The following is a 115,343-nucleotide window of genomic DNA, read 5'->3' as shown; positions in this document are numbered from 1 at the left end:
GGCACGCTCTGCCGCACCGCTTCAGCCGCCTGCACCGGCGAGGCCATGCCACCCGCACCACCCGCCCGTCCCGCGCCGCGAGGGCCTTTGCCCCGCGCCGGTTGCGTCCCCTCTGCGGGCTGTGCCTGCGGGCTGCCACTGTGGCTGTACCACCAGTAACCGCCCCCGGCTATCAGCGCAACGGCTATCACCAGTGGGATCAGGGGGAAACGACGCGGTGTATTCATGTTGTTGGCTCTCAGTGGATCAGGCTCATGCCCAGGCAGGACAAAAAGGTGTCCCGAATTTTATAAGGATAGCGAATTTCAACCGCTGAAAAATGAAGGAATTAAGGATAACTGTATAGTTATCCGCTGTCGCGGCGGCATCTTTTCTTTTTTATCTTTTCTGGTAAATACATTGCCACAAATGGACGAAGCACGATCCCGCTTCTTTGTTAGACTTATGGGCTGCGTTACTGGCTTCCAATCAGGAGAATCATTATGAGTACTTTAGAACATCGCCAGCTGGGCCGCTCCGGTATCCAGGTTCCGGTGCTGACCTTTGGTGGTAATGTGTTCGGCTGGACTATTGATGAACAGACCTCGTTTTCTCTGCTGGATGCGCTGGTGGAGAAGGGGCTTAACTTTATTGATACGGCGGATGTCTATTCTCGTTGGGCACCGGGAAATAAAGGTGGCGAATCAGAAGTCATTATTGGTAACTGGCTGAAAAAAAGCGGTAAACGTGACCAGATAGTGCTGGCGACCAAAGTGGGAATGGATCTCGGGGATGGCAAAACCGGACTGGCACCTGCCTATATTCGCCAGGCGGTGGACGCCTCGCTGAAACGCCTGCAAACCGACCATATTGACCTGTATCAGGCTCACCGTGATGATGCTGATACCCCGCTGCAGGAGACGCTGGCCGCGTTCGATGCGTTGATCAAAGAAGGTAAGGTGCGCGCTATCGGTGCTTCTAACTATGCTGACGACCGCCTGCGTGAGGCGTTGAAAATCAGCGCGGACAATGGGCTGGCGCGGTATGAAACGCTGCAGCCGGAATATAATCTCTACGATCGCGCAGGCTATGAGAGCGGGCTGGAGCAGGTGGCGGTGGAGCACGGCCTCGGCGTGATTAACTACTACTCCCTAGCCAGCGGTTTCCTCAGTGGAAAGTACCGCAGTAAAGAGGATGCGGCGAAAAGCGCCCGTGGCCAGGGTGTCGTCGAAAAGTATCTGAACGATCGCGGCCTGAAAATCGTCAATGCGCTGGTCCAGATAGCCGATGCCCGTCATGCCTCGCCTGCGCAGGTGGCACTGGCCTGGCAGATCGCCCGTCCGTCGGTCACCGCGCCGATTGTCAGCGCCACGTCGCTGGCACAGGTCGACGAACTGGCGAAAGCCGCCGTTCTCAGACTGAAAGATGAGGATCTTCGTCTGCTGTCTGAAGTCAGCAGCTACTAAACGTCGCTGAGTATTGCGCACACCAGGCCCGCCTTTGCGGGCTTTTTTGCGCCGGACAGTCTCCCCAGGCCTGGCCGATGTTCTTTCTGCAGGTTTCAATTCGTTACTCTCCTTCCCGGTGACTTATTGCCGTTTTCAGGCATGATAGGCGCATCTTATCGTTAACCTTTCGTGCCTTTTTGGGTCTCACTGACCTTTTCGCCAGGGGAAATACCATGTCCAAACGATCGCTTCAGGCTTTGTGTCTGATGAGCTTTTTTCTTGCCGATGTGCGTGATGGTCTTGGCCCTTTTTTAGGCATTTTTCTCACCGACAGGCAGTGGACACCGGATGATATCGGCCTGGTGATGACCGCCGGCGGTCTGGCCGGTCTGCTGGTCACTATCCCGGCCGGGATCATGATCGATGCCACCACCCGCAAGCGTCTGTGGCTGCTGGTCTGCTGTGCCCTGATAACCGTGGCCACGCTGTGGCTGTGGTATCGTCCTGAGCCGGTTGCCGTCACACTATCGCAGATAGCGACCGGCATCGCCGCCGCCTTTATTGGTCCGGCGCTGGCCGGTATCACTCTGGGGATTACCGGAGAGGCCGGTTTTAACCGCCAGATGGGGCGAAACGAAGCGTTTAATCATGGCGGGAATATGACGGCGGCGGTGCTGGCAGGCGTCGCCAGCTGGTACAGTGGCATTGGGGCCGTTTTTGTGCTGATGACCGGCATGGCGGTGCTGACCTCCGTTGCTGTTCTTGCCATTCATGAACAGGATATCGATCATGCCGTTGCCCGTGGACTGACCTCTGCGCAGGAGGCCACTTCGGTACCGCGCCTGTCGGTACTGATAAAAAATCCGCTGTTGCTGATTACCGGGCTGACCCTGCTGCTTTTCCATCTTTCCAATGCTGCACTGCTGCCTATGTTAAGCATGCGCGTCGCCTCGGCGTCCGGTTCCGGGGCCATTAACCCCGGTCTGTATGCGGCTGCCACGGTGGTGATTTCGCAGTGCGTGATGATCCCGGTGGCGCTGTTTACCGCCGCGCGCATCGAGCAATATGGCTACCGGCGGCTGATTATGGTGGCGCTGATGGTGCTGCCTTTCCGTGCCGCGATTGCCGCCGGATTTGCCGAGCCACTGGCGATGATCCCGGTGCAGATTATGGATGGGCTGGCGGCGGGCATTCTCGGCGTGGCGCTGCCGGGTTACGTGGTCAGCGTGCTGAAAGGTACGGGGCATGTTAATGCGGGGCAGAGCATTATTATGTTTATGCAGGGGGCCGGGGCGGCGTTCAGTCCGGCGCTGGCCGGATTTATTGCCACGCGCTACTCGTTCAGCGCGGCGTTCAGCGTACTGGGTGGGGTAGCCCTGCTGTCGCTGATCCTCTGGTGGCGGGCGGGAAGGGCGCGTTCAGTAGTCTGACCGGGCTGGCCGGTCAGACTGCGAACGATTAACGGAACATCACCTGTGCCCAGCGTGCCAGGCCTGCGGTCACAGAGCCGAAGTCATCGCCGCTGGCCAGCGGAATATCCGGCAGCTGCTGCTGTAATGCCGCACGCAGCACCGGCGATTTCGCACTGCCTCCGGTCAGATAAATCACGTCAGGACGCGTGCCGCTGGTATTTAAGGCCAGGGTGACCTGCTCCTGAATGCGTTCCAGCGGCTGGCTGATGGCCGCTTCCAGCGCGGTAACGCTGATGCCTGTTTCCAGTCCGGCGTCGATAAAGTCCAGCGCGGTCTGCACCTCGTCACGCTGCGACAGAATGATTTTGCTCTCTTCGGCGGCACGCACCAGACGATAGCCCAGCCGCTGCTGCCACACTTTAAGCAGGCGCTGTACTTTAGCCGGTTCGGCAGCATCGCGGATCAGGTCCTGCAGCTGCTTGCGTGAGGCGGCGGCATAGAAGTCACTCTGCGCAGGCACATCGTTAATCGCGACGGCGTTCCACCAAGGCAGGGCCGGCAGCCCGGTACCTTTCACGGTTTCACCGCCCAGCCCCAGCAGCGGCATCAGTTCCTTAAACGCCAGCATGATATCCAGGTCGTTTCCCCCCACGCGGCAACCGCTGTGACCCAGCAGACTGTCGCCACGATCCGCTTTATCGTGCCACTGCGGGCCCATCAGCAGCATGGAGCAGTCGGTGGTTCCCCCGCCGATATCCACCACCAGCACCCGGGTTTCTTTCGTCAGCGTCGCTTCAAAATCCAGCCCGGCAGCTACGGGTTCAAACTGGAACACCACCTCCTGGAAACCGGCGCGGCTGGCCGCACGTGCCAGAATGCCTTCCGCCTGCTGGTTGGCATCATCGCCGCCCAGTCCCTGGAAGTTGACCGGACGACCGATCACCGCCTGAGTGACGCGCTCGTTCAGATGACCTTCAGCGGTCTGGCGGATGTGCAGCATCATGGCGCAGACCAGATCTTCGAAGAAAGCGACCTGCTGTGGTTTCAGCCCGCTGGCTCCGAGGAACGATTTGGGGGATTTCACAAACCACACGTCCTCCGGGTCATCCATGTACTGTGCCAGTGACGCGAGGCCGAATTTGACGCTGCCCGGCAGGACGTCGATATCCTCTTCGCGGTTAAACGCCAGCGCACGGCGCAGCAGCGCCTGGTTTTCTGCCTGTGGGGTAGGGACCTGATGATGACGGAACAGCCATTCGCTGACGGCATCACGGGTGGGCGCACACAGCATTGAGGGTAAATAAGGCGAGTCCTGCTCTAACGGCAGCAGCTTAGGGGCACCGTTTTCCATGATGGCAATAGAGCAGTTTGCCGTACCGTAGTCGAAACCGATAAACATCGTTTCCTCCGCTGAGTGGGAAAAAAGGGGGCGACTTTAGCCTGAGTGCGCTGGCGGCGCAAGCGGCAAGAGAAGGTTTACCACGTCGTCTTTTATTTATCGGCCGGCTTTGTATAGAATCGCGTCCACAAAATGGAATAACCGCCCTGCCATCCGGCAGAGGGCAGGGAGTGGATGTGAGCTTGTCTGTATTTTTAATCCTGGTGTCGCTGACGATTGCCCCTCTGGCCCTTGGCATCACCGCGCTGGTGCTGGCCCTGCGCTGGCGTCATACCCGTTCCCGCTGGGTACTGCTGGCATCACTGCTGCCGCAGTCGCTGATTATCGCTCTGTTACTCTGGCCGGCTGGGCTGAGGGTCGTGGAGTTTGCCCATGAGGTACTGCTGTTAATGGTGTCCCTGCTGACCTGGCTTACGCTGCTGCTGGCTCGCTGGCAGCGGCGCGATGTCCCGCCGGTAAAGGCGCTGGTCACCGGATGGCTGCTGTTTACCGTACTGACTGCCGCCTTCTGGTTTAACCCGGGTCACCAGAGCACCATGGCGTGGACGCGGCACGAGCGGCAGATGCAACATAACCTGGTGTTGCTGGAGCAGGGTGCGATCACGCAGCTGAACCGACTCCCTGACGACAGCGCCCGCGAGCTGTTTTACCGCGCAGCGGCAAAAGCCTATCCCGAACAGACGCTGCGCTATTTTATCCGGCGCGGACTTTCGCCGCTGGATAAAGGGGAAAATGGCTACTCTGTCCTCAGCAATGCGATTGAAAGCCATAATACGGTCGCCCTGAAGCTGTTTCTTTCGGTGATGACCCCGGCACAGATCCAGTCACTCTCCTTTGATTACGATCCGCTGCGCGATCTGCGTCTCGAGCCGCCTGCGGGCGAGGCGCGGCAGCAGCGTTTTTATGCGACGATGGCCCTGCTGCTGGCGGCACGTCCTGACTGGATAAAGCCCCGTCTCCCGGACGCACCCTCTTACATGACCACCGCCCTGTTTACAGGCATCGGCAGCACGGCGAATTTTCTGCTGGCGTATGAGCCAGCCCCGCAGGGCCTCTGGCGGCTGATGCTGCTGGCGCTGAATGACGACACCGCAACGCTAATGGCGGCAGTACGTCAGCAGCCGTTGCTACTCGAGCAAACGCTGTCCGACGGTAGCGGGCGCGATCTGACCCTGATGGCCTGGATGATTAAGTATGCTCCACCACCGACCCGGGCGGCGTTACTCAACAGCGGGCTGATTGTCTGGGATCATTACCTTGAGCCGGAAAGGCAATTTGGTGAGAAAGGGATGACCAATGCGCTGATTGATGAAGCCCGGGGTAACTGGCGCTACCGCGACGAGACCACCAGCGTGCTCCAGCAGGTACTGTCCAGCGCCATTGCACAGGGAGTGACTCTGACGCCGAAGCAGATGCTGGCGGTCTTTCGCTATGAAGATGATCCGCAAACCCTGCACATCATGCTGAAAGCGGGTTTGCGCTGTGCGCCGCTGATGTCGGCCAGCGCACAGCTGCTGACCGGCGCGGAGCAGGATGCGAAGGTGCAGGGCTGGATCACTCAAGCTTGTCTGCACCAGCCGAAATAAGGGTGAATTATTTGATGGCGAAGTAGCTGTTCATCAGCATCGACGCCAGCGGCTGGCGGGGCGCGATGGTATCGCCCCACACCACGTCGATGCCAATGGAGGAGAGCGTGTTAAGGGCCACCGGCAGCTCTACGGGCCCGGCGAGAGTGGCAATACCCAGCCGCCGGGCGTGGCCGTGAATGATCGACACCATCATCTCATCCATCAGGTTACAGTGGACGTTGGCCACCAGCTCGCTGGCGAGGTACAGATAGTCAATTTCGTCGGCCGGCAGCTGGTTAAACGCATCCAGATTGCGGCCAAAGTCGCGCAGGACAATCCGGCTACCGGCGGCGCGAAGGCGGGCAATATTGCGGTGCAGTGCTTCATCTGGCTGGCTGAGAACGTCGGCATTGAGGGCAAACCAGAGGGTATTGGCCGGTACGCTGTAGCGGGCAAACTGGGCCAGCGTATCGTTAATGAAAGCGTCATCGCGCAGCCCGAAGCCGGAGATCGGCAACGCCAGGGTCAGGCCTTTACTGATGGTTCCCTGCGCGTAGTGCTGGAAGAATTCTCTGATCAGCTTGCGGTCCAGTTCGACAAAAAGATCGCTGTCCTGCAGCCCGGCGCGGAAGCTGGTTTCATCAATTTCATCCCCTTCTGGCGTAAACAGCTGCATCTCTGCCAGCCAGAAGCTGGTGGCATGGATTTTTCCCGGCGGGGAGGCCGCCCACACCTGCAGGCGCATCGGTTGATGAGCAATGATATGCGCATTTTCAGCGCGGGTCATGACTGGCTTCAGTCGTTTCAGCAGGTGGCTTTCGTAGAAGGACAGTCGGCCGCGTCCGTTATGCTTGGCGTGGTAGCAGGCAAGGTCTGCCTGCGCCATCAGTTCGCTGGCGCTGTCCGCACTGACCGGCGTGAGACCGGCGCTGGCACCGACGTGATGCAACCGGCCCTCCCACAGGAAGCCATAATCGCTAACGGCGCTAATAATACGGCCCACTGTCTCGCCGGCTTGCTCCAGCGTGCAGTCCGGCAGCAGGACGCCAAACTCATCGCCGCCCAGGCGGGCGAGGAAATCGCCGGTCCCCAGATGGCGCTGCATCACGCCAGCGATGTCACGCAGCAGGGCATCCCCGGCCGCATGGCCTGCGGTGTCATTGACGGATTTAAAGCGATCGAGATCGATAAACACCAGCACGTGCTGCTGCTCTGTCCCGGAGAGGGTCAGGCGTTTAAGCTGATGCTCGAAGCTGGCGCGGTTAGGCAGGCGCGTCAGCATATCGTGCGAGGCGCTGTAGCTCAGACGCTTCAGCATTTCACGGGATTCACTGACGTCCTGGATCACCATTACGCTGCCGATGTTTTCACCGGCCAGCGTTTTCAGCGGTGACAGGCTGTAATGCACGGCGAACTGCTCACCGGAGCGGTTGTGTAGCACCAGCTCGGCATCGGGCTCTCCCGGGGTTTTCTGCTGCGGCAGGTCGCACAGCAGCAGATTTTTACGCTCCGGGTCCTGGCTGCCCTGGGTCAGATGCAGGATCTCGCTCAGGGGTTTACCCGAGGCCTGATGCTGGAGCCAGCCGCTCATTTTTTCTGCCACCGGGTTCATAAAGATCACCCGCATCTCTTCGTCGGTGCTGATCACGGCTTCACCAATGGCATCCAGGGTGATGTGCATGCGCTCTTTCTCTTCATAAAGGGCGTTGGTGAGCAGGCGTAAGTCGGTAACGTCCTGATTTATGCCAAGCATACGTTCGACGTTGCCATTCCGGTCCAGCAAAATATTGCACTGGGCGCGGATATGACGCACGCCGGTGTCCGTATTAATACGATACTCAACGTCGACCGGCATGGCATTTTTAGCGGCGTTATCAAACATGCGGATAGCGCCTTCCCGGTCGGCCGGGTGCAGCCGGTTAACCCAGTCCTGGTACGAGGCCTGGGCATTGGCTGGCATCTGATAGAGCTGGAACATACGCTTATCCCAGCTCATCACGCCGTTTTGTAAATCCCACTCCCAGACGCCGATCCCGCCGGCTTCATTCGCCAGGGTGATCCGTTCCATCAGGCGCTGGTTCACCTCCTCCGTCTTTTTCAGATCGGAGATATCTTCAATCTGCGCAATAAAGTAGAGCGGCTGCTGTTCGCTGTCGCGTACCAGTGATACGGCCAGCAGGACCCAGAGGATCTGGCCGTTTTTATGAATATAACGCTTCTCCAGGCTGTAGCTTCTGATCTCGCCTGCCAGCAGAGCGTGCATCTGTTCCAGATCGGCGTCGAGATCGTCGGGGTGGGTCAGCGTCTGAAAGTTCAGGACGCTGAGTTCCGTCCTGCTGTAGCCCAGTATTTTGCACAGGGAAGGGTTGACCTGCATCCAGTCGCCGCGGGTTGATACCAGCGCCATACCAATAGCTGAATACTCCATGGCGTGGCGAAAGCGCGTTTCGCTTTCAGAGATGTGCTTACGCTCTTCGCGAAATGAGTGCATCACCAGCGTCATGATATGGCTGGGGATCAGCGCCAGCAGGAACGGGACCCAGGGCATGGACACCAGCATCCGGGCATTAATGATGTCGTCAGGGATCAGCTGCAGGGCCAGCATCAGCGACATCATTGAGATGGTCGCAAGGTAGATCACAAAGGCTTCAAAGCGGGGCAGACGGACCGCGCTGTAAAACAGGATCACAATAACAAAGGTAAAAGGCCAGGGGACATAGCGCAGTGAGAGCCAGCACAGTGCCAGCGTGACAATCAGCGTGAGCAGGGTTTCAAACAGCACGTTCTGGCGCAGATGACGGCGCAGATAATCCGGCTGCCACAGCAGACAGACCGGGCCCAGCGCCAGCATGCCAATCACCTCAGAGATGCTCCAGGTGGTGAAGAAACGCAGCGACGAGTGGCCGTCAAAATGCAGCAGCCAGCTGGCCAGTAGCCCACCGATCAGCGGCGTCATAACGCCGACGGCGACCATCATTTTGCACCAGCTAAACAGCGAGTTCAGCGGTTTGTCACGATCCAGCAGCAGGCGCAGCAGTGCGCCCCCCAGCAAAGCCTGGAGCAGATTGACCAGCGGGAACTTCAGGTTGGCCAGCGAGGGACCGATGACCAGGGCGTTGGCCACGGAGACGCCGACAACGCAGCACGCCAGCAGCAGGGGCAGGCGGTGCAGGGGGTGACGGAATACTACGATGGTCATCAGCGCGGTGGAAAACCACAGCGGCGATATCTGGCCGCTGACCTTGATCAGCTCAAGACAGTAAAAAGTGACGACAAAACTTAACACTCCCAGCAGCAGGGCGTTAACCCACTGTGCGCGCCGGGAGGTTACCGGTGATAAATTTTTTGTCGTCATTACATATCCAGCATGGCACCGATATAGGCATAATCTTAATATCTTATGCCCATGCTGGCATAACAAATAAGCACTATTTTCGCCAAAACCAAAAGATCGCGTTATTCGGACGATTGAACCCAGGTCTGCCGGTGAAAAGAGAGTAAAAACGCCCTCACTGACGCAGTTTGAGCAACTCCTCGCGGGTCCAGGCGTGGTCGATACCGGCAATCTGCACGGACAGCCGCTGCAGGAATTGCTGGGTGGTGGCGATGCGGCCGTGGCCGATCAGTAATAACGGCAGCAGCAGGGCGATCCCCAGCTGTAATGGTGAGAACCCGCGCGGGCGGATGTGACGCTGGCTGAACAGAAAGACGCTGCTGAGGGTAAACCCCAGCGTCAGCCCGGCAACCACCTCACTGACGGAGTGGTAGTTCAGCACCAGGCGGGAAAGGCCGACCATCAGTGGGATCAGATAACCACAGGCCACCGCTACGCCCCGCCAGATGTTCGCCAGGCGGCCACTCAGCAGCCAGAGCATCACCGGCCACAGCGTGGCGGACATGGCACTGTGGCCACTGAAACCGGTGAAGTTGAAGCGCGCACTGCCAATACCAAACCCGAGAAAGGCGATTTTAGACAGGCTGACCACGGCCCCGGCCGTGCAGAAAGCGAGCACCCAATACCAGGCCGTGCGTTTATCGTCGCTTTTATAGTGGAGCAATAACGCCATAATAGCAGCGGTCGGGATCAGCAACATGCTGTCGCCGAAATAGGTTAAAATATGGACGAGATGCCAGGACACACGGTTTCCTTTTTGCTGTTTTTCTGTCGGCCAGTTTATCGGTGAAAGTGATTGTCGCCTAACGGGAAAGTCTGAAAAGGTCCCAGGCGCTTTTTTCTGGCATCAGCAGGGCTAACTCCCTATAATTGCGCCCGCTATACCCTTCAAATTCATGCTGCAGGTGTGTCGGCAGCCACTGTCTGCCTGTAGCGCTAAATCTGCCGGGTGTGCTCACCCTTATATTGTCTCAGAATCAGGTCTTTAATATATGACTGACAAGTCACATCAGTGCGTCATCGTAGGTATCGCAGGTGCTTCTGCCTCGGGAAAAAGTCTTATTGCCAGTACGCTGTATCGTGAAGTACGCGACCGCGTCGGTGATGAAAATATTGGTGTCATCCCCGAGGATGCCTACTATAAAGACCAGAGTCATCTCACCATGGAGGAGCGGGTCAAGACCAACTATGACCATCCCAGCGCCATGGATCATAACCTCCTGTTACAGCATTTACAGATGCTGAAAGCCGGGCAGCCGATCGATCTGCCAGTCTACAGCTACGTTGAGCATACCCGTACCGCGCAGACGCTCTGCCTGAAACCGAAGAAAGTCATTATCCTTGAGGGGATCCTGCTGCTGACCGATGCGCGCCTGCGCCAGGAAATGAACTTTTCAATTTTCGTTGATACCCCGCTGGACATCTGCCTGATGCGACGCATGAAGCGCGATGTTAACGAGCGCGGGCGTTCAATGGATTCGGTAATGGCACAGTATCAGAAGACGGTACGTCCGATGTTCCTGCAATTTATCGAACCGTCAAAGCAATATGCCGATATCATCGTGCCGCGCGGCGGGAAAAACCGTATTGCCATTGATATCCTGAAAGCGAAAATTAATCAGTTCTTCGAGTAACCGAAGTGTCTGCTGGAGTCCCTCATGAGATTATGTGACCGCGATATAGAAGCCTGGCTCGATAACGGCAAACTGGGTATTGAACCGCGCCCCCCGGTCGAACGCATCAATGGCGCTACCGTCGATGTGCGCCTCGGTAATCAGTTCCGCACGTTTCGCGGTCATACGGCACCGTTTATTGATTTAAGTGGCCCGAAAGATGAAGTCAGCGCAGCGCTGGATCGCGTGATGAGCGACGAAATTGTGCTGCCGGAAGGGGATGCGTTTTATCTGCACCCCGGTGAGCTGGCGCTGGCGGTGACGCTGGAGTCGGTGACGCTGCCGGACGACCTGGTGGGCTGGCTGGACGGACGCTCTTCCCTGGCGCGACTCGGGCTGATGGTACACGTTACCGCACACCGTATCGATCCCGGCTGGCAGGGCCGCATTGTGCTGGAGTTCTATAATTCAGGTAAACTCCCCCTGGCACTGCGTCCCGGCATGCTGATTGGCGCGCTCAGTTTTGAACCGCTGTCCGGGCCGGCCGCCCGGCCTTATAACAGCCGTCAGGATGCCAAATACAAAGGTCAGCAGGGCGCAGACGCCAGCCGCATTGATAAAGACTAAGCTTAACAGCAAGGCGGGCAGCGTCTCTGCGGGTTGAAAGCATGGGGTTTAAGGAGAAGGCATGAAAAGATTTATTACCACCCTGGCTATCTTACTGGTGGTGATGGTGGCCGGTATGACCGCGCTGGTCGTGCTGGTGAATCCTAATGATTTTCGCGCCTATATGGTTCGCCAGGTGGAGCAGCATAACGGTTATCGCCTGGCGCTGAACGGCGATCTGCGCTGGCACGTCTGGCCTCAGCTCAGTATTCTTTCTGGCCCGATGACGCTGACCGCCCCCGGGGCCTCCCAGCCCGTGGTCAGCGCTCAGAATATGCGGCTGGACGTCAACCTGCTGCCGCTCCTCTCCCATCAGCTTTCCGTTAAGCAGATCATGCTGAAAGGCGCGGTGGTGCGCCTGATGCCTGACAGTGACAGCCAGCGTCCGGCCGATGCCCCCATCGGCCCCGTCGATGACAGTGACGTGACCCGGGTCAGTGACGTCGCCCGTGGCTGGAAGTTTGACATTGCCCACCTGCGCATTGCCGACAGCCTGCTGGTCTGGCAGCAAAATAATGGTGAGCAGCTCAATGTGCGTGATTTTAATCTGTCGCTGGATCAGACGCAGCCGCGCCTGGCGCATCTGACCTTTAGCAGCCGGATTAATCGCGACCAGCGTGAACTGCAGGTCAGTATCGACAGCGATCTGAATATTGCCGATTATCCACGGCGCATTGATGCGGTGGTGAACCAGTTCGATTACCAGCTGAAAGGGGCCGATCTTCCCCAGGAGGGGGTCAAAGGCAGTGCCACCATGAAAGCACAGTGGAATGCCGCCAGCCAGCAGTTCAGCCTGGCGGACATGATGCTGACCGCCAATGACAGCAAGCTGACCGGTAGCCTGGCCGGCACCCTGGGTGCGCGGCCGCAGGTGAGTGCGGATCTGCATGCGGCCAGTCTCAATCTTGATGCCTTGCTGGGGCTGACTCAGGTATCACCCGGCGACGCCACCGGAGGGGACCAGCGTTCCGGTCCTGCGCCGGTGATCGCCGCTCTGCCAGAGTATGACAACGCCAACTCTCCGCTCAATGCGGTGGACGGCAGCATCAGGCTGGCGGCCGACAGGCTGAACTGGCGTGGCATGCAGATAAGTGATGTCCGACTGGATGCCATCAATAAGCAGGGACTGCTGACGGTCAACACCTTCAGCGGCCGTGCCGCAGAGGGGCGTTTCTCTCTGCCGGGAACCGTTGACGTGCGCAACGCAGTCACCAAAGTTACTCTGCAGCCGGAGCTGAATCAGCTATCGCTCTCCCCACTGTTGAACAGTCTTGAACTGCCGGCCAAAGTCAGCGGGGCACTGTCGATGACGGGCCGTTTCTCAGGCGAGGGGCTGACGGTGGATGCCTTTAAGCGTCACTGGCAGGGCAGGGCAGATCTGAGCATTAAAGATGCGCAGTTTGCCGGGCTCAACTTCCAGCAGCTGATCCAGCGGGCGGTGGAAAACAGCAGTAATAAAGTGCAGGGCCAGAGCAGTGACAATCAGGCGAATCTCCAGCAGGTGCAGGCATCACTGGCCCTGAAAAATGGCGTTTTCGACTTCGGCAAGCTGGATGCACACTCCGGTACGCTTAACTATACCGGGGCCGGATCCATCGATGTGGTTAAACGGGCGCTGGATATTCGTTTTGGTGTGACGGTGACCGAAGGCTGGATTGGCGACAGCACGCTGATACAGCGCTTGCAGCAAACGCCGGTACCGCTGCATATCTACGGCCCCTGGTCGGCCATCAACTACAATCTTAAAGTGGACCAGGTTCTGCGCCAGCAGCTGCGCGATGAAGCGCGCGATCGGTTGAAAAAGTGGATGGAGGGCAACCCGGAAAGCGATAAGAAGGATGATGTCAAAAAGGTGCTGAAAGATCTGTAATGGCGGCTGAGTGACGGGGCAGGGGCCGACCATGCCTTCCGGTCGTCCCCTGCGGATAATCTGCATCCGTCAAAATTAACCTTCGTTGTGATTCGGGATAATCTGCACTTTCTGCACCCGGTGGCTGTCAACCTGCAGGGTGCGGAACAGATACTCCCCGACCTGCACCTCTTCCCCTTCCTGCGGCACGTCCTGTAGATGTTCCATTAACAGCCCAGCCAGGGTGTTGTATTCACGTTTTTCATCCAGCTCCAGCGGTAAATGCATCGCCAGGTCATCCAGCGGCATATGGCCGTTGGCCGTCCAGCTGCCGTCAGTATTTTGCTGAATGTCATGGCGGGGGTCGAGCTTTTCCCCCTCATTCGGCAGATTACCGGCAATGGTTTCCATCACGTCACTCAGCGTGACAATCCCCTCGACCGAACCGAACTCATCCACCACAAAGGCAAAGTGGGTGCGGGCGGCGCGAAACTGCTCCAGCGCGGGCAGCAGAGTCAGCTGTTCCGGGAAGACCAGCGGCTGGCGGATCAGCCCCCTTATATCGAGGTCGTTGCCGTGCAGCGCCTGCTTCAGCAGGTCGGTCACGTGGACGACGCCGAGAGGGTCATCGCTGTTCTCGGTAATAATCAGGCGCGTATGCTGATTCTGATCGAGCAGGGCCATGATTTTTTCCGGCGATTCCGCCAGGTCAATATGCTCAATTTCATGTCGGGAGGTCATAATGCTGCTGACGCTGCGCTGGCCCATCGCCAGCACGCGCGCGATCATCATGCGCTCCTGTTTGTTAAAGATGGCTTTGCGTCCGGCGCTGTCGGCCACCAGTGAGGACGTTTCCGCATCCAGTTCCGCCTGCTCATGATGGCCGCGCAGCAGCCTGAGCACGGCTTCTGCGGTGCGCTTGCGCAGCGGTGAGCGCGCAGACAGGAAGCGGCGGCGGTTAAACTGTGCCAGCTGGTTCAGCGCTTCAATAATCACCGAGAAACCAATCGCCGCGTAGAGATAGCCTTTGGGAATGGAATAGCCAAAGCCGTCGGCCACCAGGCTGAAGCCAATCATCAGCAGAAAGCTGAGACAAAGAATAATGATGGTCGGGTGGCCGTTGACAAAGCGGGTGAGGGGTTTACTGGCCAGCAGCATCAGCAGGATGGCAATAATCACGGCTGCCATCATCACCGCCAGGTGGTCAACCATCCCGACGGCGGTGATCACCGAGTCCAGAGAAAACACGGCATCCAGCACCACGATCTGCGCCACCACCGGCCAGAATCGCGCACCGCGCTTTTGCGGCCCCTCTTCTTCATCTTTACCTTCCAGCCGTTCGTTCAGCTCCATTGTCGCTTTAAACAGCAGAAAGACCCCGCCCACCAGCATAATCAGGTCGCGGGCGCTGAACGCGTGTCCGCTCAGGCTGAACAGCGGGCTGGTCAGCGATGACAGCCAGGAGATAGACGCCAGCAGCGCCAGACGCATCAGCAGGGCCAGCAGCAGGCCGGTGACGCGGGCACGGTCGCGCAGGGCAGGGGGGAGCTTCTCCGCCAGAATGGCAATAAACACCAGGTTATCAATACCCAGTACCAGTTCCAGCAGGACCAGCGTGACGAGGCCGGCCCAGATTGACGGGTCGGCGATCCATTCGAACATTATTTTCACCTGAACAGCATATGTAAGGATCAATGATGGGTCGTAACCGGCCCCATTTCAACCGCTAATCCGGGTTGAGGACTCTGTTCCGCCCGCGCTGCACAGGAAAGCAACATGACTGGCCGGGAAATAACCGGAGATGCCGAAAGTCTTAAACTGTTTCTTTTCAGGAATAATCGTATAGGGCCAGATTGATTAAAGAGTAATACTTATCACCGGAATACAGGGAGGTAAGATTAATCTTATTTTTAGGCAGGGAATTAATCTTGAATTTACTTTAAGAGGAGAAAGGGAATGAGCGGTACTGACGCAGCATTAACGTAGTCTTAATCCTAAAAGAAGGTACGGGCGCGGGGAGCCTCTTGTAAACAGGCCAGTTATAACTAGTATAGCAACGTGTTACTGAATGTCTGCGTGGATGTTGAATTTAGCGCAGTGCAGGCGGACCCAATGTTGATTTATGTGAATGAAGACACATTTCCGCTGAATGAACGCTAAAGCCTGCCGTGAGAGATGACAGGTAAACAACATGAAACGGCAACATTTTACAGCGCATTGGCAGCTACAAGCCAGGGGCGGTAGCGTGTCCTGACGAGTCTTGAGACTGTTCAGGAAGCGCCGCGGAACAGTAAACGTTCATGTTGATTTTCTTGCCAAAATCTCTAGCCGCTATGCCAGCTACGATGACCTTTTTGTCAGACTCCCTAAATAAGTTTCCTGTGTAATAACTGATGTGTTGATTAAATACTCATCTCACCAGGTCAGAGACCAATAAAACACAGGCTTTCTAAGATAAAATTAAGAGTTAACTATGCGCGATATTGAATTTACCTTTAAAGGGTTGTTAATAAAACTGTCATTAGCTCTCTCAGATCTCATCTGTTTTAATGCAGCACTGGCCGTGGCCATTTTGCTGATTAATAGTTTCCCTGGTGATATTCTGTCAGATATTCCTTCTGTCGATCTTAAATTGACGATAGCGACACATATTATGCTTTCTGTTGTGTGTGTCGGTTGGTTCTGGGTGAGATTGCGTCATTATACATACCGCAAACCTTTCTGGTTCGAGTTAAAAGAAGCACTGAGAACAGTGCTGGTATTTTCCGTTATTGCCTTGTCCATCAGCGCATTGTCCAAATGGGAACTGTCCCGCTGGATTTGGGCATTAACCTGGCTGCTGGCGATGGTGTTGATCCCCGTCGGCCGTGCGGTGGTTAAACGGGTGCTTAACCGTAAAAACCTTTGGAAGAAACAATCCATTATTCTCGGCAGCGGCAAGAATGCCGAAGAAGCCTGGCAGGCGCTGCAGAGCGAAGAGGTCATGGGCTTTGACGTGGTGGCCTTCTTCGATGTCGACGGCAGTCAGCCAGCCCTTGAGCTGTTTGGTGTGCCGGTGATTAAAGACGAGCAGACGCTGTGGTCGCTGGTGAACAGCGAAACGCAGTTTATTGTCGCCGTGGAATATGAGCAGAGTCAGTCCCGCGATCTGTGGCTGAAAAATCTGGCCAAGCATAACTGCCGTTCGGTGTCGGTTATTCCTTCATTACGTGGTGTACCGCTTTACGGTACGGACATGGCTTATATCTTCAGCCATGAAGTGATGATCCTGCGCGTAAATAATAATCTCGCCAAGCGCACGTCACGTTTCCTGAAGCGCGCCTTCGACCTCGTAGGGGCTCTGAGCATTATTACCATGCTGCTGCCGGCGTTAGCCGCGCTGATCTTTATGGTCTCCCGCGATGGCGGTGCGCCGATATATGGCCACGAACGCGTGGGCTTAAATGGCCGCAAATTTAAATGTCTGAAGTTCCGCTCGATGGTGGTGAATTCGAAAGAGGTGCTGGAAGAAGTCCTGCGCACCGATCCGGCCGCCCGGGAAGAGTGGGACAAAGACTTTAAGCTGAAAAATGATCCCCGCATTACGCGCGTGGGGCATTTTATCCGCAAGACCAGCCTGGATGAATTACCGCAGCTCTGGAACGTGGTTCGCGGTGAGATGAGTCTGGTGGGGCCACGTCCGGTGATCGAAGCCGAACTGGAACGCTATGCGGGTGATGTTGATTACTACTTTATGGCCAAACCAGGCATGACCGGTCTGTGGCAGGTAAGTGGACGTAATGACGTGGATTATGAAACCCGTGTTTACTTCGACTCGTGGTACGTCAAGAACTGGTCACTGTGGAACGATATCGCCATTCTGTTCAAAACTGTTGGTGTGGTTCTGAAACGTGATGGGGCTTATTAAACGGGGCCAGAGGGCTGACAGATTATGACCTACAGATACAGTGCCTGATTTGAGCAATTAGCAACGCTTAGACGCTACACAGCGGCGGTCTCGCCACTATCATTCACATTACTGATAGCGATGAACTAGATGATTACAATCAAAACTAAATTGATTCCCCTGCTGGTTTCAGCAGCGTTCCTTTCCGGTTGTACTATCGAACCGGGTAGCCACCTTTCCACTTCGGGTAAAGATGTTGTCAAACAGCAGGACAGTGATTTCGACATTGATAAATACGTTAATGTCTTCCCGCTGACACCGAGTCTGGTTGAGCGTATGCGGCCAAAACCGGTCGTCGCTCAGGCGAACGATGCCCTGCAGCGTGAACTGCAGTCGTATGAATACCGCGTTGGTGTGGGCGACGTACTGACCGTCACTGTCTGGGATCACCCGGAGCTGACGACGCCATCCGGCCAGTACCGTAGCGCCAGCGACACCGGTAACTGGGTCCATTCTGACGGCACTATCTTCTATCCCTATATCGGACGGGTGAAAGTGGCAGGGCGTACGGTGCAGGAGATCCGCGATGAGATCGCGCGTCGCCTGGCTCAGTACATCGAAAGCCCGCAGGTTGATGTCAGCATCGCCTCGTTTAAATCACAAAAAACCTACGTGACGGGTGAGGTGACCACCTCAGGTCAGCAGCCGATTACTAACGTGCCGCTGACCATTCTTGATGCCATCAATGCCGCCGGTGGCTTAACCGCGACCGCCGACTGGCGCAACGTGGTGCTGACGCACAACGGACGTGAGCAGCCGATCTCCCTGCAGGCACTGATGCAGAACGGCGACCTGTCGCAAAACCACCTGCTTTACCCGGGTGACATTCTGTATGTACCGCGTAACGACGACCTTAAAGTCTTCGTGATGGGTGAAGTGAAACAGCAGGCCACCCTGAAAATGGACCGCAGCGGTATGACGCTGTCTGAAGCGCTGGGCAATGCACAGGGCATGGATCAGACCGTTGCCGATGCAACGGGCGTGTTCGTTATCCGTCCGACCAAAGGGCCTAACCGCAGCAAGATCGCCAACATCTATCAGCTGAATACGAAAGATGCCGCCGCGATGGTAATGGGGACCGAATTCCAGTTAGAACCGTATGACATTGTTTACGTCACCTCGACGCCTCTGGCACGTTGGAACCGCGTAATTTCGCAGCTCGTTCCGACCATCAGCGGTGTTTACGATGCGACCCGTACCGTGCAGACGCTTCATAACTGGTAACCGCCGGGAAACATTATGATTAATTCAATCTTAGTTGTTTGTATCGGAAACATCTGCCGCTCCCCCACCGGGGAGCGGCTGCTGAAATCCGCACTTCCTGAGAAGAATATCGCATCCGCGGGACTGGGGGCCATGGTGGGCCAGGCTGCTGACGAGACTGCCAGCAGCGTGGCCGCAGAACGTGGGGTGTCACTGCAGGGGCATGTGGCACAGCAACTGACTTCTGGCATGTGCCGGGATTACGATTTAATCCTGGTGATGGAAAAAAAACATGTCGACCAGGTCTGCCGCATCAACCCTTCCGTACGAGGCAAAACCATGTTGTTTGGTCACTGGATCAACCAGCAGGAAATTGCCGACCCGTATAAAAAAAGCCGCGATGCCTTTGAGGCCGTGTACGGAATCCTTGAAAACGCTGCCCAGAAATGGGTCAACGCATTAAGCCGATAGTTGGGATGATCCATGAAAATAAAAAGTAAGGCACCGTCAGCGCCGCAAGACGATTCGAACGGGTTCGATCTGGCGCATCTTGTGGGGCAACTTATTGACCATCGCTGGATAATTGTTGCGGTTACCGCACTGTTTATGCTGATGGGCACGCTGTACAGCCTGTTTGCCACACCTATATACAGTGCGGACGCGATGGTGCAGGTTGAGCAGAAGAATGCCAACACCGTGCTGAATGACCTGACGCAGATGATGCCGAACGCGCAGCCCGCATCAGCGACAGAAGTCCAGATTGTGACGTCACGTATGGTGCTGGGTAAAACCGTGACCGACCTCGGTCTGGATGTGCTGGTGCAGCAGGACTATTTCCCGCTTATCGGTAAAGGCCTGTCGCGCATGATGGGCGGTAAGCCGGAGCAGATCGCCGTTTCGCGCCTGAAAGTGCCGGCCGTATGGGATAAGCGCCAGTTGACGATCGAAGTCAACGGGCCAGACAGCTACACCGTAAGCAAAGACGGCGATGAGCTGTTTAAAGGCAAAGTCGGTCAGTTCGAGCAGCACGGTGATGTCACAATGCTGGTCAGCGATATCAAAGCGGATGAGGGCACCAGCTTCACCGTGACAAAACTGAGCGACCTGCAGGCCATCAAACTGATTTATAACAATCTGACCGTTGCCGATATGGGCAAAGACACCGGCGTGCTGGGCCTGACCTATACCGGGGAAGATCCGGTATTAATTAGCCAGGTGCTGAATCAGATTATCAATAACTATCTGTACCAGAACGTTGAGCGCAAATCTGAAGAAGCGGAGAAGAGTCTGGCCTTCCTGAAAAATCAGCTTCCTGAAGTGCGCGGTAAGCTGGATCAGGCAGAAGATAAACTTAACGTCTTCCGCCGCCAGAATGACTCGGTGGATATGTCGCTGGAAGCGAAGTCAGCACTCGACTCTTCCGTCAGCATCCAGAGCCAGCTGAACGAACTGACCTTCCGTGAAGCCGAAGTGTCGCAGCTGTTTACCAAAGACCACCCGACCTACCGCGCGCTGCTGGAAAAACGCCAGACGCTGGAAAACGAGCAGAAAAAGCTGAACGGCAAAATCAGTCAGATGCCGCAGACTCAGCAGGAAATTGTGCGTTTAACGCGTGACGTGCAGGCAGGGCAGGAAATCTACATGCAGCTGCTGAACCGTCAGCAGGAACTGAGTATCAGCAAGGCCAGCACCGTGGGTGATGTCCGCATCATCGATCATGCTGAAACGGCGGGAACACCTGTCGCACCGAAGAAACTGATGCTGATTGTCGCCAGCCTGCTGGCCGGTCTGGTGGTTTCCGTCGGTCTGGTGCTGCTGAAAGCACTGTTCCACCACGGTATCGACAACCCGGAGCAGCTGGAAGAGCTGGGCCTGAGTGTGTATGCCAGCGTTCCGCTCTCCGAGTGGCAGCGTAAGAAAGATGCGGAGGCCCTGGCCAAACGTAATCTTAAAGGGAAAACCGATCCGCATAACAGCCTGCTGGCGTTGGGTAACCCGACAGACCTTTCAATTGAAGCGATCCGCAGCCTGCGTACCAGCCTGCACTTCGCCATGATGGAAGCGAAAAACAACATTCTGATGATCACCGGTGCCAGCCCGGGGATAGGTAAAACCTTTATCTGTTCTAACCTGGCGACGCTGGTGGCGAAAGCCGGTCAGAAAGTCCTGTTTATTGATGGTGATATGCGTCGCGGTTATACGCACGAACTGCTGGGTGCGGAGAGCAAAACCGGTCTGTCCAATATCCTGTCAGGAAAGACGCCGTTCACGCCGGATCTGATCCAGCATGGCGACTTCGGCTTTGACTTCATTGCCCGCGGTCAGGTGCCGCCGAACCCGTCCGAGCTGCTGATGCACAGCCGCATGAATGAGCTGCTCGACTGGGCCAGCAAGAACTATGACCTGGTGCTGATTGATACGCCGCCAATTCTGGCCGTCACCGACGCCTCCATTATCGGCAAGCTGGCCGGAACCTCGCTGATGGTGGCACGTTTCGAAACCAACACCCTTAAAGAAGTGGAAATCAGCTACAAGCGCTTTGCCCAGAACGGTATCGATATTAAAGGGGTTATCCTCAACGCCGTCGTCCGTAAGTCAGCCAATGCCTATGGTTACGGCTATGACTATTACGACTACAGCTACAAGCAGGATGCGAAAAGCTAATAACCCTGAGGAACCTTTATACCCCGTGGGTAAAGGTTCCTTTTTTTCTGGTGAGTGTCTGTTTGTGACCGTTTATAAAGGTGCCTGGCAATGAAGGATATTTTCTTTTCGATCGTCATTCCTGCATATAATGCATCCGAATCTATCGTGACGACGCTGGACTGCGTGGCAGCCCAGAGTTATCCGCATTTTGAAGTGATTATCATTGATGATAAATCGGCTGACGCAGAGCAGCTGGCCGCTGTGGTGCAGTCAGAGCGATACCGCCATCTCAACATCAACCTGGTGCTGTCGCAGGAGAAGCTGAACGGCTCCGGCGCGCGTAATAAAGGCATTGAGCTGGCGACCGGGGACTATATCAGCTTCCTCGACGCGGACGATGAGTGGCATAAAGATAAGCTGGCGGAAAGCCTGAAGCTGATCCATCAGCTGGAAGAGCAGGGCCAGCAGCGTTTTATCATCTACAGCCAGGTTAACATTATTCAGGACGGTGAATTCCTGAAAGTGCTGCCGTTACAGCAGGTGGGGCGTAACGAAACCGTTGCCGAGTACCTGTTTGGCTGCTACGGCTTTATCCAGACCAGCACCATCGTGCTGAAGCGCGAGTACGCGCAGGAAATTCGCTTTGATCAGAAGTATATCCGCCATCAGGATTACGACTTCTGCATCCGCGCCGACAAACTCGGCTATACCTTCTTTATGATTGACCAGCCGCTGGCTAACTATCATCTGGTGACAAAGTTTGGCTCAAAGCATAAAGGCGAGTCAGTAAAATACTCGTTCTTCTGGCTTGAAAATATGAAGCCGTATCTGACCCGGCGGGATATTCACACCTATAAAGCGTATAAGCTGCCGCTGCGTTACAAGATGGACGGAAAATCCCTCCAGGCCAGCCTGAGCTTTGCCCGCTACTTTTTCTTAACCAATAAAGATAACCGCACCTACTTCCTCAACCGCGTAAAAGACAAATTACGGGCGCGGCTGGGCGGAAAGTAACGTGACCAGAAGAATAATAATTGGGTGGGAAACTCTATGGCAATATATTGGATAGTCAGTTACAGCATACTGATTTTATGCTTTTTTGAACTGGCGACAATCAACCAGGCGAATGAGCCAAAAATGAAGCGCGTGACCACCTACTTCTTCTTTATTGCGGTGGTGGCGTTGATCATGTTTGCGGGTTTCAGGGGCCCGAACTCCGGTATTGATGACTGGCAGTATCTCGGCTTCTTTAATGATTTCTCCCGTCAGACCAGCATCAGTGGTTACGAAACCGTAGCGGATATTTACCGCTATGAGAACCTGTTTATGCTGCTGGCCTGGGTGCTGTCGTGGTTCACCCATGAAAGCTACTTTTTCCTGCTGTTCATCGCCTTTATTGCGGTGTCCACTAACGCCTGGATTTTTAAAAAGTACTCTCCGCTGATCCTGTGTTCGCTGTGTCTTTACTCCGCGCACCTGTTTATCAACAAAGATATGAATCAGATCCGCTTCGGCCTGTCCAGCGCCTTTGCGGTTGCCTGCCTCTGCTCGGCGGCGGGGCGCAAGTATTTCGTGGCGTTTGTCTTCCTGGTGTTAAGTACCCAGTCCCACTCCACGGGCTACGCCGTGCTGATGGTTGCACCGTTCCTGTTCCTGCGCGAGCGTAAATACTTCGGTATTGCGATGGTGCTGGCGGCGATCCCGCTGGGTTTGATCGGCGGGAAAAAACTGTTCCTCGACTCTCTGGGGATTGTACCGGTTATCGGTGACCGTGCGATGGGCTACAGCGGGACGGTGTTTGATGCCGCCTCGCCAGTGTTTGGCCTGGCGAACTTAAAAAATATTGCGTTTATCGCCTTCTTCACCGTGGTCTATTTTAACCGGCCGATTAAGCCGGAAGACAGGGTCGCCTATATCCTGTTTATCGCCTATTCAGCCGGTGCGGCCGTGCGCATTATCTTCTCCGACTTCTCTATTATCGGGGGGCGCGTCGGTAACCTGTTCCTGCACTGTGAACCTTTATTGCTGGCGTTCCTGATGACGCGCATACGAAATCCGCTGCTGAACTTTGGACTGCTGTTTGCCATGACCTCTTATTATCTGGCGTATAACACCATCCTCTCCGTGCAGTCGATTAATGGTTACAGCATTGCACCGCTGTTCCGTCTTTTTTAACGTCCGGGCCGGATAGCCGGCCCGAATGATGACTATCACTTAATGAATGACTCAGATTCAGGGTATCAGATGAATAATCAAATCGGCACGGTAGGGATTATTATCCCAATGTACAATGCGCGCGCGACCATTTTGCGGGCGGTACAGTCGGTGATTGATCAAACCTATACCGACTGGCGGATCTATCTTATTAACGATAAATCTACCGATGACTCACTGGAATTTGTGCAGCAGCACTGTACCGATCCGCGCATTACGATCCTCAGCAACGAGGTAAATCGTGGCGCAGCAGAAACGCGTAATGTCGGCTTAACCACAGCGACCGAGCCGTTTATTGCTTTTCTTGACAGTGATGACGAATGGGCCCGCGACAAACTGATGCTGCAGATCGCCCAGCTCAACGCGGGGCATGACCTGGTGATCAGCGATTACCGTTACCAGTCACGTAGCAAAGCTTATGACGTGCGCTACGGTAAGTCACTGTTGATGAAAGATAATTTTGTTAAAAAACAGTTCCGTATCTGTTTCTCTTCCGTTTGCTATCGTCGCCCGGCAAAGCCCGTACTGTTTAAGAAAAAAGGACATGAGGACTTCCTCTTCCTGTATGAACTGTTTGAGCAGTATAAGCAGGCGCGGGTGATTGATAAGAATCTGGTGACCTATTATGAAATGGGTAATTCCCTGTCGCGCAATAAAAACAAAGCGGCAAAGTGGCACCTGGACTTACTGAAATACATTTATAAAAATAATCCGCTTAAAGTTTATTACTACTACGTCTGGTACATGGTTAACGGCGTGTTATTTACCCTGAAGCATCGTTAATCTGAGGTGATGAAGACAATGAAAAAAATCGTACTGGTCATTAAGGATGCCTATTCCTATGCCGGAACTGAGAATATCTGTAATTTCATGTCTGAATGCTTTGGTGAGCAGCATGAGGTGACCATCTATTCGCTGGAAGGGTCGGGGGAACCGTTTTATCCTTTCAACCAGGTACAGCAAATTGTCAGCTTCAACGGCGAAAAAAATCCGCTGAAGGCCGTCGTGAACAAGATCCATCAGCAGCAGTTTGATGCGGTGTTTCTGATCAGCATGGGCCGCCTGAGCGTGATGTTTGCGTTATACAGCATGATGTCGATGAAAAAGAAGCCTGCCCGCGTCTACGCCTGCGAGCATGTGGCCATCAACTCCTTCAGCAAACCGATCAAACTCCTTAAATACCTGGCGCTGCGTTACTACGATCGCGTGATCGTACTGACCGATAAAGACCATCAGGTGTTTAACGGCTGGAATATTCCCAGCAAAACCATCCCCAATCCTGTGGTGTACAAAAATCTTCAGCGCACGCAGCGTCACTATCAGGCGCTGGCGGTGGGTCGTCTTGATCACCAGAAAGGGTTCGATCTGCTGCTGGACGTCTGGCAGGGGTTTGTGGCAACCCACCCTGACTGGAAGCTGGTCATTGCCGGCGACGGTGAGCTGAAGGAGGCGCTGGTGGCTCAGGCTGCCCGGCTGAACATCAGCGACAGCGTCAACTTCGTTGGCCGCGTCAGCAATATCAATGACTACTACCGCGACAGCGATATGGCACTGATGACCTCGCGTTACGAAGGACTGCCGCTGGTGCTGCTGGAGGCCAAGTCGTGGTCGTTGCCGGTGGTTGCCTATGACTGCCCGACCGGACCGCAGGAAATTATTAACCACGAGAAAGATGGCTTCCTGGTGGCGATGAACGACAGGGCGCGCTTTATCGACTGTATGAACCGGCTCGCGAGTGACGATGCCCTGTTCTATGCCATGAGCGCGGCAACCCAGACCACCTCGCGCAAATTCGACGGCAAAGTGATTAAAGAGACCTGGCTGTCCCTGCTTTAAGGGCGGCACAGCTCCGCAGTGAGTATCTCTGGACATCTGTTCCATGCCTGCCTTGCAGGCCCAAAAAATTGACCACGGGATAACACCAATGAAAAGAAGAGAATTACTGACGGCGTTCTCGTCGATTCTTGCCGGGCTGTCTGTCAGCTCGTTTTCCAGCGCCGCAGCGAAAAGCGAGCCTTCCCTGGCGCTGAAAGGGATCGGACCTGGCGAACTGCCTAAGGGCGATGTACCGATCCTGACGCCGGAAAACGTCTACACCATGCCGGATCAGTTCTGGAAGAATTTTAACGGTAAGCTCTGGATCGGTAAGGCAGGTGCAGATCCGACTCAGCCAGGCAACCTGATTAACCTCTATCTGCGCGATGCCTCCGGCAAACTGTCGCAGGTACAGCAGCCGGTGGCGCTGAATAAAGGCAGCTTTGAGCAGTTTATTGCCGACAATGCCGCCCTGATCGCCGACCCTTCTCATTCGATGGCGGTGGTCGACGATGCGGGCAATACGCTGTTTAACATCCCGGATGTGACCCGGGGGGCGAATAATTTCAGCCAGCGCCTGGCGCAGCCTGCGGGCTATCAGCTGATTGGTGAAATTGCCTCGGTCGACGATCTGCGGAAAACGCGCCCGCTGTTCAGCGGCGCTAAAATCAAGCTTAAAAGCTGGCATGAAGGGCTGGAAGTGGGCGGCGGCGAATTTGTTGGCACGCTGGAAGCCGCAAAGGACGACGGCGGCGTGACGATCTCCTCCGGAGCGGATTACCACTGGCGTCGCGTGGTCGAAGACTTTAACCGGCTGACCCTGTTTGACTTCGGTGCCATCGCCGATGGTAAAACTGACGCTGCCCCGGCAATAAAAGCGATGTACCAGTGGGCGCAGGACGCCAGCCAGCAGATCTGCCTGCAGTTTCCGGCGGGGACGTTCTTTGTCAGCGGCTGTGATTTTTCCCGCGAGCAGACCCGCTTCTTCCGCGTCTCCGGGGCGATGGTCAACTTTGGCTACTTCCCGGCGACCACCATTGTCTCCGACGGCGAATCTGACTTTGTCTTTAAGGTTAACACCCGCTGGGTAGAGGTGAGTAACCTGCAGTTTAACGGCCGGACGGATACACAGGCGAATAAACAGGGCTTCTTCGACAACAAATGTGAAGGCGGCCAGTATTTCCGTGGAGCCTGTCTGCGCTTTGTACGCGTCGGCGGCACGGCGATCAGCCTGATGGATACCCTCGACTGCAAAATTGACCAGTGGTATGCCCTGCGCTGCAGCGGCGATGTCATTAAGTCGGTCTGGTCTAATGCGCCGAAGGGCAAATGGGACCACAGCACCGCCATCGAGCTGTCCAACTTTAACGCGCAGTACTGTACCGACGGCAAGGTGCTGAACCTGCAACGCTGCGGTCAGTCGCTGATCCACAACGGCTGGATTGAACATACTGAATTCCCGGGGGATATCTCCAACGGGCAGTGGATTATCGATGCCCTGAGCCTGGAAACCTGTAAAAACCCGCTGATTGCGCATAACTCGCGCCTCAACATGCGTCAGACCAATCTGCAGGCCGGAAGCTGGATCGATAACTCGCTGGCGGAAGGCGAGTGGCTGGGCGCCTGGGAGCGGGGGTCAACGCGCGTTGAGTCCTACGGTATCGCCGTTGACGGCAGTATGAAATACAACTACCTGACCTCGCGTTTTCGTATTGAAAACAACACGGCGCAACAGAAGTGGGTTGAACTCGGTAACATTTATACGCCGGACGTGGGCGATGCGTGGGAGATCGAAATCTTTGGTCAGTCCTCCTTCAGCAACGGCAGCGGCAGCGCACCCCTGAATAAGGTGGTGGGCGACAAAACGACCGGCGGCAGGGCGGTGATCAGCCTGCAGCGTAAAACGCACAAATTTGAAGCTGCCTGGCATGCCGAAGGGGCCAGCCCGGTGCTGGACGTAATGATTGAAACCCCGCATGACACGGATGTGCGGGTGTTTGTCAAAATCGACGGCTGGGTGGCCTCTGCCGGCGTGCTGATCAAGACCACGGCGAAAGACCGCTTTAAAACCGGTCGCTGCGCCCGTTTCGACAGCAGTATGGCCTTTGGTCAGCCGCCCTCCGGAAAAGACGTCAGCCGTGCCAGCCAGCGTTTCAGCCTGCACAACGGTAAGGCCGGCATCGGGGCGAATGAGGCGGGGGATCTGCTGATGGCTTCACGACCGCTGAGCGCTGACCAGGTCAATACCGATCGCCCGGAAGGGTATGTGTCTGTCGTGCTGAACGGCCGACAGGTCGCCATCCCTTACTTTTCGCTGAAATAAGCGTCAGCTTCCGTTAATACCAGGAATTTTCAGAGTTATCAGGCTGTTTTTCCAGGGCAAGGACAGGCAGCCTGTTTTACATGGTTAGAGTGGATCGATCGCATTTTGGCATTTTATAAACAATAAGACTTATTAATTAATCACTTATTGGCTAATTAGGCCTGTAAAAATTACAAAAATTTTTCTGGAGTAGTTATGAAGATTTTATTAGTTGGCAATCATACATGCGGAAATCGCGGGGATGGCGCAATTTTACGCGGGATTATTGATTCGTTAAACCTGGCAAGGAACGATCTCGATATTGATGTGATTAGCCGTTATCCAACCAGTTCTGGTTATCTGCTCCAGCAAGATATTCTGCCTGATGCGCTCTTTTTAGAAACTAAAAAGGGTAAAAATAAGCTGGTCGATAAGATTAAGCGTCGTCTGATGCCAAAGATTATGATGGCCCATATTGCGAATCGGGGGATTTTCAAGCTTTTCCCGGTGCCGGACTATCTCCAGACTTTCAGCGATAACCTGAAGCAATACGATGCGATTATCCAGGTGGGCGGTTCGTTCTTTGTCGACCTGTACGGTCCACTGCAGTTCGAACATTCACTCTGCGCGCTGCTGGCAAAAAAACCGATCCACCTGATTGGCCACAGTGTCGGCCCATTCCAGAAGCCGCGTTTTAATGAGATTGCGAATTTCGTGTTCGACCGCGTCGACAGTCTGGTGCTGCGTGAGAGCGTCAGCCTGGAGATGATGAAGCAGGGCGGTATCACCACCGGGAAAGTGGTAAAAGGTGCTGATACCGCCTTCCTGGTGCGGGCACGTGAGGTGGCAGAGCCGGGCCATAACCTGGTTCACTGGCAGCAGGTGATTGGCCAGCAGAAGACCATTGCGATCACGGTGCGCGAACTGGCCCCGTTTGATAAGCGCCTGGGTGTTACCCAGCAGCAGTATGAAGCGGCATTTGGCCGCGTGATTAACGCGATGATCGCCCGTGGCTACCAGGTGGTGGCGTTCTCTACCTGTACCGGCATCGACAGCTACAACAAAGATGACCGCATGGTGGCGATGACCCTCAGCGATCACATTGATGAGAAAGATAAATACCACGTGATCATGGATGAGTTTAATGACCTTGAGCTGGGTATTTTGCTGGGCCAGTGCCATCTGACCATCGGCACCCGTCTGCACTCCGCGATTATCTCCATGAACTTTGGCACCCCTGCGGTGGCGATTAACTATGAGCACAAGTCTCTCGGCGTGATGAACCAGCTGGGCCTGCCGGACATGGCCAGCGATGTGAAAAGTCTGATGGACGGCAGCATTATCACCCGGGTGAATAATGTGCTGGATAACTACGATGCGGTGAAACAGCAGGTCGACCTTGCTGTGGAACAGGAACGGATTCTGGGTAACCGTATTACCGACGACGTGGTTAAACGCTTAGGGTGAACCCATGAAACTGACATTCTTCACAATGCGATTTCCGGTTTCCTCTGAAACCTTTGTACTGAATCAGGTCACGCATTTTATTGATATTGGCTACGACGTCGAGATTATCTCGGTGTTTCCTGGCGATCTGGTTAACCGTCACGGCGCGTTCGATCGCTACAATCTGGCAGAGAAGACTCACTATCTGCTGCCCGAGGAGAAGGTCACTAATGCCGATAAGCTGAAACAGCGTCTGCAGATTGTCCTGCCAAAAATCCTCAATACGGCCACCTTAAAATCCTTCAACATCGGGCGCTACGGCGCCCAGTCCAGCAAGCTGCTGCTGCCGGCTATCGTCGCCGCTAACAAAAAGCCGTTCGTGGCCGATGTGTTCCTCGTGCACTTCGGCTACGCCGGTGCGCTGGCCAACAAACTGCGCGAGCTGAATGTGCTGCAGGGCAAGCAGGCCACGGTATTCCACGGGGCGGATATCTCCCGCCGTCATATTCTGGACGAGCACAAAGACGACTATGCGCGCCTGTTCACCCAGACGGAACTGCTGCTGCCAATCAGTCATCTGTGGGAAAAAAAGCTGATTGCTATGGGCTGCCCCCCGGAGAAAATTCACGTTACGCGGATGGGCATCGAGCCGGAGAAGTTTAATCTCAAAATCCGTGACGCGCTGCACCAGCCGTTACGCATACTTTCCGTGGCGCGCCTGACCGAAAAGAAAGGTCTGGGCGTGGCGATTGACGCCTGCAAGCTGCTTAAAGCCCGGGGCGGCAAGTTTGAATACACCATCGTTGGCAACGGCGATCTGGAAGCGTCGCTGCAGTCAACGATCGAAGCCGCCGACCTGACCGACTGTGTAAAAATGGTCGGGTTCAAGCCGCAGGAAGAGATTAAACGCTATCTGGATGAAGCCGATATCTTCCTCCTGCCTTCCCTGACCGCTGCTGACGGCGATATGGAGGGTATCCCGGTGGCGCTGATGGAAGCGATGGCGGTGGGCTTACCGGTCGTCTCCAGCGAGCACAGCGGCATTCCCGAGCTGATAGAGCACAATGTTTCCGGCTGGCTGGCGCCGGAAGGCGATGCGGAGGCGCTGGCAGCGATCCTGCTGAAGCTGTCACGCGGTGAGGCCGATGTGGCTCCCGTGGTTATCGCCGCCCGTCAGCGGGTGGAAACCGAATTTAACCAGCATATTGCCTACCGTGAGCTGGCAGAAATTCTGGAGCAATTAGCGTGAGTAGTTTAAAAAATCAGGCCGTATGGCTGTTTGGCGGTACCTGTTTCGCTGCGGTGTTACAGGTCGTACAGCTGGGGGTGCTGGCACGCAAGCTGGAAACGCATGAACTGGGTATCCTGGCGATTATCAATGCTATCCTCGCGGTGGCGATGGTACTGCAGGATATGGGGATGAGCAGCTACATCGTGCATCGCCAGAATATTACCCGCAAAGAGCAGAGCACCATCTACTGGGTGAACGTTCTGCTCAGTCTGCTGACCGGGCTGCTGCTGATAGCGATTGCCTGGCCGATTGCCCATTTCTATCATATTCCGGAGCTGACCGGGCTGATCATGCTGACCAGCATCAACTTCCTGGTGCTGGGCTCACTTTCGCAGTATCAGGCCCACTTTGTTAAAGCCAAACGTATGGTGCTGCTGGCTAAGATAGAGATGGTCACCAAGTTCCTGGCGTTTGCGCTGACGGTTGGGCTGCTTTATTACTCGCCACTGAACGTGTCGGCGGTGATCCTCGGGCTGTTTGCTAATGCCGCCATGCGTATTCTGTGCATGATCTGGTTTGGTGAGAAGTCCTGGCGGCCTACCTTTGAATTTGATAAATCCACCTTTTTCAGCTCGATGAAATATGGCGTTTATCAACTGGGTTCGCAGACCATTAACCAGCTGCGTACTCAGGCTGACTCGCTGATTGTCGGTAAAGTGATGGGGGCCGAGATGCTGGGCGTCTACTCGCTGGCCAAGGAACTGGTGCTGCAGCCGCTGAAGCTGGTGACGCCGGTGATTAACCGCCTGGCGCTGCCGCGCTTTGCCGAGAAACAGCATGAGCCTGCCCAGCTGCAGAAGCTGTTCCTGAAGGGCACGTTCATGATTATGCTGTTCAGCAGCCTGATGTATCTGGCTATCGGCATTCTCTCACCCGTCGTGGTACGCCTGCTTTACGGTCCGGCGCATGAGGCGGTGGGGCATCTCATCCCGCTGATGCTGCTGTTCGGTATGCTGCGTCCGATGGGGGGGCTGACAGGGGCGATTTCTCAGGCAAACGGCCGGACCAATGTCGAGTTCTGGTGGAATGTCGTGGCGAGTATCATTGTCGTTATGGTGCTGGCAACCACCTGGATCTGGCCAAATGTCTGGTACGTGGCGCTGACGCTGTCGATTTCACAGGTGCTGATCTCGGCCTTTGCTCATCCTTTCTTCATTAAGCCGGTGATTGGCATTCCGTTTATCCCCTATGCCCGTCAGTGGATGTCGGTGGCGCTGGTATTTACCGGCATCATGGCACTGGTCAGTTATTTTAATCTGTTCATCAGGCCGGAATGGTTCACACAATGGCTGTAACCCGGTAATAAATATAAGGTCACCCAGCGGGTGGCCTTTTTTATTGCTGGCCCTGGCAGATAATTTTTCAGATAAAGATTATACTTGTGAATCATCTCTTTATTGCATAATCAGTCAACGTTTTTACTTCATTTATATGGAAACACTATGACCAAGCTTAAAGCAGTTATCCCGGTTGCGGGTCTCGGTATGCATATGCTCCCTGCTACAAAAGCCATTCCTAAAGAGATGTTGCCTGTTGTCGACAAGCCGATGATTCAGTACATCATCGATGAGTGTGTGGCGGCGGGTATCAAGGAAATTGTTCTGGTCACCCATGCCTCCAAGAATGCGGTTGAAAACCACTTTGATACGTCTTACGAGCTGGAAGCCCTGCTTGAAGCGCGTGTAAAACGTCAGCTGCTGAGCGAAGTGCAGTCTATCTGCCCGCCGGGTGTGACGATTATGAACGTTCGTCAGCCGCAGCCGCTGGGCCTGGCCAACTCCCTGCTTTGCGCCCGCCCGATGCTGCACGATCAGGCCTTCGTGGTGGTGCTGCCGGACGTGCTGCTGGACAACGCCAGCGCCGATCCGCTCCGTTACAACCTGGCCGCGATGGTGGCCCGTTTTGAAGAGACCGGACGCAGCCAGGTACTGGCGCACCACATGCCGGATGACGATCTGTCTGAATATTCCGTGATTACTACCCAGGAGCCGCTGGACTTCCCGGGCAAAGTCAGCTCTATTGTTGACTTCGTGGAGAAACCAGAGAACCCACAGACGCTGAACTCCGATCTGGCTGCGGTAGGGCGCTACGTGCTGTCTGCTGATATCTGGGCCGAACTGGAAAACCTGGAGCCGGGCGCCTGGGGCCGCTATCAGCTCACCGATGCCATCGCTAATCTGAACAAGAAACAGCCGGTTGATGCGCATCTGCTGAGTGGTGACAGCTTCGACTGCGGGCGTAAACTGGGCTACATGAAAGCGTTCGTCACCTGGGGCCTGCGTAACCACGCCCAGGGTCGCGAATTCCGCGAAGAAATTCAGAAAATCCTGGCAAAATAAATGTAATCGATGAGGGCCGCGCCGGGCGTGGTCTGAAGGAGTCAAAATGGCTATTTTAGTAACGGGCGGGGCAGGTTACATCGGTTCTCATACGGTATTGTCGTTATTGCAGCGCGGTGACGACGTGGTGGTACTGGACAACCTGAGTAACGCCTCTCGTGAGTCGATTCGCCGCGTTGGACAGCTGACCGGTAAGACCGCGACCTTCTGTGAAGGGGATATCCTTGACCGGGCCTGTCTGCGCGATATTTTTGCCAGCAACCCCATCACTGCAGTGATCCACTTTGCCGGCCTGAAGGCGGTAGGGGAGTCCACCCGTAAGCCGCTGGAATACTACCAGAACAATGTCACCGGTACGCTGGTGCTGCTGGAAGAGATGCGCAGCGCCGGGGTCAATCAGTTTATCTTCAGCTCTTCGGCTACCGTATACGGTGCTGATGCCCCGGTTCCCTATGTGGAAACCACACCGATTGGCGGTACCACCAGCCCTTATGGCACGTCTAAGCTGATGGTTGAGCAGATCCTGCGGGATTACGCCAGGGCGAACCCGGAATTTAAAACTATCGCGCTGCGCTACTTTAACCCGGTGGGCGCACACGAGTCGGGTCAGATTGGTGAAGATCCGAATGGCATTCCCAACAATCTGCTGCCTTATATTGCCCAGGTTGCCATTGGCCGTCTTGAGAAGCTCGGCATCTTCGGTGGGGACTATCCGACCAAAGACGGTACGGGTGAGCGTGATTACATTCATGTGATGGACCTGGCCGAAGGCCATCTGAAGGCCCTGGACCATATCGCGGCTATTGAAGGTTATAAAGCCTATAACCTGGGCGCCGGGGTAGGCTACTCCGTGCTGGAGATGGTGAAAGCCTTTGAGAAAGCGGCAGGCAAAGCCATCCCTTATCAGATCCTGCCGCGTCGTGATGGCGATTTGCCGGCATTCTGGGCGGACGCGTCGCTGGCGGACAAAGAGCTGAACTGGCGCGTATCTCGCGGCATCGATCAGATGATGCGCGATACCTGGAACTGGCAGTCTCATAACCCCAATGGTTATCGTTAATCGACTCGCTTTTTCAACGTAATCAAAAACTCCCGCGTCTGGGAGTTTTTTGTTTTATCCGACTTAAGTGTTTTATTTGTTTTGATAATGGTTACACGTTCATAATGTGGAGGGGACGCTTGATTTCTCTCAGTTTGCTCAAAATGCGTGCGTTTTTAAAATTTATCTGTTCAAGAGCTGTTCAAATGAAAAGTTAAGTCAAAATCCTGACAGATTATGCTTGAACCGCCGCGGGTGAAGTATGAGAATTGCGACTCTTTGTGTCAGGACATGTGTGAAAGTGTTTCTGGGAATTTTCCTGGTAAAAATGGACAAGTCTCTTAAGATAGTCAGACTATGCTTATTGAGGACGACTGCGAATGGAGCGATCTGGCAGCTATAGTCAGGGGCGGTAGCGTGGGGGTCCGTAAAAAACACACACTTATACTTCGTGAGCGCGGGTACAGATATGGAAGATATCGTTCTCCTTTTTGTCGGGGCAATGACGCTGTTGTTTATCGCGCGTAAGGTGGCCCGACGTGTTGGTTTAGTGGATAAACCTAATGCCCGTAAGCATCATCATGGGAATATTCCCCTGGTGGGCGGCGTGTCGGTCTATTTTTCGCTGTGGCTGATCTACGCCCTGCAGCCCGGATGGCTGCCTGAATTCCCTGCTTATATGTGCTGCATCACGCTGCTGCTGATCGTGGGGGTGCTTGACGACCGCTTTGACCTTCCCGTGGTTCCGCGCATGCTCCTGCAGGTGGGCGTGGCCGTCATTATGATGTGCCAGGGACTGTATCTGTCTTCACTGGGGAATGTGCTGTTCGGCTATCCGCTGGTGATGGGGGCAGCAGGGTATCTGGTCACTATTTTCGCGGTTATCGGTGCCATCAACGCTTATAACATGGTGGACGGCATAGACGGCCTGCTGGGCATGCTGGCCAGTATCACCTTCTGCTTTCTCAGTATTATCTTCTTTATGGGCGATCGCGAAGACCTGGCCATGTGGTGCCTGGCGCTGGTGGTGGCCTGCCTGCCCTATATTCTGCTCAACCTGGGGATCCCGTGGGGGCGGAAGTTTAAGGTCTTTATGGGTGATGCCGGCAGCATGCTGATCGGCTTTACCGTGATTTGGCTTCTGATTATCGCCTCTCAGGGGCAGGACGCCGTCATGCGTCCGGTAACGGCGCTGTGGATCATCGCGCTGCCGCTGATGGACATGATGCGGGTGATGATCTCCCGTCTGCGTCGCGGCTACAGTCCATTCCGCCCCGACCGCGAACATTTACACCATATTCTGTGCCGTACCGGGTTTAGCGGGCGCAGTACCCTGGCTATTATGACGGCCGGACAGGTACTGACGGGCATGGCCGGTATCATTCTGGAAGGCTGCCATGTTTCAGATAACTGGCAGTTTATGCTGTTTATTTCCACCTTCCTTTTCTTCCTTTACGCGGTGAGGTCTGTTGAAAAAGTAAAGCACCCCGCCGAATGCAGGGAAGGTAGTGAAATCAGCGTGCAGATCGGCAATCCCCGCCAGTAATATTTTAAAGAGAGAACTCCAGCGTGAAAATTTTAGTCACCGGCGGTGCCGGCTTTATCGGCTCTGCCGTGATTCGCCATATTATTACTCACACGTCAGACAGCGTCATCAACGTAGATAAGTTAACCTACGCGGGCAATCTTGAATCCCTTATCAGCGTCAGCGATGATCAACGCTATACCTTCGTTCAGGCAGATATCTGTGACCGGGTAGCCCTGGAGGCTATTTTCACCACCCATCAGCCTGATCGGGTGATGCACCTGGCGGCAGAAAGCCACGTTGACCGTTCCATTACTGGCCCTGCGGAATTTATCCAGACGAATATCGTTGGTACCAGCGTGCTGCTAGAGTCTGCCCGCAGCTATTGGAATGGGCTTGAGGGCGAACGCAAAACGGCATTCCGTTTCCACCATATTTCAACCGATGAAGTCTATGGTGACCTGCCGCACCCCGATGAAGTGGTAGTAGGGGCGGGTCCCCTGCCGCTGTTCACCGAGACCACGCCGTATGCGCCCAGCAGTCCATACTCTGCTTCTAAGGCTTCCAGCGATCATTTAGTCCGTGCCTGGCAACGTACCTATGGTTTCCCGACCATAGTGACTAACTGCTCCAACAACTACGGCCCTTACCACTTCCCGGAGAAACTGATCCCGCTGGTGATCCTTAATGCCCTGGAAGGCAAAGCGCTGCCTGTATACGGCAAGGGCGATCAGATCCGCGACTGGCTGTATGTGGAAGACCATGCCCGTGCGTTATACACCGTGGTGACTGCTGGTAAGGTAGGGGAGACCTATAATATTGGCGGTCATAACGAGAAGCAGAACCTGCAGGTGGTAGAAACTATCTGTGACCTGCTGGATGAAATGGTGCCGAAGTCAGAAAGCTATCGTCAGCAGATCGCTTACGTTACTGACCGTCCGGGACACGATCGCCGTTATGCCATTGATGCCTCTAAAATCAGTGAAGAGCTTAACTGGCAACCTCTGGAAACCTTTGAGAGCGGCATTCGTAAAACGGTGCAGTGGTACCTGGACAATACCCAGTGGTGCAGAAATATTCAAACGGGAAATTACCGTAGAGACAGGTTAGGCTTGGAGAGTGAGGCATAATGAAAGGAATTATTTTAGCGGGTGGGTCAGGAACACGTCTTTACCCAATTACTATGGGTGTATCAAAACAGCTGCTTCCAGTTTATGACAAACCCATGATTTATTATCCTTTATCAGTATTAATGCTTTCTGGTATTAGAGATATCCTGGTTATAACGACCCCAGAAGACCAAGCTGGTTTCCAGAGATTATTGGGTAATGGCGATCAGTTCGGTATTAGTTTAAGTTACGAAGTACAGCCATCGCCTGATGGATTAGCTCAGGCATTCATCATTGGTGAAGAGTTTATTGGGGATGAATCTGTATGTCTGGTTTTGGGAGATAATATTTTTTATGGGCATGGTTTTTCCCCGCAACTAAAAAATGCCGCAAAAAACAGTCGTTTTGGTGCTACTGTTTTTGGTTATCAAGTGAAAGACCCTGAGCGATTTGGTGTCGTGGAATTTGATGAAAATAAGCGGGTTATTTCATTAGAAGAAAAACCGTTAAATCCGAAGAGCAATTTCGCGGTTACAGGACTTTATTTCTACGATAATCAAGTGGTTGAGTTTGCAAAACAAGTAAAGCCATCCCATCGTGGTGAGCTTGAGATTACGGCGCTTAACCAAATATATCTAGATAAAGGTTTGTTGAGTGTTGAGATGCTGGGCAGGGGCTTTGCATGGCTGGATACGGGAACGCATGAAAGTCTTCTCCAGGCGGCTCAGTTTGTAGAGACTATTGAGACAAGACAAGGTTATAAGATAGCGTGTCTAGAGGAGATTGCATTTAATCAGGGATGGCTTAGCAAAGAGAAATTGCAGTCTCAAGCGAATAGTATGGCCAAAAACAGTTATGGCCAGTATTTAATGGCTCTGATGAAATAATATTGTGAAAGACCTAAAGAATAAAACAATATCAGGTTTGAAATGGAGTGCTCTGGAGCGGTTGCTATCACAGGGCATACAATTAATCATCATGATGGTTTTAGCACGCCTTTTAGGTCCTGCAAGTTTTGGCCTGATAGGCATGTTGACGATTTTTTTAGCTCTATCTCAAGTGCTTATAGATAGTGGATTCAGTTCCGCTCTGATAAGAAAAGAACACTGTACAGAAAAAGATTTTTCTACAGCATTCTGTTTTAATATATTCTTGGCATTTTTATGCTACTTAACATTATATTTCTTCGCGCCCAGAATTTCTGATTTTTACGACCAACCCGCATTGACCGATTTGGCAAGAGTTCTTGGTTTAGTTATCCTTATTAATGGCTTTGGGATTGTTCCCAGAACTATTTTAACCATAAATATGGATTTCAAAAAACAAGCTAAAATATCAATCATTAGTATCCTTACCAGTGGATCGATTTCAGTAATACTTGCATTTCATGGGTATGGTGTTTGGGTTCTTGTTACTCAAAATCTTCTCAATGCTCTGATTAATACTGTACTCTTGAATTTCTTTACTCGTTGGAAGCCTGGTTTTAAACCGTCCAGGCATTCATTCAACTACCTTTTTGGTTTTGGTGGCAAGTTACTCATTGCAGGGTTGTTAGAGGCTTTTTATAATAATTTGTATCAAATAGTAATAGGCAAGAAATTTGATGCCTCTCATTTGGGGCATTATACACAGGCGAATCAGTTATCGAGTGTGCCTGCTATGACCTTAACAAATGTAATTCAGCGAGTTACATATCCCATGTTCAGCCACATTCAAAAAGAAGCAGACAGAATGGACAGGGCATATGTTTTAACAATGAAAATAGCTGCTCTATTCATTTTTCCACTCATGGTAGGTTTGGCTATAATAGCTACGCCACTATTGACATTGGTTTTGGGAGACGTCTGGAGTCCCGCTGGAATACTAGTTTCAATTCTATCAATAGGCTATATGCTCTATCCTATCCATGCTATAAATTTGAATCTTCTTCAAGTAAAAGGGCGCTCTGACTTATTTCTTAAGTTAGAAATTATAAAAAAATTATTAGCGACCTTATTACTAGTTATTACTATCCCATATGGTATTGAAGTTATGTGTATAGGCTTGGTTGTGCATTCATATTTATCACTGTTTATCAATTCATACTATACGGGAAAGCTGTCATCTTTTAGCGGTATCGCACAGTTAAAAGCGATTCTCCCAGTATGGATTATAACGATATGCAGTGCCATGATGGCTTTTGCTACAATGTCGACGCTTACACAGAATAATTTATTTCAGGTGGCTGGTATGATAATTATCAGTCCAATTCTCTACATTTTGTTTATTTATCTGTTTCAAAAAGAACTCTTTATGATAGTTCTTAAGATAAAGAAAAAATGAAACTAAAATTAAATGGCATGAACACTATGAAAAAAGATATACCTGTCACTCAGCCCTATCTGCCTGATTTAAAAGAGTTTATCCCTTATCTTGAAAAAATTTGGGATAATCGCTGGTTAACAAATAATGGACCATTTCATCAGCAACTTGAAGCAGAGTTATGTGCCTATCTGGGTGTTAAGTATATCTCACTGTTTAATAATGCAACGATTGCACTGATAACAGCATTACAAGCGCTTAAAATTTCTGGTGAGGTTATCACAACACCTTATTCTTTTGTTGCAACTAGTCACTCGATTATCTGGAATGGTTTAAAACCAGTATTTGTAGATATTGAACCCGACTCATTCAACATCGATCCGAAAAATATTGAGGCGGCGATAACATCCCATACAACAGCCATAATGCCTGTTCATTGTTATTCTAACCCTTGCAACGTGGAAGAAATACAACGCATTGCTGATAATCATGGACTTCGAGTGATTTATGATGCCGCACATGCTTTTAACATAAACTACAAAGGTGAAAGCCTACTTAATTTTGGGGATATGTCTGTTCTGAGCTTCCATGCTACAAAAGTATTTAATACTTTTGAAGGAGGCGCTATTGTTTGTCATGATGAGAAAACTAAACTCCGAATAGATCGTTTGAAAAACTTCGGTATTGCAGATGAAACTACGGTAACTGCACCTGGTATCAACGGTAAAATGAGTGAGGTCAACGCTGCATTCGGACTAGTACAGTTGAAACATATTGATGCGGCAATCGAGCAGCGCAAGAAGATAAATGCCCGCTACAATGCAGTATTGATAGATATTCCTGGTGTTACTATTCCAAAGAACAACGAATATGCTAATGGTAATTACTCATATTATCCTGTTTTGATAGAAAGGGAATTCCCATTAACTCGTGATGAACTGTATACACTTCTGAAACAAGAAGGTATAATTTCGCGCCGTTATTTTTATCCTCTTATAAGCAATATCCCAATGTATAGTGGTTCTGAATCAGCCGCTGTAGAAAACTTACCTGTAGCTAATGCAACAGCTGATAAAGTTTTGTGCCTTCCTATATTTAATGAAATGACTGATGAAGAATTTGAAAGAATAATCTCTGTATTTAAGGGGGTTTAAAATGGGGATATTATCCCAGCAACAGTTGAATGAAGTGGGTTTCAATACTATTGGGAATAATGTCCGTATTTCTGACAAAGCTAGCATCTATGGTGCCGATAAAATTAATATCGGTAACAATGTCAGAATTGATGATTTTTGTGTACTGTCTGCAGGTGATGGTGGTATTAAAATAGGTGATTTCGTACATATTGCTGTTTATAGTTCCATAATAGGTGCCGGTGAAATTTTTATTGATGATTTTTCTAATATTTCATCTCGCGTTTCAATATATTCCAGTAATGATGATTACTCCGGTACTTTTATGACAAATCCAATGGTTCCAGAAAACTATACCAATGTCACATCCCTTCCTGTTCATGTCGGGAAGCATGTTATTATTGGCTCAGGATCTGTAGTGCTACCGGGCGTAAATATAGAAATAGGTGCTGCGATCGGTGCATTATCCCTGGTAAAAAATAGTTGTTCTTCATTTGATATTTATGCTGGTAATCCTGCAATAAAGATAAAGGAAAGGAAAAGAGATTTGTTGATAATAGAGGGAGAATTAAAGTCAGCAATGGGATTGGTCAAGAGATGAAACTAGATTTTTCGTATGGAAATGAATCAAATGCTGTCGTTCCGGGTCCTCTTAAGGTTTCTATATGCTGCATCACTTACAATCAAGAAAAATACCTAGAAGCAGCAATAGAAAGTTTTCTTTTACAGAAGGCAAATTTTGATATTGAAATTATCATTGGTAATGATGCCAGTACTGACAACACTGCTGATATAATAAGAATGTATCAGGAAAAATATCCTAATACTATAAAAAATATAGAGCATAAAGAAAATGTAGGTGCTAACTCTAATATACTGTCTGTTCTATCTGTTGCAAGTGGGGAGTGGATTGCTTTCTGTGAAGGTGATGATTATTGGATAGATGACTATAAACTTCAAAAGCAGGTAGACGCCATAAAAATTTACAAAGATGTTGATTTTTGTGTTCATAAATCATACATAGAGATCAATGGGAATAGGAGAGAACACTTTGATTATGGCTCAGAGAGTAAGTTAATATTTCTGGATGATGTTTTATCTATAACAGGGCAGTTCGCTCCTACAAGTTCGTATTTTTTCAGATCCACATTGAAAGATAAATTCCCTTCATGGTTTAATGAAGCACCGGTTGGCGATCTTTTTATGGAAATTTATGGTATGCAGCATTGTGGCCTATACATGCCCGATATTATGTCTGTGTACCGGGCTGATAGTTTTGGTTCTTGGTCAGAGACAATTAAAAATGATCTTGAGAAATTCACTGACAGGCATTTAAAAATAGCGGAACTTTTAATAAAAACTAAAGCTGAAATCCGTGGTTACGATAGATATTTTGATAGGAAAATTACTGCTGTTTATCTAAATATGGCCACGAGATATATATTTGAAGGTGATAATAGTATGTTTAGATTGGCTTTAAAAAAAGCCACAGATTCAAATTCGGCACCTAGTTTAAAACAAAAATTCTATAATGCTTTCAGGTTCTTTCCTAGAATTATATTCTATGTCCATTATTTTAAATCTATTATTTCGAGACAGCAATTTTAAGGGTGGGTTATGTATTGGTTTTACTCCGCTACCATTATGCTAATGTTATCATTAATAGAGAAAGGGTCTTATAAAAAAGTAGTTTATAAGTTGTCTCTTTTTGTGTTTTTTATAATAATATCCGGTTCGTATTATAATGGTATTGATTGGATTAACTATGTGAAACATTATGAAGAAATATATAACAATGGCTTCCCAGCTGATTATTTTCCTTATGAGCCTGGCTTTGTTTTTTTAATGTTTTTTTTTGCTAGCATATTAAAAGTTAGCAATTTTCAAATAATAGTATTTTCAGTATCATTGGTTTTTACATACACCTTGCATCTCTTCATAAAAAAAATCGACTGGGAATTCAATCGAAGTGCACTACTTCTTTTGATACTGCTTTTCCTTCTTCCTCTTTTTAATGATGCAGTAAGACAATTAGCTGCAATGGCGGTTATCTTACCATTTCTGCCCAGAATAAATTCTATTTCCTTGAAAAAGCTAATAGTGATTGTTTTATTAAGTTCGTTATTCCATGCTTCAAGTATTTTACTAATTCCAATATTTTTACTAATCCGATGCCCGCTAAGTAAGAGAAGAATTATCTACTATGTATCGGCTTCAGTTTGTTTTATTATCTTGTTTTTTTCATTGCCGTTTGTTATCTCCATTATAGGTGCTTTTATCCCTGCTATTTTCTATGCGAAATTAATTGGATATATTTCCAAGCTCGATGGTGGATTCAAGTTTGGATTTTTTATGATTATCGACCTGGTTGGTATAATAATCACATTGTTCCTTTCAGAAAAATTCAAAAACAATAAGCAGATGGTTCTATCAACCACAGCATCATTTATGTTCTTTTTGTTACATCTTCTCTTCTATATGACACCATTCCTACAAAGGTTACTTTACTACATATTTCCTTTAGTTGGTGTATACTCTTTGGTTTCGTTTAGAGTGGGGAGGTTTAGTCATTTAAATAGAATGACATTTCCTATAGTGGCTATAATGTGTCTGGGTGTATTTTATAGAAACGTGACTAATCCCTATTATTCTTATGATTTTGATAAGCCGAAGTTTTTCTATTTTGAATTACTTAATAATGACTATCCAAATTTAAATGATTTGAAATCTGGTAAATGTTCGGTTATTGATCAGTTTGATCCCACTTTTTGTCCGATATAAATCATGAAAATACTTATTATTACTGATGAATTTTATCCTTACCACTTAGGTGGTGCTGGCGTTGTCGCCCAACAAATTTATGAGGAAAGTCTTTCTCAAGGCTATGAGTGTGATGTTGTATGCTCAAATCCTAAACTCAGGATACTTAGAAAAATATATAATGCAGTGTGGCCTTTTTTTTATCTTAAATTTATATTAAAGACTGCACTTAATCGCTATGATAAAATTATTGTTAATGATTTGAGGTCAGCATATATTCTTTCTTTACTTGGTTTAAAACATATCATCCAAAAAAGCGTATATGTAATCCATGGCACTGAAGTAGATATTGTTTTTAATAATTGTTCTAATAAAAACAAGTTTATAAAATTACCAAGATATTATTCTTGTTTTTTAAAGCAAGTTCCGAAAGTCGTATTTGTTAGTGATTATGTAAAAAATAGAAATTTAACTGCCCTTAAGAAGGAGGGGATCTATTTAAATAAATATGTTGTAAAATATGCTGGTCTGAGCAGTGCATTACTTTTAAGTGCAAGAAAAAAAGTTAACTCTTTAGTCAATTATAAGTTCAGCGATGAATGTGATTTGATAAGAATAGTATCCTTTTCTCGTATTGAAAAAAGAAAAGGCTATCTTGAAATGCTGAACATATTTAAAGAAATTGATGAAAAAATGAGTTTTGTCAGATGGGACATCTTTGGCGAGGGAAGTTTCAAAGCAGAGCTTGACGAGTTGATTTCTTCATCAGGTTTAAAAAAAATCATTACTCTCCATGAGAAAATTGACAGGAAGATGATTTTTGAAACGATTAATCCTTCATATTATGATGTTTTTTGGCTACTTCCAAATGAACCTGAAGCCTTCGGTTTAACTTACCTTGAAAGTTCAGCTGTAGGTGTACCTGTTATAGGCCCAAATAAATATGGTATCAAAGAAGCAATTAGCCAGAATGTTAACGGTTTCTTTTACAACGATGTCAATACAATGCTTGATTCATTACTATATATAAAGAATAATAAATTCAAACTGATAAATAGTAGTGCCGAATGGGCTATTTCATTTAGCTCAAAAGATTTCTTTTCAGAACTAATTAATTAAGGTTTAATCGTGAACATTGTATACGTAATAACTGGCTTAACAATGGGAGGGGCGGAAAAACAAGTGTGCCTCTTGGCTTCGAAAATGTCTGAGCGCGGTCACAATGTTACATTGGTTTCTCTGCAAGGTTGTTCTGTTGTTTTACCTGAGTCAGGTGATGTAACAGTTATAGAATTGAAAATGAAAAAAAAAGCATTTTCATTCATCAAGTCATATCTTGAATTATGTCGTATATTAAAATCAATCGGCCCTGATGTAGTTCACAGTCATCTCTTTCATGCGAATATTATGTGCAGATTATCCCGGGTAGCTGTCAGCTATAAAAAATTGATTAGCTCTGCTCATAGTCGAAATGAAGGGGGGGCAATAAGAATGTTTTTATACCGGCTGACAGATCGTTTAGCTGATTTAACTACTAATGTTAGTCAAGATGCTGTTAATGAAAGTTTAAGAAGAGGTGCTGTTCCTGAAAGTAAAATAAAACTGGTTTTCAATGGTCTTGATCTTCATTCTATTAATGAAATGAAAACTAGTAAAAAAGATTTAAAAGAAGAGTTGAATATCAATCGTGGATGCAAATTATTACTCTCTGTGGGACGGTTCACTAAAGCCAAAGACTATCCAAACTTACTCAACGCATTCAAAATACTGTATTCTGAAAACAGATTTATCCATTTGGCAGTTGCCGGGCACGGGGAACTTTATGATGACATAAAGCAACTTGCATTGGATCTTGATATTAGTTCAAATGTTCATTTTCTTGGTGTTCGGAATGACATCCCAGCATTGATGAATGCTTCTGATATCTATGTTATGTCATCTGAATGGGAGGGGTTGCCACTAGTTGTTGGAGAAGCGATGGCTTGTGAAAAAATAGTTGTAACCACTAACTGCGGTGGTGTTAAGGAGATACTTGGTGATGAGGAGTTCATTGTCCCTGTCAAATCACCTCAACTCCTTGCAGACGCGATATCACAAGCTATACAGTTGTCTGATGACGATATTCGCATTAGAACAAATAAAGCAAAGGCAAGGCTCGAAAACTATTTTTCTATCGAAAGTATCGTTAATACTTGGTTAAACTTATACCATTGAGAGTGTTATGAATAATAAAATTGTTGCAATAACTGCCAACACCAGCTGGTATATTTTTAATTTTAGAAAAAATACGATACTCGAACTCATAAATAATCATTATACAGTGGTTGTTTTAGCACCAAGAGATGATTATACAGAGCGCCTGATAGGCTTAGGATGCCATTTCAATGAGGTGAAAATAGACAGAGGAGGCGTAAACCCCCTGAAGGATCTTTCTACACTTTACCAATTTTATAAGTTTTACAAAAAAAGTACTGTTTCAGTGGTTTTAAATTTTACTCCAAAAAATAATATTTATAGCACAATCGCTGCCTATTTTAACAACGTTAGGGTCGTAAATAATATTGCTGGGTTAGGTACTGTTTTTACAAAAAACAACCTTCTAACTAAATTAGTCAAACAACTTTATAAGTATAGTCAGTCTAAAGCCGACTTTATATTCTTCCAAAATAAAGAAGATTGCCATTTATTCACGAAGTTAGGTATTGATGCGATTGGTTCGGATGTATTACCTGGTTCAGGTGTTGATCTTTTAAAATTTAAGTATGAAGATATTCCAGATGATGGATTGGTTACTTTCTCTCTTGTTGCTAGATTATTAATTGATAAAGGCATTATCGAATATGCTGAAGCAGCAAAAAAATTGAAATCGATCTATGGTGATAAGGTTTGTTTCCAACTGATTGGTTTTTTAGAAAAAAACAACCCAAGATCAGTCACAAACGATCAAATTAATGAGTGGGCTAACGCTGGATATATTGATTATCTGGGAAAAACGGATGATATTGTTACTACATTGAAAAGTGTTGATTGTGTTGTTCTTCCTTCCTTTTATCGTGAAGGTGTTCCCAAATCTCTTTTAGAAGCAGCAGCTTTAGGTAAGCCGATCGTTACTACAGATAATGTAGGTTGCAGGGATACAGTTGATGATGGGGTAAATGGATATATTTGCATGCCAGGTTCTTCGGATGATTTAGCTCTTAAAATGGAGCTGATAATTAATAAAACTCATCTCGAAAGAGTGGGTATGGGCCGTAAAGGGCGGGACAAAATAGTTAAATCCTATGATGAGAGAATTGTAATTAATAAATATTTGGCTGTTATTGACAGTATTGTAACGTAAGACGTTAAAGTTCTATCTAAAAAACTTTTTTGTAATATTGCTATGGTGTGTATTTTTCTGTTAGCGTATTTAGAAGTTAAGTGAATTCATATTTTATGTGCTTAAATTATCCTGCCGAATAATGTTATCGTTATTTATTATGTTATAAATCCTATGTAGTTCAAACAGATTGCACATTATCCTTGTGTTCTGTGCTGTTATTCTTGGTGCAATTGAGCATCATTTCGTAAGTAATTTTTTCTCTATCGCATCAATCGCTATCATCTTACTAATTATCTGAGTTAATATTATCTGACGATTATATGGCAGATTTGCACTGCCCATGCTTTCCAAATGACAGGAGTAGGTATGTCCAAGCAACAGATCGGCGTTGTAGGTATGGCTGTGATGGGCCGTAATCTGGCACTCAACATTGAGAGCCGTGGCTACACAGTTTCTATCTTCAACCGTTCGCGTGAAAAAACCGATGAAGTCGTGGCAGAGAACCCGGGCAAGAAACTGGTTCCGCACTACAGCATCGAAGAGTTTGTTGACTCTCTGGAAAAACCTCGTCGTATCCTTCTGATGGTGCAGGCCGGTGAAGCCACCGACAAGACCATCGCCTCGCTGACACCACACCTCGACAAGGGTGATATCCTTATCGACGGGGGCAACACCTTCTATAAAGACACCATCCGCCGTAACCGCGAACTGTCTGAGCAGGGCTTTAACTTTATCGGTACCGGCGTTTCTGGCGGCGAAGAGGGCGCGCTGAAAGGTCCGTCCATCATGCCTGGCGGTCAGAAAGAAGCTTACGAACTGGTGGCACCGATCTTAACCGAGATCGCCGCTGTTGCTGAAGGTGAAGCCTGTGTGGCCTATATGGGGCCGGACGGTGCGGGTCACTACGTCAAGATGGTGCACAACGGCATCGAATATGGCGATATGCAGCTGATTGCAGAAGCTTATGCCCTGCTGAAAGGCGCACTGAACCTGAGCAACGATGACCTGGCGAAGACCTTCAGCGAGTGGAACGAAGGCGAGCTGAGCAGCTATCTGATCGACATCACCAAAGATATCTTCACTAAGAAAGATGAAGAGGGTAACTATCTGGTTGATGTGATCCTGGACGAAGCGGCCAACAAAGGAACCGGTAAGTGGACCAGCCAGAGTTCGCTGGATCTCGGCGAACCACTGTCTCTGATCACTGAATCTGTCTTCGCTCGCTACCTGTCTTCGCTGAAAACTCAGCGCGTGGCGGCATCTAAAGTGCTGAGCGGCCCGACCGTGCAGACCGTGAGCGGTGATAAAGCCGAATTTGTTGAGAAAGTGCGTCGCGCACTGTACCTGGGCAAGATTGTTTCTTACGCACAGGGCTTCTCCCAGCTGAAAGCGGCCTCTACCGAAAACAACTGGAACCTGCACTACGGTGAGATTGCTAAGATCTTCCGTGCGGGCTGCATCATCCGCGCCCAGTTCCTGCAGAAAATTACCGATGCCTATGCGGACAACGCTGACATCGCCAACCTGCTGCTGGCACCGTACTTCAAAAACATCGCTGACGAATACCAGCAGGCGCTGCGTGACGTGGTGGCTTATGCCGTGCAGAACGGTATCCCGACGCCGACCTTCTCTGCGGCCATCGCCTACTACGACAGTTACCGTTCCGCGGTACTGCCGGCGAACCTGATCCAGGCGCAGCGTGACTACTTCGGTGCGCATACCTACAAGCGCACTGATAAAGACGGCGTGTTCCACACCGAGTGGCTGGACTAAACCGTTCTTCAACCTCCCGCATGGCGGGAGGTTACTTTCCCGCATTTTAAGACAATCCCTCTGGCGCTTCGCTCGCCACTCAACTATCTTTACTCGAACTAATATAAAAACTGTGTTTTTTTAACCTGTTTCTTTTTGAGCCGAGTAATAATGACTCCAAAAAATTCTGCCACATCCCCTTCCAGAGAATCCATGCCAGCCCTTAAAAACGATGACGAACTGGACCTGGTTGATCTCATTGCTCAGCTCTGGCGGGGTAAAATCACCATCATTGCGGCAGTTGTCATCTTTGTTATTTTAGCCGGGGTCTATCTGGTCTTTGCTAAAGAAAGCTGGACGTCAAGAACCATTGTCTCCCAGCCAGCTTCCGGGATGATCGCTAACTACAATGCTTCTCTCAGCGTGCTCTATACGCAAAGCCCGGCAGATAAGCCCTCGCTGCCCGACCTGCAGCAGCAGTTTTTTACCCGCTTTACCGCCACGATGAGCGCGCTGGCTCTGGCTCTGCAGAACCAGGAAATTCCACAGGTTTTAAAAGTTGAGCAGGTGAATAAAGGAAGCAACGATCAGTTCAGCATCGCCTTCAGCGCCCCCACAGCAAAGGATGCGCAGGCGCAGCTGGCTAAATACGTTGAGCAGGTGAACGATAAAATCGTCGACAGCTATGCGGCCGACTTAAGGCGTACCGTGGGCGTGAAAACCCGTGAACTGACCAGCTCACTGGAAGCCCAGAAGCAGGTGGCCATTGATAAGCAGCAGCAGCGGCTGAAAGCTATCAGACAGGCGCTGCTGGTTGCTCAGGCGTCCAATGTGAAAAGCTCCGGGCTCAATCAGGCTGAATACCTGTCGGATGATACGCTCTATCTGCTGGGCACCAGCGCACTGCAGTCGATGATTCAGAATGAGTCCACCAGGCCGCTGGCCTATGAGCAGTCGTATTACGATACCCAGAGTGCATTGCTTGAGGTGACCCACCTTAAAATCGATCTGGCGCATCTGCAGTCGTATCGTTTTATCGCTGAACCGGATCTGCCCGTCCGCCGTGACAGTCCGAAAAGGACCCTGGTCATGCTGCTGGCGATTATTCTCGGTGGTATCGCCGGCTCTGCCCTGGTCATCGGGCGGAATGCAATGGCCAGCTACCGGCAGCGACACGGAAGCTGACAAAAAAGGCCGGGATCACCGGCCTTTTTTATGTATAACGATAAAGGCCGGTTAACCGGCCTTTGCTGTTTCTGCTGTCGTTATTTGTGACGCTGACGCAGATTCTCAATGACCGCCGAGAGGTTCAGATCCTGGTCCTGAAGCAGTACCAGCAGATGATAAACCAGATCGGAGGCTTCATTGGTCAGTTCATGGCGGTCGTTGACTGTCGCGGCCAGCGCCACTTCCACGCCTTCTTCACCCACTTTCTGTGCGATGCGCTTGGTGCCGCTGGCATACAGGCTGGCAGTATAGGAACTTTTCGGATCGGCATGCTTGCGCTCTGCCAGCAGCTGTTCCAGCTGGTACAGGAACGTCCAGTCACTGGCGGCCGGGGAGAAGCAGCTGGAGGTGCCCAGGTGGCAGGTAGGCCCGACCGGGTTGACCAGCAGCAGCAGCGTGTCGTTATCGCAGTCCTGGGTGATGCTGACCACGTTCAGGAAGTGCTCAGAGGTTTCACCTTTGGTCCACAGGCGCTGTTTAGTGCGCGACCAGAAGGTGACTTTGCCGGTTTCCAGCGTTTTGGCCAGCGCTTCCTGATTCATATAGCCGTGCATCAGCACTTCGCCAGAGACCGCGTGCTGGACGATAGCAGGCATCATGCCGTCAGTTTTCACCCAGTCGAGCCGGGACAGTTGTTCTTCAGTTAACACGCGCGAATCTCCACACCTTTTTCAATCAGGAACGCCTTCAGCTCCCCGATATTAATAATCTGTTTATGGAACACGGAAGCGGCCAGTGCGCCATCAACATTGGCATCACGGAAGGCTTCATGGAAATGTTCCGGGGTACCGGCACCACCGGAGGCAATCAGCGGGACGTTGCAGATGGCACGCACCTTCTGCAGCTGGACCAGGTCATAACCATTGCGCACCCCGTCCTGGTTCATCATGTTCAGCACGATTTCACCTGCACCGCGCTTCTGCACTTCCTGCACCCAGTCGAGGGTTTCCCAGGTGGTGACTTTGGTACGGCTTTCGTCCCCGGTGTACTGATTGACGTGATACTTGCCGCTTTCGCTGTCGTACCAGGTATCAATGCCGACCACGATGCACTGTACGCCGAAGCGATCGGCAAGCCGGGTGATCAGTTCAGGATCGGCCAGCGCCGGGGAGTTAATTGAAATTTTATCTGCGCCGAAAGAGAGCAGCAGGGCGGCATCTTCCACCGACTTAATCCCGCCCGCCACGCAGAAGGGAATATCAATCACCTCTGCCACGCGCGAGATCCAGCTCTTATCGACGACGCGTCCGTCGCTGGAGGCCGTAATATCATAAAATACCAGTTCATCCGCGCCTTCCTGCGCATAGCGCTGTGCCAGCGGCACGATATCACCGATGATCTCGTGGTTGCGGAACTGCACGCCTTTCACCACCTGGCCATCACGTACGTCCAGGCAGGGGATTATCCGTTTTGCCAGCATGAAATTGCCTCCGATACGGTAAATTTATCTTCCAGCAGGGCGCGACCGACGATCACGCCCTGTGCGCCACAGCCGCGCAGGGCGGCGATGTCCTCCAGTGAGCCGATGCCACCTGAAGACTGGAAGGCAATGGTCGGGTAGCGCGTGGAGACTTCGCGATACAGCTCAACGTTAGACCCACTCAGTGTGCCGTCGCGGGAAATATCGGTACAGAGCACGTGTTTCAGCCCGAAGGGTAAGAACTGGTCAATGACATCTTCCAGTGTAATCCCACTGGCTTCCTGCCAGCCGCTGATGGCCACGTCTTTACGCCCGCCGTCAATGCGTACGTCGAGGGCCAGCACAATGGCTTCTGCGCCATACTGACGGAACCAGGCCTGCACCTCCTCCGGCTGTTTCACCGCCGTGGAGCCGACCACGACGCGCGTAGCGCCCGCATTGAGCAGGGCTTCTACATCCTCTTTCGTGCGGATGCCGCCGCCCACCTGCACCGGTACGCTGACGCCCGCCAGCAGTTTGGTCAGCAGCGGGATCTGGCGCGCTGCCGGGTTTTTCGCTCCGGTCAGGTCCACCAGGTGCAGCAGCTGCGCACCCTGTGCCTCATAATCCTGTAAGCGCGGCAGTGGGTCGCTGCCGTAGTCACGCTGCTGGCCGTAATCGCCCTGATGCAGACGTACCACGTTGCCATCAATCAAATCTAATGCCGGGATAATCATGCCAGTTACATCTCCAGGAAGTTTTTCAGCAGCTGCGCGCCGGCGGCACCGGAACGTTCCGGGTGGAACTGCACGCCAAAGAAGTTATCTTTCTGCACCGCGGCGGTAAAGGCTTCACCGTAATGGCATTGGGCAATGGTGTACGCATTCACTGGCATGGCGTAGCCGTGGACAAAGTAGAAATACGCACCGTCATCAATCCCGCGAAACAGGTGGTTACCCGCCTGGGCGGTGATCTGGTTCCAGCCCATATGCGGCAGCGGCAGGCCATGGTCGGTCATCCGCTGCACCGGATGCTCAATAATATTCAGCGTGGTAATACCGCCGCTCTCATCGCTGCCGCTTCCCAGTAGCTGCATGCCCAGGCAGATGCCCAGCACCGGTTGGGTACAGGCTTTGATCAGGTCAATCAGGTCGCGTTCGCGCAGCTGGTCCATCGCGGCCTGGGCGGTGCCCACGCCGGGCAGGAACAACTTATCCGCGTTGAGTACCACATCGGCTTCTTTACTGACGACGGGCTCATAGCCCAGGCGCTGCACCGCCCATTTAACGGAGGAGAGGTTGGCACAGCCGGTATCCAGGATCACCACATCCATCACAGCACTCCTTTTGAGCTGGGCAGCGTATTACCCTCTACGCGGATTGCCTGACGCAGCGTGCGGCCAAAGGCTTTAAACAGGCTTTCGACACGGTGATGATCGTTTTTGCCTTTGGTGCGCAGGTGCAGGGTACTGGCCATGGTGTAAGAGAGCGAGCTAAAGAAGTGCTCAACCATCTCGGTACTCAGGTCACCGACGCGCTGGTAGCTGAACTCGGCTTTATATTCGAGGTGCGGACGGCCGGAGATATCCAGCGCACAGCGTGCCAGACACTCGTCCATCGGCAGCACAAAGCCGAAGCGACCGATACCGCGTTTGTCGCCCAGCGCCTTCAGCAGCGCCTCACCCAGCGCCAGCCCGGTGTCTTCCACCGTGTGGTGATCGTCAATGTACAGGTCGCCTTTCACATCAATGTTCATGCGGAAACCGCCGTGCGTGGAGATCTGGTCAAGCATGTGGTCAAAGAAGCCGACGCCAGTGTTAATTTTGCTGTCACCTTCACGATCCAGCCACACCTCCACTTTAATCTGTGTCTCTTTGGTGTTGCGCTGTACCAGTGCATAGCGGTCGCGCTTTGTCAGCTGCTGTTCAATAGCGTTCCAGTTGAGATCTTTGCCGTACAGCAGGCCGGTAATGCCCATGTTCTGCGCCAGCTGCACGTCGGTGGCGCGGTCGCCAATCACATAGCTGTTGGCGGTATCGATCGCGCCTTCTGCCAGCCAGGCGTCGACCATTTTGGTTTTTGGTTTGCGGCAGTCACAGTTGTCTTCCGGCAGGTGAGGGCAGATCAGCACATCGCTGAACGTCACGCCCTGCGAGCGGAAGATCTGCATCATCAGATTGTGCGGACCGTCGAAGTCACTTTGCGGGAAACTGCGGGTACCCAGACCGTCCTGATTGGTGATCATCACCAGCTGGTAGCCCGCTTTCTGCAGGGACAGCAGGGCCGGGATGACGTCGGGCTCAAAGGCCAGTTTGTCCATGCGGTCGACCTGGTAATCTTCCGGTGGCTCAGAAATAAGGGTGCCATCGCGATCGATAAAGAGGACTTTCTGACTCATGCTTGCTCCTGAGAAACGGGGTAACCGGGTAATGATTTTAGTGCAGCAACGGCGCGTTCGCACTCAGCGCGGGTACCGATTGAGATACGCAGGCATCCGGCCAGACCTGGCTGCTTATTCTGGTCACGCAGGATAATACCCTGGTTCCAGAGCGCCTTAAATACGCTCGCTGAGTCGGCGAAACGCGCCAGGATATAGTTGGTGTCGCTCTCAAACACCTGTTCAACACAAGGTAAGGTACGCAGGTCGGCGATCAGCCGCTCGCGGGTGGCGATCAGCTCGCTGACATGCTGGCGCATCAGTGCGATGCCCTCGTCACTCAGTGCCTGGCCCGCAATGTCAGCGACCGGCGTAGAGAGCGGATAAGGAGCAATCACCTTCATCAGCAGCGCAATCACGTCCGCATTCGCCAGGGTGAAGCCACAGCGCAGGCCCGCCAGGGCAAAGGCCTTGGACAGCGTGCGCAGGATCACCAGGTGGGGATAATCCTTCAGCCAGCCGGCAAGAGACGCCTGCGGGCAGAACTCGATGTAGGCTTCGTCGGCCACGACCAGGGCTTTACCACGCGTCATCTCCAGTAGCTGACGGAGATCGTCCGGGTTAATCAGGTTGCCGGTCGGGTTGTTCGGGCTGCAGACATACACCAGCTTTACGCCGTCCAGCTGCCCGGCAATGGCCGGCAGATTAAGCTGCCAGCCTTCACCGGCTTCCACCGTGCGGTATTCAATGCCAATGGTTTCGGCACTGACGCTGTACATACCGTAGGTGGGTGGGCAGAACAGCACGGCATCTCGGCCCGGCTCACAGAAGGCGCGCATCAACAGTTCGATGCCTTCATCAGCCCCACGGCTGACCAGCACCTGCTGTGGCGTCAGGCCGGCGTAGGCGGCATAACGCTCAATCACCTGCTTTGGCTGACATTCCGGATACCGGTTCAGCGTCTGCTGACTGAGCTCAAACGGCACGGCCAGCGGGTATTCGTTGGCGTTCAGCCACACGTCACCGTTACCGCCCAGGCGGCGCGCCGACTGATACGGCGTCAGAGCGCGGACGTTCGCACGGGCCAGATCTTCAATGCTGCTGCTCATGATGGCTCCCTGTTCAGTGCGGCCACCCGCAGGGTGACGGCGTTTTTGTGGGCGGTCAGCTGTTCGGCCGCCGCGAGGATCTCAATGGTCGCAGCCAGACCCATAAAGCCCTCGCGGGTCAGCTCCTGTACGGTCATCCGCTTCTGGAAATCCGCCAGCCCCAGGCTGGAGCAGGTCGCGGTATAACCGTAGGTCGGCAGCACGTGGTTGGTGCCTGATGCGTAATCCCCGGCAGATTCCGGTGACCAGTCACCAAGAAACACGGAACCGGCGCTGGTAATGCTGTCCACCAGGTCGCGCGCCTGGCGCGTCTGGATAATCAGGTGCTCCGGCCCGTAACGGTTGCTGATCTCAACGCACTGTTGCAGATCGCGCGTGACGATCAGGCGGCTGCTCTGCAGCGCTTTCGCCGCCGTTGCGGCACGCGGCAGTTCAGCCAGCTGACGCTCAACGGCGTCTGCCACCCTTTCGGCCATCTTTTGCGACGGCGTCAGCAGGATCACCTGTGAGTCCGGGCCATGCTCTGCCTGCGACAGCAGGTCGGAGGCGACAAAGTCCGGCGTGGCACCGTCATCGGCAATCACCAGAACTTCAGAGGGCCCGGCCGGCATATCAATGGCGGCCCCGTCCATACGCTGGCTCACCTGGCGTTTTGCTTCGGTGACCCAGGCATTGCCCGGGCCAAAGATTTTATCCACTTTCGGCACGGATTCGGTACCGAAGGCGAGGGCGGCAATAGCCTGGGCGCCGCCCACCTGGAAGACTTCCGTCACGCCACACAGCTGCGCCGCGTACAGGATTTCATCGGCTACCGGCGGCGGGGAGCAGAGCACGACGCGGCCACAGCCGGCGATACGCGCCGGGGTAGCCAGCATTAATACCGTGGAGAACAGCGGCGCCGACCCCCCCGGAATATACAGGCCAACGGAGGCAACCGGGCGGGTCACCTGCTGACAGCGCACCCCGGGCTGCGTTTCGACATCCACTGCGGGCAGCTGCTGCGCAAGATGGAAGGTCGTGATGTTGGCGACCGCAACGGCCATCGCCTGTTTGATCTCGTCACCCAGTCGTGCACAGGCATCGGCGATCTGCTGTTCGCTGACGCGCAGCACATCGACCCGGGTTTTGTCGAAGGTCGCACTGTATTCACGCAGTGCGTCATCACCTTCCGTTGACACTCTGTCCAGGATGCCGCGGACGGTGGCACTGATGCTGTCAGAGGCTTCCAGCGCCGGGCGGCGCAGCAGCGCCTGCTGCTGTTCCGCACTGCAATCCTGCCAGGAAATGGGGGTCATCAGGGTCGCCATCGGGTTACTCCATCATCTTCTCAATAGGCAGTACCAGAATGGAACTGGCACCGAGCGCTTTCAGTTTTTCCATGGTTTCCCAGAACAGCGTTTCGCTGCTCACCATGTGCATGGCCACGCGACTCTTGTCACCGGCCAGCGGCAATACAGTCGGGCGCTCGGCCCCCGGCAGCAGGGCAATGATATCGTCCAGACGCTCGCTGGGAGCGTGCAGCATGATGTATTTGGACTCACGCGCCTGAATCACGCCCTGAATACGGGTCATCAGCTTATCAATCAGCTCCTGCTTGGCTACCGGCATTTCACCGTCACGCTGAATAAGGCAGGCTTTTGACCGGTAGATCACTTCCACTTCACGCAGGCCGTTAGCTTCCAGCGTGGCACCGGTGGATACCAGGTCACAGATCGCATCGGCCAGACCGGCGCGCGGGGCGACTTCGACCGAACCGTTCAGCAGGCAGGATTTGAAGCTGACGCCCTGCTTATCGAGGTACTTTTTCAGCAGGTGAGGATAGGAGGTGGCAATCCGGGTGTTTTGTAAGCACTGCGGACCGGTATACTCATCGTCCACGTTCATCGCCAGCGACAGGCGGCAGCCGCCAAAATCAAGGCGGCGCAGCGTAAAGTAACGCGGATCGTCACCCTGTGCACGGCGGGTCAGCAGCTCTTCTTCCAGCACGTTTTCCCCAATAATGCCCAGGTCAACCACGCCGTCCATCACCAGCCCCGGAATATCGTCATCGCGCACCCGCAGAATATCGATGGGCATGTTTTCAGCGAAGGCGATCAGACGCTGCTGCTGCAGGTTAATTTTGATTCCGCAGCGGGCGAGCAATTCGCGTGATTCATCGCTTAAACGGCCAGATTTCTGCATAGCTATGCGTAAACGGGTGTTATCTAACATGGGTTATTATCCTTTTCCTGTCTGATGTTGTATCCGCGTTCTGCTTATCTCAGGGCATAAAAAAAGCCCCCGGAAGGCGATCTTCCGGGGGCTGAGTTTGCGTTCTGCACCACTGGAAGATCCTGATCGTCTTCCAGCACACATCGCCTGAAAGACTAGTCAGGGTGATGGTGATGATGGTGATTAAACTGAACGCGTTTCATAAAATTCTCTTGGATGAATGGATATTCATTTCGTGATAAATAACCTAACGAGAATAGGCGCGTGGCGCAACCCTTTTTTATGAATGTTGAAAAATTCTCTTATCATCTGTGGGTTGTCACCCGGGAAGGGCTGGCGTAGCCTGAGGGAACAACCGTCTGTATAAACAGGAGCTGAGGGATGAAACGAGTCGCAATTGTGGGGCTGGGATGGCTGGGAATGCCGCTGGCCATGTCGCTGACGGCGGCAGGCTGGCAGGTGACGGGGACGAAAACCACCCTCGACGGGGTGAATGCTGCCCGTAACAGCGGTATTGACAGCTATCACCTGGAGCTGACGCCGGAGCTGAACTGCGACGCCGATGACCTTGACGCGTTGCTGAGTGTGGATGCGCTGGTGATCACCCTGCCAGCCAGCCGGACCGCCGCCGGGGGCGAAAATTATCTGCTGGCGGTGCAGCAGCTGGTGGACAGCGCGCTGGCTTTTAGCGTGCCACGCATTATTTTCACCAGTTCGACCTCGGTCTATGGCGATGGCCAGGGCCTGACGAAAGAGAGCAACGCGCTGGAGCCAGTCAGCGTGGCCGGGCAGACACTGAAGACGCTGGAAAGCTGGCTGCATCAGCTGCCGAATACCTCTGTTGATATTCTCAGGCTGTCAGGGCTGGTCGGCCCGGGACGTCATCCCGGTCGTTTCCTCGCCGGTAAGACCGATCTGACCAATGGTTCTCAGGGGGTTAACCTCGTGCATCTGGACGACGTGATAGAGGCGATTTCCCTGCTGCTGCAAACGCCCAAAGGCGGCCATATTTATAACCTCAGCGCACCTGCCCACCCGGCGCGTAAGCAGTTTTACCCGCAGGTCGCCCGCCAGCTGGGCCTTGAGCCGCCTACCTTCGTCGCCGACAGCGACAGCAACACCGGCAAGCTCATTGATGGCAGTAAAATCTGTCGCGAGCTGGGGTTTGAATACCAGTATCCTGACCCGGACAGAATGCCGCTGTCGTAATGAACGACCGGCTGACCAAAACAGCCGGTCAGCCGCTGTAACGGGGGAGGCCAGTCGCGCCATTATCCGGCCTTTTTACGGCCGGCTTCTACACACCCAACCGGTCTCTTAACGCATACCAGGCCGCGCCGATGGCCGTTAACGGCACGCGCAGGCTTCGGCCGCCGGGGAAGGGCAGGTGGGGCAGCGTGGCAAAGGCATCAAAACGCTCTGCGTCACCGCGCAGGGCCTCGGCGATTAATTTGCCCGACAGGTGGGTGCTGGTGACCCCGTGGCCGCTGTCCCCCTGCATGTAGTAGACGCCGTTTTCCAGCCGCCCGAACTGCGGCATGCGCGACAGGGTCAGCAGAAAGTTGCCGCTCCAGGCATGGTCGAACTTTACCCCGGACAGCTGCGGGAAGGTTTTTAGCAGCTTCGGGCGGATCAGGGCATCAATATCCCCCGGGTCGCGTGCGCCGTAGATCACCCCCCCGCCGTACAGCAACCGGTTATCCGCGGTCAGGCGAAAATAATCCAGCAGATAGTTGCAGTCTTCCACGCAGCGGTGACCGGGCAACAGCGACAGGGCCTGGTCTGCTGACAGCGGCTCGGTGGCGACAATCTGCGAGCCACAGGGCAGGCTCTTTTTCGCCAGGCGCGGCTCAAGATGCGGGGCAAGATAGGCATTGCCGGCAAAGATCACAAAGCGCGCGCTGACGCTTCCGCGTTCAGTGCGAAGGTGATGGGGAGAACCATAGTTTACCGCCGTGACCGCGGAGTGTTCATAAATACGCCCGCCGTGGCGGCGCACCGCTTCCGCCTCACCCAGCGCCAGATTCAGCGGATGAATATGCCCGCCGCGCTTGTCCAGTAGCCCACCGACGTAGCGTTCTGAACCGACTTCCCGGCGAATACCGCTCTGGTCAAGCAGCTCAACGTCATGATTACCATAGCGCTGCCACAGCTGGTGCTGGGTCGTGAGATGCTGCATCTGACGGTTATTCAGCGCGGCAAAAATCCCGCCAGGGCGATAGTCACAGTCAATGGCATAGCGATCGATACGATCGCGGATGATCGCCGCCCCTTCAAACATCATGCTACCCAGCAGGCGCGCTGTTTCTTTACCGTAGCGCTGCTCAATGACATCAACATCACGGCTGTAGGAGTTCACCACCTGACCCCCGTTGCGCCCGCTGGCACCGAAGCCCACGCGGGCGGCTTCCAGCAGGACCACATCGTAGCCCGCTTCGGTCAGAAACAGGGCGGAGGACAGCCCGGTAAATCCGCCGCCAATGATGCAGACGTCACACTGGATATCCTCTTCCAGCTGTGGCCAGGGAGCATGTGCGTTAGCGGTGGCGGCATAGTAGCTGTGGACATGTTCCATGCGCACTCCTTTGATCCGTAAGAAAGTCAGAAGGTGGCCGGCGTATGTGCGCTGATAATGCGGCACGGCCGGGTAGAAGCATTGGTAAAACTGTGGGGTTGACCGGTGTCGATGACGTAGCTTTGACCGGTATGCAGCCGGTAATCCTGGCCACTGAGGGTCAGCACGATCTCGCCTTCCAGCACCGTACCGGTTTCTTCACCCTGATGGCGGATCCGCTCACCGGTGGTCGCCCCCGGGTCATACGTTTCCAGCAGCATTGCCAGCGTACGCTGTGGATCCCCGTTATGGATCAGGCGCAGTGAGACGCCCTGACTGCCAATCTCAACCAGCTCGTGGGCATCAATGACCACTTTTGGCGCTGCATCAATGGCCCTTTCGGCAAAAAACGCCGACAGCGACAGGCCGTAGACCTTCAGGAGTTTTTGCAGGGTACTGACGGCCGGACTGACTTTGTCCTGTTCGATGGTGCTGATGGCGCTGTGCGTCAGCCCGGACAGCTCGGCCACGCGACGCTGCGACAGCCCCATCTGCTGGCGAATTTCTGCCAGCCGCCGTCCGGGGGCGAGAGAGATTTCGTTCATTGTCGTGCATCCGCTCTGGCCTGCAGGCAGGCCGCAATAAAGCCCTCAAATAGCGGGCGGGACAGGGGTGAAGAGTCGCTGTGCCATTCCGGATGCCACTGGACGGCGAGGGCAAACGGGTGCTGACGGTGGCTGACCGCTTCGATCAGCCCGTCTGCGGCGCGGGCCTCGACGCGCAGGCAGTCACCCGCCCTGCGGATACCCTGCTGGTGTAATGAGTTAACCCGGAATGTCTCACCGTCACCGGCCAGCGAAGCCAGCAGGCCACCGGGCTCAACCCAGACTTCATGGGCCGGGGCATACTGCTGGTCAAGGGGGAGCGCTTCATCTTCACGGTGTTCCTGCAGGTCCGGTACCTCGTGCAGCTGACGGTGCAGCGTGCCGCCGGTGGCTACCACCAGTTCCTGCAACCCCCGGCAGATCGCCAGCAGCGGCATGCGGTGTTCAAGCGCATAGCGGATCAGGGCAAAGGCGAGCCGGTCGCGCCCGGGATCAGCCAGTGACTCCGTGCCGCTTTCGCCGTAGTGCCTGGGTTCAATGTTGCTGGGGCTGCCGGTCAGCAGGATGCCATCCAGAACGGTCATCGCGTTTTCTAATAGATCAGGAGACGACATCAGCCCGTGGGGAAGGGCCAGCGGTACGCCGCCGTGCATCAGGATCGCATCGAGATATTTGTTATGCACCATCTGAGTGGGATGGCCGCCTTTGTCAATCTGGCACATCACCACGCCAATCAATGGCTTGTCAAAAATAATGCCCATTACTCCCCCTGTATGCCTGGTCAATATATCAACCACGCGGACCCCGAAAGGCCGGAAACTGTGCAATATATTTTCAATCTAGCAATCACCTGCTTAATATTCAAACGCAATAAGGCCAGAAATAAAGCGCCCTGTAACATTTGCACACTTTTTCTGTTAGCGCTATGTTAAGAGAGTGGCTGTTATTTTGAGCAGTTTTCAACAACCTGAAAGGGTGACGTGATGACCAATATTGTCGAAGTAGAAGACTTCACGCGGCACAGTGAAGAGAAACGAACCAGCGCGTTCCGGAATGAGGTGAAGGCCTATCTGGAACGCTATCCTGACACGCAGTATGCCGATATTCTCCTCAACGATTTAAACGGCGTTTTTCGTGGAAAACGCATCCCCATCGCCAGCCTGATCAAGCTTGATAAAGGCTGCTACTTCCCCGCCTCGGTTTACGCCATGGACATTCTGGGCAATACCGTAGAAGAAGCCGGACTCGGTCAGGCAATGGGGGAACCCGACAATATTTGTATGCCGGTTGAAGGCTCGCTTACCCCCTCTGCCGCCGACCCGCAGCATCTTGCACAGGTCCTGCTGACCATGTGTAATCAAGATGGCACTCCCTTTGACGTTGAACCCCGAAATGTCCTCAATCACCTCTGGCAGCGCCTGCGCAACCGGGGACTGTTTCCGGTGGTAGCGGTAGAGCTGGAGTTCTATCTGGTCGATAAGCAGCGAGATGCGGAAGGGGATATTCAGCCGCCGTGTGCGCCGGGTAGCGACGAACGTAATATGCAGAACCAGGTTTACTCGGTCGATAATCTTGACCACTTCTCTGCGGTGCTGAGTGATATTGACGCGCTGGCGCATCTGCAAGGGATCCCGGCCGAGGGGGCCCTGGCGGAGGCCTCGCCCGGGCAGTTTGAAATCAACCTGAACCACACGCGCCACGTGCTTAATGCCTGCGACCATGCCGTACAGCTAAAAAGGCTGGTGCGTCAGGTGGCCGAGCAGCACGGCATGAACGCCACCTTTATGGCGAAACCTTATGAAGCCTATGCGGGTAGCGGAATGCACGTGCATATCAGCATGCTGGACGCGGCAGATCATAATGCCTTTGCCGGGGATGACGGCAGTGATTCACCGCTTCTCAAGCGCGCGCTGGCCGGGATGATTGATTTGATGCCCGCCTCCATGGCGCTGCTGGCCCCCAATGTAAATGCCTACCGTCGTTTTCTGCCGGATGCGTTTGTACCGCTGCAGGCCTCATGGGGCCACAATAACCGCACCGTGGCGCTGCGCATCCCCTGCGGGGATCCTGACAACCACCGGATCGAATACCGGGTGGCCGGGGCGGATGCGAACCCCTATCTGGTGATGGCGGCCATACTGGCCGGCATTCTGCACGGTCTGGATAATCAGCTGCCGTTGCCCCCTGCGGTAAAAGGTAACGGGCATGAAGCGGAGGGGAACCCGCTGCCCATTCGTCAGAGTGATGCGCTGGCAGCCTTTGAGCAAAGCCATGCGATGCAGGCGCTGCTGGGTAGCCGTTTTGGCTTTGTCTGGCATCAATGCAAACACCATGAACTGATGCAGTTTGAACGGCTGATTACGGCGACAGAAATTGACTGGATGCTGAAAAATGCCTGAGGATTTCCCCCGGCGGGCGTGCCTGTCACGCCGGGCTTACTGTTGAGATAACAATTAATTGTAAGTGAAGCTCTCGGGGGCTTGTCATCGTGCCTTAATCTGGTGCAAAATACGCGCCCTGCAAAACGATACCTGTAAACCGACGCTGATTTACCCGGCGGCGGTATTTTTTTATTCGTCGCTTAAGCAGGAACTTTTTTCGCCTTTAAAGAGGCCGGTCCAGAACCGGATAGATATTCGCTTTTAAATACACTTTGACGTGTCTTATTGAGGAAACAACCATGGGGCTTCACCTTCTTACTCCAGCGTTTGCTGGGATCCGCCAGCGCGATGACTACGGCGCCACAGCAGGTTATACCTTCACGCCTGCCTGTTATTCCCAGAATCCTCTTTTGAAAAGCTATCGCACCCTGCGTAGCTCCCCTGTGGTTCAACCCAGAACGGTTGATGCTATGGGGAGATTAAATCATGTCGCTTGATCACCTGAATCCCGCCGCCCAGCCGCGTGCAAAACTGAAAAAAACGCTGACGTTACTGCCTGTTGTCATGATGGGTCTGGCTTATATGCAGCCAATGACCTTATTTGATACGTTTGGCATCGTTTCTGGCCTGACGGATGGCCACGTCGCGACCGCATACGCATTCGCGCTGATTGCTATTCTTTTTACCGCACTGAGCTACGGCCAGTTGGTACGTCGTTTCCCGTCAGCGGGTTCGGCCTATACCTATGCGCAGAAAGCGATCAGCCCGCACGTCGGCTTTATGGTCGGCTGGTCTTCGCTGCTTGATTATCTGTTTATGCCGATGATCAATATTTTACTGGCGAAAATTTACTGGGAAGCGCTGGTTCCCGGGGTTCCCTCGTGGATCTTTGTGGTGCTGCTGGTGGGCTTTATGACCCTCTCGAACCTCAAAGGCATTAAAACCGTTGCCAACTTCAACAGCGTGATTGTGGTGCTGCAGGTGGTGGTGATGGTCGCGATCATGGCGATGGTGGTCTGGGGTGTGGCGCACGGTGAAGGCGCAGGCACGCTGGTCAGCAGCAGGCCGTTCTGGTCGGAAAACGCCAACGTGGTGCCGATGATCACCGGGGCGACCATACTCTGCTTCTCGTTCCTCGGTTTTGATGGCATCAGTTCGCTGTCCGAAGAGACGAAAGATGCAGAGCGCGTGATCCCGAAAGCGATCTTCCTGACCGCGCTGATCGGGGGCGTCATCTTTATTGTGGTGTCCTACTTCCTGCAGCTGTACTTCCCGGATATCTCTCGCTTTAAGGATCCGGACGCGTCACAGCCGGAAATCATGCTCTACGTGGCAGGCAAGGCCTTCCAGTTCGGCATTCTGATCTTCTCCTGTGTCACGGTGCTGGCTTCCGGTATGGCTGCACATGCGGGCGTTTCGCGTCTGATGTATGTGATGGGGCGTGACGGGGTATTCCCGGTCAGCTTCTTCGGCTACGTTCATCCGAAATGGCGTACGCCAGCGCTGAACGTGCTGCTGGTAGGGGTAATTGCGCTGTCCTCCATCACCTTCGATCTGGTGACCGCAACGGCGCTGATTAACTTTGGTGCGCTGGTGGCATTCACCTTCGTTAACCTGTCGGTGATTTCACAGTTCTGGATCCGTGAGAAGCGCAACAAGACCTTCAAAGACAACATCAAGTTCCTGGTGCTGCCGCTGATGGGGGCGCTGACCGTCGGGGCGCTGTGGGTTAACCTGGAAGAGAGCTCAATGATTCTGGGGCTGGTATGGGGGGCGATTGGCCTGCTGTATCTGGCATTTGTTACCCGCAGCTTCCGTAACCCGGTGCCGCAGTGCAGTGAAGATCTGATGTAATCCTGCGGGGTCATCAATCTGTTTTAAGGGCGGACCGCCTGTCGCGGTCCGCCTTTTTCATATCAGGACACCAGTTCCCTTGCATACTCAAACAGCGCCTTCAGCTGGTCGAGCTTCACTTGATCCCCTTCGTACTGATTAAACAGCATCTCCAGCTCCTGGACGTAGCGCTGTACCCGTTCCGGGTTCAGCATCTCGCGGCGATGCTGTAACCAGCGTTTCTGTTCCGCGTCGTCCAGCGTGCCGGGGAAGTTGCGTGCGCGGAAGCGGAATAGCAGCTTCTCGATACGCCCGTCATTAAAGGCTAAATCCAGCGCCGGCAGGTTTTCCGGGGCGGTCTGGCGAATGATATTCATCGCATTCCGGTCGGCGTCGCTGAAGAACCCGTTATAGAGCTGAGCATCTACGTCGTCCGACGGCGTAAAGGGTTCCGCTTCGGCAAACAGGGCCACCACTTTTTCGCGGACTTCAGGATGCTGGCGCAGCAGGGCAAGATTGTCCAGGCAGCGCTGGCGGTCAATGCCGATGCGTTCGGCATCTTCCGGGCGCAGTGTATTCGCCGGAGCCACCACCGGGCACTTGTTAATATGCACCAGCTTTAACGGCACCGGGGAGGCGTCGCCCAGCTCGCCGCGCGGGGTATACAGCCGTTCGCGCAGCGCGTCGGCATCCAGCTCAAGCAGGGGGGTCATATCCCCGCCGAGATCGCAGGTAATCAGGGCATTGCGGTTATCCGGGTGCCAGGCCAGCGGCGCTATCCAGCTGGTGTTGCCGCGTGCGGCACCAAACATGCCCGAAATATGCACCAGCGGCTTCATCTGGGGAATATCCACCAGCGCGCTGATCTTCTGCTTGTTGCGGTGACTGAACAGGAAGTCGTACAGGCGTGGTTGCTTCTCTTTGACCCGCTTCGCCATGGCAATAGTGGCGTAGACGTCCGACATGGCATCATGGGCGTTTTCGTGGGCGACGCCATTGGCTTTGGTCAGATGCTCCAGGCGGAAGCTGGGTAAACCATCGTCATTTTCCGGCCATTCAATGCCGTCCGGGCGCAGGGCATAACAGGCCCGCATCACGTCCAGCAGATCCCAGCGGCTGTTGCCGTACTGCCAGCTCCAGGCATAGGGATCATAAAAGTTGCGGTAGAGCAGGTTGCGGGTGACTTCATCGTCAAAACGCACGTTGTTATAGCCGACCACGCAGGTATTGGGTTCGCTGAAAAGCTGATGAATGCGGCGGGTAAACTCCGCTTCGCTGACGCCGCGTGCGAGGGCAATCTGCGGGGTAATGCCGGTGATCATTACGGCTTCGGGCTGCGGCAGGTAATCGTCCGCAGGCTGGCAGTAAAACACCTCTGGCTCACCGATAATATTAAAATCCATATCGGTACGGATACCGGCGAACTGCGCAGGGCGGTCCAGCGACGGGCTTTTACCGAAGGTTTCATAATCGTGGAAAAGGAAGGTGGGTTGATTCGCTTTGTCTTTCACGGTTTCGCTGTCCACTTCTGTTTGTTAACTGTTGAAAACGCAGTGCCTGATTCCCTGTGTGAACCTTCCCGCATTGACATAGGCTGTCAGTGTAAACCATATCTGAAGATGCACGAAATCGGTCAGCGGCTGACCGCCCTGGCACCCTGGCACTGCCTCGCGGCAGGACGGAAACATCCCGCAGGCAGGAGAGGGAAGGCCAGCAAAAAAAATTTCCGCTAATCCCCTGATTTATTCATATTTTCTTGCAATTTAGTCACGCAAAGACATGGCGGATGCCGTACAACAGGCGCAGTTTTTTATTCTGCATATGTTGAGGATCGATCGTTGAAAAAGCATCAGCTTGCAAGTTTGTGTCTGGTCATGGCGTTGAGCAGTGCTGCCGTTACCGCCGGCCAGCCCGCGCAGGACGCGCTGGCGTTCCCGTTAACGTCCCCGGCGATTGATGCCGCCTCCTGGGTGCTGATGGATGCGACCACTGGCCAGATCCTGACATCAGGCAATCCGGATGAGCGGCGGAACCCGGCCAGCCTGACGAAGCTGATGACCGGTTATGTGGTGGATCGCGCCATTGATAAAAAGCGCATCACCCGTGACGATATTGTTACCGTTGGTAAGGACGCCTGGGCCGAAGGCAATCCGGTATTCAAAGGCTCATCGCTGATGTTCCTGAAACCGGGGGATAAAGTGTCGGTGCGCGACCTCAGCCGCGGGGTGATCATTGATTCTGGCAATGATGCCTGTGTTGCCCTGGCCGATTATGTTGCCGGTAGCCAGGCCAGTTTTGTCACGCTGATGAACCAGTACGTCGACAAGCTGGGCCTGAGCAACACCCACTTTGAAACCGTACACGGGCTGGATGCGCCCGGACAATTTACCACGGCTCGTGATCTCGCCGTCCTCTCCCGGGCCATTATCAGCGGGGAGCCAGATTTTTATCAGATGTACAGTGAGAAATCGCTCACCTGGAACGGCATTACCCAGCAGAACCGCAACGGGCTGCTGTGGGACAAAACGCTGCATGTTGACGGTCTGAAAACCGGGCATACCGAAAGTGCCGGCTTTAATATCATCGCCTCCAGCGTCGACGGCCAGCGCCGCCTGATTGCGGTGATCATGGGGGGGAAAAGCTCAAAAGGGCGGGAAGAGCAGGCGCGTAAGCTGCTGACCTGGGGCCAGAATAACTTTGATACGGTGCAGCTGTTCCACGCCGGCAAAGAGATTGGTCATGAAACCGTGTGGTACGGTAACCCGCACCGCATTTCGCTCGGCAGTGAAAAAGATGTGTTCCTGGCGCTGCCGCGTGATGAGGTGCAAAAGGTGAAAGCCAAATATGTCATCGACCGTAAGGATCTGGAAGCGCCAATCAAACTGCATGAGCAGGTGGGCACAATCCAGCTGGTAGAAGGTGACAAAACGCTGGCCAGCTATCCGCTGGTGGCGCTTCAGCCGGTTGAGGAGGCTGGGATCGTGACCCGCATCAGCGACTGGATCAAGCTGAAGTTGTGATAAAAGTGTGAATGTCATCCGTCAGAAGAAAACGGGTGATTAATGCTATGTTTCCACAGGGTAAGTTAAGTGTTTTCTGCTGCTTACCCTGATTAAATGAGGGGAAAAACAGCCGTAAAACGGCGATTCTCCGTCTGCTCCCGTCCCCCGCTTCAGGTATGATGTCCCGCTCATTCTTCTTCTTTCGGAGCCACCTTTGCGACCGGACAAGCCGCTGACGGCGTTTGAATTCAGCCTGTATCGTAATTATCGCATTGTGCACGGCGTGCGTATCGCGCTGGCCTTCATTCTGACGTTCCTGCTGGTCAGGGTGATGGCGATCCCGGAAGGCAGCTGGCCGCTGATCACGCTGGTGGTGGTGATGGGGCCGATCTCCTCGTGGGGCAATGTTTTCCCCCGCGCGGTTCAGCGTATTGGCGGCACGATCTTTGGTTCTATCTCCGGGCTGATTGCACTCAAGCTGGAGCTGATCTCTCTGCCGGTGATGCTGATATGGTGTGCAGCGGTGATGTTTATCAGCGGTTTTCTGACGCTGGGTAAGCACCCGTATATGGCGCTGCTGATTGGTATCACACTGGCGGTGATTTGCGGCGGGGTGCCGGGTGATATGACCACCGCTCTGTGGCGCGGGGGGGATGTGATCCTCGGGTCGCTGCTGGCGCTCCTGTTTACCAGTATCTATTCACAGAAGGCCTATACCCACTGGCGCATCCAACTCTCCGACCTGCTGCTGGAAACCGCCCGCGTCTATCATGCCGGATTTTCGCCTAACCTGGTGGAGAAACCGCGCCTGACGCGTCCGCTGCAGCGCCTGCTGAGTAATGTGATCAAAATGCGTGCGCTGATTGAGCCTTCCAGCAAAGAGACGCGTACGCCGCGCTCGGTGTTTGAGGGGATCCAGACCCTGAACCGCAACCTGGTCTGTACGCTGGAGCTTCAGCTGAATGCCTGGTGGGCATCGCGCCAGAGCCATCTGATTATGCTGAATGCGCCGGCGCTGCGCAGAACCCAGCAGATGACGGAAAATACCCTGCGCGCGCTGTCACGTGTGATCGTTGAAGGTGACACGGGTAAAATGGCGGCCAACAGCGAGGAACTGGCAGAAATCACCCGCGAATTACGTCAGCTGATCGCGGAATCAGACAGCGACGAGCTGGTGGAAACACCGATCCACGGCTATGTCTGGCTGAGCCTGGAAATGGCCAGCCAGTTAGAAAGACTGACCGAGTTGATCCGCCTGACGTTGCGAAAATAGAATGTTCCAGCAACAACTTACTGCGAGCTGACTCGCTTCAGGGTAAGATAGGGGGAATCCGGTTCAGTAAGTTTAAAATTGCCATCGGCAGCGGCCCGCCGTTAAGCTGATAGCCACGATAATGATGCCTGTATGCGCAGGCCCAAATGAAAGGTGTCTTCATGGAAAATGCAAAACAATCATTTCAGGACGTACTGGAGTTCGTGCGTATGTTCCGTCGTAAGAACAAGCTTCAGCGTGAAATTACCGACAACGAAAAGAAAATCCGTGATAACCAGAAGCGTGTGCTGCTGCTGGACAACCTCGGCGAGTACATCAAGCCAGGCATGAGCGTGGAAGCCATCCAGGAGATTATCGCCAGCATGCGCAGCGATTACGAAGATCGCGTTGATGACTACATCATCAAAAATGCTGACCTGTCGAAAGAGCGCCGTGACCTGTCCAAGAAACTGAAATCTCTGGGCGAACCGAAAGCGTAACGACGCACGGTCAGTTCAGCGCAACACGAGAAAGCCGGGCTTACGCAGCCCGGCTTTTTTATTGCCCGTCATTGTCCAGCTGCTGCGCCAGTCGCCGCAGCTCGGCCGCCACCGGATGCGCGAGGCGTTTTGCGGCACGCGGCGCGGCTGTGCTGGCCCGCACCACCAGGTCGGTGGCAAAGGGCGGCAGCAGCGCCTGCCTGCCGGGCTGTTCAAGCTGGTCAGTCAGCCACTGAACGCTTCTTTCACCCAGATGGCGCATATCCTGGCGCACGGTGGTCAGGGGCGGCTGATACCAGGCACTGTCGGCCGTATCATCGTATCCCACCACCGAGACGTCAGCGGGTACCGCTACGCCCATCTGATGCAGCGCCTGCATCGCACCCAGTGCCATCTGATCGTTTGCCACCAACAGGGCCGTTGGTAAGACCTGCCCCATTAGCTGCATCACGGCCAGATAGCCCGACTGTGCGCTCCAGTCGCCCTCAAACTGGCAGACAGGCGTCAGATGATGCTCCTCCAGCACCTGACGCCAGACCGCCGTGCGCGCGCGTGCCGCCACCGAGTCTGCCGGGCCGTTAAGCAGTGCGATACGCCGGTGCCCGAGCTGCAGCAGATGCTCCGCGCCCTGGCGCGCGCCGGTATGGGCGCTGAAGCTGCAGCTGGGCACGTCGGCGTCGTCAGCGACATCCAGAAACAGACAGGGCAGGGAGGCCGCCATCCGTTCGATCTGCTGCGCCGCCTGGGCATCCAGCGGCACATTGATTAACAGCGCGTCTACCCGCTGAGAGAGCAGATCGCTGACCGCCTGCTGCGCACCACCGTCGTCCGCCATGGCGATCACCAGATGATAGCCCAGCTGGCTGGTTCGCCGCTGGATGGCTGAGGCGATCTGCGCCGGGGCCAGCAGCGCCAGATCGCTGGTGGCGAGACCGAGCGTTCGGGTATTTTTCCCGGCCAGCTGCTGCGCGACCCGGTTGGGCACGTAGTTCAGCGCCAGCATGGCCGCCTCCACCCGTTTGCGGGTCTGTTCTGCGACCTGGCTTGAATGGTTCAGCACCCGGGATACGGTCTGATAGGACACACCGGCGGCGCTGGCGACATCCTCCAGCGTCACAGAGCGGGATCTCATGGTTAACTCCTGTTTTTAATAGCGCAGTTTAGCAATAAAAGGGATCCGCATCCGTTGCTGCGCGGCTGCACCGATTCTGTCCATCCGGTTGAACTCCGGTTTAATTTTGATTTAAACCGCAGAATATACTATTCGTTGAACTCACAGGATCTTACAGCAGTCTATAAGGATATAATATGTCTGAACAATCGTTAACCCGGGAGCAGGTCATCTGTACGCTGCCCCTGACCCGCTGGGATGAGTCCCTGCCCGATACGCACGCGCTGGAGTCACTGGAGCAGGGTAAAGTCCTGTTTCTTCCCCGCCTGACGTTCTCCCTGCTGCCAGAGGAACAGGCGTTACTGAACCCGGCACTGACCGATCCTAAACGCAAAAATATCAGCTTTAATGCAGATAAAGGCCAGCTGCGTGGCATTGCCCGCCCGGAAAATGCCCCTCAGGTTAGCCAGCTGCTGGCGCGTTACTATCGTCACTGTCTGCAACTGGTGGATGCGCTGTTGCCCGAATACAGCCATGTACTGCACTCGCCGGTCAATACGCTGCGCCTGCACCCGGTCACAGCGTGGCGGGAAAAGAGCTCATGGCGCAAAGATGACAGCCGCCTGCACGTCGATGCGTTCCCCTCCCGGCCGATTCAGGGGGAGCGCATCCTGCGTATCTTTACCAATATCAATCCCGCAGGTGAGCACCGCGAGTGGCGCGTCGGTGAGCCGTTCCCGGTGCTGGCACAGCGCTTCATGCCGCATATGAAAGGCTATTCTCCCCTGAACAGCTGGCTGCAACACCGTCTGGGCATGACCAAATCTTTTCGTACAGGGTACGATCATATGATGCTGCGGCTGCATGATGCGATGAAAGCGGATCAGGGCTATCAGGAGCAGGGGCCCCAGGTCGCCCTGTCCTTACCGGCGGGCAGCAGCTGGATCTGCTTCGCCGATCAGACGCCCCACGCTGCCATGGGCGGTCAGTTTATGCTGGAGCAGACGTTTCTACTGCCGGTAACCGGTATGAAACATCCTGAACAGGCCCCTGTCGCGGTGCTGGAAAAACTGCTGCACCGACGCCTGCTGTAAAGGGACCTGGCGGCCCGGACCGGCCGCCTATTTTTGCCGTATTTTGAAACATAAAAAGACTTTGCATATTGACCGGTCTTTTACCATCATCTGGTTAGCGTAGGCTCATTTTCCCCTGTGAAAAACTGGATCAATCTTGCAAAACCTCAGCGTTTCTCTGCAGCAGGCGATAAAGCGTACTGCATGGTATCCGAAAAGACGTTCTTCGCGGGTACTGTTCTGGCGTGAAATAACCCCCCTTGCCGTGCCTATCTTTTTTGAGAATCTTTGCGTCCTGCTGATGGGGGTGCTCAGTACCTTCCTGGTCAGCTGGCTGGGAAAGGAAGCGATGGCCGGGGTTGGTCTGGCCGACAGCTTCAACATGGTGATCATCTCCTTTTTTGCCGCTATCGACCTCGGCACCACGGTGGTGGTGGCGTTCAGCCTCGGTAAACTTAACCGGGAAAGAGCGGTTGCCGCAGCCCGACAGTCGCTGATTATTATGACGGTGTTTGCCGTCCTGCTGGCGCTGACGATTGAGTTCGCAGGCCCGCAGATCATCGATCTGATTGCCGGTGAAGCCGAGCCGCAGGTGAAAGCGCTGGCGCTCTCCTATCTGCAAACCACTGCCTGGAGCTACCCGGCGGCCGCCATTGCACTGATCGGCTGCGGGGCTCTGCGCGGGGCGGGAAATACTAAAATTCCGATGCTGATCAACGGCGGAATGAATATCCTCAACATCATCATCAGCAGCATTCTGATCTATGGCTGTTTCTCATGGCACGGGCTGGGATTTGTTGGTGCCGGGTTGGGACTGACGATTTCACGCTATATCGGCGCGGCGGCGGTGATTTACGTGCTGGTGATTGGTTTTGTCCCGGCGCTGAAAATCTCACTGAAAAGCTATTTTACCCGGCTGAATATGAGCATCCTGCGGGAAGTTCTCGGGATTGGCATTCCGGCCAGTATTGAGTCCGTGCTGTTTAACGGCGGCAAGCTGTTAACCCAGATTTTTGTCGCCGGGATGGGCACCGACGTCATTGCCGGTAACTTTATTGCTTTCTCCATCGTGTCGCTGATTAACCTGCCGGGCAATGCGCTCGGTTCGGCCTCCACGATCATTGTCGGCACACGCCTTGGACGCGGGCAGTTAGGCCAGCCGGAGCGCCAGCTGCGCTATATCTTCTGGATGTCGACCTTCTTTCTCTGTGCGCTGGCGCTGTTGACGGTGCCGTTTGCCGGGCTGCTGGCGCAGTTCTATACCCGGGACGAAGAGGTCATCCATGTGGTGAAACTGCTGGTGTGGCTGAATGCCGCTTTTATGCCGCTGTGGGCGGCATCGTGGGTGCTTCCCGCCGGGTTGAAGGGCGCGCGCGATGCGCGCTATACCATGTGGGTATCCCTGCTGAGTATGTGGGGCGGACGGATTGTGGCTGGCTATCTGCTGGGCGTCGTGCTGGGGTTTGGCGTAGTGGGGATCTGGATGGGGATGTTCCTGGACTGGATGATCCGGGGGGCATGCTTCTACCGCCGGATGAACAGCGGACGCTGGCTGTGGAAATACCGGCCCCTGCCGGAACAGAAATAACGCACAGATTGCACCCTTTTTGCCCGGGGATCAGCCTGACAGTGCTTGCGTTCAAGATATATCATAGATATATTTTACTCTCGAATGAGAATGATTCCTGATTTCAACAAAAACGAAGGGTAAACATGTCCACTGATTCTGTGAAAGCAAGCCGGGCGCCGCAGCGCGTACGCAATGAGTTGCGTTTTCGCCAGCTGACCGTCACCGGCAAAACCCGTGTGGCCGAAAGCTTCTGGCGCATCGATTTTGGCGGCGAGGATCTGTCTGGCTTCATCTCGCCCGGGTTTGATGACCACATCAAGGTGTTCTTCCCCGACAGCAGCGGCACGCTGAACCTGCCGGAGGTCACGGAGGAGGGCGTGGTGTGGAAAGAGGGAGCGCGTCCGGTTTCCCGTGACTATACGCCGCTGTTTTTTGACGGGGTGGCGAACACCCTGACGCTGGATTTCTTTATTCATGACGGCGGCGTGGCCAGCGACTGGGCGGCACAGGCACAGCCTGGCGACAGGCTGGCCATTGGCGGGCCGCGCGGTTCGCTGGTGGTGCCGGATGATTATGCTTTCCAGCTGTATGTCTGTGATGAAAGCGGGCTGCCCGCCTTTAAACGCCGTCAGGAGACCCTCAGCGGTCAGCAGCATAAGCTGTTCGCGTGGGTGGATGAAGCCGTCGGTCAGGCTTATCTGGAAAAGCTGAATGGCGTTGATGTCACCTGGATGGGCAGCGGCAATATGCAGTCAGAAAATCTGGCTGCACTGATTGATACCTTCAATACGCTGCCGCTGCCGGCCGGGGATTACTTTATCTGGCTGACGGGTGAGGGTGAGTTTGTCAAAAAACTCAGTGACTATTTTATTGAACAGCGCGGCTGCGATGCGACCTATGTGCGTGCCGTCGCCTACTGGCACGACAAGTAAGATGCGGTCGGGATCCTCCGCCTGCCAGGCAGACAGCGCAGCCCGCGTGGGCCGCAGAAAGCGTCGGGAAAAAATAGTGGATGCCAGCGATATCCGGTTGCTGCTGCTGCATTTTCTCCATCAGCGCTCCGCGCATGGCTACGAGCTGATCAAAGCCATTGAGGAACTGTCGAAAGGGGAATATACCCCCAGTCCGGGGATCATTTATCCCAATCTGACGCTGCTGGAGGAGATGGAGTGCATTGCCGTCGTCGACCCGCTGGCGGCGCGTAAAGCTTACCGACTGGAAGCGGCGGGACAGGCGCAGCTGGCGCAGCATCAGCCTGCCGTGACGGCGATTGTCCAGCGTCTTTCCACGCTGGCCGTACTGGTCAACAACCGCAGCCTGCCGGATGTGGAGCGCGCTATCCATAATATGAAGACGGCGCTCAACGTGCGCCTGTCGCAGGACGGGCTGTCACAGCAGACGCTGTTTGCCATTATTGATGCGCTGGATGAGGCCGCAAAGAAGATTGAACGTAGCTGAAACAGACCGGGGCGGTCGGGGATGAACGCCCCGGTCTTCAGTGAACTACTCTCCTAAACGATAGCGTTCCAGCCAGTGCGCATACGTCACAGGCAGAACCCCCGAGGGCTGCTCAACGTTAAGTTTCTTCGCCATGTAGTACGGATAGTGGGGGTTGGCGAGATGGGCGCGGCCAATCATCACCAGGTCCATCTGCTGTTCCGCAATGACCCGCTCGGCCACCTCTGGCACCTCAATGCCCCACGACGACGCCACGGGCAGATCCGCTTCACGACGCACGCGCGCTGCCACCGGAGCCAGGAAGGCAGACCCCCACGGGATCTCAGTTTCCGCAATCGAGAAACCGATGCTGACGTTAAGCATATCCAGGCCACCCTGCTTCATCAGCCGGGTCAGTTCAATGGATTCTGCCAGCGTCTGCTCGTCACGCCCGTCATATTCAATCACGCCAAAACGCGCCGTCAGCGGCAGGTTTTCCGGCCATACGTCACGGACGGCAGCCAGGGTTTCCAGCAGGAAACGGCTGCGCCCGGCGAAGTCACCGCCGTACTCGTCGGTACGCTGGTTGGCGTGAACGGAGAAGAAGCTCTGGGCCAGATAGCCGTGGGCGAAGTGCAGCTCCAGCCACTCAAACCCGGCATCGCGCGCGCGGCACGCGGCAGCGACAAAATCCCTTTTCACCCGGGCAATATCCTCCAGGGTCATTGCCTTCGGCACCTGCGGCAGATGATGGCCAAACGCCACGGCGGACGGGGCGAGGGTCTGCCAGCTGCGCGGATCCCCGGCGGCGATATGGTCGTCGCCTTCCCACGGACGATTAGCACTGGCTTTACGCCCGGCGTGCCCAATCTGAATACCCGGTACGGCACCTGCGGCTTTAATCGATGCGGCAATCCGCGCCATGCCTTCTGCCTGCTGGTCATTCCACAGCCCGGTACATCCCGGGGTGATACGACCTTCCGGTGATACCGCGGTCGCTTCCACGATCACCAGAGCGGCACCGCCGCGTGCCATGGCAGGATAGTGGACCTGGTGCCAGTCGGTGGTCAGACCATCTTCGGCGCTGTACTGGCACATAGGGGGGACGGCAATGCGGTTACGCAGCGTGACATCTTTCAGGGTAAACGGCGTAAACAGTGCGGACATAATCAACCTTTAATATTAATGGGTTAGAGAGACAGTCAGTAACATTACGCCACGAAGCACGCGGGCCGATAAGCGTCGAGTGCTAATCACGACGACAGCGTAGCGAACAGCAGCGCCCGCAGCCAGCGGTGTCCCGCATCGCGGTGGCTGCGCTCATGCCAGGCCACGGTTTTACTGAAACCGCTAAGGGTCACGGGCGGGACCATCTGCACCAGATCGGGAGCGCTGGCTGCCAGACGCTGCGGCACAACGGCGATCAGGTCACTGCTGCGCAGGATCTCCGGCAGCACCAGAAAGCTGCTGACCGCCAGCGTCACCCGGCGCTGCCGGCCGACAGCCGCAAGAGCCTCATCGGTGACGCCACGAAACTGCGTTCCGCTGTGTGAGACCAGCGCATGATCGAGCGCGCAAAAACGATCTAAGGGCAGGGTACCTGCTCCCGCATCCGGGTGCCCGGGGCGCAGCAGGCAGACGTACTGCTCGTCAAACAGGTGGCGGGCGTGCAGCTCCGGCGGCGTGGTGTCCGGAGTGACCAGTGCCAGGTCGGTTTCACCCCGGGCCATCTGCTCTGCCAGCCGCCCGTAGATCACCGGCTGCACGCTGACGCGCACGCCGGGTGCCTGCTGGCGCAGCGCGGCAATAAAGGGGACGACAACGGCACTCAGCGCATAGTCGGTAGCGGCAATATGCAGTGACATCTGTGCGCTGGCAGGCTGAAAAACCGTCGGCTGCAGCAGCAGGCTGACTTCGCCGAGGATCTGTTTCACCGGCGCGGCCAGCTCCAGCGCACGCAGGGTGGGGGTGATGCCGTGACGGGTACGGGTAAACAGCGGGTCATCAAAACACTCGCGCAGCCGGGTCAGCATCCCGCTGACCGCCGGCTGCGTCAGGGCCAGCCGCTGCGCGGCGCGGGTCACGCTACGTTCATCCAGCAGCGCGTCCAGAGTTTTCAGCAGGTTAAGATCCAGCGTGCGGATATCGGTCATGATGGCAGGCTCACGGATTAAGATATTTGTTTTGATGATATCTTAAATAAAAGATGGCGATTGGTTTTATGTCTCAGGCGGGCGCAGCATAGCCTTAACTTCACAACGAAAAGGCATCTCCCTGATGAACAGCATTATCTGGCCGCAAGGCTATATCCCGGGTTTAAGCGATAACTTTGCCTCCAATGAAATGATCGTTACCGGTGTCAGCGTCGCCGCCCTGTGGGACAAGCTGACCGATACGGCGGCATGGCCGGGTTACTACAGCAATGCCAGTGATATACGTTTCCACGATGGCACTGGCCCACGTCTGACGGATGGCGCACGCTTCCGCTTTACCAGTTTTGGTTTCCCGGTCGAGGCCGAAGTAAACGAGTTTGTGCCACCGCTGGCGGGCCGGGCCGGACGCATCGCCTGGCACGGCGGGTGCGGAGACGACAGCGAAAACCGCCTGGATGTACATCATGCCTGGCTGATTGAAGCACTGCCGGGCGGCCGCGTCCGCTTGCTGACGCAGGAAACACAGAACGGTAAACCTGCCCGCGATCTGGCGTCTGTACGCCCCAATCCGATGATCAATGGTCATCAGGCGTGGCTGGATGGCCTGCTTGCAGCAGCCCGCACCGCGCAGCAATAAGCTCAGCTTATCAGGTAATAAGTAGAATGTTGCTGGAGGGATAGCGAAACTCTGCCAGGTTATTAACGTGTTTTTCCTCTTACCCTGACGTTAATAATAAAGGTACTCGCAATGAAACAGGACATTCTGATTATTCAGCCACTGATGCCGGAACTGAGCGAGGTTCTGCACCAGCACTATCACTGTCATCGTCTGTATGAACAGACGGACGTGGCCGCCTTTCTTGAGGAACATGCAGGCAAGATCAAAGCGGTTGCCACCCGGGGAGATGTCGGGCTGGCGGCCGATCTGATGGCTGCGCTACCTGCGCTGGAACTGATCGCTGTTTTTGGTGTTGGCACCGATGGTATCGATCTGTCGGCTGCCCGCGATCGTGATATCACGGTGACCATCACCTCCGGCATTCTGACGGATGACGTGGCGGATCTGGCACTGGCTCTGATGCTTGGTGTGTCACGGCAGATCGTGGCGCAGGATGCGTTTCTGCGCAGCGGGGCCTGGCAGGAACGCCCGCCGCAGTTGGGTTATAAGCTGTGCGGTAAACGCGTGGGGATTATGGGGCTGGGTAAGATTGGTGCCGCGATTGCCCGGCGCTGTGTGGGTTTTGATATGCAGATCGGTTACTGCAACAGCCGCCAGAGCAGTGAGCCTGGATGGCAGCGTTTTGGCGATTTGCATCAGCTGGCGCAGTTCAGTGATTTTCTGGTGCTGGCCGTGCCGGGAGATGCGCGTAACCGCAAGAAGGTGGATGCAGAGATCCTCAGCGCGCTGGGGAAAGAGGGCATTCTGATTAATGTTGCGCGCGGAGCGGTGGTGAATGAGGATGACCTGATTGAGGCGCTGCAAAATCATACTATTCGCGGTGCCGGTCTGGATGTGTTTGATAATGAACCGGGGATTGATGCGCGTTTTGCGGCGCTGACCAACACGGTACTGATGCCGCATATTGCCAGTGCAACGGTCGAGACGCGTCAGGCGATGGCACAAAATGTGGTGGATAATCTGGCGGGATGGTTTGCAGGGAAGGGGGCGGTCACGCCCGTGGAGTAGAAATATCCCCACAAAAATTAATGGCTTCCTGTCTGGCTTCAGGTCCGGGGCCAGTTTGAGCACGCCGGATCGGCAAGACCCGCCTCCCTGCTGGCCTCGGCACGCGACGTTCTGTCGCGTGACGTCCGGCTTACTTCAAACTGGCCCCATCCCCGCAGAATCGTTGCTCGCTGTGGATTTTAAAACCGCAACAGCATGACGCTCTCTGTGTATTGGTTAGGGTTTTGACCTGGGTTTTGATGTTGACCTGGACAATCGTGCAGATCAGCAGAGCCTGCGACAGATCGCAAAAGCTTAATACTGCCCGTCAATCACTTCTACGCCCTTACCGGCCAGCCAGGGGTCGATCCACTCCCGTTCCAGCTCCCCGCGCTGTGCCAGTTCAAAATTGCGCTCATCAACAATCAGGTAGGCCTGTGCCGCTTCCAGTATCTGTGCGGCGTCTGCTTTGGGGATCACTATCACGCCATCGTGATCGCCGAGAATGATATCGCCCGGCGAGACATGAATATTCCCACAGGCAATCGGCACATTGATCTCACCAGGGCCATCTTTAAACGGCCCGCCGGGCGTGACGCCGGCAGCGTACAGGTGATAATCCATCTTGCTGATGCCCTCAATATCACGGATCGCGCCGTCCAGCACCAGTCCTTCAATATTGCGCTGGCGTGCCCAGGTGGTCATCACTTCCCCCATCAGCGCCTGGCTGCGATCGCCCTCGTTCGACACCACGATCACATCGCCTGCACCTGCCATATCCATCGCTTTATGCAGCATCAGATTACAACCGGAACGGGCTTTGACCGTCACCGCCAGACCGCACATGGTGGAATGGGACGGATTGCTCATCAGCCGAATATCGCAGGCCAGCGCAGGCAGACGGCTCATGCAGTCTGCAACTACAGCCGCAGGCAGGGTGCGGAACGCCTCAACCCAGGGCGCGGCCTGTAAATCACGTTGTAAGAAAATACGGTTACCAACAGTCATAACAATCCTCGTTTAGTTCAGGCTGGCAACGGCAGCGGCAATCAGATCCGCGCCCTGTTGCAAGGCAGGTAAATCGGTAGCAATCGACAGGCGGAAATAAGGCGACAGGCCGTAAGCAGCCCCAGCCACCACCGCAACGCCAGCGGTATCCAGCAACCACAGCACCACGTCGTTATCCGTTGACAGACGTTGCCCTTCCGCCGTGGTTTTCCCCAGCAGACCCCCGCAGTTGACGTAAAGATAAAAGGCGCCTTCCGGCAGACGGCAGCTCAGTCCGGGAATGGCATTCAGACGGGCGGCCATGTCGTCACGGCGCTGGCGGTAAACCTCCAGACTGTGGGTGATAAATTCGGTGCCGCTGTTCAGCGCCGCCAGTGCCGCAGCCTGGCTGACGGAGCTGGCGTTGCTGGTGGACTGCGATTGCAGCGTGCCCATCGCCGCGATCAATGCTTTCGGCCCGGTGGCATAACCGATACGCCAGCCGGTCATAGCGTAGGTTTTCGACACGCCGTTGACGATCAGGGTACGGTCAGCAAGGCGCGGCTCCACCTCCAGCAGATGCACATTCGGCGCATTGTCATAGCGGATATGCTCGTAAATATCGTCGGTCATGATCGCCAGGTGCGGATAATCCAGCAGCACATCGGCCAGTGCGCGCAGCTCGGCACGCGTATAGCTGGCACCGCTCGGGTTGGAAGGGGAGTTAATCAGCAGCCAGCGGCAGCGGCTGGTAATCGACGCGCGCAGATTTTCCGGTGTCAGTTTGAACCCGTCCTGCTCGCTACAGGTGACAATCACCGGGCGGCCATCGCAGGCCAGCACCATATCCGGATAGGAAACCCAGAAAGGTGCCGGGATCAGCACTTCATCGCCGGTTTCCAGCGTGGCGGCAAAGGCGTTAAAAATGGCGCTCTTGGCCCCGTTAGTGACAATCACATCGTCGGCATTCACCGTCAGACGGTTTTCGCGCAGGAACTTCTCTGCGATCGCCGTACGCAGTGCAGGGGTACCATTGTTCTGTGTATAGCGTGTTTCGCCCCGCTCAATCGCGGCGCTGGCGGCCTGACGGATCACCGCGGGGGTGTCAAAGTCCGGCTCACCCACCACCAGATTAACAATCGATTTTCCGGCACGTTTTAGCGCATTGGCGCGGTCGGAAGCGGTACTGCTCGGCGAGGGTTTAATGCGGGTAACGCGATTAGCAATATGGATGGCACTCATGGCAACACTCCGGTCGGTGGCGTAATAGCCTTAAGTTACGAACACCGGCGCGCTTCGGCTAAGAGGAGTTTGTTCTGATTCAAGAGCGAAAGCTTATGGATGGGGCAGAGCCATAAGCAAAAGCCATTTATTGGTGCAGCGCTGCATCACAGAACGGAGAAAAAGGATGTTAAAAAACGGTTAAGATCGAGATCTATCTCACTGTTTTACATATTAACTTTCCTGGTGTGTCGGCGCTCACCCTTAGAGTGGTCTGGATCTTGCTATATTCCCCTTCACCCGATGGTTACCGCAGCGCAGAAGAGGAAGGTCACGATGAATCTCAGGCGGCTCAAATACTTTATCAAAATTGTCGATGTCGGCAGTTTGACTCAGGCAGCTGATATTCTGCACATCGCGCAGCCTGCCCTCAGCCAGCAGCTGGCATCGCTGGAAGGCGAAGTCAAACAGCAACTGCTGATCCGCACCAAACGCGGCGTCACGCCCACCGAGGCGGGCAATATTCTTTATGCGCACGCCCAGGCGATCCTGCGCCAGTGCGAACAGGCACAAAGTGCTATTGATGGTGCCGGGCAGGCACTGAGTGGGCAGGTGTCGGTCGGGCTGGCGCCCGGTACGGCGGCCTCGCTGCTGGCCTTGCCGCTGATGGAAGAAGTGCGTAAACAGCACCCGGGCATTTTGCTCTATTTTAATGAAAGCTTCGGCACCACCCTCAGTGAACTGATCATGAGCGGGCGTATGGATATGGCGGTGCTGTATGGCAACCGTCAGGTGCACGGGCTGGCGTTTATCCCGCTGATGAAAGAGGACCTGTATCTGGTGACGCCGCAGGCCACCGCCAGCTTTGGTAAAACCGTTACCCTGCAAGAGATTGCACATCTGGAGCTGTTCCTGCCGCGTCCTTACAACATTATGCGCAAACTGGTCGATGAAGCCTTCGTGCAGAAAAACCTCTCTTACAGCGTAAAATGTGAAATTGAGTCAGCCTCCACACTGGCGCTGGCGCTGGATAAGAACCTCGGTGCCACTATTCTGCCGGAGTCCATTGCGCGCAACATGGTGGCGCAGGCCCATGCACGCATGGCGAAGATTGTCGATCCGGGCATTCAGGCGCCACTCTCATTTTGTACCTCAGATCACCTGCCGCTTTCACAGCCTGCCGAGGCGGTGAAAAAAATCCTGCTGGCGCTGATGGCCGAACGCACCCAGGACAATCGCCCACTGACGCTGGTGGGGTGACCGGCACTTATCCCGGGTACAACGAGTCAATGACTCAAAATCATTCGAGCGGTAGGAAGGCGGCAAACCCGCCAATCCCCAGGAGCATAGATAACTATGTGACTGGGGGGCAGCCAACGCCCCTACAGCTTGAAAGATGAAGAGTAATAAGTCTGTCTTATCCCCCTAAAGCGAAACCCTCTTACAGACTGGCAGAACGACCGGGCTACAGTGGCCTTATGTCGGGCTTTCCGTTGACGGATATGATGTTGAGGATGAGGAATGGATCCAGCAGGTCAGTTACAGGCACCGCAAATCAGCTGGCTGGGCACCCACGCGCTGCTGTTTGAAGCGCCGGGGGCACTCTCACTCGTGAACCAGCAGCGCATCTGGGCGCTGGCAGACTACAGCGCCAGGCTGAACAGTATTCGCGGCGTGGTGCCGGGGATGAACAACCTGATGCTGGTGTTCGACCCACAGTGGTGCGGGGCCGCATTGCTGCCGGAACAGCTGCTGCGCCAGTGGGAGCGGGGGGAGAGTAAAACCTTCTCCGGGCGCATCATCGAACTGAACGTCATCTACGGTGGCGAACCGGGGCCGCATATTTGCGATGTGGCGGAACACACCGGTATGACGATCCAGGAAATCGTTCAGCGTCACAGCGAACCCCTCTATCCGGTTTATGCCCTCGGTAGCCATCCCGGTTACTGCTATCTCGGCAATATGGACCCGCAGATCGCCACGCCACGCCGCAGTACCCCGGTGCAGAGCATTCCCGGTGGTTCAGTGTCGATTGGCGGTGTGCAGACGGGCGTTTCCGCCTCCGCCGGACCGAGCGGCTGGAACACCATCGGCCGCACGGATTTTATCTTCTTTGATGCCCACGCTGAACCGCCGGTGCGCTTGCAGCCCGGTGACAGCATTCGTTTTCGCGTGGAAAAGGTGCTGGCATGATCGAAATTGAACGTACCACACCGCTCACCAGCGTGCAGGACAATGGTCGCTTCGGCGCGCTGCATTACGGCGTCGGTACGGCGGGGGTGATGGACCCTCTGGCGCTGCGCCTCGGTAATGCGCTGCTGGGTAATCACCCGGACGACGCAGTGATTGAAGTCCCGCTGTTTCCTTTCCGTGTCCGTTTTCATAGCGATGGCCTGTTTGCCCTGAGCGGCGGCGACAGCCAGGCCTCGCTGGACGGCAAGCCGGTTCCCGCATGGTGGGTGGCACACGCCCGCGCAGGCCAAGTGCTGACGCTCAATGCCTCGCGTTTTTCCGCCCGCAGCTATCTGCACCTGCCGGGTGGGGTGGATGTTCCCCGGGTGCTCGGTTCGCGCAGCACGCAGTTACGCGGTGAATTTGGCGGCTGGCAGGGACGCGGCCTCAGGGCAGGCGACCGGCTGAACGCCCGCACCCCTGACTATCGCGGTGCCTCTGACTTCGGTATTCCCTCACCACGACTGACGTTGCAAGCAGGCCCATTGCAGGTGTCGGAAATCCGCGTGCTGCCCGCGACCGAATACACCCGCTTCACGGCGGAATCGGTCCAGCGCTTCTGGCAGCAGTCGTGGCGTATCACACCGCAAAGCAACCGCTACGGCTACCGGTTGGAAGGCGAAGGGCTGGTGGCAAAAGTGCCGCTGGAGATGCGTTCTCACGGCATCATCCCGGGCGTTATCCAGGTCACCCATAGCGGCCAGCCGATTATTCAGATGCGTGATGCACAACCCAGCGGAGGCTATCCGAAACTGGGGACGGTGATCGACGCCGACATGTGGCTGTTGGGACAGGTGCCGGTGGGCAGCCAGGTACGTTTTGTGGAAGTGGATCGGCTTCAGGCACAGCAGGCACAGCAGGTGCAGGACCGCTGGCTGGATAACCTGTGTCATCAGATTGAACGTTACCGCCGTAGCGCGGGCTGACCCGATAAAAGGAGAACGAATGTTAGCATTTCGAGAGTTACAGGGCCTGGTCAATCAGATGCAGCGTAGCGGCCTGACCAGCCTGCAAATTAACAGCGCGGACTATGCCATTCGCATGACCTGTCAGCCGGGAAGTCAGCGGCCCGCCGCCGCCCCCGAGCCGGTTGCTGCCATAGCATTGCCCGTCATGCCGGTTGCCGTCACGGCACCGATGCCGGGCCGCCTCTGGTTACAGGACCCGTTGAGCGGTAAAAACGTCGGCCCCGTTTCCGGGCCGGTGGAAGCAGGCTGTCTGTTGGCGCTGGTTCAGGCCGGGCCGCTTTGCCTGCCGGTCCGTGCGCCGCAGGACGGCATCCTGACAAGCATTGAGGCGACACAAGGTCAGGCAGTGGAGTACGCCCAGGCGCTGATGCAATTGCTGCCGCAGGAAAAACCACAGACAGAGGAACAGAGCCATGCGCAGCATCGATCTTAACGCCGACCTCGGCGAAGGCTTTGGCGACTACACCCTCGGGGATGATGCCGGACTGATGGCACTGATCAGCTCGGCGAACGTGGCCTGCGGATTTCATGCGGGGGACGCCACCATTATGGCTCGCAGCGTTGCGCTGGCGAAACAACACGGTGTTGACCTGGGTGCCCACGTTGGTTTCCCGGATTTACAGGGGTTTGGTCGCCGCCGGATGCAGATCGACCCGGCCCGGCTTGCGCACGATGTCACCTATCAACTGGGGGCGTTATCCGGCTTTGCCCGTGCTGCCCACTATCCGCTGACGCACATGAGTTTTCACGGCGCACTGGGCAATATGGCGGCAGAAGAGGAGACGCTGGCACGGCCGCTGTTACAGGCGGTGCAGGCTTTTGATCCCGCGCTGATTATCAGCACCACGCCGGGCAATGCCGTTGAACGCTGCGCCCGGGAACTGGGGCTGCACGTTGCCTGTACCTTCCTGGCCGACCGGGCCTTTCAGGCTAATGGCCTGCTGGTGCCGCGCGGTTCGCCGGGAGCCGTTATTCATGATGTGGAAGAGGTGAGCCGCCGGGTGATCGACCTGCTGACCACCGGATCCATCACGGCCATCGACGGCACGCGGCTGCCGATGAATGTGTCCTCCATTTTGCTGCACGGTGACACGCCGGGGGCGCTGGCTCTGATTGCGCGTCTGCGCCGGGATATCCAGGCAAATGGCGGAGAAATCAGATCGCTGTCACAACAAAAAGGCCGTTAAGCCCGGTTATAAGAGTGGCTTATTGCCACAAAGGCTTTACCTCTTACCCCCTGGCAAGCCCGGGGGGATAGAGTCAAAACACCAGAAGAATAACAGGAGTGCATTATGCCTTTTTCAGATTACAAAACGGCCCTGGTCACTGGCGCATCCGCCGGCATGGGGGAAGCCATCGTCGAGCGCCTGTGTAAAGAGGGCATTGTGGTGCATGCGCTGGCACGACGCAGTGATGAGCTGGAACGCCTGGCGGCCCGCACCGGGTGTATTCCCCACGTGGTGGATGTTGCAGATGTTAACGCACTGACCGAAGTCTGCCGCGACCTGCCGATTGACATTCTGGTCAATAACGCAGGGGTTTCGCATCCTGGCTCCATTCTTAATGCCGAAGAGCAGCATGTCGACACCCAGGTGGATGTGAACCTGCGCGCCGTGCTGCATCTCTGCCGCCTGCTGGTGCCGGGCATGATGGAGCGTGACTGCGGCCATGTGATCAACATCACCTCGATTGCGGCGATCTACAACTTCGGCGGCAACTCGATTTACCACGCCACCAAAGCGGGCGTACATGCACTCTCCCGTCAGCTGCGTGTCGACTGTTATGGCAAACGTGTGCGTATCACCGAAATCTGCCCAGGCCGTGTGGCGACAGATATCTTCGGTAATGTCTCCGGAGATAAAGAGGGCGCACGCCGCCAGTTTATCGATGGCTTTGAGCTGCCGCAGGCCAAAGATATCGCCGATACCGTGGCCTTTGCGCTGGCCGCCCCGGTGGCGGTGAATATTGGTCATATCGAGATCACGCCGACACTCCAGGTACCGGGTGGGCTGTCGACCATGCGTCCTGGCAATGCTACCCGCTGATAAGCTGATTAACTGAGGGGCAAGCGACAATGAACGGTTCACTTGATTTTAGCGTCATTCTGCATGGCCAGTACGGGCAGATGATCATCGACGGCATGCTGCTCACGCTGCAACTGGCGCTGGGTTCCTGGCTGCTGGCGATGGTACTGGCGATGCTGCTGGTGGTGATCCGCCTCAGTAATCTGCGCGTATTGCAGTGGCTGGTGGCCGCTTATGTCTCTTATCACCGCAATGTGCCTACGCTGATCCAGCTGATGATGTGGTACTTCGCTATCCCCACGCTGCTGCCGGAATCGGTGCAGATGTGGCTGAATGATTTCAACGCCGAATTTGTCTTCTCACTGGTGGCGCTGGGATTGTGCCAGGCGGCGTATTTTTCCGAGGACATCCGCAGCGGGCTGCGTGCAACGCCGGAGGGGCAGACGGAAGCCGCCCGCGCCCTCGGCATGGGATATATGCAGTCGATGCATCTGATCATTCTGCCGCAGGGCATTCGTAATGCGTTACCTGCACTGATTAACCACACGGTGCTGCTGTTTAAAAACACCAGTCTGGCGATGGTGATTGGCGTGGCAGACCTGACCTACGTGACGCGGGAAATCGAAAACTACACCTTCCGTACCTTTGAAGCATACCTGGTGTCAACGCTCTGTTACCTGTTCTTCTCTTTGTTGTTGATGGGCGCGGGTGCGCTGCTGGCGCAACGTTTCCAACGTGTCTATGCGAGGTAACGTCTGATGACGGAAATGCTGACGATTTTACAGCAGAACGGCATGTTGTTCCTGATGGGGCAGTATCCGAACGGCCCGCTGGGCGGGGTGCTCTGTACCTTACTGGTGTCATTACTGGCGATTGTGTTTGCGCTGCCGCTAGGCGTACTGCTAAGCGTGGCACGTGTGTCACCTTACCGCTGGCTGCGCTGGCCAGCGACCGCCTGGGTGTACGTGCTGCGCGGTATCCCGCTGCTGATGGTGGTGTTCTGGACCTACTTCTGTCTGCCGCTGTTACTGGGGCACACCCTGAGCGGCTTCGGCACCATGCTGATCACCCTGGTGATCTATGAAAGTGCCTATATCGCGGAGATCGTCCGTGCCGGTATCCAGGCGCTACCGCCGGGGCAGTACGAGGCATCACGTGCGCTGGGCATGAGCTACACCCGCACCTTCCGTCTGGTGATCCTGCCGCAGGCGCTCTACAACATGTTACCAAGCCTGGTCAGCCAGCTGGTCTCGATTATTAAAGACAGCACGCTGGGCTATGTGATCAACGTTCCTGAGCTGACGTTTGCGGCCAACCAGGTCAATAACCAGCTGCTGACCAAACCTTTCCAGGTGTTTGCCATTGTGGCACTGAGCTATTACATCATCTGTTTCAGTCTGACGTGGCTGGCGAACTGGCTGGAGCGGCGCATTGCGCAGAAACGTAATCGCAGCCATCCGGTGGCCTCTTCACAGTCCGGCACGTTGCTGGTGACCAAACCCGTTATTGAGGAGTAAGGCATGCATCCGATTATCCGGTTTAATCAGGTTAATAAGTGGTATGGCGCATATCACGCCCTGGCCGACCTCAACGCGGAAGTGAACAGCGGTGAGGTGGTGGTGGTGTGTGGCCCGTCCGGTTCCGGCAAATCTACCCTGATCCGCACTGTCAACCGCCTGGAGCCGATCCAGGAGGGCCAGATCGTGTTCGATGGTCATGATATTCACAGCAGCGGCATGCAGCAGAACAAGCTGCGGGCGCGCATTGGCTTTGTGTTCCAGAGTTTTAACCTGTTCCCGCATCTGTCGGTGGTCGACAACGTGATGCTTTCACCCGTGAAAGTGCTGGGGATGAAGCGCAGCGAGGCGAAGCAACAGGCGCTGGCTTTACTCGACCGCGTGGGTCTGGCACACAAAGCCAATGCCTGGCCCGCTCAGCTCTCCGGTGGGCAACAGCAGCGCGTGGCGATTGCCCGGGCGCTGGCGATGAAGCCCCCAGTGATGCTGTTTGATGAACCGACATCGGCGCTTGACCCGGAAATGGTCGGGGAAGTGCTGAACGTGATGCGCGGTCTGGCACGGGATGGCATGACCATGATGTGCGTGACACACGAAATGAATTTTGCCCGTGAAGTGGCGGACACCGTGTGGTTTATGGATGAAGGAAAGATCCTCGAAAAAGCCCGACCTGAAGATTTTTTTACCCGGCCCGCACATGAGCGCGCCCAACGTTTCCTGACCGATCTGCGTCAGCACTGATCTCACCTGCACAATAACGGAGTCTGTCGATGATGAATAAGAAACTTCCGCTGTCGTGGGCGATCTGCCTGCCCTTACTGCTGAGTGCCACCCTGTCTGCGCAGGCTGATACGCTGTCTGATATTGCCAGCCGTGGTCAGCTTAACTGTGGCGTTTACGCTGATGTCCCGCCGTTCTCCTCACCGGATCCGAAAACCCGTCAGCTGGTGGGGATGGATGTTGACCTGTGCCAGGCGCTGGCGGGTCAGCTGGGAGTCAAGGTGAACCTGATGCCGGTTTCCGTTGAAGCCCGTATCGCGGTGCTGACGACCGGGCGCGTGGATGTGCTGATCGCCAACCTCGCATACACCAAAAGCCGTGCTGCGCAGATCCAGTTCAGCGATCCGTACTACATTGCGAAAGAGGTGCTGGTGGTGAAAAGCCCCAATGCTGATAAAACCCCGGCAGACTTCAAAGGCAAGCGTCTGAGTTCAACGAAAGGTTCCACCTCAGAACAATCCATTCGCATGGCGCAGGCAAAGCCGGTGACGTTCCAGGATACCGCATCGGCCTACTTAGCACTGCAACAGAATAAATCCGTGGGTTTTGTCACCAACGGTATGACCGCCACCCAGCTGGTGAACCGCGCTGCGGCTGACAATATCAAGCTGGCGATGATCAAAGAGCCGATGGCGCTGGAACCGGTCGCCGTTGGGATGAAAAAAGGCGATGAGGCGCTGCTGACCAAAGTGAATGCCGGCTTGATGGCGATGGAGCAGGGGGGTGAAATTGACCGCATCTGGAACCGCTGGCTGGGGCCGGACACCGAATACAAAATGGTGCGTGAAGAGAAAGTGCAGCCGCTGAGTAAGCTGAAATTCGTGCCGCTGGAGTAGCACGGGAGGGACTTCCCCTGACCCGGGGTGATGGTCTGCATGACGGTCAACGTTAAGGGCGGTTCGTCCTGGTTCACATCGCTTCCTCAGCGCTGCTTAATTGCCGCCTCAACGTCAAAACCCAGGTCAACATCCCAACCAATGCACAGAGAGCGCCATGTTGTTGCGGTTTTAAAACCCACCGCGAGCAACGGTTCTGCGGGGATGGGGCCAGTTTGAGGTAAGCCGGACGTCACGCGGCAGGGACGCCGCGTGCCGAGGCCCGCAGGGAGGCGGATTTTGCCGATCCGGCGTGCTCAAACTGGCCTCAGACCTGAAGCCAGACTGCCCGCGACGACGTATATTCAGTAGCGACCGGATTTATCCGCATAAAGATGAGAGCCAGATCCCAATCTGTTATGGGAGTCATTGCCAGTTAACGCCGGAAATGATGATAATCGCGGCGCAACGGTTTGACAGGTTGCGCCCTTTTTTATTGCGGCATGTCACTGGTAAAGCAGGCAAGACCAAAATGAAAATGCACGTCCTCTTTGATGAGGCGCATTTTTATTTTGGTCTTTTTTTTTGGTTTTTTTTGAGGGAATACCGTGGATTACAAACAACTCGGCCATGAGATCCTGGCGCTCACCGACGGTAAAAATAATATCAGCAGGCTGACGCACTGCGCCACACGCCTGCGCCTGGAGTTCAGTGACCCCCGTCTCGTACAGAAGGAGAAGATCGAAAAACTCCCGGGCGTGATCGGTGTGGTGGAGAGTGGCGGTCAGTTCCAGATTGTCGTCGGTAACCAGGTGCAGCAAACCTATCGTACGCTGCTGGATGCCCTCGGCACGGCAGCCCCTGCGGGTAAACCGGCAGCGGCAAAGGGCGGTATTTTTAGCCAGATCATCAGCGTGATATCCACCACCTTCACGCCCGTTATTCCGGCCATCACCGGGGCCGGGATGATTAAGGCGCTGCTGGCTATTCTCAAACTCAGCGGTGCGATCGAAGCCAGCAGCACCACCTATCAGCTGCTGGACACCATTGCCGATGCGGCCTTTTTCTTCCTGCCGGTGCTGCTGGCCTACGGGGCGGCGATCAAGTTCGCCTGTAACCCCATTCTCGCCATGACGATTGCCGGGGCGCTGTTGCATCCCAACCTGGCGCAAATGCTGGCGAAAGGCGGGGAGATCACCTTTATCGGGATCGACGTTCGTCTGGCCGATTATGCCGGTTCCGTGCTGCCAATCATCTTTACCGTGTGGATCATGTCGTGGGTGGAGCGCTTCGCAGAGCGCGTATCCCCCTCGATGATCACCTTCTTTACCAAGCCGATGATTGTGCTGCTGGTCACGGCACCGCTGGCGCTGGTGGCGATCGGGCCTTTCGGTATTCTTCTTAATGATCTCGTCGCCAGCGGCGCAGCGGCGATCAACGTCAAGGCCAGCTGGCTGATCCCCATGCTGATGGGCGGCCTGCAACCCTTCCTGGTGATCACCGGCACGGCCTGGGCGATGACCCCGATTGCCACCATGCAGTTAACCCGTCAGGGATTTGAAACCATTAACGGCCCGGGCATGCTGGCGTCCAATATCGCTCAGGGCGCTGCCACCCTCTGCGTTGCACTGAAAACCAAAAATAAAGATCTGAAGCAGCTGGCCTCGTCCGCCGGTTTTACCGCGCTGCTGGGCATTACTGAGCCCTCCCTGTACGGCGTGACGCTGAAGCTTAAGCGTCCGCTGATTGCCGCGATGATTGGCGGCGGCTGCGCCGGGATCTATGCGGGACTGAGTGGCGTGGTGCGCTATGCCTTTGTCTCGCCGGGACTGGCTGCGCTGCCGGCATTTATTGGCGAAAACCCGATGAATATCGTCCATGCGCTGGTGACCTGCCTGATTGCAATTGTGGTCACCTTTGCCCTGACCTGGGTGCTGGGTTTTGACGATCCGGTTAACCCTGATGAAGCGATACACCCGGATGCGGCAGCAACGCCTGCAGCCCCCGGGGGCGGGGCTCAGGTGAGCGAAACGTTGCTCAGTCCGTTGAGCGGGCCCGTGCTGCCGCTGTCGGCAGTGCCGGATGACGTCTTTTCCAAAGGTCTGCTGGGGCAGGGCATCGCCATCGTTCCGGATCACGGTGAGCTGCGCTCCCCGGTTAACGGCGTGGTGGTCACCTTCCTGCCGTCGAAACATGCCGTCGGGATCCTGTCAGACAGCGGTGCAGAAGTGCTGATCCATATCGGCATCGACACCGTTAACCTCAATGGCACCCATTTCACCTCTTCACTGCAGGTGGGCGATCGGGTACACACCGGTGAGGTACTGGTCACCTTTGACACTGCGGCGCTGATCGCGGCCGGATATGCGCTGATCACTCCGGTGTTGATCGTCAACAGCGATGACTACTCGTCCGTGCAGGTGCTGGCCGGAGAGACGGCAGCGATGGGGACACCTTTATTAGCCCTGACCACAACAAAACAGGGGGATACCTTATGATTTATCAACAGTCAGCGCCTTTCCCGGACGGATTTTTATGGGGGGCATCGACCTCTGCATATCAGGTCGAGGGCGCGTGGAATGAGGACGGTAAAAGCCCGTCGATCATCGATATGTGTCAGCACCCGCAGGAAACGGCCGACTTTACCGTCGCCAGCGATCATTATCATCGCTGCCTGGAAGACGTGCAGCTGTTTGCGGAACTGGGCCTGAAAGCCTACCGTTTCTCTATTGCCTGGACGCGGATCCTCCCCGACGGCGTCGGCGAGGTCAATCCCGCCGGTCTGGCCTTCTACGATCGTCTGATTGATGAGCTGAACCGCCACGGTATTGAGCCGGTAGCAACCCTCTATCACTTTGACCTGCCCTGGTGCCTGGAGCAGCAGGGCGGCTGGGAAGATCGCGCGACCATCGACGCCTTTGTGGCCTATGCGCGCACGCTGTTCACCCACTTTGGAGGTAAGGTCAGACACTGGCTGACCATCAACGAACAGAACACGATGATCCTGCATCCTGGCGCTATCGGTCTGCCGCCGGGGGGCGAGCTGCCCTCAGCGGCCTCGCTGTGGCAGCAGAACCATCATATGATGCTGGCTCAGGCACGGGTGATGGCGCTGTGCCATCAGATGCTGCCCGGCAGCAAAATTGGTCCGGCTATCAATACCACCTCCATGTATCAGGCAACCTGCCGCCCTGAGGATGCGATTGCTGCTCACAACTGGGAAACCCTGCGCTGCTGGAGCTTTCTGGATGTGGCGGCACACGGGCGCTATAACTCGCTGGCCTGGCGTTATCTGCAGGATCGCGGCATCGCGCCACAGATGGCCGCAGGCGATGCCGAGATCCTGCTGGCCGGGAAACCGGATTTTCTGGCGATCAATTACTACTCCACGGCGACCATTGCCGCCAGCCGGGGCGATGCATCGGACGTCAGCGCCCGGGCGGGTGACCAGCAAATCATGCTCGGTGAGCCCGGTGTCTATCGCGCAGCCGATAATCCGTGGGTGGAGAAAACGCCTTATGGCTGGGTTGTTGACCCGGTGGGGCTGCGCCTGACGCTGCGAAAAACCTGGGAGCGCTATCATTTGCCGATTCTGATCACAGAAAACGGCATGGGCGCGCCGGATGTGCTGGAGGAGGGCGATATCATTGCCGATGATTACCGCATTGATTTCCTGCGTCGGCATATTGAGCAGATGCAGCTGGCAATAGACGATGGCGTGTCGCTGATGGGTTACTGCCCGTGGTCTGCCATTGACGTGGTCAGTACCCATCAGGGGTATGGCAAACGTTACGGGTTTATTTATGTCGATCGTGACGAGCAGGATCTGAAAGCATTACGGCGCATCCGCAAGGCCAGTTTCAGCTGGTATCAGCGGGTGATCGCCAGCAATGGTGCGGTCCGTTAAGCACGGGCACACAGCAAGCCGCACAGGGGCCGGGTGGCAGTACGATGAACAAAATGACCGTAGAAAAGGTGCTTAACAACAGCCTGGTGTTATCCCGCAGCGCGCAGCATGGCGAAGTGATTGTCATGGGCAAGGGCATCGGCTTTAACAGCAAGGTGGGGGATACGCTGGACGCAGCGCAGATTGAAAAAATCTTCGTGGTGCAGGGTAGCCAGACCCGCCGCGATTATCTGCGGGTGATAGAAAACGCCCCGGAATCGCTGTTGCCGCTGGTGCAGAACCTGATTGACCGCGCCAGCGTGGCGCTGAACGCCACGCTGAGTGAGCAGCTGTTTTTTACGCTGGTGGATCACATCAGCTTTGCTATCGAACGTTTTGCCAGAGGAATAGCCATCCAGAACCGGCTGCTTTTCGAGGTAAAGCGCTTCTACCCGCGTGAATTCGCGGTGGCGCAGGCGGCGGTGCAGGAGATTAACCGGCAGCTGGAGATCGTGCTGCCGGAAGAAGAAGCCGGTAATATCGCCTTTCACCTGGTTAACGGACAGACCGATGTGCAAAACATGGAAACCACGCTGCAGTCGGTGAAGATGCTGAAGGATATTTTTACCCTGATAAAGTATCACTTTCGTACGGAAATTAATCAGGACTCACTGAATTATCAGCGTTTTGTCACCCACCTGCAGTTTTTTATTCAGCGGTTGATGGAGGGGCGGCAAATGGTCGCCACAGACGACTTTATTTTTACCCAGGTCAAAAGTCAGTACCCCGACCACTTTCGCGCCAGTCAGCTGATTGGTGAGTACGTCCATAACCAGCTGCAGGTGACGCTGACCCATGATGAACTGCTCTATCTGATGATCCATCTGGTGCGGATTGTCGGGCCGGATGACGATGAGTCAGACGCCGGATAAGGCCGGATAGCCTATTTTCTTTTATGGGCGACGGCCATCATGGTGCGGTTGAGCTGTTGCTCGGCGTGGGCGTAGTCGCTCTGGGCGACGACAACGAACAGGGCATCCAGAATGTTAAGCTGCGCCACGCGTGCGGCGGCATTCTCACCGGTGAGGGGCGATCCCTGCGCGGTGGAGCAGAGCACGGTATCGGCCAGATTGGCGAGGGGAGAGCCGGAGTAGTTAGTGATGGCAATCACCGGCACGTGGTTCGCCTGGGCCGCCCTGACCGCCTCAAGGATATCTTTGGTTTGACCCGAGTGCGAGATCGCCAGCACCACATCATTTTTTCCCAGCAGTGAGGCCGACATCAGCATCATATGGGGATCGTCCCAGGCGGTGGCGCGCGCGCCAATGCGCAGAAACTTATGTACCGCATCACGGGCAATCTGCGCTGACCCGCCGAAGCCGTAAAAATCCCGCTGCTGCGCTTTACCCAGCAGCTCTGCGGCGCGTTCAAACGCCTTCATATCGAGGATCGCCAGCGTCTCCTCCAGCGCCTGAGCGGAGGTACGGAAGACTTTGGTGACAATTTCGGCCGCCGTGTCGGTCGGCGACAGTTCCTGATGCATCTCATTGATGGGCAGCCGGTTATATTCCGCCGCTTTGCTGCGCAGCTCGCGAAAGCCGCTAAAGCCCAGCTTTTTCGCCGTCTTGACCACCATCGCTTCCGACATCTCACACCGGGCGGCCACGTCTTTCAGGGCCACGCGTTCGTCGAAGTCGTTCGCCAGTACCGCGTTAACCAGCCGGGTCTCCAGGGGGGTCAGCACCGATACCATCATCCGTAACCGGGGGCCAATCGAACTTGTATCATCGGCAGTATTGACCATGAGATAGCTTATTCCCTGACTAAGTGGTTGTTAATTCATAAAGATATCATGCCATACCGGGAGGGGCTATTGATTTCCCGCACGGTTCCGTGGCGGCCCGTGCGGGAAAAATCAGCGCGTCAGACCGTCCGGGTTCGGGTGGCGGTCTTCGCTTTTGACCGCTCTGACATCCACTCCCTCAGCACCAGTCCGCCCGAGGCCAGCAGCAGGATCGCCCCCCACAGTGCCAGGGTGATAAACTGGCTGAGGTCGAGCAGTATCGAGGCCGTGGACATCAGCTGCAGGATCAGCAGCGACAGGATCACGCCGCTCACCCGGCCAAACCCGCCCAGCGGATCGACCCCGCCGAGCACGGCGGCAAGGATAGCGACCAGCAGATAGCTCTCTCCGTAGGCGGCATTGGCCGAGTCGAAGCGGGCCATCATGATAATCCCTGCTACCCCGGCCAGCAGGGCCGAAATCAGGTAGACCCACACCAGGCTGCGGCGCGTGTTCACGCCGGAGTATTCTGCCGCGCGCTCGTTCGAGCCGATCATGGCGATGGCGCTGCCCAGCGGCGTTTTGTTGACAAAAACGCTCAGGGGGAACACCACCGCCGCAAAGATGATCAGCGCCACCGGGATACCGAGCAGCGTTCCGTTGCCGATAAACACGATGGGTGCCGGGAAACCGGAGATCACGTTACCGTGGCTGAAGCCAATGGCCAGGCCTTTGGCGGCAGTCATGGTGCCGAGCGTCGCCAGCATCGGCGGTACCCGCAGATAAGCCACCAGCACGCCGTTAAGCAGGCCGACCAGCGCGGCCACCAGCAGACCGGCCACCAGCGCACCCACCTGCAACATTCCCCAGCTGACGCCGTGGCTGTCCGGCATCAGCGGCATCAGCGCCGTCAGTGTCCAGGCCACGGTCAGGGCACACAGGTTTGCGGTGGCGATAATTGACAGATCGATGCCGCCGGACAGCATCGGGATCATCATTGCCAGCGCAAGGAAACCCAGTTCAGGCAGCTGAAAACCCATCGACTGCAGTCCGGCAACACCAAACAGTTTGCTGCCTTCCAGCAGACCGAGGCCGGTGATCATCAGCGCCAGCATCACCAGCAGCCGCGCATTGGTGGTACCGACGCGCCGCTGGATACGGTCGGAGAGACTGTTAACGTTATGCTTCATGGCACCACTCCTGCTTCAGCCTGCTTATGACGTTGACGTGTTTCTCTGGCCATCATGATCATGGCGGCAATAATCACCAGCCCGGTGCTGAACAGAGACCAGTACGACGAGACCCCGAGCAGGATCAGCCCGTTCTGTAAGATGGCGATGAGCGCCAGGCCGAGCACGGTGCCGAGCACGGTGCCGGAACCGCCGGTCAGGCTGGCTCCGCCGATCACCACCGCCGCCACCACGTCCAGCTCGCGCCCGACCAGGGCCGTGGGGGAGACCGACTGCACCAGCTGCGCCTGCACCAGCGAAGCAATCCCGGCCAGCGCACCCATGTAGCCGTATACCAGCATATTCAGGCGATAGACGTTGAAACCCACGCGCTGGGCGGCATCGGGGTTGCCACCCATGGCGTAAATCTGGCGGCCGACATTGCTGCGGTTAAGCAGCAGCCAGGTCAGCAGAAACACCAGGAACAGCGCCATAATCTGGAAGTTAATGGTATAGGGGATGCCCCCGGCGTCGGTATAGAAGACAAATTCAAACCCGGCGGTAAACCAGTCCGGCAGGGCGAAGATATCCGCGCCGCCGGTCACCGTGAGCAGAATGCCAAAGAAGACGTTCAGCGTAGCAATGGTGATAATCAGCGCCGAGGTTCTCAGTGAGTTCACCAGCAGGCCGTTAATGAAACCCAGCACCACGCCGAGGCCGACCGCAATAGCAAACACCCCGACCCAGCCGATGCCGAAGTGGTTAGCTACCGTCAGTGCAACAAACTGAGTAATCGAGGCCACGGCGGCAAAGGAGAGATCGATGCCGCCGGTGATGATCACCACCAGCAGACCGGCGGCGAGAATACCGGTAAAGGCCGTGGCACCCAGCACATCCACCAGGTTTTGCAGAGAGGCAAACTCCGGCGTAGAGAAAGCCAGCAACAGTACCATCAGGGTGATGACAATCAGCAGCCGGCACTCATGCGTCGGGATAAAACGCTGGAAAAAATCACGCATTGACCGCCTCCTTCAGCTCGTCTTCAGAGCAGCGCCCTGGTATGTATTCGCCGTTTAAGCGACCGGCACGCATGACCAGCACGCGGTCACTGTGGTAGTAAATTTCCGGAATTTCGTCGGAGATCATGATGATGGCCATACCGCTGGCGGCCAGGCTCCTGATGATGGCGTAAATGCCGTCTTTGGCATGAATGTCGACCCCCACGGTCGGACTGTCGAGGATCAGCAGGCAGGGATTGGTGGCCAGCCATTTGGCCAGCACCACGCGCTGCTGGTTTCCCCCGGACAGCGTTTTCACCTTATTGTCGGGGTTACCGGCCTTAATGGTCAGCGACTCGATGCCGTGACGCACGGTGCTCTCATACCAGTCATCGCGGATCAGGCCGCCTTTACCGACCAGTTGCTCCATCACGGACAGGGTGATATTGGCGCTGATCGACTGTTCCAGCACCAGACCCAGCGCCAGGCGGTCTTCGGATAAATAGGCCACCCCGCGCCGGATGGCATCGCGGTTTGACCGCAGTCGGGTGACCTCGCCGTTCAGCACAATCTCGCCCTGTTCAGGGCGGGTGAGGCCAAACAGCGACAGCGCCAGCTCCGTGCGTCCTGACCCGAGCAGCCCGGTCAGGCCTAAGATCTCCCCACGCCGCACATCGAAGTGAATGTCCTGATATTCGCCAGAGCGCGACAGCCCGCGCACCTCCAGCACCGTTGCCGTTTCAGGGCGCTCTTTGGCCGCGCACTGATAGCTGAACTCTTTGCCGGTCATCAGGGTCGCCAGCTTGCGGTCCGACATGTCGCGGGCGTCGTAGGTGCCTAGCATCTTTCCGTCACGCATTACGGTGACCCGGTCAGCAATTTCCAGCACCTCATCCAGACGATGGCTGACAAAAACAATGGTGATCCCGCTGGCCTTCAGCTGCAGGGTCAGTTTCAGCAGCGCGTCCACCTCATAGCGGGTCAGGGAGGAGGTCGGTTCATCCATGATCACCAGGCGCGCGTCGGCGGCCATGGCACGGCAGATCGCGACCAGCTGACGCTGGGCGATCGAGATATCCGCCACCTTATCGTTCAGCGGCAGCGATACGCCGATGCGCTGCATGGCATCGCTGGCCAGCTGATGTACTTTTTTCCAGTTCACCTGGCGCAGCCCGCCCACGTGCAGGCCGATGGCAATATTTTCCGCCACGGTCAGATTGGGAAACAGCGACAGATCCTGATAAATCACCTGCACGCCGAGGCGGGTGCTTTCGACCGGCGTCAGATGGGCGATCGGCTCCCCGGCGATAGTAATTTTGCCACCAGGTTCAGGCTGGTGAACGCCGGACATGATTTTGATCAGCGTGGATTTACCGCAGCCGTTCTGGCCGCACAGGCAGTGAACCTCGCCGGTTCTGAGCTGGAGCTCCACGTCAGACAGCGCATGGACGCCACCAAATATTTTCGAAATTCCATTTAGCTGTAAGAAAACGGACATCACGCGGCCCCTTGCAATAAGTGAGGGTACAGGGAGGCCGTCCCGGCGGGTCGCCGGGACGGTATCAGGCAAATGGAGTGGTTCAGAGGCCCAGTTTGATGAGCCCGGCGATGTTAGATTTGTTGATGGTCAGGATACGATCGACCATGACCACGTTATTCTCGCTGTCCACGGTCGCTTTCCCCAGGCCTGGGATGGTCATACCGTTTTCAAATTTGGCGTTATCCAGTGCCAGACGGGCAACGGAGGTCATGGCCAGACCGGCTTCTTTCGGGTTCCACAGGAAGCCTTCACGGATCACGCCAGACATAATGTAAGCCCGGGCCTGTGAGGGGATGGTGGTGCCGACCAGCGCAATCTTTTTCTCCAGATGGCGTTTTTTCAGCACGTTACCCGCGCCGATAGGCCCGTTAGATCCCATCGACATGATGCCGGTCACTTTCGGATAGGCTTTCAGGATATCCTGGGTGACGCGCTCGGATTCATCAATAAAGTCCGCACCGGGGAAGCGGTCGGCCGCCAGTCGCATGTCAGGGTAGTGTGCTTTCTGATAGGCAATCGCCGCATCCGCCCACTGATTGTGTCCGGTGGTGGTCAGCGTGCCGACCAGTATCACGTAGTCACCCTTTTCACCCATCTCACGGGCCAGCGCCTTCATCTGCGCTTCACCGTAGGCCTGCGCGCTCATCAGCTCGACGTCCCAGGTTTTGCCCGGTTGATTGGGACCTTCCTGGGTGATCACCATAATCCCGGCGTCACGCGCACGTTTCACCACCTGCGCCGTAACTTTGGTGTCCAGCGGCACCAGGCCAATTACGTCCACTTTCTTGGCAATCAAATCTTCAATCAGCTTAACCTGCTGCGCGGGGTCGGCGCGGGTTGGCCCGACCATAGAGGTTTTCAGGTTAAACTGTTTACCGCCTTCCTCCAGCCCCTGATTGAGGATGTTAAACCACGGCACGCCGACGGCTTTCACCACGGTGACCATGGTTTTGGTTTCCGCGGCAGCGGCGATAGTTGACCAGCCGAGACCGGCGCTCATCGAGATAAGCACGGATAAACTCATTGCTTTAACAAAAATGCGGCGATTCATGGTGATACCTCTTCATTATCATAGTTATCTTCGCGCATCGTTCTCTGGCAATACGCCGCAGAGGAGCAGGGTGACAGGCTGGCCTGTCGCCCCGGGTTGCGTCGGGACAGTGAACGTGGCTAAACGGTAAAAAAGGGAGAAGGTAAGAAGAGGAAGTCCCGTCTTCAGCACCCCTGGAAAACTGTCTCGTCTTCTCTCAGTGCCTGGAACAAACCGCATTAAATGTCCCGCTGGCAAAATTGACTTTACTAAAAAAACTTTCAAAGTAAATTTTATTGCGTAACCAAAGTGTCCTTATTTGATTCAGCTCACAACTCGGATTTCCCTGAGTGATAAAAGCGCGCTAACGCGACGCCTGCACCATTGCTGCTTCCTGCACGGCCTCCTGCGCGTTGAGATAGCCGAGGGTCAGGGTGAAGCTGGCCGACTCTCCGCCCCTGAGCGTGCGGACGTTGCCGCGCTGTTTTTCAGCCTGGTAGCCTTCCACTCCACAGGTGGCGGGCATGGCAAAAGCGCACACTTTCTGCCGGTTGTTGGCGAGGATCCAGCGCACCAGATGGGAAAATTCCTCCGGGTGGTAACACATTGAAAAGGCGTCACCTTCTGGCCGGCGCAGCATCACATGCACCCGGCCGTCCGGCGCGGTCTTCAGGTTTTTCAGATAGAAAACCAGCTCGGGATCCACGCCGAGGCGGGCGCTGATGGTGCGGGTGACAGAGGGATCTTCCTGCAGCGTTTGCAGGTGGGCCAGGTAGCTGTCGCTGGCCCTGACGAGGGCGGGAACCGAAGTGCGGACCACCATATCGGCGCTGCTGAAGCCGGTGGGCTGCAGGATTTCCCCCCCTTCAACAAACGCAAAGTTCGCGTGGCACATGTACATCAGGTCCATGTCATCCGCCGAGAGGTTTTCCACCGCCATGCGCAGCTCAAAGGTGGCCGCCGCCGGGCGCAGCACTACGCGCGGGCGGGCCATGTAGTGATCGCCAAAGCCCATCAGGTATTCCCGTTCACCGGCCAGCGCCATCCACGGCCCGTGCTCATCCTCTCCGGTTTCAATGCTGGCGCTATCCATGGCCGCCAGCGGCATCTCACCGTGCAGCGCGTGGCTATCCTGCGGGCCGGGATTGCCGTTGCGCAGCAGGCCGGAGTGGTACATAAAGCAGCCGTAGGTGCCGACAATGTCCGCTGCGGGCCGTGGCTCTTTGAAGGCGCTCTGCATGGTCAGGTCAACGCCATCAAACGTCGCCTGCCAGATCATCTGACCGTACCAGGGCAGGATCACCAGGTGCCCGCGGCGGTTACTCAGACGGACGGCCTCAATGCCGGACGTCGTGCGGTAGATTTCAGCGCGGCAGTCGCCTGACCGCACAATCTCACGCGGTGTGCTGCTGAAAAATGACTTTTTAAGGGTGATTATGGTCTGTGACATCGCTTTCCCCGCGCGGTTTGAATACGTTAAAATTTACTGCTCAGAATGAAACAGTAAATCTTTCCTCCCGGGCGCACAACGGGCAACGCTCCGCTCACGCCTTCCCCGATGTTCAAAATGCGACCTGCAACACAGTTACGCAGATTTTTGCCGTGGCCGGATTTCTGCCGCGCAGATTTCGTGAGGCAGCGCCCAAATTGCTGATGAAAACAGCGGCCGTGGTTGCGGGGAATTTTTGTTGGTGATAGTAATGCACTTGTTCACAAATAAATGTAAAGTTGTAAAGTAATTCACAACTCAACAACCAGGGACACCGATATGTCAGAACTGAAATTTGCTACCCGCCTCAACTCCTTTGCGTCCGGCGCGTGGCGCTACTGGCCAGAGCTGAAATGCAAGCCTTCCGTGTTGCAGATGATTGAGCGTGCCGCTACGGCCAAAGGCCTGACCCATCTGGATCTGAACTATCCGCAGCACATCACCGACGATGTCAAAACCATGCGTCAGAAAATTGAAGACGTGGGTCTGGCGGTGAACGGCATGCAGATGCGCTGGGATGCACCGGAATTTAAAATCGGCGCGTATACCAACCCGGATGCCAAAATTCGTCGTCAGGCGATCGAACTGACTAAGCGCGGTATTGATGCCGGACGCGAATTTGGTGCCAGCATCATGACGCTGTGGATGGGGCAGGACGGTTTTGATTACTGCTTCCAGGTCGACTACAAAAAAGTCTGGGAAGATGCGGTCAGCGCGGTGCGCGAAGTGGCGGAATATGCCGGGGATATGGACGTCAGTATTGAGTACAAACCCAACGAACCGCGGGCTTTCGCCATCTTCCCTAACGTCACCACCTGCCTGCTGGCGGTGGAAGAAGCTGGCTGTCCGAATCTGGGGATTACCCTCGACTTCGCACATGTGCTCTACGCCAATGAAATCCCGGCTTACGCTGCCGCGATGGTTGCCCGCCGTTCACGCCTGCTCGGCCTCGATCTGAACGACGGCTGGGGCAAACGCGATGATGGTCTGATGGCCGCTTCCGTTAACCCGCGCGCCACGCTGGAGTTCCTCTGGCAGATGAAGCGCGACGGTTATAAGGGCGCTTACTATTTTGACACTTTCCCGGATGCCAGCGGTCTTGACCCGGTGCGTGAAGCGGAAACCAACATTGCCACCGTTACCCGTTTACTGCGGCTCTGCGACAAGCTGGATAACAACCCGGCCCTGCTGGACGCCATCAGCCGCCAGGATGCCGTCACCTCTCAGCAGATTGTTAACGACATTATGCTGGCACCGTAACACGTCTCTCCCACGGGTTATAAACCCTATAAAAATAACAGGATAGATTATGAAAAAGCACTTACTCTCTGTACTGACCGCGACACTGTTCTGCTCGACCGTTTATGCAGCGGATCTGCCGCCGCTGCAGTCCGATACCGAAGCTGACCGCACCGACTGGACGCAGCTCACTGAAAAATACGGGCCGCTGCCGGCACCGGACAAAAAACTGAAAATCGGTGGCGTATCAAAAACGCTGACCAACGAATACTGGCGCTCGCTGGGTGAAGGATACAAAGCCGCGGGCGCAAAATACGGCATCACCGTCGAATATCAGGCGGCCGCTAACGAAGACGATCAGCTGGGCCAGCTGTCGATCGCCGAAACTCTGATCTCACAGGGCTTTAACGGCCTGCTGGTCTCCCCGCAGACCGATGCCAACCTGCAACCTGCCTATGAAGAAGCGAAAAGCAAAAACATCCCGGTGGTCAACGTTAACGATGCGGTGATGCCGAATGCGGCCCACTACGTCGGCAACGTGCAGAAAGACAACGGCGTACGGGTGGCCAACTGGTTTATCCAGCACTATCCGAAAGGCGGCAAGGTCGCCGTCATTGAAGGACAGCCGGGCGTTTACGCCGCCGCACAGCGGACGAAAGGCTTCCGTGAAACCATCACTAAAAACGGTAAGTTCACGCTGGTGGCCAGCGTACCGGCCAACTGGAGCCGCGAAAATGCCTACAACGCCGCCTCGACTATTCTGCAGCAGCACCCGGATCTGATTGGCTTCTATGCCAACAATGACGGCATGGCGCTGGGCGTGGTAGAAGCCGTGCGCTCACAAGGTAAATCGGCGCAGACCGCCGTCTTCGGCACGGACGGTATTTCCGATGCCTATGCTTCGATCAAACGCGGTGAGTTGACCGGTACCGTTGACAGCTTCCCGGTGCTGACGGGCGAAGTGGCGATGGACGTGATGCTGCGCCTGGTCGCTGGCCAGAAACTGTCGCGCGTCGTCTCCACGCCGCAGGCGTTGATCACCAAAGACAATGCCGATGCCTTCTCGACCAAAGACAATAACAAGCTGCGTCAGCTTTTAGCACAGCAGTAATCACGGCGGAGGGTGTATGGAACAGTTTTGTCTGACGATGCGTGGCATCAGTAAATCCTACGGCAGTGCGGCAGCGTTACAGACGGTGGATTTCTCCGTCAGACCGGGTGAGGTTCATGCCTTAATCGGTGAGAATGGCGCTGGCAAGTCCACGCTGCTGAATATTCTCTCCGGCGTACGCCCCGCCGATGCCGGTGAGATCGCCGTCAACGGCGTGGTGGTGCAGATGAAAAATCCCCTGTCTGCGCGCCATGCCGGGATTGCGATGATCCATCAGGAGTTGCAGCACGTTCCTGAGCTCTCCGTGGCTCAAAATATGTTTCTTGGCCGGCCACTGACGCGCTTTAAAGGCTGCTTTGTTGACCGTAAGGCACAGCGTAAGCGGGCAATTGCCATCCTGCGGCGTCTTGATCCGAGCATTGACCCGGACGAGCCGATTAAGAATCTGAAGGTGTCGCAGCAGCAGATAGTGGAAATCGCGCGTGCGCTGCTGGATGAGGCCAAAATCATTGCGATGGATGAGCCGACCTCCAGCCTGACGCCGCGCGAGTTCGACCGGCTGGCTGAGCTGATCTCCGATCTGAAGTCGATGAACGTGGCGCTGATCTACGTCTCGCACAAGATGAACGAGATCTTCAAGGTCTGCGACCGCGCCACTATTCTGCGCGATGGCCGACAGGTCGGGGTTGTGAACATCGGCGATGAAACCGAAGAAACCATCGTCACCAAAATGGTCGGACGCAAAATTGAAAAGGTGCAGCATCAGTCTTACATCACCGGGAAAGAGGTGTTGCGGGTTGACGGACTGGGGCGCGATAAAGCGGTACAGTCCGCCAGCTTCAGCGTTAATGCGGGTGAAGTGCTGGGCATTGCCGGGCTGGTTGGGGCAGGGCGTACGGAACTGCTGAAGCTGATTGCCGGTATTGATCCCTGCACCAGCGGCAGCGTGCGGGTGGACGGCGTGTTGGTGAAAACGCTTAACGTCAGCACCGCCATCAAAGCCGGCATTGGCCTGGTGCCGGAGGACCGCAAAAAAGAGGGCATCATCAAACAGCGTGCGGTGAAAATGAATATGGCGCTGCCGTCGATGATGAAATTTACCCGAGCCGGCCTGTTACGCCAGCGTCAGCTCGATAAAGTGGCGCTGGAAGTGATGAGCGATCTGAATCTGCGTCCGTTAAATATTGAAAAGCCGATTGGCACATTAAGCGGCGGTAATCAGCAGAAAGTGATTATCGGCCGCTGGGTGGCAGCGGATAATAAAGTGTTTCTTTTTGATGAGCCAACCCGGGGAATTGATATTGGTGCCAAATCAGAAATTTATAATCTGATAGAGAAATTAGCCCGTCAGGGCAAAGCGATTGTGGTGGTGTCTTCTGAAATGCCGGAAATTATGCGTATTTCAGATCGGGTGCTGGTCATGCGTGAAGGGAAGATCACCAAAGAACTGAGCGGTGAGGCTATCACCGAAGAAAACATCGCCCGTTACGCGATTAACGATCTGGCTTAAGACCGAATAAAGGTAATGATCATGATGACCCAAGAGAAAACTCAGCCAAAAGTGCCGGCCCCGGCACTGTTTAAATTTAATTTGCGCGATGCAGGAACGCTGATTGGTTTATTAATTATTGTGGTGACATTTTCATTTTTGTCACCGGTATTCTGGACCCTGCCAAACCTGCTGAATATTCTGCAGCAGTCATCCATTAATGCCATTATCGCGCTGGGCATGACGCTGGTGATTATTTCCGGCGGTATTGACCTCTCTGTCGGGCCAACGGCGGCATTATCAGCCGTACTGGGTGCCACGCTGATGGTGGCTGGCGTGCCGGTGCCGCTGGCGGTGATGGCGACGCTGGGCGTTGGTGCACTTTGCGGCGTGTTCAGCGGTACGCTGGTGGCCTATGCCGGACTGCAACCCTTTATCGTCACCCTGGGCGGGCTGTCGCTGTTCCGTGCGCTGGCCCTGATTTTTACCAACGGTAACCCTGTTTTCGGCATTCCGATGGCGTTCCGTAACCTGATCAACAGCACGGTGTTTGGCATACCGACGCCGATTATCGTGGTGGTGGTGATTGCCCTGTTCTTGTGGGTGGTGATGAACAAAACTCCGCTGGGCGAATACATTCTCGCCGTCGGGGGCAATGAAGAAGCTGCGCGCGTGGCAGGTGTCCCGGTTAAGCGCACCAAAGTGACGGTGTTTGTCATTTCCGGCGTACTTGCCTCGCTGGCGGCACTGATTCTGATTGCCCGCCTGGGGGCGGCAGAACCCACCATCGGTAACCTCTGGGAGCTGGATGCGATTGCCGCGGCAGCCATCGGCGGTGCCTCGCTGATGGGCGGTAAAGGCAGTATTGTCGGCACGCTGATCGGCGCGGTTATTCTCGGCGCGTTACGTAACGGTCTGACACTTCTGAATATTCAGGCGTTTTATCAATTGCTTGCTACTGGCCTTATAATTATCATAGCGATGTTGATTGACAGAGCGACACGAGGCAAGTAATGAAGCAGGACCCGCGAGCCATAGGCGCTCAAATACGTATGCGATTACCCAGCCTGACCCCTCTGGAAAGAAAGGTGGTTGACTCCGTTACGTCGAAAACGGATTTGTCTGAGCAGACGTCAATTAAAGAAATTGCCCAGATGAATAATGTTTCTGAAGCCATGGTAGTCAAAATTGCCAAGAAGTTAAATTTTTCAGGGTTCAGGGATTTCAGAAGTAGTCTGATTTATTATAACTATTCTGAAGTGGCCGGGATGCATGCGGAAATTGAAGCGGATGACTCGTCGGAGCAATTACTGGCAAAAGTCTTCAGGACGTCACTCCAGGCAATAGAAGAAACACTGACTATTCTTGATGTCTCTGAATTTAACCGGGCAGCGGATATTCTGTTTAAAGCGCGTCACATTGATTTATATGCCGTCGGTGGTTCCGCGACGGTCGCGCGGGATTTATCCCATAAGATGTTAAAGATTGGGATTAAAACCACGGTGTACGATGATGCGCATATTATGCTGATGTCTGCGGCAGTGTTATCGGATGACGATGCAGTGATCGCCATCAGTCATTCCGGCGCGACGCGCGCGGTAAATGACCCGATAAAGCTGGCGGCGCGTAACGGGGCCAAAGTTATTGCAATTACGAACTATGCCGAGTCGCCCATTGCGCGCAGCGCGCATGTGGTGCTCAATTCAACCTCTCAGGGCTCGCATTTGTTGGGGGAAAACGCCGCGTCACGCATTGCCCAGTTGAACATACTGGATGCACTGTTTGTGGCGATTGCGCAGAAGGATCTGAAGACGGCGGAGAAGAACCTGAAGAAAACCCAACAGGCAGTCCAGGATCTCAGAGAATACTAGTATGAGCCACATCTTAGTCATCGGCAGTCTTCATTACGATATTCTGCTGCAGGCCGACCATCGCCCGGAAAAAGGGGAAACGGTGATTGGCAGCGGCTGTGCCTATAAGTTTGGCGGCAAGGGCGGTAATCAGGCCGTGTCGGCGGCGCTGGCCGGTGCCCGGGTGCGCTTTGCCGGTGCCGTAGGCGACGATGTGCAGGGGGCGTTTTTACTCGACGTGCTGCAACAACACGGCGTGGATACCACGCATGTCGCGATCGGCGCGGGTCTCCCCTCCGGGATGAGCGTCGCCATTCAGGATGCGGAAGGCGATTATGGCGCGGTGGTGGTGTCGAATGCCAACAATCACATAACCCTGACGTCCCTCAGCGATGATGCTCTCTGGCAGCAGGTGAGTATGCTGCTGCTGCAGAATGAGGTGCCGGAGGCGGTAAACCATCAGGCCGCCGCCGAAGCGAAAAAGCGCGGCATCCGCGTGTGTCTGAATGCTGCCCCGGCGCGCCCGCTGACCCCGGAAATGCTGGCCGGTGTGGATCTGCTGGTGGTCAATGCGGTGGAGGCCCGCGATCTCAGCCAGATTACCGTGGCCGATTTAAGCGCCGCCTGCCTGGCCGCAGAGAGCCTGGGGCGTGATTTCCCGGCGGTGGTGGTGACGGCGGGGGAACACGGTGTGGCGTTCTGCGAGCAGGGTGCGGACAGCCAGTCGCTGCCTGCCCGCAAAGTGCAGCTGGTCAGCACCCACGGGGCAGGCGACTGCTTTATGGGCATGCTCTGCACCACGTTGCTGAACGGTGAGCCGCTGGCGGTGGCGGTGGATAAAGCCAACCAGGCGGCTGCCGAACACGTATCGCGCCCGTTGCTGTAAACGGGCTGACCGAAACAGAAAGTCAGCCCCTGGGGGGATATCTCTGGCTGTATGAGGGATAATGTCCACCTGCAGGGGGCGACCTTTTTTCCGGTCAACCCGTCTATCCGTCCCGGCGTATTAAAAATCCCGCAACCGATCGAACAGATCCATCATGGCGTGTCTGTCGAACCGTTCAGACGCGTCTTGCCCCAGCTGCTGCTCCATCTGGCACAGCAGCCCGTAAATCACTTCGGCAATCTCTTCCCGCTCAATGGTTTCAATACTGCTGCTGCGTCGATCCATCGCGTTGAAGGCCTCTGCCCAGCTGCGTACTAAGGTCTCCGCCGTGGCGTTAACGCTCGCGGCATCGCTGGAACCGTTGATCTCACGCAGGGAGATGCACGCCTGCTTATACAGCGCGGCGGCCTTTTTCGCGTGGGCCGGGCTGATATTTTCGCGGCCGTCCCAGTCGCGAAAGGGATTGGTCAGATTTTCTGCCAGCCACTCTGGCTTGCGTGGTTTAGTGATGGACAGATCGACGCCATCCACCTTTTTCCAGCGCTTCTTCACCGACGTCGCCACATCGGCGGGCAGGCTGGTCATCCACAGCATCGCCATGTGGGGCAACGCCTCCGGTGACGGGACATCCTCAGGAGCGAAGCCGAACAGATCGACCGTGGTGAACATCTGCAGCGCAGACAGGCGCGCCAGGCTGTCCATATGGGTCAGAACACCCGGTTTACCCCACAGCCTTAATTGCGCCAGCGCCGGGAAGCGGTCAGCAATGGCGGCGATATCGGCCTGAGCCACCTGGGTAAGATGCAGTCCACGCAGCGCGTCCAGGCCCTGCAATGAGGGCAGCGTCTGGCCGTGCATCAGCGTCAGATCCCGACCCTGATGGCGGCTGTGGATCGTCAGATCGGGGGCCGGTGTAGCGCTCAGCGAGAGCAGGTTAAGCCCGTCGTTTACCCTGAGCGAGGTCAGCCCCGTCGGGTCAATAATCAGCCGCTTCAGCGGGCTGCCGCTCAGATCCAGCGCGGTCATACCGGCTGAAGAAGCCCAGTGCAGCTCCATGATAAACGGGTGCTGACGAAGATACGCGGCCAGCCCCTCGCTGCCCTGTGCTGTTTCAACCGTCGTCAGGCAGGGCAGCTGGTCCAGCAGCGCGTAATCCGTCAGGCCCGCCAGATGGGTATCGGTGATCTTTGTCGTATTCTCGGGCAGTACGCCAGCGGGCAGCGTCACCTGCCGGTCGCGCGAGGCGGCTTTAAACCGGGCGCGCTTATCCGCATCAATGGCGTTCCAGTGCCGCTGATTATACAGACTGTTGCCGACGTTCCAGCCGCCTGCATAGCTGTTAACTTCTTCATGGACCAGCGGCGGGACATTCCCGACCAGGGTGTAATGGGGCGGTATGCTGGCCGGCAGGAACGAATGATCGAAGCGACCGCGCCAGAAATAGTAATCGCAGACCAGGGGCCGCATGGCCGCCAGCGCTGCCGCATCCGGCAGGGACGCGCCGCACCAGTCGAGATCGAGCACGGCGACCATATTCTTGTCCTTCAGCGCTGTGATCTGACAGGCGACATACTGTTGAAGGAGGGGATGATAAACACAATAAATATCGCCTGGGGTGGGTTTCATACCGGCTCTGAGTAGTTGTTTAAGTTGTGGAACTATAGCCAAAAACACCCTTTGCCGATAGCGAAAATCCTGGCTGGCGGAGCCCGATCGTTTACCGATAATCAGATAAAACCTCTCTTATTGTAGGGGGACACTTTACTCCAGGCGAAAACGCCGTCATTGTCGTTATTCGCAGGGTGATGGCAAAAAACTCACATTCAGAGCTATCGAATACATAGGGTAATACTGGTGTGACCTGGTGAGCTCTGCGTATAAAGTAGCCATGACAATAAATAAGGGAGTGTGAGCATGAGCCATTCATTTGATGAAAAACCCGAAGAAGAAGCGAAGCCGATCGTTGAGGCTGACCGCGAAGCCCCGGCCGGGAAATGCCCTTTCCATGAAGGAAAGAGTAATAAAGCCTCCGGCGGCGGTACAACCAGCCGTGACTGGTGGCCTAATCAGCTTCGGGTCGACCTGCTAAATCAGCATTCCAGCCGCTCTAACCCGCTCGATGAAGGGTTTGACTACCGTAAAGAATTCGCCAAATTAGATTACTCTGCGCTTAAAGCCGATATTAAAGCGCTGCTCACTGACTCACAGTCCTGGTGGCCTGCCGACTGGGGCAGCTACATCGGTCTGTTCATCCGCATGGCCTGGCACAGCGCCGGCACCTACCGCTCGGTTGACGGGCGTGGCGGTTCCGGGCGTGGCCAGCAGCGTTTCTCCCCGCTGAATGCCTGGCCAGATAACGTCAGCCTGGATAAGGCACGCCGCCTGCTGTGGCCGGTGAAGCAAAAATACGGTCAGAAAATTTCCTGGGCCGATCTCTATATTCTGGCGGGTAACGTCGCGCTGGAAAACTCCGGTTTCCGCACCTTTGGCTTCGGTGCCGGGCGTGAAGACGTCTGGGAACCGGATCAGGACGTGAACTGGGGGGATGAAACCACCTGGCTTGAACACCGTCACCCGGAATCCCTGGCGGCTTCCCCGCTCGGTGCTACCGAAATGGGGCTGATTTACGTCAACCCTGAAGGGCCTGAGCACAGCGGCGACCCGGCGTCGGCCGCCCCGGCGATCCGCGCCACCTTCGGTAACATGGGGATGAACGATGAAGAGATCGTCGCCCTGATTGCCGGGGGGCATACGCTGGGTAAAACGCACGGTGCCGGCGATGCCAAACACGTCGGTGACGACCCGGAAGCTGCGCCAATTGAAGCGCAGGGCCTGGGCTGGGCCAGCACCCACGGCAGCGGTGTCGGAGCCGATGCCATCACCTCCGGTCTGGAAGTGATCTGGTCGCAGACGCCAACGCAGTGGAGCAACTACTTCTTTGAGAACCTGTTCAAGTATGACTGGGTGCAGACGCGCAGCCCGGCGGGTGCCATTCAGTTTGAAGCCGCTAATGCAGCGGATATTATTCCTGATGCGTTCGACAGTGGCAAAAAACACAAACCCACCATGCTGGTGACCGATCTGACGCTGCGTTTCGACCCGGAGTTTGAGAAAATTTCCCGTCGTTTCCACGGCGATCCGCAGGCGTTTAACGAAGCCTTTGCCCGCGCATGGTATAAGCTGACCCACCGCGATATGGGACCAAAAGCCCGCTATATCGGCCCTGAAGTGCCGAAAGAGGATCTGATCTGGCAGGATCCGCTGCCGGTACCGGTGTATCACCCGACGGTGGCGGATATTGCGCTGCTGAAAGAGAACATTGCTGCTTCCGGTCTGACCGTCAGTGAACTGGTCTCGGTTGCCTGGGCGTCGGCCTCAACCTTCCGTGGCGGTGACAAGCGCGGCGGGGCCAACGGTGCCCGTCTGGCCCTGCTGCCGCAAAGGGAGTGGGAGGTCAACGCCACGGCGGCCCGCGTCCTGCCGGTACTGGAGGCGATCCAGCAGTCAACGCAGAAAGCCTCGCTGGCCGACATTATCGTGCTGGCGGGTGTGGTCGGTGTGGAACAGGCGGCGAAAGCCGTTGGCGTGACGATTGAAGTACCGTTCACCCCGGGCCGCGTGGATGCGCGTCAGGAACAGACAGACATTGAGTCGTTTGAACTGCTGAAGCCGAAAGCCGACGGCTTCCGCAACTATCGCGGCGTTCACGGCCGCACGTCGACGGAAAATCTGCTGATCGACAAAGCACAGCAGCTGACGCTGACCGTACCGGAGTTAACGGTGCTGATCGGCGGCATGCGTGCGCTGGGTGCCAACGCAGACGGCAGTCAGCACGGTATTTTCACCCAACGTGTCGGTGAGCTGACTACTGACTTCTTCGTCAATCTGCTGGATATGCGTACCGAATGGAAGGCGGCCGACGGCAGTGGAGAGCGCTTTGAAGGGCGTGACCGGCTGAACGGCGAGGTGAAGTTCACCGCGACCCGCGCCGATCTGGTGTTTGGCTCCAATGCGGTACTGCGTGCCTCTGCTGAGGTTTACGCCAGCAGCGACGCAAAAGAGAAGTTTGTAAAAGACTTCGTGGCTGCCTGGACGAAGGTCATGAATCTGGACCGTTTCGATATCTGAGCACGCTAACCCTGAAGGCCCGCTGGAGGAAACTCGGGCGGGCTTTTTTTTGCGTTAGGCTTTTTGTCTGGCGTGGTGTAAAGCGTTATCTCAGAGAGCGCAGTCGCTGAGGGGATAACCTGTCAACGATAAGAATCAGCGCTCACTTCCGCTTTTTGCTCTGCGTTTCACCAGATCCCACTTCTCTGTCAGATTTTTTCCTTACTTAACTGCCCGTGTTGCTCAAGCTCATAGTCGATAAACGCGCCGATCATGGTTCGGTAGACTTTTTCGATAATGACGACGGGAAGGCCTTCCTCAACGGCTGTCTTACACACCTTATCAATAACCTGCTGGACGCGGTCCGGAGCGCGAACAGCCGAGGGGTCTTTTTTAAAAGACGCTGCCGCTTTCACACATTCGGCGCGTTGAGCGATGATGTGAACCAGTTCGCTATCAATCTGGTCAATACGATGTCTGACCTCTTCAATGGTGGTAAAATTCACTGTTGATCTCCATAGCTAGTACATAAGTACATAAGCATACACCAAACCCTGATTTGTTCTATGACTTTATCGCCGTGATGTTCAGACCCCCTTAATCTGCCGATGCCTGTAGAATACCGCCATACTCTCCTGTCTTTTTAACAAGGAACGCCTGTATGAATGCCCGGAATATTTTCGATGCGATAAAGAGGGGGGATGCCGGAGAGGTCAGCGTGTGCATTGCTGCAGGTGCCAATCTTGCGGCAGTGAACGATTGGGGCTTCACCGCGCTTCAGGCGGCGGCGATGGGCACTCACAACCTGACGGCGACTCAGCACACCGCGATGCTGGACATCCTGCGTATGCTTATTGATGCCGGCAGCCCGCTGGAGGCCAGGGGCCCCTCCGGAGGCACGGCGCTTTACTATGCAGCCGAATTCGCCAGTGACGTTGCACATGTCCAAATACTCCTCGACGCGGGGGCTGAGGCGGATATCTGCGATGTGTGTGGTAATCACATCATGACGAACGCTTTCTCTGATGAGGTCATCGCGCTGCTTGCTCATGTTACAGGCAGGTCCGTCCCCGTTAAACAGCCAGAGCCTGACCCTGTCAGGATGACCGCCGGGCAGTGGCGAGCCGCTAAAACGCGCCTTGATACCCTCTTTGCCACCCTTGAGCAGGAAGGGCTTATCGCGCTGCAGGATGCGGGTGATACCCAGAGTGACGCCTTTGCGTCCTGTACTGAGCGGTTCCACCAGCATAAGGGTGAAAAAACCGGCATACAGGGGTTCTGTTTCTACACCCGGCAAGATCAAAACCGTGCTAAACGCACCAGCTATCTTTCGCTGGGGTTTTGGGGCGCGCCAGAAGGCGCCGAGGTGGATTTACTGCGCGTTGGCACACTTATCACCGACTGCTGCAACAAGTGCGGCTTTGAGGTGCGCTGGAACGGATCGGCCTCCACGCGACCGGAAGTCAGTCTGTTATGACGGCGTGACGGGCTTTTCAGGCAGTCCTGAGTGCGAGGAGGGCCGTCGGGAGATGTGCCCCTCAAAACTCAGTCCCCTTCACCTGGCACAGCCCCGGCAATTACAGGTATAATCCCGGCAAATTTACAGCGGATTCAGAAATCACCATGACAAAACTGACCTTACAAGAACAGATGCTGAAAGCAGGCCTCGTCAGCAGCAAAAAGATGGCCAAAGTGCAGAGAACGGTCAAAAAATCCAAAGCGCAGGCCCGTGAGGCCAGAGAAGCGGTGGAAGAGAATAAAAAAGCCCAGATCGAGCGTGATAAGCAGCTGAGCGAACAGCAGAAACAGGCTGCGTTATCCAAAGAGTACAAAGCACAGGTGAAGCAGCTGATCGAAATGAACAGGGTGGATATCTCAATAGGGGATATCGGCTTTAACTTTACCGATGGCAACCTGATCAAAAAAATATCCGTTGATAAGCTCACCCAGTCCCAGCTGATCAGCGGCCGACTGGCCATTGCGCGTCTGGTGGCCGATAACAGCGGCGAGAGCCAGTACGCCATTATCCCGGCCAGCGTTGCCGACAAAATTGCCCAGCGGGATGCCAGCAGCATTGTCCTGAACAGCGCACTGAGTCAGGAAGAGCAGGACGAAGAAGATCCGTACGCTGACTTTAAGGTGCCGGACGACCTGATGTGGTAAACGGCGCTGGCGGCTGATACGACATTCGCGCCGTATCAGCCCGTCACCGTCCTGTTATCGCCCGCTTGCGCCGGATGCTGCAGCTGTTTACTCAGCATCAGGCAGAAAGCCTCACTGGCCGGATTATGGCGGTGTTCATTGACCCGCAGCAGGGCGTCTACCGCCGGCAGCGGCATCCTCTGCTCCAGTTCTGCAACCGGCTGGACGCCGCGATCCGCGCTGGCTTCATTCAGGATGCCGACGCCCAGACCGGCATGGATCGCCGCCAGCATCCCGGCGATGGAAGGGCACGCCAGCATCACTCTGTAAGGGATATCAGCCTGGTGTAGCTGTTCCTCCGCCAGGCGGCGGTAAAAACAGTCCGGCCCCCAGCTGATAAGCGGCAGGGGCCGTGTGGGCGTGTAGCGCCAGGTCGCAGGCGCGCACCAGTACAGCTTCTCACTCCACAGCACGCGGTCTTCCGCTGAACGAACGCCGGTGAAATCCTGATGCAGTATCAGGTCCCGCTCTCCCGCATCATAACGCTGCCGCAGCACATGGCTTTGTTCCACCTCCAGCTGAATCTCTACCTCCGGATGATGGTGGGTGAAACGCGCAATCGTCGCACACACCGTGGGCAGCGAGATCTGCTCCGTCACCCCAACGTGCAGCCTGCCCCGCAGCGCCGACGGGGAAAAAAAGGCCACGGCGTTGTCGTGTTCATGGAGTATTTTCTCCGCATGCTGCAACAGTACGCTGCCTTTTTCCGTCGGCGCGGCTTTGCCGGCGACCCGCGTCAGCAGCGGGCAGTGCAGCTGATCCTCAAGCCGCCGCAGCTTCCAGCTCACCGCCGACTGGCTCAGGTTGAGGAGCGAGGCGGCTTTGGTCATGCTGCCGGTTTGCACCACGGTTCTGAATACCCTGAGTGCATCCACTGAAAGACGTTTATTCATTTAAGTATGACAAAAGTGAGTTTTCATCGGTAAACAATGTCACTGGTGTCATACCCCGTCAAGCCGTAGCCTGCTGATACCACGTTAATGTGACTCAGGAGCAGACTATGCCTCGCGAACATTCATTACTGAACCAGCACGTTGTGATTCATGGCTGCCGCATTGCGGCGGGGGTTCACGGTTCCGGTATCCCTCTGGTGCTGGTTCACGGCACCCCAGCCCATACGGTTATCTGGCAGGCGCTTGTGCCGCTATGGGTAGACGCCGGTTTTCAGGTACACCTGTATGACCTGCCCGGGTATGGCGCATCCGAGCGCCCCCTGCAGGCCGATACCTCAGTGGCGGCGCAGGTCGCGTTCCTGCATGATCTGCTGGACCACTGGCAGCTGGAAAAAACGCATCTTTTTGGCCACGATATCGGCGGGGCGATTGCCCTCCGGCTGGCCCTGGACGAACCGCAGCGTCTGCTGACCCTGACGGTTGCCGATGCGCCGTGCTACGACTCGTGGCCGTCGCCCACGTGGTGGGATATGCGGGATCGCTACGCAGAGTATGCGCTGACACCGGCCAGTGAGCATCGCAGCACGATGACGCGTCAGCTGAAGATGGCGGTTTTTAATAAGCCGTTGATGGCCGGGGAGCGGCTGGAACAGTTCCTCGCCCCCCTCTGTGGCACGCTGGGGCAGGCCTCATTTTATCAGCACCAGGTAGCCCACTATAATGCCTGCTACACGGCAGACTTCGCGGAAAGGCTCCCGCAGCTCCGGCTGCCCGTGCAGATCTTATGGGGTGCAGACGATGAATGGCAGCCCGTCCACTATGCCCGACGCCTGCAGCACGATATTCCCGGCTCCACCCTGCATATTTATCAGCACGCCGGACACTTTTTGATGGAAGATATCCCCCAGCCTGTCGCTGCACAGGTTATAGCGTTCGTTAATCAATCTACCCGGAGGTAAGCTATGGTTTTGATCGGCATGCTGGATTCGCCCTATGTCAGACGCGTTGCCGTCTGTATGAATGTGCTCGGCCTGCAGTACGAACACCGCCCCCTGTCGGTATTTGGTGATTTTGAGGCGTTCGCTAAAATCAATCCGGCGGTCAAAGCCCCGACGCTGATAACGGATGACCAGCAGATCCTGATGGAATCCTCACTGATTATCCGATATCTGCAGGATCTGTCGCCGCACACCTCTGCGCTGGTGCCTGAATCCGCAGAGGACAGGGTGAGGGATGTGAGCCTGACCGGCCTGGCACTGGCGGCCTGTGAAAAAGCGGTGCAGATCGTTTACGAACGGCGTCTGCGGCCGGAGGAAAAACAGCATCAGCCCTGGGTCGACAGGGTGACCCGACAGCTTCACGGTGTATGGCAGGCGCTGGAAGGGCATCTGCAGGTACACTCTCCCGCTATCCTCACCGACGGGGGGATCAGTATCGCCGTGGCGTGGCGTTTTACCTGCCTGATGCTGCCGGATGTGGTCAGCCGTGCGGATTACCCCGGGGTGGACAGCTTCAGTCAACTGGCCGAACAGCGACCGGCGTTTCTCGCCGCCCCGGCAAACTGAAACGGCAGGCCCGCCGAATTTTTTCCGGGCGGGATCAGAACGGGCTGGGGTGGCGGGCGGTCACCCGCTCTCCGCTGACGGGGTGAACAAAATCCAGTTCGCTGGCGTGCAGCATCAGCCGCGTGGTCTGCTCCGTTCCCGGCAGCAGACGGCCGCCGTACAGGTCACACCCCAGGATGGGGTGACCAAGCTGCTGGCAGTGAATACGCAGCTGATGGGTTCGCCCGGTCTCCGGCATCAGCTGCACCCGCGTTAACGGCACGGAGAAACCTTCCTGCGGTGCAGGGGACAGGCGCTCAATCACCCGATAGCGGGAGCGGGCGGGTTTGCCGTTAAGCGGGCAAATCGACATCCGTGGAAACAGCGCCGGATCTTTGGCAATCGCCGCGTCTATCACGCCTTCATTGTTCGCCAGATGCCCGCAGAGCAGGGCGCTGTATACCTTGCTCACGGTGCGCTGGCTGAACTGATGGCAGAGGGCGGCATTCACTGCCTTATTGCGCGCCACGACCATCAGCCCGGAGGTGCCGAAATCCAGACGGTGGACCAGAGTACAGCCGGGGAAGATCTTCACCAGACGGTGGTGCACCGAATCGATATTGTGCGCATTTTTCCCCGACAGGCTCAGCAGC

Annotated in this window: 101 protein-coding genes, 1 pseudogene and 1 other annotated feature (2 of these 103 cut by a window edge); of the genes and pseudogenes, 69 read left to right on the top strand and 33 right to left on the bottom strand. The window is 55.1% G+C overall.

Translation table 11 applies throughout. The features are described from left to right. Positions 1-227, bottom strand: partial view of an MdtA/MuxA family multidrug efflux RND transporter periplasmic adaptor subunit gene (locus tag IFU29_RS04950; RefSeq protein WP_191932903.1) — the start only. It extends 1,018 nt beyond the left edge of the window; the window shows 227 of its 1,245 coding nt (coding positions 1-227); its start codon is at positions 225-227; the stop codon falls past the left edge of the window. A 255-nt stretch (positions 228-482) separates the two neighbouring features. Between IFU29_RS04950 and IFU29_RS04945 the strand changes: the two genes are divergently transcribed. Both IFU29_RS04945 and IFU29_RS04940 read left to right on the top strand, forming a co-directional pair. Continuing rightward, entirely contained in the window at positions 483-1,445 is a 963-nt protein-coding gene (locus tag IFU29_RS04945; protein ID WP_191932902.1) for an aldo/keto reductase, read from the top strand. Positions 1,446-1,660: 215 nt separating this feature from the next. Then, positions 1,661-2,857, top strand: a complete 1,197-nt coding sequence (locus tag IFU29_RS04940) for an MFS transporter (protein ID WP_191932901.1) — start codon at positions 1,661-1,663, stop codon at positions 2,855-2,857. Positions 2,858-2,885: 28 nt separating this feature from the next. On the opposite strand, the gene yegD is transcribed toward IFU29_RS04940, so the two are convergent. Further along, positions 2,886-4,238, bottom strand: coding sequence for a molecular chaperone (gene yegD, locus IFU29_RS04935; protein ID WP_191932900.1), 1,353 nt, complete (start codon positions 4,236-4,238; stop codon positions 2,886-2,888). Positions 4,239-4,420: 182 nt separating this feature from the next. Between yegD and IFU29_RS04930 the strand changes: the two genes are divergently transcribed. Then, positions 4,421-5,824 (top strand): hypothetical protein, encoded by a 1,404-nt coding sequence (locus tag IFU29_RS04930; RefSeq protein WP_191932899.1) that lies wholly within the window; start codon positions 4,421-4,423, stop codon positions 5,822-5,824. Positions 5,825-5,831: 7 nt separating this feature from the next. Here IFU29_RS04930 and IFU29_RS04925 read toward each other — a convergent pair whose 3' ends face one another. Together IFU29_RS04925 and IFU29_RS04920 are read right to left on the bottom strand one after the other, a co-directional pair. After that, the gene (locus IFU29_RS04925; protein WP_191932898.1) at positions 5,832-9,161 is read right to left on the bottom strand and encodes a diguanylate cyclase; all 3,330 of its coding nucleotides are present in this window, start codon (positions 9,159-9,161) and stop codon (positions 5,832-5,834) included. A gap of 154 nt (positions 9,162-9,315) precedes the next feature. Beyond that, positions 9,316-9,945: a phosphatase PAP2 family protein gene (locus tag IFU29_RS04920; protein WP_342214441.1), complete on the bottom strand. Its 630-nt coding sequence runs from the start codon at positions 9,943-9,945 to the stop codon at positions 9,316-9,318. A gap of 247 nt (positions 9,946-10,192) precedes the next feature. Here IFU29_RS04920 and udk point away from each other — a divergent pair, with 247 nt between their 5' ends. The 3 genes from udk to asmA all read left to right on the top strand — a co-directional run bounded on the left by udk (position 10,193) and on the right by asmA (position 13,349). Next, positions 10,193-10,834 (top strand): uridine kinase, encoded by a 642-nt coding sequence (udk, locus tag IFU29_RS04915; protein ID WP_062742835.1) that lies wholly within the window; start codon positions 10,193-10,195, stop codon positions 10,832-10,834. A gap of 24 nt (positions 10,835-10,858) precedes the next feature. Continuing rightward, positions 10,859-11,440 (top strand): dCTP deaminase, encoded by a 582-nt coding sequence (gene dcd, locus IFU29_RS04910; protein ID WP_191932897.1) that lies wholly within the window; start codon positions 10,859-10,861, stop codon positions 11,438-11,440. A gap of 61 nt (positions 11,441-11,501) precedes the next feature. Then, positions 11,502-13,349 (top strand): outer membrane assembly protein AsmA, encoded by a 1,848-nt coding sequence (gene asmA, locus IFU29_RS04905; protein WP_191932896.1) that lies wholly within the window; start codon positions 11,502-11,504, stop codon positions 13,347-13,349. 75 nt (positions 13,350-13,424) lie between these two features. Here asmA and IFU29_RS04900 read toward each other — a convergent pair whose 3' ends face one another. Beyond that, the gene (locus tag IFU29_RS04900; protein WP_191932895.1) at positions 13,425-14,990 is read right to left on the bottom strand and encodes a TerC family protein; all 1,566 of its coding nucleotides are present in this window, start codon (positions 14,988-14,990) and stop codon (positions 13,425-13,427) included. Between the two features lie 811 nt (positions 14,991-15,801). Between IFU29_RS04900 and wbaP the strand changes: the two genes are divergently transcribed. The 27 genes from wbaP to wzzB all read left to right on the top strand — a co-directional run bounded on the left by wbaP (position 15,802) and on the right by wzzB (position 48,656). Continuing rightward, the gene (wbaP, locus tag IFU29_RS04895; RefSeq protein ID WP_191932894.1) at positions 15,802-17,235 is read left to right on the top strand and encodes an undecaprenyl-phosphate galactose phosphotransferase WbaP; all 1,434 of its coding nucleotides are present in this window, start codon (positions 15,802-15,804) and stop codon (positions 17,233-17,235) included. 129 nt (positions 17,236-17,364) lie between these two features. Next, a complete protein-coding gene (locus IFU29_RS04890; protein ID WP_062742830.1) occupies positions 17,365-18,498 on the top strand; it encodes a polysaccharide export protein in 1,134 nt (377 codons plus the stop codon). Positions 18,499-18,513: 15 nt separating this feature from the next. Continuing rightward, positions 18,514-18,948: an arsenate reductase/protein-tyrosine-phosphatase family protein gene (locus IFU29_RS04885; protein WP_062742829.1), complete on the top strand. Its 435-nt coding sequence runs from the start codon at positions 18,514-18,516 to the stop codon at positions 18,946-18,948. 12 nt (positions 18,949-18,960) lie between these two features. Continuing rightward, on the top strand, positions 18,961-21,141 hold the full coding sequence (wzc, locus tag IFU29_RS04880) for a tyrosine-protein kinase Wzc (RefSeq protein ID WP_187510081.1): 2,181 nt from the start codon (positions 18,961-18,963) through the stop codon (positions 21,139-21,141). A gap of 90 nt (positions 21,142-21,231) precedes the next feature. Further along, positions 21,232-22,137, top strand: a complete 906-nt coding sequence (locus tag IFU29_RS04875; RefSeq protein ID WP_191932893.1) for a glycosyltransferase family 2 protein — start codon at positions 21,232-21,234, stop codon at positions 22,135-22,137. 123 nt (positions 22,138-22,260) lie between these two features. Continuing rightward, the gene (locus IFU29_RS04870) at positions 22,261-23,298 is read left to right on the top strand and encodes an EpsG family protein (protein WP_244633617.1); all 1,038 of its coding nucleotides are present in this window, start codon (positions 22,261-22,263) and stop codon (positions 23,296-23,298) included. A 69-nt stretch (positions 23,299-23,367) separates the two neighbouring features. Beyond that, on the top strand, positions 23,368-24,120 hold the full coding sequence (locus IFU29_RS04865) for a glycosyltransferase family 2 protein (protein ID WP_191932891.1): 753 nt from the start codon (positions 23,368-23,370) through the stop codon (positions 24,118-24,120). 18 nt (positions 24,121-24,138) lie between these two features. Further along, a complete protein-coding gene (locus IFU29_RS04860; RefSeq protein ID WP_191932890.1) occupies positions 24,139-25,173 on the top strand; it encodes a glycosyltransferase family 4 protein in 1,035 nt (344 codons plus the stop codon). An 88-nt stretch (positions 25,174-25,261) separates the two neighbouring features. Then, positions 25,262-27,475 carry a phage tailspike protein gene (locus IFU29_RS04855; protein WP_191932889.1) on the top strand — a complete coding sequence of 738 codons (2,214 nt, stop codon included), beginning with the start codon at positions 25,262-25,264 and terminating at the stop codon, positions 27,473-27,475. A gap of 195 nt (positions 27,476-27,670) precedes the next feature. Next, positions 27,671-28,921: a colanic acid biosynthesis pyruvyl transferase WcaK gene (gene wcaK / locus IFU29_RS04850; RefSeq protein WP_191932888.1), complete on the top strand. Its 1,251-nt coding sequence runs from the start codon at positions 27,671-27,673 to the stop codon at positions 28,919-28,921. Positions 28,922-28,925: 4 nt separating this feature from the next. After that, entirely contained in the window at positions 28,926-30,149 is a 1,224-nt protein-coding gene (locus IFU29_RS04845) for a glycosyltransferase (RefSeq protein ID WP_191932887.1), read from the top strand. Next, the gene (locus tag IFU29_RS04840) at positions 30,146-31,486 is read left to right on the top strand and encodes a lipopolysaccharide biosynthesis protein (RefSeq protein WP_062742821.1); all 1,341 of its coding nucleotides are present in this window, start codon (positions 30,146-30,148) and stop codon (positions 31,484-31,486) included. Before IFU29_RS04845 ends, IFU29_RS04840 begins: the two co-directional genes overlap by 4 nt. A 147-nt stretch (positions 31,487-31,633) precedes the next feature. After that, positions 31,634-32,530, top strand: a complete 897-nt coding sequence (gene galF, locus IFU29_RS04835) for a UTP--glucose-1-phosphate uridylyltransferase GalF (RefSeq protein ID WP_062742820.1) — start codon at positions 31,634-31,636, stop codon at positions 32,528-32,530. A gap of 46 nt (positions 32,531-32,576) precedes the next feature. After that, entirely contained in the window at positions 32,577-33,590 is a 1,014-nt protein-coding gene (gene galE, locus IFU29_RS04830; RefSeq protein ID WP_191932886.1) for a UDP-glucose 4-epimerase GalE, read from the top strand. A 448-nt stretch (positions 33,591-34,038) separates the two neighbouring features. Then, a complete protein-coding gene (gene wecA / locus IFU29_RS04825) occupies positions 34,039-35,115 on the top strand; it encodes a UDP-N-acetylglucosamine--undecaprenyl-phosphate N-acetylglucosaminephosphotransferase (protein ID WP_191932885.1) in 1,077 nt (358 codons plus the stop codon). Positions 35,116-35,138: 23 nt separating this feature from the next. Then, positions 35,139-36,224, top strand: a complete 1,086-nt coding sequence (gene rfbB / locus IFU29_RS04820) for a dTDP-glucose 4,6-dehydratase (protein ID WP_191932884.1) — start codon at positions 35,139-35,141, stop codon at positions 36,222-36,224. Beyond that, a complete protein-coding gene (gene rfbA / locus IFU29_RS04815; RefSeq protein WP_191932883.1) occupies positions 36,224-37,090 on the top strand; it encodes a glucose-1-phosphate thymidylyltransferase RfbA in 867 nt (288 codons plus the stop codon). Before rfbB ends, rfbA begins: the two co-directional genes overlap by 1 nt. A 4-nt stretch (positions 37,091-37,094) precedes the next feature. Then, positions 37,095-38,525: an oligosaccharide flippase family protein gene (locus IFU29_RS04810; RefSeq protein WP_191932882.1), complete on the top strand. Its 1,431-nt coding sequence runs from the start codon at positions 37,095-37,097 to the stop codon at positions 38,523-38,525. A gap of 26 nt (positions 38,526-38,551) precedes the next feature. Then, positions 38,552-39,658 carry a DegT/DnrJ/EryC1/StrS family aminotransferase gene (locus IFU29_RS04805; RefSeq protein WP_191933129.1) on the top strand — a complete coding sequence of 369 codons (1,107 nt, stop codon included), beginning with the start codon at positions 38,552-38,554 and terminating at the stop codon, positions 39,656-39,658. Between the two features lies 1 nt (position 39,659). Then, on the top strand, positions 39,660-40,238 hold the full coding sequence (locus IFU29_RS04800; protein ID WP_191932881.1) for an acyltransferase: 579 nt from the start codon (positions 39,660-39,662) through the stop codon (positions 40,236-40,238). Then, positions 40,235-41,245, top strand: coding sequence for a glycosyltransferase family 2 protein (locus IFU29_RS04795; protein WP_191932880.1), 1,011 nt, complete (start codon positions 40,235-40,237; stop codon positions 41,243-41,245). Before IFU29_RS04800 ends, IFU29_RS04795 begins: the two co-directional genes overlap by 4 nt. 9 nt (positions 41,246-41,254) lie before the next feature. Next, positions 41,255-42,418 (top strand): EpsG family protein, encoded by a 1,164-nt coding sequence (locus tag IFU29_RS04790; RefSeq protein WP_191932879.1) that lies wholly within the window; start codon positions 41,255-41,257, stop codon positions 42,416-42,418. A 3-nt stretch (positions 42,419-42,421) separates the two neighbouring features. Next, positions 42,422-43,516, top strand: coding sequence for a glycosyltransferase family 4 protein (locus tag IFU29_RS04785; RefSeq protein ID WP_191932878.1), 1,095 nt, complete (start codon positions 42,422-42,424; stop codon positions 43,514-43,516). Between the two features lie 9 nt (positions 43,517-43,525). Further along, the gene (locus tag IFU29_RS04780; RefSeq protein ID WP_191932877.1) at positions 43,526-44,611 is read left to right on the top strand and encodes a glycosyltransferase; all 1,086 of its coding nucleotides are present in this window, start codon (positions 43,526-43,528) and stop codon (positions 44,609-44,611) included. A 7-nt stretch (positions 44,612-44,618) separates the two neighbouring features. Continuing rightward, on the top strand, positions 44,619-45,737 hold the full coding sequence (locus tag IFU29_RS04775) for a glycosyltransferase family 4 protein (protein WP_191932876.1): 1,119 nt from the start codon (positions 44,619-44,621) through the stop codon (positions 45,735-45,737). 348 nt (positions 45,738-46,085) lie between these two features. Then, a complete protein-coding gene (gene gndA, locus IFU29_RS04770) occupies positions 46,086-47,492 on the top strand; it encodes an NADP-dependent phosphogluconate dehydrogenase (protein ID WP_118663760.1) in 1,407 nt (468 codons plus the stop codon). A 192-nt stretch (positions 47,493-47,684) separates the two neighbouring features. Beyond that, a complete protein-coding gene (wzzB, locus tag IFU29_RS04765; RefSeq protein WP_244633616.1) occupies positions 47,685-48,656 on the top strand; it encodes an LPS O-antigen chain length determinant protein WzzB in 972 nt (323 codons plus the stop codon). Between the two features lie 80 nt (positions 48,657-48,736). Here the strand turns inward: wzzB and hisIE are convergent, their stop codons facing one another. From hisIE to hisL, 9 genes are all read right to left on the bottom strand, one after another. After that, positions 48,737-49,348 (bottom strand): bifunctional phosphoribosyl-AMP cyclohydrolase/phosphoribosyl-ATP diphosphatase HisIE, encoded by a 612-nt coding sequence (gene hisIE, locus IFU29_RS04760; protein ID WP_062742801.1) that lies wholly within the window; start codon positions 49,346-49,348, stop codon positions 48,737-48,739. Then, the gene (gene hisF, locus IFU29_RS04755) at positions 49,342-50,118 is read right to left on the bottom strand and encodes an imidazole glycerol phosphate synthase subunit HisF (RefSeq protein ID WP_191932874.1); all 777 of its coding nucleotides are present in this window, start codon (positions 50,116-50,118) and stop codon (positions 49,342-49,344) included. The genes hisIE and hisF overlap by 7 nt, the downstream gene beginning before the upstream one ends. Next, positions 50,100-50,834, bottom strand: a complete 735-nt coding sequence (gene hisA / locus IFU29_RS04750) for a 1-(5-phosphoribosyl)-5-[(5-phosphoribosylamino)methylideneamino]imidazole-4-carboxamide isomerase (RefSeq protein ID WP_191932873.1) — start codon at positions 50,832-50,834, stop codon at positions 50,100-50,102. Before hisA ends, hisF begins: the two co-directional genes overlap by 19 nt. Before the next feature lie 5 nt (positions 50,835-50,839). Continuing rightward, positions 50,840-51,430 carry an imidazole glycerol phosphate synthase subunit HisH gene (gene hisH, locus IFU29_RS04745; protein ID WP_062742798.1) on the bottom strand — a complete coding sequence of 197 codons (591 nt, stop codon included), beginning with the start codon at positions 51,428-51,430 and terminating at the stop codon, positions 50,840-50,842. Then, the gene (hisB, locus tag IFU29_RS04740) at positions 51,430-52,494 is read right to left on the bottom strand and encodes a bifunctional histidinol-phosphatase/imidazoleglycerol-phosphate dehydratase HisB (RefSeq protein WP_191932872.1); all 1,065 of its coding nucleotides are present in this window, start codon (positions 52,492-52,494) and stop codon (positions 51,430-51,432) included. The genes hisH and hisB overlap by 1 nt, the downstream gene beginning before the upstream one ends. Beyond that, positions 52,491-53,582: a histidinol-phosphate transaminase gene (gene hisC / locus IFU29_RS04735; protein WP_191932871.1), complete on the bottom strand. Its 1,092-nt coding sequence runs from the start codon at positions 53,580-53,582 to the stop codon at positions 52,491-52,493. Before hisC ends, hisB begins: the two co-directional genes overlap by 4 nt. Next, positions 53,579-54,889, bottom strand: a complete 1,311-nt coding sequence (hisD, locus tag IFU29_RS04730; protein ID WP_191932870.1) for a histidinol dehydrogenase — start codon at positions 54,887-54,889, stop codon at positions 53,579-53,581. Before hisD ends, hisC begins: the two co-directional genes overlap by 4 nt. Before the next feature lie 4 nt (positions 54,890-54,893). Continuing rightward, positions 54,894-55,793: an ATP phosphoribosyltransferase gene (gene hisG, locus IFU29_RS04725; protein WP_191932869.1), complete on the bottom strand. Its 900-nt coding sequence runs from the start codon at positions 55,791-55,793 to the stop codon at positions 54,894-54,896. A 57-nt stretch (positions 55,794-55,850) separates the two neighbouring features. Continuing rightward, positions 55,851-55,973, bottom strand: a sequence feature (His leader region). Next, on the bottom strand, positions 55,949-55,996 hold the full coding sequence (gene hisL / locus IFU29_RS04720; protein WP_118665699.1) for a his operon leader peptide: 48 nt from the start codon (positions 55,994-55,996) through the stop codon (positions 55,949-55,951). Its footprint overlaps the feature before it by 25 nt. A gap of 178 nt (positions 55,997-56,174) precedes the next feature. Between hisL and IFU29_RS04715 the strand changes: the two genes are divergently transcribed. Beyond that, entirely contained in the window at positions 56,175-57,002 is an 828-nt protein-coding gene (locus tag IFU29_RS04715) for an SDR family oxidoreductase (protein WP_191932868.1), read from the top strand. An 88-nt stretch (positions 57,003-57,090) separates the two neighbouring features. Here the strand turns inward: IFU29_RS04715 and IFU29_RS04710 are convergent, their stop codons facing one another. From IFU29_RS04710 to puuD, 3 genes are read right to left on the bottom strand one after another with little or no spacing between them, the layout of a single operon-like run. Next, the gene (locus tag IFU29_RS04710; RefSeq protein ID WP_191932867.1) at positions 57,091-58,368 is read right to left on the bottom strand and encodes an NAD(P)/FAD-dependent oxidoreductase; all 1,278 of its coding nucleotides are present in this window, start codon (positions 58,366-58,368) and stop codon (positions 57,091-57,093) included. A 26-nt stretch (positions 58,369-58,394) separates the two neighbouring features. Then, positions 58,395-58,952 carry an HTH-type transcriptional regulator PuuR gene (gene puuR, locus IFU29_RS04705; RefSeq protein ID WP_191932866.1) on the bottom strand — a complete coding sequence of 186 codons (558 nt, stop codon included), beginning with the start codon at positions 58,950-58,952 and terminating at the stop codon, positions 58,395-58,397. Further along, positions 58,949-59,713 carry a gamma-glutamyl-gamma-aminobutyrate hydrolase gene (gene puuD, locus IFU29_RS04700; RefSeq protein ID WP_191932865.1) on the bottom strand — a complete coding sequence of 255 codons (765 nt, stop codon included), beginning with the start codon at positions 59,711-59,713 and terminating at the stop codon, positions 58,949-58,951. The genes puuR and puuD overlap by 4 nt, the downstream gene beginning before the upstream one ends. A 219-nt stretch (positions 59,714-59,932) precedes the next feature. Between puuD and IFU29_RS04695 the strand changes: the two genes are divergently transcribed. After that, positions 59,933-61,351 (top strand): glutamine synthetase, encoded by a 1,419-nt coding sequence (locus IFU29_RS04695; protein WP_191932864.1) that lies wholly within the window; start codon positions 59,933-59,935, stop codon positions 61,349-61,351. A 468-nt stretch (positions 61,352-61,819) separates the two neighbouring features. Continuing rightward, on the top strand, positions 61,820-63,187 hold the full coding sequence (locus IFU29_RS04690; protein WP_062742788.1) for an APC family permease: 1,368 nt from the start codon (positions 61,820-61,822) through the stop codon (positions 63,185-63,187). A gap of 62 nt (positions 63,188-63,249) precedes the next feature. Here the strand turns inward: IFU29_RS04690 and sbcB are convergent, their stop codons facing one another. Beyond that, on the bottom strand, positions 63,250-64,677 hold the full coding sequence (gene sbcB / locus IFU29_RS04685) for an exodeoxyribonuclease I (RefSeq protein ID WP_191933128.1): 1,428 nt from the start codon (positions 64,675-64,677) through the stop codon (positions 63,250-63,252). A gap of 363 nt (positions 64,678-65,040) precedes the next feature. Between sbcB and dacD the strand changes: the two genes are divergently transcribed. From dacD to IFU29_RS04670, 3 genes are all read left to right on the top strand, one after another. Beyond that, positions 65,041-66,186, top strand: coding sequence for a serine-type D-Ala-D-Ala carboxypeptidase DacD (gene dacD, locus IFU29_RS04680; RefSeq protein ID WP_191933127.1), 1,146 nt, complete (start codon positions 65,041-65,043; stop codon positions 66,184-66,186). A 196-nt stretch (positions 66,187-66,382) separates the two neighbouring features. Further along, on the top strand, positions 66,383-67,441 hold the full coding sequence (locus IFU29_RS04675; RefSeq protein ID WP_062742787.1) for an FUSC family protein: 1,059 nt from the start codon (positions 66,383-66,385) through the stop codon (positions 67,439-67,441). A 161-nt stretch (positions 67,442-67,602) separates the two neighbouring features. Beyond that, positions 67,603-67,920: a DUF496 family protein gene (locus IFU29_RS04670; protein WP_062742786.1), complete on the top strand. Its 318-nt coding sequence runs from the start codon at positions 67,603-67,605 to the stop codon at positions 67,918-67,920. A 58-nt stretch (positions 67,921-67,978) separates the two neighbouring features. On the opposite strand, the gene IFU29_RS04665 is transcribed toward IFU29_RS04670, so the two are convergent. Beyond that, positions 67,979-69,052, bottom strand: a complete 1,074-nt coding sequence (locus IFU29_RS04665) for a LacI family DNA-binding transcriptional regulator (RefSeq protein WP_191932863.1) — start codon at positions 69,050-69,052, stop codon at positions 67,979-67,981. Positions 69,053-69,228: 176 nt separating this feature from the next. Between IFU29_RS04665 and IFU29_RS04660 the strand changes: the two genes are divergently transcribed. The 4 genes from IFU29_RS04660 to IFU29_RS04645 all read left to right on the top strand — a co-directional run bounded on the left by IFU29_RS04660 (position 69,229) and on the right by IFU29_RS04645 (position 73,132). Next, positions 69,229-70,125, top strand: coding sequence for a Kdo hydroxylase family protein (locus IFU29_RS04660; RefSeq protein ID WP_191932862.1), 897 nt, complete (start codon positions 69,229-69,231; stop codon positions 70,123-70,125). Between the two features lie 136 nt (positions 70,126-70,261). Next, positions 70,262-71,692: an EmmdR/YeeO family multidrug/toxin efflux MATE transporter gene (locus tag IFU29_RS04655; RefSeq protein ID WP_191932861.1), complete on the top strand. Its 1,431-nt coding sequence runs from the start codon at positions 70,262-70,264 to the stop codon at positions 71,690-71,692. Positions 71,693-71,817: 125 nt separating this feature from the next. Next, complete coding sequence (locus IFU29_RS04650; protein WP_191932860.1) at positions 71,818-72,606, top strand: siderophore-interacting protein; 789 nt, start codon at positions 71,818-71,820, stop codon at positions 72,604-72,606. Position 72,607: 1 nt separating this feature from the next. Next, positions 72,608-73,132, top strand: a complete 525-nt coding sequence (locus IFU29_RS04645) for a PadR family transcriptional regulator (protein WP_191932859.1) — start codon at positions 72,608-72,610, stop codon at positions 73,130-73,132. A 129-nt stretch (positions 73,133-73,261) separates the two neighbouring features. Here IFU29_RS04645 and IFU29_RS04640 read toward each other — a convergent pair. Together IFU29_RS04640 and IFU29_RS04635 are read right to left on the bottom strand one after the other, a co-directional pair. Then, positions 73,262-74,278, bottom strand: a pseudogene (locus IFU29_RS04640) (NADH:flavin oxidoreductase/NADH oxidase); the annotation flags it as partial. Positions 74,279-74,364: 86 nt separating this feature from the next. Beyond that, a complete protein-coding gene (locus IFU29_RS04635) occupies positions 74,365-75,267 on the bottom strand; it encodes a LysR family transcriptional regulator (RefSeq protein ID WP_342214448.1) in 903 nt (300 codons plus the stop codon). Positions 75,268-75,388: 121 nt separating this feature from the next. Between IFU29_RS04635 and IFU29_RS04630 the strand changes: the two genes are divergently transcribed. Together IFU29_RS04630 and IFU29_RS04625 are read left to right on the top strand one after the other, a co-directional pair. Continuing rightward, positions 75,389-75,901 (top strand): SRPBCC domain-containing protein, encoded by a 513-nt coding sequence (locus IFU29_RS04630; RefSeq protein ID WP_191932856.1) that lies wholly within the window; start codon positions 75,389-75,391, stop codon positions 75,899-75,901. A 111-nt stretch (positions 75,902-76,012) separates the two neighbouring features. Then, a complete protein-coding gene (locus tag IFU29_RS04625) occupies positions 76,013-76,951 on the top strand; it encodes a 2-hydroxyacid dehydrogenase (RefSeq protein ID WP_191932855.1) in 939 nt (312 codons plus the stop codon). Positions 76,952-77,245: 294 nt separating this feature from the next. Here the strand turns inward: IFU29_RS04625 and IFU29_RS04620 are convergent, their stop codons facing one another. Beyond that, positions 77,246-77,938 carry an RraA family protein gene (locus tag IFU29_RS04620; RefSeq protein ID WP_191932854.1) on the bottom strand — a complete coding sequence of 231 codons (693 nt, stop codon included), beginning with the start codon at positions 77,936-77,938 and terminating at the stop codon, positions 77,246-77,248. Positions 77,939-77,950: 12 nt separating this feature from the next. After that, entirely contained in the window at positions 77,951-79,159 is a 1,209-nt protein-coding gene (locus tag IFU29_RS04615; protein WP_191932853.1) for an aspartate transaminase, read from the bottom strand. Positions 79,160-79,474: 315 nt separating this feature from the next. On the opposite strand from IFU29_RS04615, the gene nac reads away from it, so the two are divergent. The 13 genes from nac (at position 79,475) to licT (ending at position 92,292) form a co-directional block, all read left to right on the top strand. Then, on the top strand, positions 79,475-80,398 hold the full coding sequence (gene nac / locus IFU29_RS04610; protein WP_191932852.1) for a nitrogen assimilation transcriptional regulator NAC: 924 nt from the start codon (positions 79,475-79,477) through the stop codon (positions 80,396-80,398). A 261-nt stretch (positions 80,399-80,659) separates the two neighbouring features. Further along, a complete protein-coding gene (pxpB, locus tag IFU29_RS04605) occupies positions 80,660-81,331 on the top strand; it encodes a 5-oxoprolinase subunit PxpB (protein WP_191932851.1) in 672 nt (223 codons plus the stop codon). After that, positions 81,328-82,296, top strand: a complete 969-nt coding sequence (locus IFU29_RS04600; protein WP_191932850.1) for a biotin-dependent carboxyltransferase family protein — start codon at positions 81,328-81,330, stop codon at positions 82,294-82,296. Before pxpB ends, IFU29_RS04600 begins: the two co-directional genes overlap by 4 nt. Before the next feature lie 19 nt (positions 82,297-82,315). Beyond that, complete coding sequence (locus IFU29_RS04595) at positions 82,316-82,771, top strand: acetyl-CoA carboxylase biotin carboxyl carrier protein (protein WP_191932849.1); 456 nt, start codon at positions 82,316-82,318, stop codon at positions 82,769-82,771. Beyond that, positions 82,752-83,525 carry a LamB/YcsF family protein gene (locus IFU29_RS04590; protein ID WP_191932848.1) on the top strand — a complete coding sequence of 258 codons (774 nt, stop codon included), beginning with the start codon at positions 82,752-82,754 and terminating at the stop codon, positions 83,523-83,525. Before IFU29_RS04595 ends, IFU29_RS04590 begins: the two co-directional genes overlap by 20 nt. A 105-nt stretch (positions 83,526-83,630) precedes the next feature. Then, positions 83,631-84,383, top strand: coding sequence for an SDR family oxidoreductase (locus IFU29_RS04585; protein WP_191932847.1), 753 nt, complete (start codon positions 83,631-83,633; stop codon positions 84,381-84,383). A gap of 29 nt (positions 84,384-84,412) precedes the next feature. Beyond that, positions 84,413-85,114, top strand: coding sequence for an amino acid ABC transporter permease (locus tag IFU29_RS04580; protein ID WP_133841587.1), 702 nt, complete (start codon positions 84,413-84,415; stop codon positions 85,112-85,114). Between the two features lie 6 nt (positions 85,115-85,120). After that, positions 85,121-85,879 (top strand): amino acid ABC transporter permease, encoded by a 759-nt coding sequence (locus IFU29_RS04575; RefSeq protein ID WP_191932846.1) that lies wholly within the window; start codon positions 85,121-85,123, stop codon positions 85,877-85,879. A 3-nt stretch (positions 85,880-85,882) separates the two neighbouring features. Beyond that, positions 85,883-86,620, top strand: coding sequence for an amino acid ABC transporter ATP-binding protein (locus tag IFU29_RS04570; protein WP_191932845.1), 738 nt, complete (start codon positions 85,883-85,885; stop codon positions 86,618-86,620). A gap of 32 nt (positions 86,621-86,652) precedes the next feature. Next, positions 86,653-87,495: an ABC transporter substrate-binding protein gene (locus IFU29_RS04565; RefSeq protein WP_423244814.1), complete on the top strand. Its 843-nt coding sequence runs from the start codon at positions 86,653-86,655 to the stop codon at positions 87,493-87,495. 587 nt (positions 87,496-88,082) lie between these two features. Continuing rightward, positions 88,083-89,972 carry a beta-glucoside-specific PTS transporter subunit IIABC gene (locus tag IFU29_RS04560; protein WP_191932843.1) on the top strand — a complete coding sequence of 630 codons (1,890 nt, stop codon included), beginning with the start codon at positions 88,083-88,085 and terminating at the stop codon, positions 89,970-89,972. After that, positions 89,969-91,381: a glycoside hydrolase family 1 protein gene (locus IFU29_RS04555; protein WP_191932842.1), complete on the top strand. Its 1,413-nt coding sequence runs from the start codon at positions 89,969-89,971 to the stop codon at positions 91,379-91,381. The genes IFU29_RS04560 and IFU29_RS04555 overlap by 4 nt, the downstream gene beginning before the upstream one ends. 53 nt (positions 91,382-91,434) lie before the next feature. Further along, positions 91,435-92,292, top strand: a complete 858-nt coding sequence (gene licT, locus IFU29_RS04550; RefSeq protein WP_191933126.1) for a BglG family transcription antiterminator LicT — start codon at positions 91,435-91,437, stop codon at positions 92,290-92,292. Between the two features lie 11 nt (positions 92,293-92,303). Here licT and IFU29_RS04545 read toward each other — a convergent pair whose 3' ends face one another. The 6 genes from IFU29_RS04545 to IFU29_RS04520 all read right to left on the bottom strand — a co-directional run bounded on the left by IFU29_RS04545 (position 92,304) and on the right by IFU29_RS04520 (position 99,330). Continuing rightward, positions 92,304-93,164 carry a MurR/RpiR family transcriptional regulator gene (locus IFU29_RS04545; RefSeq protein WP_191932841.1) on the bottom strand — a complete coding sequence of 287 codons (861 nt, stop codon included), beginning with the start codon at positions 93,162-93,164 and terminating at the stop codon, positions 92,304-92,306. Positions 93,165-93,283: 119 nt separating this feature from the next. Next, positions 93,284-94,333, bottom strand: a complete 1,050-nt coding sequence (locus IFU29_RS04540) for an ABC transporter permease (RefSeq protein ID WP_191932840.1) — start codon at positions 94,331-94,333, stop codon at positions 93,284-93,286. Further along, entirely contained in the window at positions 94,330-95,331 is a 1,002-nt protein-coding gene (locus IFU29_RS04535; protein ID WP_191932839.1) for an ABC transporter permease, read from the bottom strand. Before IFU29_RS04535 ends, IFU29_RS04540 begins: the two co-directional genes overlap by 4 nt. Continuing rightward, positions 95,324-96,808 (bottom strand): sugar ABC transporter ATP-binding protein, encoded by a 1,485-nt coding sequence (locus IFU29_RS04530; protein WP_191932838.1) that lies wholly within the window; start codon positions 96,806-96,808, stop codon positions 95,324-95,326. The genes IFU29_RS04535 and IFU29_RS04530 overlap by 8 nt, the downstream gene beginning before the upstream one ends. Before the next feature lie 82 nt (positions 96,809-96,890). Beyond that, complete coding sequence (locus IFU29_RS04525; RefSeq protein WP_062742771.1) at positions 96,891-97,901, bottom strand: substrate-binding domain-containing protein; 1,011 nt, start codon at positions 97,899-97,901, stop codon at positions 96,891-96,893. A gap of 343 nt (positions 97,902-98,244) precedes the next feature. Beyond that, complete coding sequence (locus IFU29_RS04520; RefSeq protein WP_191932837.1) at positions 98,245-99,330, bottom strand: aldose 1-epimerase family protein; 1,086 nt, start codon at positions 99,328-99,330, stop codon at positions 98,245-98,247. Positions 99,331-99,648: 318 nt separating this feature from the next. Between IFU29_RS04520 and IFU29_RS04515 the strand changes: the two genes are divergently transcribed. The 6 genes from IFU29_RS04515 to IFU29_RS04490 are packed head-to-tail and all read left to right on the top strand — an operon-like array spanning position 99,649 to position 105,944. After that, the gene (locus tag IFU29_RS04515) at positions 99,649-100,629 is read left to right on the top strand and encodes a sugar phosphate isomerase/epimerase family protein (RefSeq protein WP_191932836.1); all 981 of its coding nucleotides are present in this window, start codon (positions 99,649-99,651) and stop codon (positions 100,627-100,629) included. 49 nt (positions 100,630-100,678) lie between these two features. Then, positions 100,679-101,719 carry a sugar ABC transporter substrate-binding protein gene (locus IFU29_RS04510; RefSeq protein ID WP_062742768.1) on the top strand — a complete coding sequence of 347 codons (1,041 nt, stop codon included), beginning with the start codon at positions 100,679-100,681 and terminating at the stop codon, positions 101,717-101,719. A gap of 16 nt (positions 101,720-101,735) precedes the next feature. Further along, positions 101,736-103,229: a sugar ABC transporter ATP-binding protein gene (locus tag IFU29_RS04505; RefSeq protein WP_191932835.1), complete on the top strand. Its 1,494-nt coding sequence runs from the start codon at positions 101,736-101,738 to the stop codon at positions 103,227-103,229. A 21-nt stretch (positions 103,230-103,250) separates the two neighbouring features. Continuing rightward, a complete protein-coding gene (locus IFU29_RS04500) occupies positions 103,251-104,222 on the top strand; it encodes an ABC transporter permease (RefSeq protein ID WP_062742766.1) in 972 nt (323 codons plus the stop codon). Beyond that, on the top strand, positions 104,222-105,079 hold the full coding sequence (locus IFU29_RS04495) for a MurR/RpiR family transcriptional regulator (protein ID WP_191932834.1): 858 nt from the start codon (positions 104,222-104,224) through the stop codon (positions 105,077-105,079). Before IFU29_RS04500 ends, IFU29_RS04495 begins: the two co-directional genes overlap by 1 nt. 1 nt (position 105,080) lies before the next feature. Beyond that, positions 105,081-105,944, top strand: coding sequence for a ribokinase (locus IFU29_RS04490; protein ID WP_191932833.1), 864 nt, complete (start codon positions 105,081-105,083; stop codon positions 105,942-105,944). A 120-nt stretch (positions 105,945-106,064) separates the two neighbouring features. Here IFU29_RS04490 and IFU29_RS04485 read toward each other — a convergent pair whose 3' ends face one another. Further along, a complete protein-coding gene (locus IFU29_RS04485) occupies positions 106,065-107,570 on the bottom strand; it encodes a hypothetical protein (protein WP_191932832.1) in 1,506 nt (501 codons plus the stop codon). Between the two features lie 288 nt (positions 107,571-107,858). Here IFU29_RS04485 and katG point away from each other — a divergent pair, with 288 nt between their 5' ends. Further along, on the top strand, positions 107,859-110,072 hold the full coding sequence (katG, locus tag IFU29_RS04480; protein ID WP_191932831.1) for a catalase/peroxidase HPI: 2,214 nt from the start codon (positions 107,859-107,861) through the stop codon (positions 110,070-110,072). A 188-nt stretch (positions 110,073-110,260) separates the two neighbouring features. On the opposite strand, the gene IFU29_RS04475 is transcribed toward katG, so the two are convergent. Next, positions 110,261-110,557: a chorismate mutase gene (locus IFU29_RS04475; RefSeq protein ID WP_191932830.1), complete on the bottom strand. Its 297-nt coding sequence runs from the start codon at positions 110,555-110,557 to the stop codon at positions 110,261-110,263. A 155-nt stretch (positions 110,558-110,712) separates the two neighbouring features. Between IFU29_RS04475 and IFU29_RS04470 the strand changes: the two genes are divergently transcribed. Both IFU29_RS04470 and IFU29_RS04465 read left to right on the top strand, forming a co-directional pair. After that, complete coding sequence (locus tag IFU29_RS04470) at positions 110,713-111,528, top strand: ankyrin repeat domain-containing protein (RefSeq protein WP_191932829.1); 816 nt, start codon at positions 110,713-110,715, stop codon at positions 111,526-111,528. A 146-nt stretch (positions 111,529-111,674) separates the two neighbouring features. Further along, a complete protein-coding gene (locus IFU29_RS04465) occupies positions 111,675-112,214 on the top strand; it encodes a DUF2058 domain-containing protein (RefSeq protein WP_191932828.1) in 540 nt (179 codons plus the stop codon). Between the two features lie 35 nt (positions 112,215-112,249). Here IFU29_RS04465 and IFU29_RS04460 read toward each other — a convergent pair whose 3' ends face one another. After that, positions 112,250-113,146, bottom strand: a complete 897-nt coding sequence (locus IFU29_RS04460; RefSeq protein WP_191932827.1) for a LysR family transcriptional regulator — start codon at positions 113,144-113,146, stop codon at positions 112,250-112,252. A 107-nt stretch (positions 113,147-113,253) separates the two neighbouring features. On the opposite strand from IFU29_RS04460, the gene IFU29_RS04455 reads away from it, so the two are divergent. After that, a complete protein-coding gene (locus tag IFU29_RS04455) occupies positions 113,254-114,105 on the top strand; it encodes an alpha/beta fold hydrolase (protein ID WP_191932826.1) in 852 nt (283 codons plus the stop codon). 3 nt (positions 114,106-114,108) lie between these two features. Then, positions 114,109-114,711 carry a glutathione S-transferase gene (locus IFU29_RS04450; protein WP_191932825.1) on the top strand — a complete coding sequence of 201 codons (603 nt, stop codon included), beginning with the start codon at positions 114,109-114,111 and terminating at the stop codon, positions 114,709-114,711. Positions 114,712-114,745: 34 nt separating this feature from the next. Here the strand turns inward: IFU29_RS04450 and IFU29_RS04445 are convergent, their stop codons facing one another. Further along, positions 114,746-115,343, bottom strand: the 3' portion of a protein-coding gene (locus IFU29_RS04445) for an RluA family pseudouridine synthase (protein ID WP_191932824.1). 101 nt of this gene lie beyond the right edge of the window; the window shows 598 of its 699 coding nt (coding positions 102-699); its start codon lies off the right edge, out of view; its stop codon occupies positions 114,746-114,748.

The sequence above is a fragment of the Erwinia persicina genome (assembly GCF_014838825.1).
Classification (GTDB): domain Bacteria; phylum Pseudomonadota; class Gammaproteobacteria; order Enterobacterales; family Enterobacteriaceae; genus Erwinia; species Erwinia persicina_A.
This window is presented reverse-complemented; position numbering and strand designations above follow the sequence as displayed.

Bases quoted from the DNA above. Each gene is read 5' to 3' on its own strand.
- IFU29_RS04870 (WP_244633617.1), top strand. From the start codon at position 22,261: ATGAAGCGCGTGACCACCTACTTCTTCTTTATTGCGGTGGTGGCGTTG.
- IFU29_RS04530 (WP_191932838.1), bottom strand. From the start codon at position 96,808: ATGTCCGTTTTCTTACAGCTAAATGGAATTTCGAAAATATTTGGTGGC.
- galE (WP_191932886.1), top strand. From the start codon at position 32,577: ATGGCTATTTTAGTAACGGGCGGGGCAGGTTACATCGGTTCTCATACG.
- hisH (WP_062742798.1), bottom strand. From the start codon at position 51,430: ATGGATGTGGTGATCCTGGATACCGGCTGTGCCAACCTCTCCTCCGTT.
- wzzB (WP_244633616.1), top strand. From the start codon at position 47,685: ATGCCAGCCCTTAAAAACGATGACGAACTGGACCTGGTTGATCTCATT.
- wbaP (WP_191932894.1), top strand. From the start codon at position 15,802: ATGCGCGATATTGAATTTACCTTTAAAGGGTTGTTAATAAAACTGTCA.
- IFU29_RS04845 (WP_191932887.1), top strand. From the start codon at position 28,926: ATGAAACTGACATTCTTCACAATGCGATTTCCGGTTTCCTCTGAAACC.
- IFU29_RS04600 (WP_191932850.1), top strand. From the start codon at position 81,328: ATGATCGAAATTGAACGTACCACACCGCTCACCAGCGTGCAGGACAAT.
- IFU29_RS04520 (WP_191932837.1), bottom strand. From the start codon at position 99,330: ATGTCACAGACCATAATCACCCTTAAAAAGTCATTTTTCAGCAGCACA.
- IFU29_RS04615 (WP_191932853.1), bottom strand. From the start codon at position 79,159: ATGAGTGCCATCCATATTGCTAATCGCGTTACCCGCATTAAACCCTCG.
- pxpB (WP_191932851.1), top strand. From the start codon at position 80,660: ATGGATCCAGCAGGTCAGTTACAGGCACCGCAAATCAGCTGGCTGGGC.
- hisG (WP_191932869.1), bottom strand. From the start codon at position 55,793: ATGTTAGATAACACCCGTTTACGCATAGCTATGCAGAAATCTGGCCGT.
- IFU29_RS04510 (WP_062742768.1), top strand. From the start codon at position 100,679: ATGAAAAAGCACTTACTCTCTGTACTGACCGCGACACTGTTCTGCTCG.
- yegD (WP_191932900.1), bottom strand. From the start codon at position 4,238: ATGTTTATCGGTTTCGACTACGGTACGGCAAACTGCTCTATTGCCATC.
- IFU29_RS04460 (WP_191932827.1), bottom strand. From the start codon at position 113,146: ATGAATAAACGTCTTTCAGTGGATGCACTCAGGGTATTCAGAACCGTG.
- hisC (WP_191932871.1), bottom strand. From the start codon at position 53,582: ATGAGCAGCAGCATTGAAGATCTGGCCCGTGCGAACGTCCGCGCTCTG.
- IFU29_RS04805 (WP_191933129.1), top strand. From the start codon at position 38,552: ATGAAAAAAGATATACCTGTCACTCAGCCCTATCTGCCTGATTTAAAA.
- IFU29_RS04495 (WP_191932834.1), top strand. From the start codon at position 104,222: ATGAAGCAGGACCCGCGAGCCATAGGCGCTCAAATACGTATGCGATTA.
- IFU29_RS04620 (WP_191932854.1), bottom strand. From the start codon at position 77,938: ATGACTGTTGGTAACCGTATTTTCTTACAACGTGATTTACAGGCCGCG.
- IFU29_RS04875 (WP_191932893.1), top strand. From the start codon at position 21,232: ATGAAGGATATTTTCTTTTCGATCGTCATTCCTGCATATAATGCATCC.
- asmA (WP_191932896.1), top strand. From the start codon at position 11,502: ATGAAAAGATTTATTACCACCCTGGCTATCTTACTGGTGGTGATGGTG.
- IFU29_RS04885 (WP_062742829.1), top strand. From the start codon at position 18,514: ATGATTAATTCAATCTTAGTTGTTTGTATCGGAAACATCTGCCGCTCC.
- IFU29_RS04455 (WP_191932826.1), top strand. From the start codon at position 113,254: ATGCCTCGCGAACATTCATTACTGAACCAGCACGTTGTGATTCATGGC.
- IFU29_RS04580 (WP_133841587.1), top strand. From the start codon at position 84,413: ATGAACGGTTCACTTGATTTTAGCGTCATTCTGCATGGCCAGTACGGG.
- IFU29_RS04795 (WP_191932880.1), top strand. From the start codon at position 40,235: ATGAAACTAGATTTTTCGTATGGAAATGAATCAAATGCTGTCGTTCCG.
- IFU29_RS04670 (WP_062742786.1), top strand. From the start codon at position 67,603: ATGGAAAATGCAAAACAATCATTTCAGGACGTACTGGAGTTCGTGCGT.
- IFU29_RS04890 (WP_062742830.1), top strand. From the start codon at position 17,365: ATGATTACAATCAAAACTAAATTGATTCCCCTGCTGGTTTCAGCAGCG.
- IFU29_RS04855 (WP_191932889.1), top strand. From the start codon at position 25,262: ATGAAAAGAAGAGAATTACTGACGGCGTTCTCGTCGATTCTTGCCGGG.
- IFU29_RS04595 (WP_191932849.1), top strand. From the start codon at position 82,316: ATGTTAGCATTTCGAGAGTTACAGGGCCTGGTCAATCAGATGCAGCGT.
- puuD (WP_191932865.1), bottom strand. From the start codon at position 59,713: ATGGGCATTATTTTTGACAAGCCATTGATTGGCGTGGTGATGTGCCAG.
- hisB (WP_191932872.1), bottom strand. From the start codon at position 52,494: ATGAGTCAGAAAGTCCTCTTTATCGATCGCGATGGCACCCTTATTTCT.
- IFU29_RS04645 (WP_191932859.1), top strand. From the start codon at position 72,608: ATGCGGTCGGGATCCTCCGCCTGCCAGGCAGACAGCGCAGCCCGCGTG.
- IFU29_RS04865 (WP_191932891.1), top strand. From the start codon at position 23,368: ATGAATAATCAAATCGGCACGGTAGGGATTATTATCCCAATGTACAAT.
- IFU29_RS04790 (WP_191932879.1), top strand. From the start codon at position 41,255: ATGTATTGGTTTTACTCCGCTACCATTATGCTAATGTTATCATTAATA.
- IFU29_RS04775 (WP_191932876.1), top strand. From the start codon at position 44,619: ATGAATAATAAAATTGTTGCAATAACTGCCAACACCAGCTGGTATATT.
- IFU29_RS04535 (WP_191932839.1), bottom strand. From the start codon at position 95,331: ATGCGTGATTTTTTCCAGCGTTTTATCCCGACGCATGAGTGCCGGCTG.
- IFU29_RS04490 (WP_191932833.1), top strand. From the start codon at position 105,081: ATGAGCCACATCTTAGTCATCGGCAGTCTTCATTACGATATTCTGCTG.
- wzc (WP_187510081.1), top strand. From the start codon at position 18,961: ATGAAAATAAAAAGTAAGGCACCGTCAGCGCCGCAAGACGATTCGAAC.
- hisD (WP_191932870.1), bottom strand. From the start codon at position 54,889: ATGGCGACCCTGATGACCCCCATTTCCTGGCAGGATTGCAGTGCGGAA.
- IFU29_RS04785 (WP_191932878.1), top strand. From the start codon at position 42,422: ATGAAAATACTTATTATTACTGATGAATTTTATCCTTACCACTTAGGT.
- IFU29_RS04465 (WP_191932828.1), top strand. From the start codon at position 111,675: ATGACAAAACTGACCTTACAAGAACAGATGCTGAAAGCAGGCCTCGTC.
- IFU29_RS04625 (WP_191932855.1), top strand. From the start codon at position 76,013: ATGAAACAGGACATTCTGATTATTCAGCCACTGATGCCGGAACTGAGC.
- IFU29_RS04505 (WP_191932835.1), top strand. From the start codon at position 101,736: ATGGAACAGTTTTGTCTGACGATGCGTGGCATCAGTAAATCCTACGGC.
- puuR (WP_191932866.1), bottom strand. From the start codon at position 58,952: ATGAACGAAATCTCTCTCGCCCCCGGACGGCGGCTGGCAGAAATTCGC.
- IFU29_RS04630 (WP_191932856.1), top strand. From the start codon at position 75,389: ATGAACAGCATTATCTGGCCGCAAGGCTATATCCCGGGTTTAAGCGAT.
- IFU29_RS04575 (WP_191932846.1), top strand. From the start codon at position 85,121: ATGACGGAAATGCTGACGATTTTACAGCAGAACGGCATGTTGTTCCTG.
- rfbA (WP_191932883.1), top strand. From the start codon at position 36,224: ATGAAAGGAATTATTTTAGCGGGTGGGTCAGGAACACGTCTTTACCCA.
- IFU29_RS04555 (WP_191932842.1), top strand. From the start codon at position 89,969: ATGATTTATCAACAGTCAGCGCCTTTCCCGGACGGATTTTTATGGGGG.
- IFU29_RS04660 (WP_191932862.1), top strand. From the start codon at position 69,229: ATGTCTGAACAATCGTTAACCCGGGAGCAGGTCATCTGTACGCTGCCC.
- nac (WP_191932852.1), top strand. From the start codon at position 79,475: ATGAATCTCAGGCGGCTCAAATACTTTATCAAAATTGTCGATGTCGGC.
- licT (WP_191933126.1), top strand. From the start codon at position 91,435: ATGACCGTAGAAAAGGTGCTTAACAACAGCCTGGTGTTATCCCGCAGC.
- IFU29_RS04710 (WP_191932867.1), bottom strand. From the start codon at position 58,368: ATGGAACATGTCCACAGCTACTATGCCGCCACCGCTAACGCACATGCT.
- IFU29_RS04570 (WP_191932845.1), top strand. From the start codon at position 85,883: ATGCATCCGATTATCCGGTTTAATCAGGTTAATAAGTGGTATGGCGCA.
- IFU29_RS04525 (WP_062742771.1), bottom strand. From the start codon at position 97,901: ATGAATCGCCGCATTTTTGTTAAAGCAATGAGTTTATCCGTGCTTATC.
- IFU29_RS04665 (WP_191932863.1), bottom strand. From the start codon at position 69,052: ATGAGATCCCGCTCTGTGACGCTGGAGGATGTCGCCAGCGCCGCCGGT.
- IFU29_RS04715 (WP_191932868.1), top strand. From the start codon at position 56,175: ATGAAACGAGTCGCAATTGTGGGGCTGGGATGGCTGGGAATGCCGCTG.
- IFU29_RS04565 (WP_423244814.1), top strand. From the start codon at position 86,653: ATGAATAAGAAACTTCCGCTGTCGTGGGCGATCTGCCTGCCCTTACTG.
- IFU29_RS04650 (WP_191932860.1), top strand. From the start codon at position 71,818: ATGTCCACTGATTCTGTGAAAGCAAGCCGGGCGCCGCAGCGCGTACGC.
- hisA (WP_191932873.1), bottom strand. From the start codon at position 50,834: ATGATTATCCCGGCATTAGATTTGATTGATGGCAACGTGGTACGTCTG.
- IFU29_RS04545 (WP_191932841.1), bottom strand. From the start codon at position 93,164: ATGGTCAATACTGCCGATGATACAAGTTCGATTGGCCCCCGGTTACGG.
- dcd (WP_191932897.1), top strand. From the start codon at position 10,859: ATGAGATTATGTGACCGCGATATAGAAGCCTGGCTCGATAACGGCAAA.
- katG (WP_191932831.1), top strand. From the start codon at position 107,859: ATGAGCCATTCATTTGATGAAAAACCCGAAGAAGAAGCGAAGCCGATC.
- IFU29_RS04515 (WP_191932836.1), top strand. From the start codon at position 99,649: ATGTCAGAACTGAAATTTGCTACCCGCCTCAACTCCTTTGCGTCCGGC.
- IFU29_RS04900 (WP_191932895.1), bottom strand. From the start codon at position 14,990: ATGTTCGAATGGATCGCCGACCCGTCAATCTGGGCCGGCCTCGTCACG.
- IFU29_RS04585 (WP_191932847.1), top strand. From the start codon at position 83,631: ATGCCTTTTTCAGATTACAAAACGGCCCTGGTCACTGGCGCATCCGCC.
- IFU29_RS04450 (WP_191932825.1), top strand. From the start codon at position 114,109: ATGGTTTTGATCGGCATGCTGGATTCGCCCTATGTCAGACGCGTTGCC.
- IFU29_RS04590 (WP_191932848.1), top strand. From the start codon at position 82,752: ATGCGCAGCATCGATCTTAACGCCGACCTCGGCGAAGGCTTTGGCGAC.
- IFU29_RS04500 (WP_062742766.1), top strand. From the start codon at position 103,251: ATGATGACCCAAGAGAAAACTCAGCCAAAAGTGCCGGCCCCGGCACTG.
- wcaK (WP_191932888.1), top strand. From the start codon at position 27,671: ATGAAGATTTTATTAGTTGGCAATCATACATGCGGAAATCGCGGGGAT.
- IFU29_RS04945 (WP_191932902.1), top strand. From the start codon at position 483: ATGAGTACTTTAGAACATCGCCAGCTGGGCCGCTCCGGTATCCAGGTT.
- IFU29_RS04940 (WP_191932901.1), top strand. From the start codon at position 1,661: ATGTCCAAACGATCGCTTCAGGCTTTGTGTCTGATGAGCTTTTTTCTT.
- IFU29_RS04860 (WP_191932890.1), top strand. From the start codon at position 24,139: ATGAAAAAAATCGTACTGGTCATTAAGGATGCCTATTCCTATGCCGGA.
- dacD (WP_191933127.1), top strand. From the start codon at position 65,041: ATGGCGTTGAGCAGTGCTGCCGTTACCGCCGGCCAGCCCGCGCAGGAC.
- hisF (WP_191932874.1), bottom strand. From the start codon at position 50,118: ATGCTGGCAAAACGGATAATCCCCTGCCTGGACGTACGTGATGGCCAG.
- IFU29_RS04485 (WP_191932832.1), bottom strand. From the start codon at position 107,570: ATGAAACCCACCCCAGGCGATATTTATTGTGTTTATCATCCCCTCCTT.
- IFU29_RS04925 (WP_191932898.1), bottom strand. From the start codon at position 9,161: ATGACGACAAAAAATTTATCACCGGTAACCTCCCGGCGCGCACAGTGG.
- galF (WP_062742820.1), top strand. From the start codon at position 31,634: ATGACCAAGCTTAAAGCAGTTATCCCGGTTGCGGGTCTCGGTATGCAT.
- IFU29_RS04470 (WP_191932829.1), top strand. From the start codon at position 110,713: ATGAATGCCCGGAATATTTTCGATGCGATAAAGAGGGGGGATGCCGGA.
- IFU29_RS04690 (WP_062742788.1), top strand. From the start codon at position 61,820: ATGTCGCTTGATCACCTGAATCCCGCCGCCCAGCCGCGTGCAAAACTG.
- gndA (WP_118663760.1), top strand. From the start codon at position 46,086: ATGTCCAAGCAACAGATCGGCGTTGTAGGTATGGCTGTGATGGGCCGT.
- udk (WP_062742835.1), top strand. From the start codon at position 10,193: ATGACTGACAAGTCACATCAGTGCGTCATCGTAGGTATCGCAGGTGCT.
- wecA (WP_191932885.1), top strand. From the start codon at position 34,039: ATGGAAGATATCGTTCTCCTTTTTGTCGGGGCAATGACGCTGTTGTTT.
- IFU29_RS04800 (WP_191932881.1), top strand. From the start codon at position 39,660: ATGGGGATATTATCCCAGCAACAGTTGAATGAAGTGGGTTTCAATACT.
- IFU29_RS04540 (WP_191932840.1), bottom strand. From the start codon at position 94,333: ATGAAGCATAACGTTAACAGTCTCTCCGACCGTATCCAGCGGCGCGTC.